Source organism: Henriciella mobilis, from assembly GCF_003576315.1.
Classification (GTDB): Bacteria; Pseudomonadota; Alphaproteobacteria; order Caulobacterales; family Hyphomonadaceae; genus Henriciella; species Henriciella mobilis.
The window spans coordinates 163,751-264,265 of record NZ_QWFZ01000017.1 but is presented as its reverse complement, the minus strand read 5'-3'; the positions used below and the strand labels follow the sequence as shown (position 1 = coordinate 264,265).

Genomic DNA, 100,515 nt, shown 5'->3' with positions numbered 1-100,515 from the left:
CACGTTTCGGTTGTTTCATTGGCACTTTCAGCCCCTCACGCCGCCAGATGCGATAGACGCGCTTCTCGTTCACATGCCAGCCATCCCGTCTCAGCAGGGCCGTGATCCGGCGGTAGCCATACCGGCCGAACCGTTCCGCCAGGGCGATGATGGCTGCTGTCAGCACATCCTCGTCCTGACGCGGCACGCGCGGCTTGCGCTGAGTGGAACGGTGCTGGCCGATCACACGGCAGGCCCGGCGCTCGGTTGCGCCGAGTGTCTCAACCACATGATCGACCGCTTCGCGTTTGCGTGAAGGGCTTAGAACTTTCCCTTGATGACTTCCTGAAGGATCTGGTTGTCGAGGGTCAGATCGGAGATCGCCCGGCGAAGCCGCGCATTCTCCTTCTCGATCTCCTTCATCCGCTTGGCCTGGCCAACCTGCAGCCCGCCATACTCCTTGCGCCACCGGTAGTAGGTCTGCTCCGTCACGCCGATCGAACGCACGGCCTGACCCGTCGTCTCACCGCGAGCAAGGCGCACCTCCACCTCCCGCAGCTTCGCAATAATCTCTTCAGGCGTAGATCTCTTGCCCATGTCTCAGCTCCATATCTGAAGCCGGAACTAACTCAAATAATGGACCACTTTTCAGGGAGCAGACCATATTGAGGGCGGCTATTTTGTCGGTTTTCACGAGCGTATTGTGCTAATTGCGCCCGGAGAAGACGGGCCAGACGTCACGAAACTTACCGATGGGGATCCAGGAGCAGAAGACTTCGACATTCCGGTAAGCAAGAAGTCGTAAAATGTCTTTCAGTCCGACCAGACTTAGCATCGCACGAAAACGTGCCATGCTAACCAAGAAGGCGTTAGCCGAGACAACGAATTTGGCGGCGCATACGATCACGCGATGTGAGAATGGCGAGACTGAGCCCTCAGACGAGACTGTGCAGTCTTTTGCAAAAGCGACCGGTTTTCCCGAGAAATTCTTTTATCTCTCAGATATCGAAGAGGCTGAAGGGGCAAGCTTTCGAAGCCTGACAAGCATGACTGCAGGCATAAGAGATGCTTCGCTCTCGGCAGGTGCGATCGGCTTTATTGTATCTGACTGGATTGAAGAGCGATTCAATCTGCCTGCCGTGAAGGTTCCAGATCTAAGCCTATATAGCCCAACAGTCGCCGCTCGGGTTTTGCGTGAAGAATGGTCTCTCGGCGAGAAGCCGGTCTCTAATATGGTGCAGCTTCTCGAGTCGAAGGGTGTACGCGTTTTTTCTCTTTCTGAAGACACCGCGAAAATGAATGCCTTTGCGATTTGGCGAAATGAGCGCCCCTTCGTCTATCTCAATACATTCAAGAGCGCTGAAAGCAGCCGTTTCGATGCTGCTCATGAATTAGGACATCTCGTTCTTCATCAGGATGGGGCGTGCGTGGGTCGGGAAGCAGAGAATGAAGCCAATGCATTTGCAGGCTCCTTTTTGATGCCGTCCTCAGATGTGCGCGCAGTGCTTCCTCGCGTTCGGTATCTCAACCAGGTCCTGCAGCAGAAGAAGCGATGGAGAGTCTCCGCGGCTGCTCTCGCTTACAGGCTGCATAAATTGGAAGTCATCACCGATTGGCGATACCGAGATTTCTGTATCGAAATATCGAAGCGAAACTTCAATAAAAATGAGCCCTATCCTATCGCACGAGAAACCTCCGTTGTTTGGAAGAAGATTCTCCAATCCTTGTGGTCGGAAAGACGAACGGTTTCTGACATTGCGAGCGATTTGTATCTCCCTGAACGGGAAGTCAATTCTCTCATTTACGGATTGATGGGTGAAGTGGGGTCCTCGTCCCCGGCGGGGGATAAAACCGGCGTGCCGATTAAACTTGTCGAATAAAAATTAGGCGCGATATTCGCGACGAGTCGTAAGATCTGAATTCATCCCTCAAGCCGCTCAATCCAAGTCTGTGACGGTTCTCCTATTAGGCGATTTTCATTCTGCAGATTCCCCTGCATTCTCATAGCTCACGCAAAACATGCGCCCTAAGACGGCCCCGATAGTTCCCAGGGCAGCAAAATCCACAGCTTTTCGAACCACAATCCCGAAATCTGCTACCATAATGCTACCACGGCAAATTTTCGCCATTTCAGTTAAAAAGAAAAGCCCCCGAAAATCCGAAGATTTTCAGGGGCCTATTTGGGTGCGGGAGTAGGATTTGAACCTACGACCTTCAGGTTATGAGCCTGACGAGCTACCGGACTGCTCCATCCCGCGTCAGCTTTTGCCGGAACAACACATAGATGCGCGGCCCCGAAAACACAAATCCGGCCACGAGGGGCCGGACAAATCGCGAACCGGCATTGACGGCCGGCCACGTCCCGCCCGGAGGCGGAAATTGTGAAGGAAAGACTTGTCTGCAAGGATTAGTGTGTTCGCCTCACCGCCCGTTTCAGCAGACCCGGCAGCGACTTACTCTCCCACATCTAAAGATGCAGTACCATCAGCGCGAGGGGACTTAACGACCGAGTTCGGAATGGGATCGGGTGGGGAACCCCTGCCATAACCACCGGGTCGGCGGAAACGGGCAATGGAGCGAAAGAACCAACATGTTCACTTGTTACCACTTGGTAGGTCGGTGTTTTCGATCTGAAAGCAAGTGTGCTGGTACGTTCACCACCACACACGAAGCTTCGCAAGATCAAGCCTATCGAGCAATTAGTACTGGTTAGCTCCACGCGTCGCCGCGCTTCCACACCCAGCCTATCGACGTCCTAGTCTAGAACGGCTCTCAAGGGAAACCTGGTTTTGAGGTGGGTTTCCCGCTTAGATGCATTCAGCGGTTATCCCGTCCATACATAGCTACCCTGCTGCGCGGCTGGCGCCACGACAGGTCCACCAGAGGTATGTCCATCCCGGTCCTCTCGTACTAAGGACAGATCCTCTCAAGTTTCCAACACCCACGGCAGATAGGGACCAAACTGTCTCACGACGTTCTGAACCCAGCTCACGTACCACTTTAATCGGCGAACAGCCGAACCCTTGGGACCTGCTCCAGCCCCAGGATGTGATGAGCCGACATCGAGGTGCCAAACGATGCCGTCGATATGGACTCTTGGGCATCATCAGCCTGTTATCCCCGGAGTACCTTTTATTCGTTGAGCGATGGCCCTTCCACTCGGGACCACCGGATCACTATGACCGACTTTCGTCTCTGCTCGAGTTGTCACTCTCGCAGTCAGGCAAGCTTATGCCATTGCACTCAACAGACGATGTCCGACCGTCTTGAGCTTACCATCGCGCGCCTCCGTTACTCTTTAGGAGGCGACCGCCCCAGTCAAACTGCCCACCATGCTGGGTCCCGGCCCCATCCAGGGGCGCGGTTAGACATCACAAAGAATAAGGGTGGTATTTCAAGGACGGCTCCACTCAGACTGGCGCCCAAGCTTCAAAGCCTCCCACCTATCCTACACATACACTTTATGATGCCACAGCAAAGCTGCAGTAAAGGTTCACAGGGTCTTTCCGTCTGACCGCGGGTACCCCGCATCTTCACGGGGAATTCAATTTCGCTGAGTCGATGCTGGAGACAGTGGGGAAGTCGTTACGCCATTCGTGCAGGTCGGAACTTACCCGACAAGGAATTTCGCTACCTTAGGACCGTTATAGTTACGGCCGCCGTTCACCGGGGCTTCAATTCGGAGCTTGCACTCCTCCTTTTAACCTTCCGGCACCGGGCAGGCGTCAGACCCTATACGTCGTCTCGCGACTTCGCAGAGCCCTGTGTTTTTGATAAACAGTCGCAACCCCCTGGTCTGTGCCCCTCATAGCTGGTTGCCCAGTATGAGGCCTCCTTCTCCCGAAGTTACGGAGGTAATTTGCCGAGTTCCTTCAGCATCGTTCTCTCAAGCGCCTTGGCATGCTCTGCCAGTCCACCTGTGTCGGTTTAGGGTACGGTCTTGCGGGAGGGCTATTTCCAGGAACTTCCAGGCTGCACCCCCAATCCAATAAGGGGATACAACTTTCGAAATTCGTCACACACTCCCAGGCCACAGAATATTAACTGTGTTCCCATCGACTACGCCTTTCGGCCTCGCCTTAGGGGCCGGCTAACCCTGCGCAGATTAGCTTTACGCAGGAACCCTTGGACTTTCGGCGAGAGGGTCTCTCACCCTCTTTATCGCTACTCATGTCAGCATTCTCACTTCTGATACCTCCAGCATCCCTCACAGGACACCTTCACAGGCTTACAGAACGCTCCGCTACCGCTCCAATGGAGCCCACGATTTCGGTATATAGCTTTAGCCCCGTTACATTTTCGGCGCAGGGTCGCTTGATGAGTGAGCTGTTACGCTTTCTTTAAAGGATGGCTGCTTCTAAGCCAACCTCCTCATTGTCAAAGCAACCCCACATCCTTTCACACTTAGCTATAATTTGGGGACCTTAATCGGTGGTCAGGGTTGTTTCCCTCTTCACGACGGACGTTAGCACCCGCCGTGTGTCTGCCAGATAGTACTTCCAGGTATTCGGAGTTTGGTAAGGTTTGGTAAGACGGTGAGTCCCCCTAGCCCATCCAGTGCTCTACCCCCTGGAGTATTCATCTGACGCTCTACCTAAATAGATTTCGCGGAGAACCAGCTATCAGCAAGTTTGATTGGCCTTTCACCCCTAGGCACAGGTCATCCGAGTACTTTTCAACGTACAACGGTTCGGCCCTCCAGTGGGTGTTACCCCACCTTCAGCCTGCCCATGCATAGATCACTTGCCTTCGGGTCTAATGCTACGTACTCGGTCGCCCTATTCAGACTCGCTTTCGCTACGCCTACACCTAACGGCTTAAGCTTGCACGCAACACTAAGTCGCTGACCCATTATACAAAAGGTACGGTGTCACCCCGAAGGGCTCCACCTGCTTGTAGGCATCCGGTTTCAGGTACTGTTTCACTCCCCTCGTCGGGGTGCTTTTCATCTTTCCCTCACGGTACTGGTTCACTATCGGTCGGTAAGGAGTACTTAGGCTTGGAGGGTGGTCCCCCCATGTTCAGACAGGATTTCACGTGTCCCGCCCTACTCTAAAAGGTCTTCATTTTACGGATACGGGACTATCACCCACTTTGGTTGAGCTTCCCAGCTCATTCTCCTTGTTTCAGACCAGGCCTGGTCCGCGTTCGCTCGCCACTACTAACGGAGTCTCAATTGATGTCCTTTCCTCCGGGTACTTAGATGTTTCAATTCCCCGGGTTTGCTTTTCAACACCTATGTATTCAGTGTGAAATATCTCACTAGTGAAATGAAAGACAACGGGCCCGCCTAAGCGAGCCAATAGTCCTTCATCTCGGAGATGGGTTTCCCCATTCGGAAATCTGCGGATCAAAGATTGCTCTCATCTCCCCGCAGCTTATCGCAGAGTGCCACGTCCTTCATCGCCTCTTACCGCCAAGACATCCCCCGGATGCCCTTTTGACGCTTGATCTCATTCGAAACTCGTGTGCGGAGGTGAACGCACTAGGCGCTCGCATCCGCTACACATATTTCAGATCAGACATGTTGGTTTCTTGCAGACTGACCCTTTGGCGCGGGCTGTTATGTCATACTCCTATGACACCCACGTTGTTCGGCTGAAGCTGGCATCACCAGACCCGAATAAATTCGAGCCGAGCGGCGATACGAGCCGGATCAGTCTTTCCCTCACGATTTACAAACATCCCGGATACGAGATCCGGAAACTCTTGAACTTCTTTCATTCGCCACAAGACCTGGTGGAGCCTAGCGGGATCGAACCGCTGACCTCCTGAATGCAAATCAGGCGCTCTCCCAGCTGAGCTAAGGCCCCTAACACCAGAACTGTTCGGCTATGGCATAGGGCCCGGCGCACTCCCTCTGGGTCGTGGTGGGCCGAGATGGAGTTGAACCATCGACCTCACGCTTATCAGGCGTGCGCTCTAACCACCTGAGCTACCGGCCCTTAACCAGGACCCGGGGGCTCGCTGAACTATGCCGCCCAGCTGGCCGGTACGGCGAATGAAGGAAGAGAAACGAAGACGGCACGAACTGCCGCATATGTTTTGCTGTCAGAGCAAGCTCTGCAGCTATGTCTATAAGAGCTTTCGAAGCCTGGCCGGAGCCGGACTGTCAGAAAGCATCCTTAGAAAGGAGGTGATCCAGCCGCAGGTTCCCCTACGGCTACCTTGTTACGACTTCATCCCAGTCGCTGATCCTACCGTGGCCTGCTGCCTCCGAAGTTAGCGCACAGTCTTCGGGTAGAACCAACTCCCATGATGTGACGGGCGGTGTGTACAAGGCCCGGGAACGTATTCACCGTGGCATGCTGATCCACGATTACTAGCGATTCCAACTTCATGCCCTCGAGTTGCAGAGGACAATCTGAACTGAGACAGCTTTTGGGGATTATCCCATTGTCACTGCCATTGTAGCACGTGTGTAGCCCCGCGTGTAAGGGCCATGAGGACTTGACGTCATCCCCGCCTTCCTCCGGCTTAGCACCGGCAGTTTCCTTAGAGTGCCCACCCAGACGTGCTGGCAACTAAGGATAAGGGTTGCGCTCGTTGCGGGACTTAACCCAACATCTCACGACACGAGCTGACGACAGCCATGCAGCACCTGTGCACCTGCCAACTAAATGAAGGAAACCATCTCTGGTAACCAAACAGGGCATGTCAAACGCGGGTAAGGTTCTGCGCGTTGCTTCGAATTAAACCACATGCTCCACCGCTTGTGCGGGCCCCCGTCAATTTCTTTGAGTTTTAACCTTGCGGCCGTACTCCCCAGGCGGAATGCTTAATGCGTTAGCTGCGTCACCTGCACGCATGCGCGCAGACAACTAGCATTCATCGTTTACGGTGTGGACTACCAGGGTATCTAATCCTGTTTGCTCCCCACACTTTCGCGCCTCAGCGTCAGTACCAGTCCAGTTAGCCGCCTTCGCCACTGGTGTTCCACCGAATATCTACGAATTTCACCTCTACACTCGGTATTCCGCTAACCTCTCCTGGTCTCTAGGCTGCTAGTTTCAAATGCAGTTCCGGGGTTGAGCCCCGGGCTTTCACATCTGACTTAACAGCCCGCCTACGCGCGCTTTACGCCCAGTAATTCCGAACAACGCTAGCCCCCTTCGTATTACCGCGGCTGCTGGCACGAAGTTAGCCGGGGCTTCTTTACCAGGTACTGTCATTATCATCCCTGGCGAAAGAATTTTACAACCCTAAGGCCTTCATCATTCACGCGGCATGGCTGCATCAGGCTTTCGCCCATTGTGCAAGATTCCCCACTGCTGCCTCCCGTAGGAGTCTGGGCCGTGTCTCAGTCCCAGTGTGGCTGATCATCCTCTCAGACCAGCTATAGATCGTAGACTTGGTAGGCCATTACCCCACCAACTATCTAATCTAACGCGGGCCGATCCTTCACCGATAAATCTTTCCCCCGAAGGGCGTATACGGTATTACCTTCCGTTTCCAGAAGCTATTCCGTAGTAAAGGGCACGTTCCCACGCGTTACTCACCCGTCTGCCACTATGTCGTTCGACTTGCATGTGTTAAGCCTGCCGCCAGCGTTCGTTCTGAGCCAGAATCAAACTCTCAGGTTGAGTGTCCGATCTCTGACGAAATCCATCCGGGGAAAACCGGACGGAGAATTGCTGATTGCAATTTTGCGTTTTGACGAGAAACCCTCATCACAAACTAACCGGCCGAAACCGGTCATATTATGAAAAGGTATTTCACTTGAAACGCATTCGTCATGATCGTCGTGGAGCCTGAGGCTCCGCAAGCAATTCATGCCGCCTGCGTTTCTCTTCCTAATCCCTGCGATGTCAAACAGCTGGGCGCTTGGCCCGGCCCGGTCTGGAGCAGTCTGCCCCGCGCCGGAAGTGGCGGCTTATATGGGCCACCCTTTCCCCCGTCAACACCCTTTTTTGCGCTTTCTGCAGAAGATCGCAGCGAACCGCGAAACCTGCAATTTTCAGCGCAGAACCGGCTCATTCGATAGTGCCCTTGGGCACCGTCTCGACCGGTGAGCGTCTCAGGAGAGTGGCGGCATATATGAGCCAGCCAGAACTCCGTCAACACCCTTTTCTGCACCCTCTGCAGTTGGTGGTGCATGAGCACCCGAACCGCAGAATTTAAAGCACAAACCGGAAGGCCAAGGCTGCAAGCAACCCCGTGTTTCCGGCGGGCCCTTTCAGAAGGAGAGCGGCTTCTATTCGCCACCCCATCTTCCGTCAACAACCCTTCTGCACTTCTCTGCAGGATAATGGCAGCAAAGCCGTTTCCCGCAATTTTAGCGCAAAACGCTGCCTCACCGAGCCGATATCAACCGGCCCCGCAAAGACAGAGGCGTTTCTGATGGAACCGGCCATATACAATCTGTTCGTGCCGTTTGGCAAGCAGAAATATCGCCTGACGGGGGATTTCTTCAGCCCCCCTTGATGTACTCGGCCATGGCGTCGGCCTCAGCCTTGTGCTCCTCGATCTTCCACTTCACCAGATCGCCAATGGAAATGATGCCGGCAAGCCTGCCATCCCGGAGAACTGGCAAGTGACGGATGCGCCGGTCAGTCATCCGGCCGAGGCATTGATCGATCGTCTCCTGGGGCGTTGCGGTGATCACGCCGCGGGTCATCGAGTTCTCGACCGTCATCTGAAGCGCATATGCGCCGTGCCGGGCAACCTGACGCAGGATATCACGCTCCGACAGGACGCCGGCCAGCTGATCGCCATTCATCGCAACCACGGCTCCGATTCGAGCCTCGTCCAGAATCCTCGCCGCCTCAGCGAGTGTGTGATCGGCCTTGATGATTGTGACGTCACCGCCCTTGGTCTTCAGAATCTGCTCTATCAGCATGGACATCCTCCCGGTTTTTTATCGTTGCGTCATCCTATCACACGTGGGCGCACGCGCGAAGAAGCATCGCGAATCGGCCCGGCGCGTGCCGGTTTGGGACAGGACTCGCCTGCAAGGCGTATCATCAGGCCTCAAATTCCCTGCTGCCTTGTTCCCCACAGGCGCGAAAATGGGACGAACCACTCCCCTGAACTGGCACACCCATTGCAACCATCTTCCGCAAACAGCCCCAAAAGGGATCGGCAGATGAAATTCAATACTGACTCCATTACAGGACTTCTCGGCCTGGCGGCCCTGACGGCTATCGCCGTCGTTCCGCAAGCCGAAGCCCAGGCCGCTTCGACGGTTTCCGAATTCGAGCGTCCTTACGGTTTCGGCTTCGGCCAGGAATCGCAGCCTTTTTCTGCGGCCGGTCGTGACGCCAGTGGCAACCGCGTCATCGTCAACGGCCTTCTCGAGGGCGGCACCGGTCTCGGCTCGGGTCTCTACACCGGCTGGGGCCAGACTGAAGGTGCCGCCGGCATGATCGGCACAGGGACCGCTGTCGGCAACCAGCTCAATGTGATCACCACCGGCAACTACAATACGGTGATCATCGATTCGACACAGATCAATAATGGCGACCAGACCGTGGTCCTGAACGGGGAGCTCGACCTCCAATGAATGTCCTGACCGGAGAAAAGAAATCGGCCCGCAAGAGCATCTTCGGCGCGGTCATTTCGGCAGCCTTCCTGGCTGCAGGCTGCGTGTCACCCGTCGCCGGACCGAGCGGGCAGTACGCCAAGCCGATCGGCAATGCACCCGTGACCGCCAATCCGACGCCTTACTCTGATGGGCTGGTCTGCATGGGCCACTATGCCCGCCAGTCCGGCTACCGCGCCCCGCGCATCGCCGTTGGCCGCATTCTCGACTATACAGGCAAGGCTGACCTCGAAGGCGGCCGCCGCGTTACGCAGGGCGCGTCCCTGATGGCGATTTCCGCTTTCGCCAAATCCGGCGCACGCCTGGTTGAGCGATTCGATACTTCGGTTTCCGAGCTCGAACTGAAATACGCAAACAACAAGCTGATCGGTGACGAACAGCCGGACAATTTCCGCAAGATCACGGCCGGCTCCATTCCTGGCTCCGACTTCTATCTCGTCGGCGGCATCACCGAGCTGAACTACAATATTCGTTCAGTTGGCGCCGAAGCCTTCGTCGGCGACACCGATGCGATGGACCCGAAAGGCTCCTTCGGCGGCAAGCTCTACGTCATCAATGTCGGCCTCGATCTTCGCCTCGTTGATACCGAAACGCTCGAAGTCGTCGATGTGATCTCCTACCAGAAGCAGATCATCGGCCGCGAGGTTTCGCTCGGCATCTTCGATTTCGCCAATGGCAACGTGTTCGACGTCGGCGTCGGCGGCCGCGCCCAGGAGCCGATCCAGCTGGCCGTGCGCTCGGTCATCGAACGCGCCGTCCTGGAAATGATGGCCAATCTCTATGCCGTCCCATCCAGCCAGATCTGCGATGCAACCGTCGGCGCGATCTCCACGAATGGCACAACGGGCGACTTCGAACCCTTTGGCGGCTCGCTCGAGGACTATAACGGCCCGTCACGCGAACAGGTCGCCGCCTGGCACGACAAGCGCGATCCGAACCTGCGCGGCCGCAACTAGGACAAGAGCAGCTCCGGCTGACACTTCAAGGAGACCGGCATGATCAGGTCCACCAACAGACTTACACTGGCCGCGGCCCTCGCTCTCGCCCTCGGCGCGGGCTCAGCAAGCGCCCAGGACAGCGATCCGGAGGCAGGCGCGATCAATCAGCTCCAGCTGAATGATGTCTGGGCCGACATGGATGTGTATGTCCCCGAAAGCACAGGTGCAGCCGTCTCGACCGCGACGTCGCTCGGCAACACTGCCGCGGCGTTGCGGATTTCCGGGGATGTCTCCAGCGAGATCACACAGACTTTCGATGCCCGGTCGACAGCGACCAATCGCCTGCGCGGCTATTCCGCCGGCACGGCTGTCGCGACGACCACATCCTATGGCAACGCCTCCCAGGGCGGGACAGATTACGGATCGAACGCATACTACGCTGACCAGACCGCGTCCGGCCTGGTCGAAGCCTACACCGATATCGAATTGCTCGGCGCAAGCGAGCTGGCTTCGGCGACGACAGCCATCGCCAACGTGTCCAGCACTGACAACAATTATGGGGAAAGCGACGCCAGCCAGGTCCAGCAAAGCTCGGCCGATGTGATCGCTGAAACCGACGCGGACATGTGCTGCGACGGCTATTATGCCAGCTTCGCCACGTCCGCCGGCGCCAATGCGACGTCTTCGACCGGCTACACCAGTACGAACATCAACCGGGTCCAGCAGGAAACCGCCGCTGGCTCGTCCGTGCAGGCCGCGACCGACGTCTATATGAATGACGGCAACAATGTCAGCGCGGTGACGAATGCGTTCGGCAACTCAGCCACTGTCTACAATGAATGGGGCTATGCATCGCTTGGACAGGAAGGCGAACCGGTCGAGCAGCGCAATGGCGCCGACATCGACGCCCAGACCTATGTCACCCTCGACCATTGGTCCGGCTATGCGACCGCATCGTCCTATGGCGTCGGCAATTCGGCCCTGATTTCCAATGTCGGCTCCGACACGGCGATCTATGCCAACCAGACCAATGACGGCACCGTCGGCAGCCAGGCCAGCTTCTCCGGGCAGTCCTGGGTGGGCGGCACGGGCATGGTCTCGGCGACCTCCATCGGCAATGCCGCGACCGCAACGGTCTGCAACTATTGCAGCGATGCCGCCGTCGGCGGCCGCATCAACCAGACGAATAGTGGCCAGGTTTACGCCTACGGCCAGGCGACGAGCGTCTATGGCAACGGCATCTACGGATCGGCCACCGCCATCGGCAACTCGGCCACATTGCAATCAGCCGGAGAGTAGTCAGCTCTTCCGGTTGTGGATCTGCCGATCCCGGAGAAACCCCTGCCCCCCTCGCACCCGGCAGGGGTTTTTCTGTATCTGGCCAGCGTGCGCGAGCGATCTAGATTGGCATTCATGCTTATACGTCTCTTCCTGGCCTTCATGGCCCTCATGTTTCTCGCCTTCGGCGCCTGGTCGCTCGCAGATCCGCTTGGCATGACCAGCCAATTGGACGTGACGGTCAGCGGTCCGAACGCGGCCTTCGAGATGCGCGGCATCTTTGGCGGCGTCAGCCTCGGCATGGCCGCCATGACGGCCGCCGGTGCCCTGCGCCCAGCCGCATTCCAGCGCCCGGCCCTGTTTGTCCTGCTGGTCTATATGGGCGGATACACGCTGGCGCGGATGACCTCCCTGATCATTGGCGACAGCCCGACCTTCAGCGGCTGGTTCTTTGCTGGTTTTGAAGTGCTGAGCTTTATCGTGACGATCTTCGCCCTGCGCGCCAGCGAGCGCCGGACGCCATAAAAAAAGCCCCGCCGGTTTGGCGGGGCTTTCTGAATGTCTTTGGGTGTCGCCCTAGAAGTTCACCTTGAACTCCGCGCCGTACATCGCCGGCAGGCCCGGATAGACGGCAACCGTGCCGGTCTGCTCAGGCACGTTGAACGAAGCGAGGTTGTAGTACTCGTCGGTGATGTTCTCACCAAATACCGAGAACTCCCAGCCGCCGTCTGCCGCCTGGATGCCGACACGCGCGCCGAACAGCGCATAGGCATCATTGTCAGCGATCCCGCGCGTGGAATCGGACGTCGCCGTTTCCGAATTGTAGCGGGCGTTGAGGTGGAACAGACCGCGCAGGTCAGGCGAGATATCGTAAAGATAGGTTCCTGATGCCGTCAGCACATGTTCCGGCGTGTTGGAAAGCTGGACCCCCGACTCCGCAAGGATGTCGAACGTGCCGTCGCCACGCGGGGTGCGAAGCTGCGTCTTACGTTCGGCCTTTGTGTAGGCATAGCCGGCCTGCAGCGTCAGCCCGTCAACCGGCTGGATCGAACCGTCCAGTTCGAGGCCGTAGCTTTCGACGTCCGAATTCAGGACGCGGAAATTCGTGCCCGTGAAGACGTTCTCCTGGAAGTCGGCAACCTCCTGGAAGAAGATGGCACCGTTGAGGGTCGCTGCGATCTGGTCGAAGCTCGCCTTCCAGCCGAGCTCATAGCTGTCGACCGTCTCTGAATCGAATTGCAGGTCGGATGGCTGGGCGCCATCGCCACCAAACAGCACGCTGTCAAAGCCCGAACGGTCGAGGTTGTAGCCGCCGGCCTTGAAGCCGCGCGAATAGGACACGTACGACATGAAATCCGGCGTGAAGGCATAGGCCAGCTTGGCTGTGCCGGTGACCGTTGTTTCATCGAAACTGTCGCTGTCGGTGCCGTTGTACTCGGTATTCACAGCCGGGTTACACGACAGCAGGACGAGGCTGCCTGCCCCGCTGGCGATAAGGTTCTGGACAACCGCCCCGCCTGCCGGGTTGTTGAGGAAGAAATCACACGAGGGAACAGTCGAGTTGAGGTCGTACTCGATATCCTTTTCCTCGTAATTGACGCGCGCACCGATCGTCGCGGTCAGCTTGTCCGTCAGCGCGATTTCATTGTGCGTGAAGAGCGCAGCAGCATTCGTCTTCACCTCGAAATCGTCATTGTTCTGGCCTGCACCGTCAAAGAATTGCGGCAGGAAGAACGGCACGGCGCCCGGCGCCGTCGGGAGTGTCGGCGCGCCGGTCGCCGGGTTCACGTAACCAAGCAGCGGCGGAACGCCCGGCAGAGAACCGAACAGCTGCCCACCGGTTGCGCCGGCCGAAATGAAGTCCGTGTACAGATTGGCCTGGGTGCCGACTCGGATCGTGTCGCTATAGCCAAGCTCCTCATTCATGTAGAACGCACCGACGAGCCAGTCGAGCGGGCCATAGGTATCCTGCAGGCGGAACTCCTGCGTGAACACCTTGTCGGTGATCTCCGTGCCATCGCGATAGGCGCGGTCGATACCCGAAAAGTCGATGTCCTGATCACGAATGGCCTGCCAGTCGCGATAGGCGGTGATCGAGGTGAAGTTCATCGTGCCGAAACGGTTGCGATACTCGGCCGATACGCCCCACTCCTCGACATCGTCAGAGATCGGACGGTTGGGCGAAAGCGCGACCTTGTAGTCGTCCGGGCTGGCGTCTGCGAAACCCTGAAGCCCGGCCAGAGCGGCAGCGCCGTTCACCGCAGCAGCCGTCGGTCCCTGGATCAGGTTCACACCGATGCAGCAGTCTTCATCGGTCTTGCCATAATCGGCGATCAGGCGAAGGCTCGCATCGTCCTGTTCGAAGAGCAGCTGGCCGCGCATCAGGAAGCGGTCGAGATTGTTGAACTCACGGTCGGAATTGACGTCATCGATATAGCCGTCGCGCACCCGGCGCTTGACATCGACACGGGCCGCCATCGTATCGGAGATCGGACCGGTCACCGAGGCTTCGGCGCTGTACATGCCGTAATTGCCGACACCTGCCGTCAGGCTTGCTTCCGGATCCCATTGCGGCTTGGCGGTATTGATCGAGACGACACCGGCAGACGTGTTGCGCCCGAACAGCGTGCCTTGCGGCCCGCGCAGGACTTCGATGCCGGCCAGTTCAGGCAGCTCCGAAAGCGCAATACCCGTGCGCGTGCGGTAAACGCCGTCAATCACGACACCAACGGCCGGCTCGAAGCCCGGATTGTTCGCACCGGTACCGATACCGCGGATGGAGATACTCGTCCCGGATGCCGCCGACTCGGTCTGCGACACCTGGATGGACGGCGCGATCTGCTCAAGATCGTTGAGCCGGGCAACGCCGGTATCGTCCAGCAAGGCAGCGTCAAATGCGGTGACCGATACCGGCACGTCCTGGACGGTCACCCCTTCGCGGCGCGTTGCCTCGACAACCACAGCGTTCAGCCGGCGCTGGGCGTCCTGGCCTTGCTCTTCCTGCGCCGAGGCCTCGGCAGCATCGGCCGTCTGGGCGGCAGCGACAGGCGCGGCGGCCATCACAACCCCAAGCCCGACACCGAGGCAAAGTGCGGTCTTGAAAGAATATGTCGAATTCGAAGTTCTGGGAGCCAACTTCATCTCACGTCTCCTGATCTGTTTGTTTTATTATGGTTTGAGCCTGGGACAGGCTCTATCAAAGTTGTCACGAAGCCATGCATGGTTGCAAGGCACCAAGGCTGCGACACAGCGAATCAGCTGTACCTCGCTCCGGAACAGGACCAAAAAAAAGCCCCGCTAGAAAGCGGGGCATTGCAGTTTCACGTGATGTTGAAGTGTTCTTCGATCAGTAAACGCCCTGGCCAACGCCGCCGTCGAAGACCATCGGCTTGGGCGCCGACTCGCGGACCCGCTCAACTTCGCGTGAAACCGTCTTCATGACGGTGCGCTGCTGCGGAACACACTGTTTCTCGGCGCGGCGGGTCTGCACGACCTTGATGCCGGGACCATAGCGGCGCAGCAGCGATCGTTCATTACAGTTGCGTTGCGGGATCTGCGGCTTGCAGGCCAGTTCGCCGCCCGCCGTCTGGACAAGCGCCTCGCCTTTTGCGCAGGCCATGGTCTGTCCGTGGTCGAAATTGGCCTCGCCATTCTCGACAGACCCAAGCGTGACCTGCATGCGCGTGCCGGCCATGCAGCGATAGATCTCGCCGCGATAATCACCGGGTACAGACTGGCCGGATTCGACCTGGGAAGCCGGATGGGGCGCGCCCGTATCGTCCAGGCAGACCGCCTGAACGGCCATGCGCACTTCGCGATAGCTGATCTCGTCGACGCAGTATTCCTCAAGCGTCGGCACCTGCTCGGTCACGGTTTCGGTGTAGGTCTCGCCGCTACCGACGACGTTCAGCCCATCGATCGCGGACGTCGCAACCGGCGCCGGCCCGGAGAAGCCACCACCGCCGCCAGCATAGGCATAGACCTCGCTGGAGGCGGATGCGCCTGCATTAACATTCAGATAGGTCTCGCCGGAGATGTGCAGGCGTCCACCACCCACATTCACATTCGACCCTGTGATCGAGATATTCGGCCCGCCAATGTTCACGCCTGGCACATGCACACCGTGCTGGCGGCCCGCCGTGCAGCATGGCGCGTTGTCCCGGGGTGTGTAACTCGGCGGTGGCGGCGGCGCTGCACAGGTGTTGCAGCCGCTTCCACCACCGGCGAATGCAGCGCTTCCAAGCGCAATGACCGTTGTCAGGCCTGCAGCAGCCGCAAGAATGTTCCGAGTTGAGACGCGCATACCAGATCTCCGTGGCAATTCCCCTGACAGGATGCATCTTCCGTGCCGTTTCTCCCCCGAGCCGGGAAAAATGAAACAGCCGCGCGACACGCCATCGCCTGCAAAGGGAATGCAGCTGGCCCGGGTATTGCGACGTGGGGATCGCTGCGGCTGGGAGGCCGTGCCAACCAACGTGATGAATATAAAGAGCAAGAGCACCGCTAAATGCTGGACACGACCCTTCATCCCAACAGCCTGACTCTCCTGTCAGCCTGGCAGCGCATGCATACAGATTCCACCGATGGCATCGACGGGCCGCAAACCCGCGACCATCCCGATCTCATTTCCCGCCTGTTCGTTATCCAGGACGCAGGCGAAAGTGACTGGGCATTCCGTACCGCCGGCGCGCAGATCGAAACTTCGCTCGGCCGTCAGCTGGCCGACTATAATTTCCTGGGATTCTGGACCGGCCCCGACCGGGACATGCTGGGCCTCGTGCTGAAGTCCGCCGTGCTGGAACGTCAGCCGGCCATCGTCCGCGCCTGCGCCGAGAACCTCACCGGTGAGCGGATCGACGTCGAACTGATCCTCGCCCCGCTTGCCCAGCCTGCCCAAATGGATGGCGGCCCGCGCGTGCTTGGACTCTATCAGACCCTTGGCGGCGACCATCGGCTGAAAGGCCGGCCCGTCTGGCGCCACCGCGTGACCGCGATCTTCCCGCCGGATGTCCGTGAACCCGAACCGCGCGTGAAACTCGTCGCCAGCAACGACTGAACGCTAGAGCGGCTTCAGCCCCGCTTTGAACCGTTTCCAGTTGGCGACATAGCCCTGCGCAGAGGCCTTGATCAGCGCGACCTGTTCGGGCGTCAGCTGCTTCACGACCTTGCCCGGCGCGCCCATGACCAGGGAATTGTCCGGTATCTCCTTGCCTTCGGGGATCAGGGAATGTGCCCCGATGATGCAGTTGCGGCCAATCCTGGCCCCGTTGAGGATGGTCGAGCCGATCCCGATCAGCGTTTCGTCCGCGATCGTGCAGCCATGCAGCATGACCATGTGGCCGACCGTGACATCCTTGCCGATCGTCAGCGGGACGCCGTGGTCGGTGTGCAGCACGCAGCTGTCCTGAATGTTGGAATTCTCGCCAATCTCGATAGGGTCATTGTCCCCGCGCAGGACGCAATTGAACCAGACGCTCGCATTTTCCTTGAGAATCACCCGGCCGAGGACGGTCGCATTGTCGGCCACCCAGAAGTTGCCGCTTTCGGGCGTGACCGGTTTTACGCCATCGAGCTCGAAAAGTGCCATGTTTGAAATCCTTTCCCTGTCATAGAAATTTCGCAAGCGGAATGGTCTGGTTAAGGCTCGCTTAATACTGGTAACCTCTAATGGTTGAGAGATTCGGGAGGCAAGTGCCGATGGTCCCCAGACCGTCTCTGCCAGACACACCACCCGGCCCGTCCCGCGGGCCCGATGCCTCCTCTTCCCGTTTTCCCGCCACCGCCGCGCGCTTTCGCCCGGCGGTTTTTTTGTACCCAAAAAGGAGATCCTCACATGGGTAAAAGAGCCTCTGCCAAGCGTCAGAAAGCCAATGCCGAACTGGAAGCGATGGGCTTCTTCGAGGAAATGGGAGGAAAATCGCGCAGCGAGGCACGGCTGTACGCCATTCAGGGCGGGTGGCATCCAGACGATGCCGAGAAGGTGAGGAACCCGAACACGCCGCGCGACCAGCGCTACCAGAAGAACATCAAGCCGCGCTCGGAGAACCAGGCACGCCTCATGACGGCTCTCGAGACCAAGTCGCTGGTCTGCGCCCTCGGGCCGGCGGGTACGGGCAAGACCTATCTCGCCATCTGCAAGGCCGTCGAGGCGCTCCAGAAGGGCAAGGTCGCCCGGATCATCCTGTCGCGGCCAGCCGTTGAAGCCGGCGAGCAGATCGGCTTCCTGCCCGGCGCGATGGAAGACAAGCTCGCGCCATACCTTCGCCCCCTGTACGATGCGCTCGCAGACCGGCTCTCGCCGCAGCAGCTCAAGCACATGATGGCCGAGGGCCTGATCGAGATCGCGCCGATCGGCTTCATGCGCGGGCGGACGCTCAACAATGCCTTCGTGGTCATCGATGAGGCGCAGAACTGCACCTATACACAGCTGAAGATGCTGCTGACCCGGCTTGGCTGGCACTCCACAATGGCCGTTACCGGCGACCCGGCCCAGTCGGACCTGCTGCCGTCCCTGTCCGGCCTCGCCCAGGCGGCGGAAAAGCTCCAGGGCCTTTCCGACGCCGAAGTGATCTATCTCGAAGGCAAGGACATAGTCCGCCACCCGCTCGTCGCGGAAATGCTCGACGTTCTTTAGGTCCAATCAGCAAGGAAAGGCCAGAAACAGGCGGGCGGCTTTCGGGCCGCCCGTTTTCTATTCGACCGGTTGAAACACCCGCCCATGTAGCCATGCGCCAGCCTCGCTCACGCTCTGGCGCTCCATGTCGACTTTCCCATTCGCCCGGCGCATCAGACCGGTATCGATTGCGCCCTGAAGCGGCTCCAGCGCGTTCAGCAACGCTTCGTTCTCGCCGGCCCGCGGTGAGAGTAGCAGGAAGGCGTCATAAGGCGGCAGGATCGCACGCGTGTCCTCCAGCAGGACGAGATCGAACGCATCGATCCGCGCGTCGGTCGTATAGGCGGTGATCAGCCCCACCTCGCCGCCCTTCACCGCATCATACATAAAGGCCGAATCCATGCTGCGGGTCTGAAGCGACTGCAGGCCGTATGCGTAACGTGTGCGCGTCCATTCCGAGCGTCCGAAGAATTCAGGATCACTGGCAATGGAGATGTCGAGGCCCGACAGGTCGGCGATTGTCTCAAGATCATGCTCGGCCGCCGTCTCCCGGCTGGTCGCAAGCGCGTAAGCATTCTCGAACCCGAGCTTACCCGCCGCCATCACGCCACGCTCATTCAGCAGCCAGGCCGTGACGCGCGCATACATGGCCGAGCGCTGGACCGGCTCGTCGCGCTTCATCAGCGCCGCCCAGATCGTACCGGTATAGTCGACATAGACATCGATGGAATTGTTGGCGAGCGCATCGAAGGCGACCGTCGTCCCCAGCCCATCGCGGATCTCAACGCGTGCGCCATCGGCCTCGAGGGTCCGCTTCAGAAGGTCAGCCAGAATGTACTGTTCGGTAAAGCCCTTGGCGCCGATGACGATTGTCTGGCCTTTCAGCGTGCTGGCGGCCGCAACCTCGCCCGGCGCCGCCGCGCTGCGTTGCCCGCCCTGCCCCGACGCGAAGACGGAGAGCGCCGGCGCGACTATAAGCATCAGGCCCGCCACACCTGCCAGCGCATGCACGCGAGAGCGTTTCTGCGCGGACTTTTCGAACTGCCCAATGACCTGGTCCAGGGCGAGGGCCAGCGCCGCCGAGACAAGGCAGCCGAACAGCACCATGGCCCAGTTCCGCGTCTGCAGGCCCTGGAAGATATAATTGCCGAGGCTGCGTGCCCCGACGGGCGTGGACAGCGTCGCTGTGCCGACCACCCAGGCCGACGCCGTGCGCAGACCGGCAACGATCACAGGTGCCGCCAGGGGCAGGTCGACCTGCTTCAGCCGCTGCCTCGCCGTCATGCCGACCGCCAGCGCTGCCTCGCGAATATCGGCGTCGACGCCCTGCAACCCGACAATCGTGTTTCGCAACATTGGCAGGATGGAATAGAGCGACAGTGCCGCGAAGGCCGGCCAGAAGCCGATCATGCCGCCCATCAGCGGCACCATCAGCGCCAGCAGGGCAAGGCCTGGAATGGTCTGTACGACACTCGCCGTCGCCAGCGCCGGACCGGCCAGTGCCTCACGCCGTGCCGAGAGAATGCCAAGCGGCACCGAGACAAGCAGCCCCGCCAGCAGCGCGCCCATCGCCAGCCGCAGATGCCCGGCATAGTGACCGGGAAAGACCGCCCACTCCTCTGCGAACAGCCCGCTCATGTCTGCCCGCTTTCAAAGGCCCGACCGACCCGTTCGGCCATCAGGCGCGGGGCTTTCAGGAGATCCGACACCACCGGGCTGGCCGGAGCGCTGATCAACTCCTCCGGCGTGCCGACCTGCACGATACGGCCGTCGCTCATCACAGCGATACGATCGGCCAGACGCAGCGCTTCGGCAAAATCGTGGGTCACCAGAACCGTAGCGAAGCCAAGCTCGCGCTTCAGCCCTCCGATATCCTCGATCAGCCCGTCCTTTGTCAGCGGGTCGAGGGCGGCAAACGGCTCGTCCATCAGGATGATGTCGGGCTCACCTGCCAGTGCCCGCGCCAGGCCTATGCGCTGGCGTTGCCCGCCGGACAGTTCGGCCGGATAGCGACCCGCATATTCTGCCGCCGGCAAGCCGACCATATCGAGCAAGGTGTTGAGCTTGGACTGCTGGCGCTCATCGTCCCAACCCAGAAGGGCCGGCGTCACGAGAACATTCTCCGCCACCGTCATATGCGGGAACAGGCCGGCATGCTGCATCACGAAACCGATCCGGCGGCGCCACGCATGCCCCGGCATGCCGAACGCATCGACCCCGCCCAGCGTGACCGCCCCTTCATCAGGTTCGATCAGCCGGTTGAGCATTTTCAGCGTGGTTGTCTTGCCGCAGCCGGAATGGCCGATCAGGGCCAGCGTCTCGCCGGCATCCAGCGCAAAACTCACCCGGTCAACGGCCCGCGTATCGCCAAATGACTTTGTGAGATTGTCGGCCCGCAGCAGCATGCCTGCGATGGTAGCGTTCCTAGCCCCGAATGTCTTCGGAAAGAACCGTCATCTGGAACTGGTAGGCCACTTCGCCCTCGTCGACGTCCTTGTAGACGACGGCGATGAACTCGGCGCCGAGATAGACTTCGACGGAATCGTCTGTCTGGCTGCGCGACACAAGCCGGATTCCGGGATTGAGCTTTTCCTTGAGATAGGCCTCAAGGCGCAGCGTTTCTTCTTTTTCCATGAATCTCTCCTGTCGGTTCCGGACCGGCCTTACGGCAAAACGCTGATGGCTTAAATGCCGGGACCGCAAAAATCCTCAGTTGCCGTAATAGGTCGGCGGTGCATCGCCAACAGGCTTGGGCGCAGGAGCCTCATCCTTCTCTTCCGGCGGATTCACCAGCCGCCACAGCACGCCGCTGATCCAGAAGATGAATTCCACGACGGCCCGCGCAATCAGCGTCATGATGATGCCGAAGATCGTGTTTTCATTGACCAGCGTGCGGAACAGGAACTTGCCGCGCTCATCCATGTCAGGGTCACGGATGTTGCCTTCGATCCAGTTCGTGAAATCGGACAGCCGGTTAAGAAGGTCGGGGAAGAAGGCGAAGCCGAGCAGCATCATGAAGATGACCATGAAGAAGGTCGCCACGATCTTCGATGAAACGAGCGAGAATCCGCGAAGCAGCTTCCACATGGCAATCTCCCTTCCAGCACCCGGAAGAGACGTTAAACAAACCAGCCGGTTCCGCCAAGGCGGACTATTTCGACTCCGGTATGGTCTGATCCATATTGCGCGCTGGCTGTGCACCTTCGCCGCCAACGACGCGTGCCGGTACGCCAGCCACGGTCGTGCGCGCCGGCACATCCTTCAGCACCACGCTGCCGGCGGCGATCTTGACCTCGTCGCCAATGGTGATGTTGCCGAGCACCTTCGCGCCAACGGAAACAAGCACGCCCTTGCCGATCTTCGGATGGCGGTCGCCGACTTCCTTGCCTGTCCCGCCCAGGGTCACGCCCTGCAGGATCGAACAGCCATCGCCGACCACCGCCGTTTCACCGATGGTAATTCCTGAAGCATGGTCCAGCATGACGCTGCTTCCCATCTTCACAGCCGGATGGATATCAACGCCGAACAGCTCACTCGCGCGGGACTGAAAGTGGAAGGCCAGCGTTTCGCGGCCCTCGCGCCAGAGGCGGTTGGCGACGCGGTGTGTCTGTAGCGCAAGGAAGCCCTTGAAGAAGAGGAAGGGCTGCAGCATGCCCCGGCAGGCCGGGTCGCGTTCCAGGACGGCCTGCATGTCGGCCTCTGCGGCATCGACCAGCGCGTGCTCGTGGTCATAGACCGTCGCGATGATATGGCGAATCTGCTGCGCGCCCATTTCCGGGCCGGCAAGCTTTTCAGCAAGATGGAAGGCCAGCGCCTGGCAGATCGTATCGTGCGAGAGGATGGCGGCGTCGATGTAACTCGCAAGCGCCTGTTCGTCGGATGCCGCGGCCTTCGCTTCGAAACGCAGTCTTTTCCATGGCGGCGGCGGCGCACCGATATCGGGGTTCTCGACCATGGCTAGCGGCCTCCGTGCCGAACTCACAACGGGGGCTGAAATGGCGTATCGCAGGCAGGCGTTCAAGCCCTGGCGGGAGATTCGCTCTTTTCATTGCGATGGATGTAACGGATCGCAAAGCCATTGCGCAGCGTGCGGACCACCTCACCGCGCAGGTTGCCGATGGTGACAATCTCACCGACGGAGGGGGCTGGTCCATCCGCCTCGAAGGCTGCGCCCGACAGCGAGATGTCGATCGTGCGGCACTGTATGACACGGCCATCCTGGCGCGTGACCAGCGCCGGGCCACCCCCGGCATAGCGTGGCGCTTCGCGTTCGTCGGTCAGGCCAAGCTGCTTGTAGTTCACCAGCCAGGTCAGGCGGTCGGCAATCTTGTCCCGCTTGCGGGGCGTGATGTTGAACTTGACCGCAAAGCCCTGCGCCGTCTGGCGCACGACTTCGGCTTCAAGCCGGCCAAGATCGTCGAGATAACAAATGAGTGAGGATTCAACGTCCGGGCGGACATTGGCGATGATTTCCGCGCCACCGCAGGAAATGTTCCGCGTCAGCAAGCCGTGATCTTCAGAGCCGTCGCCAAGGAAGCGGCCGTTCAGCGCCAGATCAACCCTGACATTTGCCCGCCGATCCTTGCGCAGATCGGCTCGCATGAGCGGTTGGACTTTAGGCTTGATGCTGCTTTGCAAGATGCCACTCCATCGTCCACGTTGAGGACCCGTCCCGGACGCGACCGGAAGTGGAAGACTATGCATCGCCCGTTCATAAATGGTTGAAGGTTTATGCGAAACTGACACTATCGTCATTTATCGCCCGTCAACTATCTGGGCCGGAGGAGACGCTCAATGAACCAGCACGAAAGCTTCGATTACATTATTGTCGGTGCGGGCAGCGCGGGATGCGTTCTCGCAAACCGGCTCTCGGCTGACCCGTCTGTGTCAGTCTGCCTGATCGAGGCCGGCGGCAAGGATAACAGCCTCATGGTCCGCATGCCGGCCGGGGTGGGCAATCTGATCAAGGAAGAAAACCCGCACAATTGGGGCTTCTACACCACGCCTCAGGCTCACATGAATGGCCGCAAGCTGTGGTGGCCGCGCGGCAAGGGCTGGGGCGGATCCTCTTCGATCAATGGCATGATCTATATCCGCGGCCATGCGCGCGACTATGACCAGTGGCGCCAGTCGGGTCTCAGCGGCTGGGGCTATGCCGACGTCCTGCCCTACTTCCAGCGCTCCGAAGGCTACCAGAATGGCGCCAATGCGTATCATGGCGGCGACGGTCCGCTCGTCGTGGAGGAAAGCCCGCTCGACGCTGAGCCCTATCAGGCTTTCATCAAGGCCGGCGAACAGGCCGGCCATGCCGTCACGAAGGACTTCAACGGTGCCCAGCAGGAAGGGATGGGCGCTTATCAGCGCACGATCAATGACGGCGCCCGCTGGAGCACCTCCTACGCCTTCCTTCGTCCGATCCTCGACGAGCGGAAAAATTTGACCGTGAAATCCACCGCGCTCGTCAGCAAGGTCGTGTTTCGCGGCGGCCACGCGCATGGCGTCGAACTGGTCGCCAGGAGAGGGGCAGAACCTGAACGGGTCGAAGCGGCGAAGGAAGTCATCATCTGCGCCGGCGCCGTCCAGTCGCCCCAGCTGCTGATGCTGTCCGGTGTCGGGCCGGCCGACCATCTGCGCCAGCACGGCATCACGGTCATCGCTGACCGGCCAGAGATTGGCCGCAACCTGCAGGACCACCTGGACGTGACCGTCATCCACAAGATGACGAAGAAACTGTCCGCCTATTCCAAACAGGCCGGCCTGAAGAAGATCGCCGTCGGGCTGAATTATCTGCTGCGCAAGCAGGGGCCGGGCCGCGACAACTTCCTGCAGGCCGGAGCCTTTCTGAAGTCCCGCGAGGGCCTCGACCGGCCCGACCTGCAGCTGCACTATGTGAATGCCATCATGATGGAGCATGGACGCCAGCAGATGAACATGGACGGGTTCACCATCCATGCCTGCCAGCTGCGCCCGGAAAGCCGGGGCACGATCACACTGAACAGTGCCGATCCATTCGATCATCCGGCAATCGATCCCAACTACCTGGCGACCGAGGAAGACCGCCGCGCCATTCGCGAAGGCGTGAAGATCTGCCGGGACATCGCACGCCAGGAGGCCTTTTCCGGCTTTCGCGGTGACGAGATCCTGCCCGGTCCGGGCGTCCAGTCAGATGCCGACATCGACGCCTTTGTCCGCGAGACCGGCGAAACGATCTACCACCCTGTCGGCACCGTCCGCATGGGGATCGATGACGCCGCCCCTGTCGATGGCGATCTGAGAGTTCGCGGCGTGACGGGCCTTCGGGTGGTCGACGCTTCGGTGATGCCGACGCTCATCGGCGGAAATACCAATGCACCGACCATCATGGTTGCGGAGAAGGCGGCAGACCTGATCCTCGGGAAGCCGGCGCCAACCCCGGCCGAGATCGCCGAGCCGGCCTAGGCCGTCTCTTCGAGCGGCGCATCCCAGACCCGGCGGATATGGACATCCGACTCCGGGCCGAGATTGAGCCAGGCCAGCCGGCCCGTCGTCGCATTCGAGATCATGACCTGGTCGCCCGGGCCGATCGTGGCCTGCAGGCGTTCGCGCACGCGGGCCTGGCGGGCGCGCGAGCGGAGCGTCCAGACCCCGGGCATCACCTCGGCGAACTTGCCCAGCCGATTGAGCGCCCCAATGATCTGCATCTTGCCGGTCCCGTTGAGCCGCGTGACGATGAGATAATTGGCGGGTTCGTTGTCGGCGTCATCGCCATGGCGCCCGCCGCTCTCGAACAGGCTTCGCAAGGCATCATGCTCATGAGCGGCGAGGAATTCGTCGGTTGCCGCGCCCGAAACCCGGCTTTCAGGGCCGATCCGCCGCTCCCGGACAAAGGACTGCATCTGGCCGAGCGTATAGGGACCATAAGTCGTGCCGTGAACCAGCACGCGCCATTTCGGCGGATCGACCTCTCCCAGCTCAAGCGCAGTATCTGCCATTTGCGGCCTTTCCCTCATTGCCAGCGACACACCTGTTTCTTCACGTAAAAAGCTGAGCAGGGCGTTAAAACGCGTGGGCCAGCCGCAGTTGTCTTTTGAATTTTCGGTAAATTTCAGCCTTTACCTTTTCGTCCCGTTAGAACCCCGGCCCATAGCCTTGGCAGACGGTTTCAGAGTGCAAGGGGAACTGTCATGCCACGCACCCACCTGTCCAACGCTACGCTCTCCGGAAGTCTTGGCCGCGCTGCCGGGACACTTGCCCGATCAAAACAGGGCGGAACGACCATGCTGTTCGCGCTTCTCGCCATTCCAGTCATCGGCATGGTCGGCTTCTCGGTCGACATGGTCCGCAGCTCGAATGCGAAATCCGCGCTTCGTGCAGCCCTCGATGCCAGCCTGCTTTCCGCAGCGCAGGAAGGGACGTCCAGCTTCCAGACAACGGCGAACGCCTATTTCGGATCGAACGTAAACCAGCTGGCAAAGCTCGACCCCATCGCGAATTTCTCCTTCGCCGAGACCCGAAACGAGGTCGTCTACAAAGGCACGGCGACCGCCAATGTCGGGACAACCTTTGCGGCCATTCTTGGCATCAACAATATCCCGGTGACGCTCTCGGCGTCCGTCACACAGCCAAAAGACATTGCCGAGACCTGCATCTGGGTGCTCGACGAAAGCGCCAACCACGCGCTGACCTTCAACTCCGAAGCGACCGTCGTCGCGCCGGAATGCGCCATCCAGGTCAATTCGATGAACAGCGCGGCGGCCAGCTTCAGTTCGAACATCAATATCCAGTTTTCGGACATCTGCATCGCCGGCCCGGGCGTGACCAACAATTACGGGCCGATCGCTAACATGGAGACGTCCTGCGAGCCCAAGCAGGAGCCGTTCACGGCCAAGATGCCGACCGTCAATCCGGGTGACTGCGACTATTCCAGCAAGAATTTCAATGGTGGCAATGTCACCATGCATCCCGGCACCTATTGCGGGAACATCAACTTCAACAGCGAGCCTTACGTCGATTTCGCGCCTGGCCTCTACATCCTCAACGGCTCAAGCTGGAACGTGAATGGCGGCGAGTGGTATGGCGATGGCGTGACCTTCTATTTCCATGACAACAAGTCCGGCATCCAGTTCAACAGCGCTGTGAAGTCGAACCTGACGCCGCCGACCAGCGGCGACTACAAGGACATCATGTTCTTCGAACCGTCCGGCCTGCCCAAGTCGAACTTCATCTTCAACGACTCGCGCGACTTCAAGATCGAAGGCCTCGTCTACCTGCCGAGCCGCGACACGACCTACAATGCCAATTCCATCTGGCATGCCCGGAAGTTCACCTTTGTCGTGAACACGCTGAAGCTGAACCAGACCAACTGGGACCTGACGCCGGGGGTCGAGTCGCCTGCCAATGATGGCAACGATCCGGCAGACCTCAGGATTTCGAGCTAGGCGCGCGCCCCCACCTGCGCCTACTCGGCCGGCTGCGCAGCATCCCTTGGGTGCTGCCAGCCGCGTCCCGTCACTGCCCGCCAGGAACGGAGCATCGGCTTCATCGTCATGATCCGGAACACAGCTGGCGCGAAGTAGAGCGCGAGCAGCGCCGAACCGGCCACCCCGCCGGCAATGGCCGTCGCCAGGGGCAGCCAGAAGACATCTCCCGTAAGGATGATCGGCACGAATCCGCCCATTGTCGTCAGCGTCGTCGCAACAATGTGCCGTGTGGCGGCGACGACAATCTCGCGCTGCGCAATAACATCGTCTCGCCGCGCGGCCTCGCTGCCCTGTAGCAGCGACAGCACCACGATCGAGCTGTTGATCGAGATGCCAAGCAGGCCGAGCGCGCCGACAATGGCGTTGAAGCCCATAGGCAGGTTGAACATCCACACCCCGCCAAAGGCGAGGCCGACCGACATCCCGCCCGTCATCAGGATGACAAGCGCCATGCGGAAGGAGTTGAACACCAGTGCCACCGCCCCGGCCATGATCAGCACAAGGGGGACGGCCAGCGATGCGAGATTGCCCAAGGCCTCGGTGCGGGTTTCCTCTTCGCCGCCGATGATGATCTCGTAGCCGGGCGGCACGCTGAAGGCCGATGAGTCGAGTGCTGACTGGAATTTCTCCATGACGGGCGGCGGCAGCGAATAGGGTTCGGTGAAGCCGTAGATCTGGTTGACCCGCCGGCCCATATATCGGGTGATGACAGCGGTCTGCGGATCGAGCGTGATCTCACCCAGCGACGCGATGGGCGCGCCGGACCCGTCCGGGCCGTTGCCGATGGTCTTGGAGCGCAGATCAGCCAGCTGAGAGCGGCGTTCGGGCGGCGCGATCACCCGCACCGGGACTTCCTCGATGCCCTCCAGGATGGACCCGGCTGGCACCCCTTCGAGCTCGGCGCGCAAGTCATTGGCAAGATCGACCAGCCGGTCTCCTGACATCGCGGTGGCCGCTTCGTCGGCGCGGATGGTCACGACGGGCGCCCCGAGCTGCAGGCTCGCCTGGGTATAGGTAATGCCCGGGACGCCCGAGAGAATGCGGCGTGTCTCGTTGCCGAGGGCGTTCAGCGTCTCGAGATTGTTGCCCTGGATGAAGAATTCGATCGGCGCATCCACAGGCGGGCCCTGTTCGAATGGAAGCGCCAGGAACTGTGCTTCAGGAAAATCCTCGCGCAGCTTGTCCTGAATGTCGCGCACCATGATGCGCGTGGACATCGCATCCTTGAGCTGCACCCATCCGGCTGCGAAGCCCGGCACGCCCTGCGTATTGTTGAAAGCGTTGTAGTAGACACGCGGCGCGGCTTCGCCGAGTGTGAAGTTCACCATCTCGACATTGCGATAGGTGTAAAGCAGGTCCGTCGCCCGCTCAGCCGCACGGCGCGCTTCATGGATGGTCGCCGTCGGCGGCAGCGTGATCTGGACCTGGAACTGGTCACGTTCAGTCTGCGGGAAGAATTGCAACGGCAGGGTGGAGCCAAGCATGAAACCGGTCACGGTCGGGACAATCCCGATCAGCAGGCCGAGGACCGGGAAGCGCAGGACAGCACCAATCGTCCAGCGATAGCCATCGGTCACGGCGTCGATGGAGATACCGTCCCGAAACCAGTTCTTGCGCTCGCCGGGCTTGCGCTTGCGGTCCAGGTGACCGGCAAGGAAGGGTGTGATCGTCATGGCGAGCAGGAAAGACGTCGCAACCGAGAAGATCACCGAAACGCCGATCATGCCGATGAATTCGCCTGCGCCGCCCGGCATCATGGCAATGGGGGCAAAGGCGAGGGCGGTTGTCAGTGTCGAGGCGAATAGCGGCCCGAACAGCTTCCGGATGGCGATGTCGATCGCATCGATGATCGAATGGCCGCGCGCGCGTTCCTGGTCGTACTCATCGAAAACGACGATGGCATTGTCGATCAGCAAGCCGAGCGAGATGACCAGGCCCGTCACCGACATCTGGTGCAGGTTGTAACCGAACAGGTTGAACAGGAGCAGTACCAGCGCCACGGTCAGCGGCAGCGCTGCACCGACGACAATGGCCGCCCGCCAGCCCATGACAAGGAACAGGACGAGGAAGACGATCAGGGCCGAAAAGGCGAGGTTCTGCGCCAGGCCATTCAGGCGCGTCTCGGTGTAGACGCTCTGGTCGAACAGGATCCGGACATCAATTTCGTCAGGCGACTCCGCTTCGAATTCGGCCACCAGGTCGCGGGCTGTCTCTGCCCATTTGTCGACGCGTTGATGCGGCTGAATGAACGCGCCAACAACAATTGAGCGTTTGTTGTCGGTAAAGTTCGCAACCGTGGCCGGATCTTCTATGCCCTTGTGGACGTCGGCAATGTCGCCGACGCGCAGGGCGGTCCCGTCCGCACGCTGCTGGAGCGGAACGGCCCGTATCCGGGCGATGCCGTCAAACGCGCCACCGATTTCAAGGCCGACATTGGAGGTTTCCCCGCGCACTTGTCCGGCCGGCGTCTTGGCATCCGCAGCAGCAATGAGCTGGGCCGCCTGCGGCATGGACAGACCGGCTGCGGCGAGCGCCTGCGGGTCTATGATGACCCGGACCTCCTCTATGGGGAGTCCGTAGATCTCGGTTTCTTCCGTCCCGGCGAGCGTCTGGAAGCGATCCGACAGGGCGCGCGCAAACCGCGCCATGACAGCGAGTTCCGGCTCTCCCTCGCCTTCCCAGACGAGACCGACAAGGATGGTGCTGGCACCGACATATTGCCGATGGACCTCGGGGATGCTGCTACCCTGCGGCAGGTTCGCCCGCGCGCCGTCAACCTTTGCCCGGATCAGCGTCCACGCATCGTCGACTTCGGCTTCCGTCAGCCCTTCGTCGATCTGCAAGCCGATTTGCGAGACATTGGCTCGCGACGTCGACTGGACCTCCTCGACCTCGGGCAATTCAAGCAGGGCCGACTCGATCGGGTCGGTGACGGTGGCTTCGATGCGTTCGGCATCGGCGCCGGGCAAGGTCGTCAGGACATAGCCATAGCGCTCGACCAGTGTCGGGTCTTCCTGGCGGCCAAGCGTCAGGATCGAACCGATCCCGCCAGCGATGACAACCATGATGAAAAGAATGCTCAGCCGCGGCAGACGATAGAACAGCGTGCGCATGGCGGCTTATCCCTCGTCAGCCGCATTGGCGGTCTGGTCGAGGCGCGGCCGAACCTCCTGGCCGGGCGTGATCCGCTGCAGGCCGTCGATGATGATGAGATCGCCGTCGGAGACCGCCCCCCGGACAAAAGCCTGGTCGCCCTCACTCTGGATGACCTCCACAAGACCGGGACGCACAGTCCACGTGTCGTCATCCTTCCTGGCGATATAGATGGACCACAGGCCGCGCTGGCCTTCAGACAGCGCCGTTACCGGCACCCATAATCCTGGTTCATTGACCTGCCGGGTCATGTTCATGCGGACCACGGCGCCGACGGAAACAGCCTCCGGATCAAGGATTTCGAAGACGCTTGCGACCGTCCGTTGACCGGCATTGATGACGCCCGTCACCGATCTCAGCTCTGCTTCGACCGGGCCCCGGTCCACGGTGAGCGTATAGGTCTCGCCCGGCTCAAGTTCGGCTGCGAGGGCCGATGGCAAGCCAATACGCGCCTCGAGGGCCCCCGTCTCGACCAGTTCAAAGACAGGCGCGCCCGGAGCGGCGATGGCGCCTTCATCGAACATGCGTTCGGTGATCACGCCCGCGAAGGGCGCTGAAATCTGCGACAGGTCAATCTGGACCCGAAGCGCTTCAGCCTGGGCCCTGGCGGCATTGATCCGTGCCTGTGCCGTCGTGGCCTGCGCAGCGGCTTCGTCGACACGCTGCTGGGAAACATGACCCTTCTCAAGGAGGGCTTGCTGGCGCTCCACCGTTGAAACGGCGAGCGAGTGCGCGGCGATTGCTTCGTCGACCTGCGCTTCGGCGGAGGCCAGCTGCGAACGCAGTGCGCGCGTGTCGAGAACCGCCAGGCTCTGTCCCTGCTCGACCCGGTCGCCGATATCGGCCCTCAGAGCGGCAATCCGTCCGCCGCTCTGGAAGCCGAGCTGGCTGGTACGCTTGGCTGACACAAGACCGCTGAACTTCTCATCGAGATCGAGCGATGCCTGCAGGCGCGCCTCGATGACATCCACACCGAGCGGGGTCGGCGCTTCATTGATGACGAGCGGTCCCTCGCTGGACCGTTGGGACAGGACAAAGGCGGCGAGGCCCGCCAGCGAAATGGCGATGACGATCAGAAAGAGAAGGCCCTTGAGGAAACTCGGCCTCGGCTCTTTCGCCACGTGTGCTGATGGCTCCTGCATGGTGCGCTCCTGCTGGGCTGGTCTCAGTCTCGTTTGGTCGGACCGGATTCCAGGCTCCGGATGATAAGGTCGGCGTGAAAGTCTATGAAGTCGTCCTGGCTCATGGCGCTGGGCATGGTCGCCATGGACGGAAAATCGTTGAAATGGGCAATCATCATCGCAAGGCCGTGCATCGACGCCCAGATCGACTTGGCGGCTGTATCGCGCACCAGCTCTGGCCGGAAACAGCCATTGTCCAGCCCCTCGCCCACCATTTCGGTCAGGATGGCGAAGGCCTGGGCGCGATTGGAATCGCTGAACTCGCAGCCCTCCGGCACGGTCGGCGCCGGTGGCGCCACACCTGAAAAGGCCGCCACATAATGATGCGGCTTCTCGAGCGCCTTGCGTACATAGGTCGACACGCACCGGCGCGCCCGCGTCGGGAACGGCTCGGCCCGGTCGGCAATCAGGTTGACGCTCTCGAGGATGCGGCCGAAGAAAGCCTCCTTAAGCTCGTCGATCAGCTCGTCCTTGGACCCGAAATACTTGTAGATGGCGGCCGGGGAATAGTCGATTTCGTCCGCGATCCGGCGGATCGAAAGCCCGGCTTCCCCTTCAACCGCGAAGACCCGTTCGGCGGCTTCAAGAATAGCCCCGCGAACACGGATGCGCCGGCGCTCTGCAGGAGTGTGAAGCTCGTCTTCCATGGGAACTCAGCGTAAACCGACCAGACCTCTCACATAGCGCACGAGAGCAAAAAAGAAAAGGGTGTTCATTTTGTGAACGCTGTTCACTCAGCACCAGCCGCTGATGGTCTGCGCATAGGCCGGACTTGTGTCTATGAATTCAGCGCCGTCCAGATTATCTAGCGCGCATGACCGAGATGTTTCCTCCCGCCCCGCCCGTCGGCGAGCCGATGCTCGCCACACGCCCGTCCAGCGATGTCCGCAAATTCCTGTCGCTTCGCCGTTCGGCCAACAAGGTCGCGATCGGCAATCCCGGGCCCGACCGTGAGCAGCTTGACGACATCCTGGCAGCGGCCACCCGCGTGCCCGACCACCGGCGGCTCTCCCCATGGCGCTTCATCGTCTTCGAAGGCGATGCGCGCGCTGCGTTCGGGGAGGCCGCGGCCAAGGTTCACCTGGAAGAGGCCCCGATGGCGGGTGACAAGGAAGTTGAGACAACACGCGGCCTGTTCATGCGGGCCCCCGTCGTGGTGGCGGTGATCTCCAGCCCGAAGGACGATAATCGTACCCCTGTGTGGGAGCAGGAACTCTCTGCCGGTGCGCTCGCCTACAACCTCCTCCTGACGGCGAATGCCGCTGGTTGGGCCGGCTGCTGGCTGACCGAATGGATCAGCTTCTCCAGCGGCATCAACAAGCTGCTCGGGCTTGAGCACAGTGAACGCGTGGCCGGCTTCATCTATCTCGGCACCGCGACCATGGATCCGCAGGAACGCGCCCGGCCGGACGCTTCATCGCTCATCCAGCGCTGGACTCCCTGACGTTTCCAACCCCCTCGCCTTGCGAGAAATATTGCAAAGTCATGTGAGCTCGTGAATTGTCGATCCTGTTGATTCGGGGACGCAAGACGCATGATCAGACGACTCGCCGCCATTGTCGCAATGGCCGCCATCTCCCTGCCGGCCCATGCCTGGAAGAACTACAGCTCCACTGACAAGTTCGACACCGAATGCCGCCAGCCCAACAAGGGCGTTGGCTGCATCATCGAGGCCGAACAGGTCTATGTTCGCCCCTCAACAGAGGGCGCCGCTCCCAAGAAGCTGTCCCTGGTGAAGCATTTCATACCCGACGAGGAAACACTCATCCCTATCCTCGAACGCCAGGGCACAACCGGGCCGGCTTACGAGAAGTTCGCCCAGGACAACCTCGGCTTCGGCAAGAATAATTATCTCTACTACATCGCCAGGCAGACCGTTCTGACCGGCATTGCGGACGACCAGGGAAACATCCTGCTGCCGGCTGAATACAGGTGGGCTTATCCCGTATCCGACAAGCTCGCCTATGTGCAACGGGTCGATCTACAGTATGGGTACGTCACGCTGGACGGCACAGCATCGTTTACGCCGACCTCATTCTACTGGTCGCATATCAATCAACACTACGGGAAGAAGCCAGACCAGCCCGCCGTTGTCCGGTTTGAAGGCCCGACAAATTCAGACGGTCTGAAATCCTACTTCTTTCCAGGCCCGACGGGCGAGTTCGACCTGACCCTCGACCGCGTCGTGGAACGGCGCGAGCCGGACAAGGGCAACGACTATTACGTCTTCAACAACAATCTCTATGCCTTCCCCGTGCGCGCCGAAGATGGCAGCGAATTCTCTGTTTATGTCGACCCGTTCAAGCTGGAGATCGACCATCTCGGTCCGCAGCTCACCATCATGGCGATTGGTCACTCGCTCGATAACAAGCCCCCCAATCAATGGACCCGGTTGAGCCCCAAAAGCTATGAAGAACTCGATCGTCTCGCCAGGAGTTCCGGCACCGACTTTGTAAATATGCCGCTGGAAAAGCGGGGGACGCTCGCCTCCGGCCACGGCGTCTTTAACGGCGACATCTATGTGCCGCTGAGCCTGGAGGATGGTACGCCGGTCGAACTGAAGGACGGCGCCGTGGGCATGGTGCCTCTCTATGTGAACGACCACATGGACATTTCGGTTTCAGGCGTACGCGGTTGGCTCGTTGTCTACGGCGAAGGGCCGGATCGCTATTACCGCTTCATTACCCATGTCGTTGGCGGGCCGGAGTTCAAGGAGCCACTAGCCGGTAACGTGAACGAGCTGGCACCGATCAATGTCAATCTGTATGCGGTCAACGCCCTGAAACTGGCAGACGTTTGGGTCGGGTCAATGGATGAGGGGCTGTACCGCGACATGTTCAGGGGTCAGAACCCCGACGACATTCCATCCATGCCGCTTCACGCCGCCGTGCGCTTCTTTGAAGACCCGGACCTTGGCGCGGCAGGCGGTATTTCTGACTGGTACACGCTCGGAGCTTCCGGGGAAGATGCTTACGTCCGCCAGACGGCGGAGCATCGTAATCCTCAATTCTACAAATCATCTCCCGATGATCCGCAAACCCTCGTCACCGAAGAGATCATCAAGCAGGCACGGGCCCTGTTCGAGGAAAAATACGACTCCCGCATGGGGCGCGAATACCCCGAGCAATGGGCGGCGGTCCGCGCCGAGCGCCTCGCCAAAAGCCAGCGCGAAAAGGCCGATGAGATTCTCGCCAATGGCTACGAAATCCAGTTCAACGACGTCTTCTACACCGTTGCACGGACGCAAGGCGGCAAATACCTGCAGGCTTACTGGAACAGGTACAAGCAGTTGCCAAATGAGGCCGATGCGAGCGACATCTGCAGCCGGTTCGGCTATAACAGCCGCGAGTGCGGGACTGTCTGGCGCTGGGCTCAGGCCATGTATGAGGGCCGCGCCCAGGCTGAGCGCGTTGCCGCCGAAGAGTATGCCCGCAAGGCCTACCGCCACCCGATCTTCGACTGGAAGCCAGATTACCGCCCACCGCCAAACTATCAGGGCCGCTGCTACATTCTGGGCGATGGCACGGAGAAGTGCTTCTACGACTAGCGGCCTTGCATGATCGCAGGTTCCCACAGCCGCGCATTCGCGCCAGAAAGGCGTCATGTTTTCATTCCTGAAGACCAATGCGCGATGGATCGCGGGCGGCTTCCTGCTCACCTTCTTTTCGTCTTTCGGCCAGACTTTCTTCATCGGCCTGTCGGGTGAAGAGTTGCGGGCGAAATTCTCGCTGAGCGATGGCGAGTTTGGCCTGACCTACATGGTCGCCACCCTGGCCAGCGCGCTGACCCTGCCCTTCATCGGCCGCATCCTCGACCGGATGCCGGGCCGCAATGTCGCCTGGTTCGTCATCCCCTGCCTGTCTGCAGCCTGCCTGCTCATCGCCTTTGCGCCAAGCATCGCGGTGATGGTTCTCGCGCTCTACCTGCTGCGCCTCTTCGGCCAGGGCATGATGACCCATATCGCCCTGACCGAGACCGGGCGCTGGTTTGCCGCCAATCGCGGCCGCGCAACCTCGCTCGTCGTCCCCGGCCATCAGGCAGGTGAGGCGTTGCTGCCAATCTCCTTCGCGCTGATTGCCTCGGCGGCGGGCTGGCAGGCGGCCTGGATCGTCGCCATTGCCGCGCTGATGATGCTGGCGCTTCCGCTGATCCATGTCCTGTGGCGGGTGGAGCGCGTCCCCGGCGAGACTGCCGACAAGGGCCCTGCACACCATACCGCCCGCGACTGGACGCGCAGTGAGGTGCTCCGCGACCCCTATTTCTATGCCTTGTTGTCCTGCGTGCTGGCGCCGCCCTTTATCGGCACGACCATCTTCTTCCATCAGGATTACCTGGTTGAGCTACGCGGCTACTCCCCGCTCGCCTTTGCTGCCGCCTTTCCGCTGAAAGCCGTGACAACGGTGCTGTTCGCCCTTGTCTGTGGCCAGCTCGTCGACCGGTTCGGGGCGCCCCGCCTGCTGCCGCTCTTCCTGCTACCGCTCGCGGTTGCCAGCGCGGCGGCCGCCTATCTCTCATCGGCCTGGGGTGTCTATGTCTTCATGATCCTGATCGGCGTCAGCTATGGCTTCACCTCGACCCTGCTCGGCGCGCTCTGGCCGGAGGTCTATGGGGTGAAACATCTTGGCGCGATCCGCGCGGTGATCGTCGCGGCCATGGTCTTTTCGACCGCCCTCGGCCCGGGCCTGACAGGCGCGCTCATCGATGCGGGCATCGACCTTCCCACACAGCTTGTCTGGATGAGCGTCTGGTGTCTTGGCGCCTGCATCCTGATGGCGGTCGTCTCGCCACGGCTGGTCGCCCGGGCGGCCGCGAGCCATCGCTAGCTAGCGCAACTGGTCTTCGGGGACGCGCTGCAGGTCGATGGCAAGCTCCTGGAGCCAGCGGTTTTCCCGGCCGGCAAAGTGGTCCCGCAATCGCTCTTCCACCGCCGCAGCCGACCAGACAGTTGCCCGCTCCAGACCGATACACTCTTTTAAAGTCGCGGCCTTTTCGCCGCCCGGAAGGCCCGGATGCGCAATGCTTAGCCGGCCGGTCGAGGCATCCTGGCGAAACATCAGGGGATGGCCCTTCAGATTGCCCGGCACATCAAAATGGCCAATGACGGGCCAGCGCTCACGGTGCAGGTCGTCACCGCGCACATGCACGGCAAAAACGACGTCCAGGTCCTTCAGCACCTCCGGCGCCAGATCGGCAGGCGTCAAGACATCGAAGGCAATCAGCAAGCTGGCTTCCGACACCTGCACGTAGCCCTTTTGTCCGTCACCGAGGTCGAGCTGCAGGATATCGCCGGCTTTCGGTCTGCTCATGTCGTCTCCCTGCACGTGTGTCAGGCCAACCCGAACAGGGCCTCGCTCTCGCTCAAGAAGCTGTCGCCGCCGCGCGTGATGCCGGATACGCGGCCGGGCGCTTCCGCCAGCGCCGTTTCGGCGAAGAAGCCTGCAAGCGCCGTCATCCGGCCCCGCATCGTCCCGCCCTCGGTGCGGGCAGCGACCGCGCCGCGCGTCAGGAAATGACCGCCGATAACGTCGCCGGCAAGTTTCAGATAGGCCGTCGCGCTGGCGAGCCCCTTGTCACGGTCGGTCTTCATCGTCTCGACCATCCAGCCAGTGGCTTCTTCCAGCGCATCGGCAGCGGCCACCAGCCGGTCGGCAATCTGGACAAGCTGGGGATCATTCGTCTCGCGCGCAGCCTGTGCCGTGGCGCGGACATCGCCCAGCATGTCAGCCATGGCCTTGCCGTTCGCCATGCCGAGCTTGCGGCCAACAAGATCGATCGCCTGGATGCCGTTCGTGCCTTCATAGATCGGCGCAATCCGCGCATCGCGATAGAGCTGCGCGGCCAGCGTCTCGTTCATGAACCCCATGCCGCCATGGATCTGGACGCCCATGCTCGCGACCTCGACGCCCATATCGGTCGACCAGGCCTTGGCGATCGGGGTGAGAAGGTCCTCGCGCAGTTTTGCAGCCTCGCCGGCATCGCCGTCTGACGTCTTCGCGATATCCGCCGCCACGCCGCAGGCATAGCAGATCGCCCGCGCCGCCATGACATTGGCGCGCATCGTGGTCAGGGTGCGGCGGACATCAGCATGGTGGAGGATCGGTGCCGGCCCATCGACGCCCTTTACCTGGCCCTGCTTGCGTTCCTGCGCATAGGCATAGGCCGCCTGGTAAGCCGCTTCGCCCACGCCGACACCTTCCTGCCCGACATTGAGCCGGGCGGAGTTCATCATGGTGAACATGCAGGCCAGGCCGCGGTTTTCCTCACCGACCAGCCAGCCTGTGGCACCGTCATACTCCATCACGCAGGTCGGCGAGGCATGAATGCCGATCTTCTTTTCCAGCCCGATACACTGGACATTGTTGCGTTCGCCCAGCGAACCGTCCTCATTGACCAGGACTTTCGGCACGACGAACAGCGATATGCCCTTCGATCCGGCCGGCGCATCCGGCAGGCGGGCGAGGACAAGGTGGATGATATTCTCCGCCATGTCGTGATCGCCCCAGGTGATATAGATTTTCTGTCCGCTGATGGCGTACGACCCGTCGCCGTTCGGCACGGCCTTGGTCTTCAGCGCCCCGACATCGGAGCCGGCCTGCGGCTCTGTCAGGTTCATCGTGCCCGTCCACTCGCCGGAGACGAGCTTGGGCAGATACTTCTCCTGCTCTGCCGGGTGGCCATGCTCGACCAGCGCCTCGATGGCCCCGAGGCTGAGCAGCGGACAAAGACCGAAACTCATATTGGCGCCGTGGATGATCTCGAGCACAGCATTGGCCAGCGTCTTCGGCAGGCCTTGGCCGCCCCATTTTTCCGGTGCTGCCAGGCCCATCCAGCCGCCTTCGGCAAAGACTTTGTAGGCATCGGCAAAGCCAACCGGCGCGATAACCCCGTTCCCGGTCAGCTGTGCGCCCTGTTCGTCGCCCGGCTGGTTCAGCGGCGCCAGAACATCAGCAGCGAACTTGCCGGCTTCCTCAAGGATCGGCTGAACCAGGTCCATGTCGAAAGCGGGAAATCCCTCGCCCAGCACCCGCTCGAGGCTTGCCAGCTCGCGAAGGGCGAAGTCCATGTCCTCAACCGGCGCTCTGTATGTCATCTCATGCGTCTCCCGGATAACTACTATGTCCCATCATCCTTTTGACAGGGCTGGAACGATTGCGGTTACCGTCTACTTAGTCGTACAACCAATGCCAACACCACAAGGAGTTCCCGTCCATGCGTCGTTATATAGCGCCCCTCGCCGCTCTCGCCTTCGTTTCTGCACCTGCCTTCGCGCAGTCGCTCGACGATGTCGCCGCAGGCACCTACCAGCTCGACAGAAATCATGCCTTCCTGACCTGGACGATCGAGCACAACGGACTCTCCGACTATACGGTGAACTTTACCGATTTCGACGCAACGCTGGACTTCAACCCGGAAGCGCCGGCCACCTCTTCGATCGAAGTCACGATCGATCCGCTGGGCGTGGAGTCGAACTATCCCGGCGACTACAAGGGCACCCACCCTGACAGCGAGTTCGACAGCTGGAACGAAGCCCTGTCGAAGGATGCACGTTTCCTCAACGCTGGCTCATTCGGCGAGATCAAGTTTGTCTCTTCCGGTGCCGAAGTGACCGGCGAGAATACCGGCACGGTGACGGGTAACCTGACCTTTCTCGGTGTGACGCGCCCGGTGACGATGGATGTCACCTATAACGGCGTGACCAACTACCCCTGGAACAATGGCCGCGACACGATCGGTTTCACCGCATCGACGACGCTGAGCCGCTCTGCCTTTGGCCAGGAATCGCTGGAAGAATTCCTTTCCGATGAGGTTGTCGTGGAATTCTCCGGTGAATTCCTGCAGGCTGAATAAGCTGACAATTTATAGCCAAGAGGGCTGATAGACATGAAACTGACCCCGATTTTCCTTGCCGGCGCCAGCGCGCTCCTGATCGCTGCCTGCAATCCAGCTGAAACGCCGGCAGAACCCGGCACGTCCACGCCGGACGCAGAAACCGAAACGTCAGCCGCCGAGCCGGCCGAGGCTGAACCGGCTGGCCCGCTGGCCGATGTCGCCGACGCGACCTACGCGCTCGACAAGAACCATGCGTTCCTGAGCTTCACCGTCATTCATGGCGGCGTCTCGGAATACACTGTCGACTTCACCGACTTCGACGCCACGCTGGACTTCAATCCCGATGAGCCGGAAAGCTCGTCCATCCGCGTCACGATCGACCCGATGGGCCTGAATGTGAACTATCCGTCCGATTTCAGCGCCTATCACCCTGACAGCCCTTATACGAGCTGGCCGGAAGCCCTGTCGAAGGATGCACGTTTCCTGCAGGCCGGATCCTTCCCGGAAGTCACCTTCGTTTCGACCGATGTCGAGCGCACCGGCGAGACGACTGGCACCGTGACGGGTGACCTGACCTTCCTTGGCGTGACCCGGCCGGTCACCCTCGACGTGACCTTCAATGGCGTGGGCAATACACCATGGACCGGCGAGCGTGACATTCTCGGCTTCAACGCCTCGACCACGATCACCCGGTCCGAATACGGCCAGGAGTCCCTGCAGGGCGTCATCTCCGACGAGGTGGAGATCGAGTTTTCGGGGGAGTTCCTCCAGGAGGAATAAAGCCGGGAGCGCCCAGACATGCCCTATTCCGCACGCTATAGCGCCGTGGCGATTGCCCTTCACTGGGTGATCGCCGCCGGCATCATCTTCATGATCGGTCTTGGCTGGAACATGGAGGGCAGCGAAAGCCTCTACCAGCTTCACAAGTCGATCGGCATCACCATCCTGCTTCTGACCGTCGCGCGGATCGTGTGGCGTCTGCTGAACCGGCCGCCGGCCCTGCCGGGCGACATGAAGCCGTGGGAGAAGACGCTCAGTCATGGCGTGCATGTCGCCTTCTACGCCCTGATGCTGCTGATGCCGCTGACGGGCTGGCTACTGGTCTCGACATCCCACGATTTCGACGTTCCGACCGTGCTTTATGGCCTTGTCAGCTGGCCGGACATTCCGGGCGTCGGCTTCCTGTCGAATGAGACCGGTCATGGCGTGGTGGAGTTCGTCCATTCCAAGCTGGCCTGGGTCGCGATCATACTGCTTGGCCTGCATGTCGCCGGCGCCGTCAAACATGAAATCTCCGCCGAGGAAGGCGTTCTCAAGCGCATGATCCCTGGCCTTTTCGGCAAGACGAACCGGCCGAGTGCGCCGCCGCGCGCCTTCTTTGCGGCCTTTGGCGCCGCGCTTGGCGTGTTTATTCTCATCGCCGGCGTGCCGGCCCTTTTCGGCGGTGGATCGGGCAATGCGACGCCTGCCGCCGAGGCGTCCGCAGGCGCGGCCATCGAGGCGAACTGGACGGTCGATCCGTCTGCTTCGTCGATCGAATTCTCCGGCACCCACGAAGGCAGCATCTATCGCGGAGCGTTCAATGACTGGTCAGCCGAGATCCAGTTCGATCCGGACGACCTCGACGCCGCCCGGGCCCGCGTCACGGTGCGCACCGGCTCGGCCGAGGTGAACCGCAAACTCTACACTGACAGCCTGAAGTCGGCTGAATGGTTCAACGTCTCGCAACACCCGCAAGCGACGGTCGAGCTCGGCAATTTCCGGCAGACGGATGACGGCTATGTCGCCGATGCGACGCTGGCCCTGAAGGACAGCTCCGTCACCGTGCCTTTCGCGTTCACGCTCGATATCGATAGCGACACAGCAACCATGCAGGGCTCCACCAGTGTCGAGCGGACCCCGCTCAATCTCGGCCAGCAGTCCGATCCGGGTGCAGACTGGGTCGGCGAGACGGTCAACATCACGGTGGAGGTTCGGGCCTCGCGCGCAGGCTGAATGGGTGCTAACGGGCAGCTGATGCCTGCGCCTGTTCTCACTCCTTCGTCCGACGTGATCGCGAAAGCGGTCGCGATCCTGCGTTCCGGCGGGCTCGTCGCCATGCCGACCGAGACGGTGTACGGCCTCGCCGCCGACGCCGCCAATCCTGAAGCGGTCGCCGCCATTTACAGGGTAAAGGAACGACCCGTTTTCAATCCGCTGATCGCTCACCTCGCCTTTCCGGAGGCGGCGTTCGAACAGGGCCACTTCTCACCCGCCGCGAAAGCGCTCGCGAACGCGTTCTGGCCTGGACCGCTGACCCTGGTTGTCAATGCCGTGCCCGCCACGACGGTCTGCGACCTGGCGCGGGCCGGCCTCGACACGCTGGCGCTGCGCGTCCCCGCACACCCCGTCGCCCGTGACCTGCTCGGCGCGTTTGGCGGGCCGCTGGTTGCCCCGTCCGCCAACCCGTCCGGCCGCATCAGCCCGACCCGGGCGGAGCATGTCGCGACCGATATGGGCGAGCTTGTCGATCTCATTCTCGATGGCGGCCCTTGCCAGGAAGGCCTGGAATCCACCGTGGTCGACGCGCGCGGCGACGCACCCGTCCTGCTAAGGCAGGGCACGATCACGCCCGGCAGGATCGCGTCCGTCTGGCCCGGCCTGACCGAAGGTGGACAGGACGGCCGGCCGGTCTCCCCCGGCCAGCTGCTTCGACATTACGCCCCGGACGCCACGCTGCGCCTGAACGCCGACAAGGCCGCGCCGAACGAAGCCCTTCTCGGCTTTGGTGCGGTGGACGCCACCCTCAACCTCTCCCCCTCCGGAGACCTTGCCGAAGCGGCGGCAAACCTCTTTGCCATGCTGCGAGACCTCGACCGCAGCTACGACCGCATCGCGGTGTCGCCCATTCCACCAGAAGGCCTGGGCGCGGCGATCAATGACCGTCTGGCGCGCGCTGCCAATCGAAGTTAGACAAGCAGTATGCACCCGGCACCGGCCTTTCTGGACACTGATCGCGACCGGCTCCTGAGGCGGATCGAGGCCTGGCCGTTCGCCCTTGTTGTCGGCGTGACGGAGGGGCGCGCCCGTGTCGCCCACACGCCAGTCATCCGAAACAACGGAGAAACCCTTCGCTTTCACCTGGCGCGGACGAATCCTGCCTGTCAGGCCATCATCGAGGCGCGCCGGGCTTTGGTCGTCTTCACCGGGCCGAACGATTATATCTCGCCGGACTGGTATGGCATGGAAGACCAGGTGCCGACCTGGAATTACCTGTCCGTGGAGGCTGAAGGGGCTGTCCGTCCGCTGGACGATGACGGCGCCGCTGTTGTTCTCGACACCCTGTCTGCACGTTTCGAGGAAGACCTCTACCCGAAGCCGGAATGGACCCGGGCGAAGATGAGCGCCGGCCGGTTCGAGGCGATGCTGAAAGGGATCACGGCCTTTGAAATGGCGCCCGAGAGGCTGGAAGGGATTACCAAGATCGGCCAGAACAAGCCCGATGAGGCGCGCCAGCGCGCGGGCGCGGCCTTGAAAGCGGCGGGCGGTGACCCAACCCTTTCCACAATGATGGAGCGCAAGTCATGAGCCAGCTGCCCACTGAATTCCTCAACGAGGCCAAAACCCTGCTCGGCGACAAGGGCTGGAGCGAGGATGCCGACCGGCTGAAGGATGCCGCAACGCCGTGGCGCGGCAACTGGCCGGGCGAGACGCCTTTCCTTGCGATGCCGGGATCGACCGAACAGGCCGCTCAGCTGGTCAGGCTCTGCGCGAAGCACAAGGTCGCGCTGGTGCCACAAGGCGGCAATACCGGCCTTGTCGATGGCGGCACGCCGCATGGCGAAATCACCGTCTCGATGCGCCGGATGAAGGCCATTCGCGCGGTCGACACGAAGAACAACTCGCTGACCATTGAGGCCGGTGCGCCCCTGGTCGACGCTCAGGAAGCGGCCGATGAGGCGAACCGGCTGTTCCCGCTCTCGCTCGGCTCCGAAGGCCAGGCGACGATTGGCGGGCTGATCTCGACCAATGCCGGCGGGGTCGCCGTGCTGCGCTATGGCATGATGCGTGACCTGATCCTCGGCCTCGAAGTCGTCCTGCCCTCTGGCGAGGTGTGGGACGGGCTGTCGGGCCTTCGGAAGAATAATACGGGCTATGACCTCAAACACCTGTTCGCCGGCGCGGAAGGCACGCTTGGCCTGATCACGGCGGCGACTCTCAAACTCTTCCCGAAAGTGGCCAAGGCAACTGGCTGGGTAATCTGCAAGTCGGCCAGCGATGTCGTCGACCTGCTTACCCTGGTGCGCGATCATGCCGGCGATACGGTGACCAGTTTCGAAATCATTCCAGCCCGGGCCATTTCCATGGTGCAGGCCGACGCGCCGGATACGCGAGACCCGGCCCCGTCCGAACTGCCCTGGCGGGTGCTGGTCGAAGTGTCGATGGCGCGCGAAGAGCTGGCGCGCGACACGCTTATGGAAGCGCTCGGCGACGGCATCGAAAAGGGCCTCGCCGACAATGTCATCATTGCCGAGAACAAGGCGCAGGCCGACAGCTTCTGGCACATCCGCGAAACCATCCCTCTGTCGAAGCGCGCCTTCGGGACAGCCATCAATCACGATATCTCCGTGCCGGTTTCGGCGATTCCGGCGTTCCTCGACGTCACCGAAGCAGAGATCCACAAGGTGGCCGCGGAGGCAGAGATCGTCGCCTTCGGCCATGTCGGTGACGGCAATTTGCACTACTCGGCCTGCGAGCCGAAACACGCGACAAGCCCCATCCTGTCAAACCATGCCGGCGAGATCACGCGCATCGTCCACGAGCAGACCATGCGCCATGGCGGCTCGATCAGTGCCGAGCACGGGGTCGGCCGGCTGAAGCGCGACGAGCTGGCCGGGATCCGCCCGCAGGTCGCCACCGACACGATGCGGGCGATCAAGACAGCGCTCGACCCGCTCGGCATCATGAATCCGGGCCGCGTCGTCAGCGTCTAGCGCCCTGGCCTAGGCCGCCACCGGCTCAGCCTGCGACGGGACGCGGCCCCGCCCGCGCCCGGCGGCAAGCACGAGCAGGGCCACGAGGGCGATACTGGTTGCCTGGGAGGAAAAGACTTCCAGCATCACCGCAAAGAACCAGGCGGGCAGCCCGCGGGCCGGCGCCTTCGCATTGAGGATCTCCGGCCCGCCCTCGCCAAGCAGGCTCATCCGGGCTGCCTCGATCTTTGCTTCCAGCTCCGCGCGCCGTTTGGCGAGGCCGAGCTCATTCTGCGCGTCGCGATAGGGTTTCTGATGTGTGCGGCCCACAGCCTCGACCCCGCGCAGATAGGCCTCCAGCCCTTCGACCGACCGCGTATCGGCGGGAATACCGTCAAGCTGGCGTTGATAGCCGGCGATCTGCGCCTCGACCACTTCTCGCGCCGACGCTGCCGCTGCCGCAGACTGGCTGCGGACATCCCTGTTGGTCTCCATGAACATGGCCGTGCCGAGCACGCTCGTCGCAGCGCCGGCCAGCGCGAAGGCAAGCGCGCGAAGGCCCTCCTTCCGTCGCCCGCCCGAAACGTGCCACCAGAAGAAAGTGAAGCCGCCAAAGGAGCAGACCGAGGCGATCACCCCGGCCCAACCCCAGATCCGGCCCTGCACGTCATCGGCGACGCTCGCGCTGAAAGCCTGGTAGTTCGCAAAGGCCGACAGCCCTGCTGCCGCCAGGCCTGCGCCGAGGAAGACCAGCGACAGAAGGATGATGATCAGGGCCTCGAACACGCCCCGGCGGCGCGGGCGCACCTCGGCGCCTGACGCGCCTGCGGCAGCCGTCCCGGCTTCAGCACCGGGCAGGGCCTCCCGCATTTCCTGCGCGCCGCCAAAGCCCTGCGGCTCGTCGAGAAGCTCGGCCCGCCAGGTTTCCACCTCCTCGTCGCTCGCCACCGTTTCCGGCTCCCGGCGGACGGCCGGCAGCCGATCCGGCCGAAGCGGAATGATCTCCGCCTCGGTGAACACTTCAGGTTCCTGGACGATCTCAGCGTCCTCGAGCTGGCTCAGATAGGTCCGGATCGGGGCGGACACGCCACAGCTGGCGCAACGCGCCTGGCCTGTGGCGAGGCTGAGCTTCAGCGCGCGCGGCGCATGACAGGCCGGGCATTCCACCCGCGCCGTATCGCTCTCGCCAAAGGCGTCCTCAAAGCCGTGCGCGACCAGAAGCGACCAGAGTTCACCCCTGCGTTGGTGACTAGCTTCCATGAAATTGTGCCCTGCTCGTTGAATTCCGCGATCACCAGCGGAACACTAACAGAACAAACAGGGAATAAAGTCAAGACCTGTCGACGAGCACCGCCACGAAAAGCGCCGGTTGGTTACCTTCAACCACCCAGGCATGATTGGTTGCGCGCTGAACGACGACGTCGCCCGGCTCGATGACGGTCTCATCATCGTCCAGCAGCAGCCGGACACGGCCCTTCACCAGGATGATAGCGTCCAGCGTATCGGTCTTGTGCATGGCCGGATGGCGTGACGTATCCGGCTGGTGGTCGCCCGCACCCATGTCGATGAAGGCCTTGCGGGTAACTTCGCGCAAGGTCTCCGGCGGCACACCTTCCGGGGTCGGGCCGATGGCAAACCAGCGGATCTTCACCGCGCCCTTGGGCGGAGACAGGTTCGGCTTGCCAAGCCCCCTGTCGGTATCGTCCTGCGTGTCGATTTCGCCCGACGTCGCGTCGGTCCATATCTCGAACAGGCCGCCAAGCTCTCCAGTGCGGAACTCAGCCGCCTGCGGCCCGTCGATCAGGATGCGTGAGCGGCCCGTTTCGGATTCCCCCGTCACCACCCGCCGCAGCGCGAAGCCGCTTTCCGATTGCTCTGACATTGATTCCTCCCATTCCTGTTTTGCCTTTCCATACTCTCCGGGCAGCAGGGCGTCCAATGCGATCAGAATGGCCGGTAGCACGCCCGCCAGACGAAGACGCGAACACGGGATACGCGCGTTCTGAGCCGGCCACACGCGGGCCGTGTAGAACAACCGGGTCAAAGCCTCACCATTGCGTCAGAAAGCAGCGGTACAAACACATCGCCCCTTCCCGAAGTTGACAATCGTTCTTAAGATTCTGCTAGTGGGCATCGGTCATCTTATGACTGTGCCTCAAGGCTCCGGAGGAATACATGCCAAGAATACCGCGATCGCTCGCTATCCCGAAAACGTGGAAGACATTCAACTTCCCCAGTTTCTTTGCGGCGATCCTATACCCCCTCCTGGGGCTCGCCCTTCTGATCACCATGGTCGCACTCGGCTTCGCCATTGCGCATATCGAGCTGAAACTCTGGTACCTGCCGCTGTCGCTCGGCGTGATCGCGCTGACCATCTTCGTCTGCAATGCCGGCATCGGCCCGCTGCACCGGATCATGCAACACCGCGCAGGCGAGATGCGCTGGCCGGCGCAGGTGCTGACCATGCTCAACCTGATGATCGCCATGCAGGGCAATGTGAAGGACTGGGTGAACTACCACTCCCAGCACCACCGATTCTCCGACAAGCCCGGCGATCCGCACAATCCGTTTGAATCCAAGCGCTGGGCCTGGGTCGGCTGGATCCTGTTCCGCGACAAGAAGGACCTTAGGCGTCCGATGCCGATGTGGCTGAAGACCCACCCCGTCATCGTCTGGATGGACGGTTTCTACAATTCGCTTTCACTGGTCATCCACCTCGTCATCCCGGCCGCGATCTACCTCATCGTCTGGGCCGCAGGCGGCTCGCTCGTCCTGACGGCGATCATCCATGCCAGCGTCGTGATCGGCCGTGCGATCCAGTTCCATGCGACGAATTACGGGATCAACGTCCTCGGCCACCTGAAGACGCCGAAATGGGTTGACCATGCCATCGCCCTGCTGACGGGCGGCGAGGCCTTCCATGATCACCACCACGAGCAGCCGGTCTCGGCCCTTCACCGCCCTCGCAAGGGCCTCTGGAACCGGATCGTCGACTATAACGGCACGATGCTGCTCCTCTACGAAAAGCTCGGCTGGGTGCGGAACCTGAAGATCGCGCCGCAATTCGCTTGAGCAAGGCCGGTCCCGGCAGCCGGGTGAAGATCATCGGACAGACCATCCTGTCCGATGACTGGGCCACCCTGACCAAATACGCCTTCGACTATCAGCGCCGCGACGGCCAGTGGGAGCGCCAGGACCGGGAAGTGTACCACCGCGGCGACTCTGTCGCTGTCCTGCCCTTTGATCCCAACCGCAACACCGTGCTGTTGCTGCGCCAGTTCCGGCTGGCCGCCGCGCTCAATGAGGATGGCGGTGCCATGATCGAAGCCTGCGCCGGGGCGGTCGAAGATGAAAGCTTGGACGTCACGGTACACCGCGAGGCGCTCGAGGAACTCGGATACCGCCTCAACAAGGTCACGCGAGCCTTCATGGCCTACTCCACACCCGGGAGCATGACCGAGCGGATCTACTGCTACACGGCCCATTATACGCCAACCGACAAGGTCGAGAATGGCGGCGGCAGAGCCGATGAAGGCGAGGATATCGAGGTGCTGGAAATGCCGCTCGACGAGGCATACGCCATGGTCGCCAGCGGCACGATCATGGATGCAAAGACCATCCTGCTCCTGCAGCATCTCAAACTCTCGCTCGGCTAAACTTGCCAAACCATGCCGCGCCCCGCCATTATCGCCGCAAGCGAGGTGAGGGACGCGAATGAAACTTGGAGTGACAATCGGGCTGGCCGCGCTGGCACTGGGCGAGCTGGCAGCCCAACCGGCAAGCGCGCAGGACAGCTTCACATGCAACATGAATGCGGAAGACGCCGCTAACGGCCTTCGCCGGGCCGTGGCCGCTTCACCGAAATCAGCGACGGCCGAACTGGCCCAGCTCGATCAGATGGTCGAAACCTGTCCCACGGACCGCGGCGTGATCGCCTATGCCGCCGAATCCTGGCTTCGCCATGCCTATGCCGGCATACCCGACGAGGACGCCTTCAGCGCCGTGTCGCATGTCTGGGACATGCTCTATCAGGCCGATGCCATCGCCCGCGATCCTGAGGCCGGCGGGCCAAGCCGCGACTATGGCAAGATTTTCTACGAATTGCGCAAGCCGGCCGCCCAGGGGCTGATCAAGTTTCACGACGTTCGCGGGCTGAAACACCCGCTGTTCGAGTCTGATGAACCCTTCGATCGTTGCCTGGTCTGGAGCGGGAACCTCGGACAGACGCTGCTCTACGATTTCGATGACACGTGGCAGGGGCGCGGAACCGTCCTGATGCTGCGCAGGCTGGCGAGGGCCTGCCCCACGGACAAGCAGAACCAGGCCTATCCGTGGTGGCTCAAGGCGGCATCAGGCGTTGCCGGGCATACCGAGGACGCGGCCTTCGCACTTGAGCTGCTTGAGGAAGCCCGTCTCGACGGCAAGGCTTATCTCAATGGGAAGGACGCCGCTTATCAGTGGACCAGCGAAGACCAGGCGAAACTGGAAAGCCAGTATGACATGTTTCGCCTCGCCGGCATGACGGAGGCTGACCTTATCCCCGTGGCCGCGCTGTTCACACCCGAACACCTGGGTACCGAAGAGGCGGCCCGTTCGATCGGCTGGCGGCTCGACCAGGCCTGGGGGGCTTTGGACACGTCCGCCGACGGCGCGGCGGCATCTGACGAAAACCTCGCCCGGATGAAAGCGTACACGCTGGCCCTGACCCCGATGTACCATGCCGCGAAAGCCGCAGGCCCCGAGGCGCGCAAATTTCTCTTCGAAATCGCGGAGGCGCATGCGGCCGGGCAGAAATGGCGCCGCGCGGAAACGCAAGGCATACCAGGTCCCAAGGACTATATGTATATCTGGGTAGACCCGGATTACGCGCCGGGCGGTTCAGACAATTGAGACAACGCCCCGGATGAAAAAGACCGCCCGTCTGGTAAAACGAGCGGTCCTTGATTGTTTGGGCGGGCCTGCCCGTGGGCGCTAGACTTCAGCGACCGGTGCGGCCGGTGCGTTCTTCTTCACCGACTCCACGCCATTGTCGCGGCCGGATTCGCTCTTGTAGCTCTGCGAGGTGCCGATCACCTGGCCGTTGGCGGCTTTCAGGTTGAAGCTGAACTTGCCGCTGGAACCTTCCTTCTTCTCATAACGCGCATCGTTCGCCGCGTTCTTCTTGACGGATTCAATACCGTTCATGGCGCTGGCGCGTTTTTTGTAGCCCTCGCTGCTCAGGATGATTTCGCCGTTTCCAGCCTTGAGGCGAAACCGGAATTCGCCAGCCTTGTCGCTGTAGAGCTCAAACTTTCCAGCCATGTTCTGTTCCTTTTGCTACAGGTCTAGAAGATCCACCTGCCCTTTTGGTTGCCCTGCCGCCCGGAAAAGTCAAGCAAAGTGCCGGGCGGGCCGTTCAACCCATGAGGAGAAAGCCCCGCAGGGCATAGGCAACAGCGGCCACGGCGGTCAGGCTGGCGATGGCCAGCCCGGCAAACCAGAGAAGCTGGCGCGACAGCGGCTTGCTGCTTTCGCCTGATTCGTCGGGGCCCTGCGGCTCGAACAGCCTAGTCATGATAGCCGTCTCCCGGTTGGACCTTTCCCCAGAACAGCGAATAGACATAGCCGGTGTAGATCAGGATGACCGGCAGCATGATCCCGGCGCCGACCAGCATCAGGCCGAGCGCATTGTCCCGCGCCGCCGCCTGCCAGATATCGACCTCGAACGGGACGATGGTCGGGAACAGGCTGACCGCCAGCCCGAGATAACCTGTCAGGAAGATACCGGCGGAATAGACATAGGGCCGCCAGTCAGGCGCGTTTACGTCCCAGAGAAGGTCGCGCGCGGCAAGAATGACGAGCGCCATGCCGGCCAGCGGAATGGGCGCCAGCGGCAGCAGCTTGGCCGGGTTGATATGGTCCATCGAGAAGCCCCAGCGCTCGGTCACACGCGGGTCGATCGACAGGGTCGCGAGGCTCACCGCCGCAAAGCAGAGCGCCACACCGGCCAGGGCATAGAGCGCGAACCGCCGCGCACGCTTCTGCTCCTCGCCCTGCGTCTTCAGCACCAGCCAGCAGGCGCCGAGCAGGCTGTAGCCGATCGCCACGGAGATCGCGACCAGGATGGTGAAAGGCGACAGCCAGTCGAACGCACCGCCTGCAAAGCTGCGGCCTTCGACCTCAACGCCCTGGATGAAGCCGCCGAGGATCAACCCCTGTGCCAGCGCGGCCGCGAGCGAGCCGCCAAAGAACGCGCCGTTCCAGAACAGCCGTGTCGGCTTGCGCACCGCCTTGTGGCGGAATTCAAAAGCCACGCCCCGGAAGATCAGCGCGGCGAGCATCAGGAGAACCGGCAGGTAGAAGGCCGGCATCAGGATCGCATAGGCCAGCGGAAAAGCGGCAAACAGACCGCCGCCGCCAAGGATCAGCCAGGTCTCGTTGCCATCCCAGACCGGCTCGATGGAGGCGGTCATGAGATTTCGTTCTTCATCGCTGCGGGCAAGGCCGGTGAGGATGCCGACGCCAAGGTCCATGCCGTCGAGCAGGACATATAGCATGACGGCCGTGGCGATCAGGACAGACCAGATAAGCGGTAGATCCATTTCCATCTCTCCTATTCAGCCGGCTTGGTATCATAGGGCAGTTCGGCAGGCTCCGACACGGAGCCGAGCGGAGAGCCCGGTGCCCGGTGTTCGCGTTTTGGCGGCCCGGTCTCATCGTCATCGAAGCCGCGTGTTGCGATGCGCGCCATGTAGACGGTACCGGCGGTAAAGACGATGGCGTAGACGACCATGAAGATCAGCAGCGATGTCGCGACCTGACCGGCGCTGACCGGCGCGACGCTGTCCTCGGTGCGCAGGAAGCCGTAGACGGTATAGGGCTGGCGGCCGACCTCTGCCACGATCCACCCGGTCACGACCGAGATGAAGCCAAGCGATCCGGCTGGCACGGCCAGCATGTGGAACAGCCCCGGCTTGTCGATACGCCCGCGCCACCAGAGCACACAGCCCCACAGGCCGAGGGCCAGCATGACAAGGCCCGCGCCGACCATGATCCGGAAACTCCAGAAGACCGGCAGGACCGGCGGGCGGTCTGCTTCCGGGAAAGCCTTCAGCCCTTCCAGCTGCCCCTCGGCTTTCGGGAACAGGATGGGGCTCGTATTCGGAATGGCGATTTCGCCATGGTTCTTTTCTGCCGCCTCGTCGGGCCAGCCGAACAGGACAGTCGGCTGTACGTCGCGCGTCTCCCACCAGCCTTCCATGGCGGCGATCTTCGCGGGCTGGTGCTCATGCGCGACTTCGCCGGACCAGTGGCCGGCCCAGATCTGCAACGGCATGAGAACCGCCAGCGTGCCCGCCGCCATCCGGATCTGGAACCGGGTCGGCTCGGAGGAATGGCCGCGAATGACCTGCCAGGCGCCGGCCGCCATGATCACCGCTGCGGTGGTGATGAAGGCCGCCAGCATCATGTGGACATAGCGCGACGGGAAGCTCGGATTGAAGATCACGGCCAGCCAGTCGGTCGCATAGAAATTGCCGGTTTCAGGATCGGTGGCAAAGCCCGCCGGGGTCTGCATCCAGCTGTTTGCCGAGAGGATCCAGAAGGCCGAGATGGTCGTGCCAACAGCGACAGCGCAGGTTGCAATGAAGTGCAGGCGGTTGCCGACCCGCTTCCAGCCGAACAGCATCACGCCCAGGAAGGTCGCTTCCAGGAAGAAGGCGGTCAGCACTTCGTAGCCCAGCAACGGCCCGATCACACTGCCGGCCTTGTCGGAAAAGACAGACCAGTTGGTGCCGAACTGGTAGGACATGACGACGCCGGAGACGACGCCCATGGCGAAGGCCAGCGCGAAGATCTTCACCCAGTGAAGGTAGAGCCGCTTGAAGACATCCCGCTTTGTCCACAGCCACAGCCCTTCGCACACCGCAAGGAAGGCGGCGAGACCGATGGTAAAGGCGGGAAACAGGATGTGGAACGCGACCACAAACGCGAATTGCAGGCGGGACAAGATGAGGGCGTCAAGTTCCATCAGCCAAGCTCCAGATTTTCTAAGATCAGCTTATAGATTCTCTGCGAAACATTCAAAACCGCACTTTGCGCCGCGCGTCAGATTAGCGCGGACTGGATTTGCGCTGGCGCGCGCAATAGGTCAGATGCGCAAATGGAGAGCACATTGAGCACGCTGAAACACAAAGTCATCGCCTGGGATTTCGATGGGGTCCTCAATGCAAATGTCCAGAATGGCATCTTCCTCTGGATGACCACCTTCGAGCAGGATACCGGCCTGTCGATCCGCTCGCTCGCTTCCTACCTTTTCTCCGGGCGCTTTCAGCAGGCCATGGTCGGCCAGGCCGACCTGCACGAACTGGTTGGCGACTGGGCCGAGCAGGAAGGCGTGCCGCATCGCGCCTCGGAAGTCATCGATTACTGGTTCGACAAGGACCATATCCCGGATGAGAAGACGCTGGACCTCGTCCGCCGGGCCCGCGCCGCCGGTGCCGTCAACGTCATTGCGACCAACAATGAAGTCTACCGTGCCGACTGGATCGAGGAGATGGGTTTTGGCGAGCATATGCACGATGTCTTCGCCGCCGGCCGGATGCGCCTCGCCAAGCCGGACCTTGCCTATTTCAGGCATATCGAGGACGCGCTGGGCTATACGGGCAAGGACGTCATCCTGATCGATGACATGGAAGAGAATGTCGAAGCGGCGCGTCGGCATGGCTGGGACGCACACCTCTTTGCGCCAGACAATCACGCCGAGGTCGCCGCCGCCATCGGCCTGCCGGAAAAAGACTGAAAACCGTTTGCGCTCCCGCGCGCTCGCCGACCTGCCGTTAGGTCACCGTCCTTGCCAATTCAGACAGCATCGGCCTAACTAAATTTTTTGGCGTGGAAGAGGTGGGGCCAGCTTGCGAGGGGTGGATTTTGTTTGCGCGACTTACTCCATGTCGTCATTCGCGGAGCTGAGAGACGCCTGCGTGGCGCAGTACCAGTCACTTGGCGTCACGATGATCAGCTACCACCATCTGCCGCCCATAGGAGCTACCGATTTCCGCGAGACCCTTGACGTGTTGACAATCGGATTTCCAGACGACTGGGTTAGGAACTATCTCAAGAAGGAATACTACAAGTGCGATCCGATAACGCGCCTTGTCTATTCCAGGGCGAATCCGCTGCGCTGGTCGGATGTCTACGACATGCCTGGCCTTTCGGCGGAGGAGCGTGACTATCTGAATGTCCTCAGAGCAGCCGATTTCGGCGACGGCCTCGCCATTCCGCTTTACGGTCCCATGGGACGTAACGGCTATAATGGCTTTGGGTTCGGCAAGGGCGCGCCGCACTGCGATGATCACACCATGGCCGAATTGTGGATCAGCGCCCAGGCTGCGCATCTGCGATACTGCCACCTGCTGAGGGAACAGGCGGCCCATGCGATCAGCCTTTCGAAACGCGAAAAGCAGGTGCTGGAGAAGATCCTGCGCGGGCGCAGCAATCCCCAGATTGCTCAGGACACCGGTGTGACGCTGAACACGATCGATACATATGTCCGCCGCATCTTCGATAAGCTGGACGTCACAGACCGCACCACTGCGGCCCTGCGGGCGCTCGCGCTCGGCCTGATCTAGCCTGCCCCCTTTCATGCCGGGGCAGCCGCCAGCGCAGGTTGCGCCCTGACAAGCGCGCCCAAATCCCCTATATCGCGCGCTTCACACAGTTTTCTGCTTCGGGCCTTGAACCCGCTGGAGGATGAGAATGACTAATCCGAAGACCGCCTGGACCGGCGGGCTGAACTCGCTTGGCTTTGCCAAGCCGCCATCCGAAACCCGTGTTGTGGCCGCCATGTCCGGCGGCGTCGACAGCTCTGTCGTCGCCGCGATGCTGGCCGATGAGGGCTATGACGTGGTCGGTATCACGCTGCAGCTCTACGATCACGGCGCCGCCATCGAGAAGAAGGGTGCCTGCTGCGCCGGGCAGGACATCCACGATGCGCGCAATGTTGCCGACCGGATCGGCATCCCGCATTACGTCCTCGACTATGAAAGCCGCTTCAGGGAACAGGTGATGGAGGATTTCGCCGACACCTACCTGTCCGGCTCGACGCCCATCCCGTGCATCCGCTGCAACCAGACTGTGAAGTTTTCGGACCTTCTGGCGACAGCCAAGGAGCTCGGCGCCGACTGCCTTGCGACCGGCCATTATATCCGCCGCACCGACGGCGCGCACGGACCGGAGCTGCACCGCGCCGCCGACTCGTCACGCGACCAGTCCTACTTCCTGTTCGCTACCACACGCGAACAGCTTGGCTATCTGCGCTTCCCGCTGGGCGGCCTGCCAAAGACCGAGGTGCGGGAGCTGGCGGAAAAGTACGACCTGCCGGTTGCCGCGAAGCCTGACAGCCAGGACATCTGCTTCGTGCCGAGCGGGTCCTATGCCGATGTCGTCAAGAAGCTGCGCCCCGGTTCGGGACGCGGCGGCGAGATCGTGCACCTGGACGGCCGGGTGCTGGGCGAACATGACGGTGTGATCCATTATACGATCGGCCAGCGCCGCGGCCTCGGTATCGCGACGGGCGAGCCGCTGTTCGTGGTGAAGATCGATGCGCCGGCGCGCCGGGTCATTGTCGGCCCGCGCGAGGCCCTGCTGACCGCTGCCCTGACCATGGAAGAGCTGAACTGGCTCGGCGACGGCACACTCGAAGACGCCTGCAATGAAGAAAGACCGGTTCTGGCCCGCGTACGCTCGACCCGCGACCCGCTGCCGGCAAAGCTCGGCTGGTCCGGAAATCAACCTGCAGTTTTCTTCTCCGTGCCCGAAGAAGGTGTCGCGAAGGGCCAGGCCTGCGTCCTGTACGAAACTTCATGTGAAACTCGTGTAATGGGCGGCGGATTTATTTCGTCCACAATTGCCGCCGATCAGCGCGTTTCGGCCTGAAATCGGATAAAACTGTTCAGTTTCAGCACAAAGTGACCCAAGCCGGGACAGGTTCACAAACGCTCACTTAACGGGCTCGGCGAGAACGTTTTGAATTTTCATGAAAACTCACAGGCCTCGCTGAAACCTGATTTAATTTGGCTGCTGTAGAGAAGATGCATGGGCGCAGAAGCGTCTACGACATCAACCGCTAATAATGGTGGATCTCATGGCACAGCAGAATGCTAAGACATTGAGTGTGAAGGGCCCGGATGGCCAACCCCTCACCTGGGAAGACCTTCCGCCCCCGGGCATTAGCCGCTGGGTAACTCGCCGCAAGGCTGAAGTTGTCGCGGCTGTCCGGGGGGGCCTGCTCTCCCGCAAGGAAGCCTGCGACCGGTATTCGCTCTCGGAAGAAGAGCTGAATGGCTGGGACAAGCTCTATGACCGGCACGGCACCAAGGGCCTGCGTACGACCCGCCTGCAGCAATACCGCACCAACTGACCCGTTTCGGCATCTGGCACTCCATCACCGGCGCCCCTGACTGCCACCGTTAAAGCGCCGTTTACGCTGATACGCCTAGTTTTCTGACGAGTTCGCCGTGCATTTCACACGGAAGCCGTCAGCAGAGCGAAGCGATGTCAGCAACAAAGTCCAACATGCCAACAGGCACGCGGCAAGCGGCGCTGATAGCGTTGTGTCTCGCCGCGTGCCTTTTCGCATGGCGCGGCAACATCCTGCTGACCGGCGACACGCCAGGATCGTCGCAAGCCCCTCTGGAAGCTCAATCGCAAACCCTGCACGCCCTGCTCGAGCCCGTTCTCGGGCGCGACGCCTTCCGCACGGCCATCCATACCGGCGAGGACGGCCACCGCACCGTCCTTATCCTCGTCGACGCGCCGGCAGACCGGTTCGAACTGACCGCCGGCCTGCGTGAGCGCATCGAACTGATCCTCGCCGCGGCCACGGGCTTTGACACCGAGCGCGACAGCCTGCAGATCCAGCCTTTCGTTTTCGCCGAAAGCGCCCGCAGCGGCTTGACGCAGGCCGACCTTCTCGAACTTGGCGGGCTTGGCCTGATCACGGCCCTGCTCGGCTTTGTTGTGCTGGCCTCTGGCGAGCGCCGCGTGCAGCCGCACCAGCCGGCCGCCAATGATGCCGTCAGCCAGCCGGTGAACCTGCCGTCTGCGCCCACCCGAAGCATGCCGCAGGAGAGCGACACGGCGCATGACGCGTCTGGCGAGATCCAGCGTCTCGTCCGGGAAGACCCGAAACGGGCAGCGCGCATCATCAAGAACTGGATGAACGACGGGGGGGCCCAGTGAGCCTTCCGGCAACCACATCCCCAGCCTATCCCGCCCCGCCAGCCGGCACGCTGCGCGCGGCACGACTGATGCGGGCCCTTGGACCGGCTGCGAGCGCGGTCTGGTCAGAACTGGAGCCCGACGACGCCGACCGTCTCAGCCAGGCGATGACACAAACAGCCGGTGAGCCGCGTTCGCCCGCGTCGGACGCGGAAAAATTCCTCAGCGCCATTCGCCAGCACAACGAAGACACAGCAGGTACGCGCACGATCTGGTCCGCCCTTGGCGAGGTTGAACCCTCCGCCATTGCGTCCGTCCTGGGCTGTGAACACCCCCAGCTCATTGCTGTCGTCCTCTCCCGCCTGCCCGCCGGCAAGGCCGCCCAGACAGTCAGGATCCTGCCACGCGACCTCGCCACCGAGGCGCTGAAGCGGATCATGACGCTAGGCCGTGTGCGCCCCGAAACCATGGCGCTGATCGAGACCGCCATGCAGGACCTTCTGACCGCCCGCCGCAGCCAGGGGGCTGGCGACGGCGTCGAGAATGTCGCGCGCATCTTCGATCAGATGGATCCGCGCATCGAACAGGGCCTGATGGACTCGCTGGATGAAACCGAGCCCGGCAGCGCAGCCCGTATCCGGGCGCTGATGTTTACCTTTGAAGACCTCGCAGACCTCGATGCAGCCGCGATCCAGACCATCCTGTCGAGTATCGACCGGGCCGATCTCGCCATCGCGCTGAAGGGGGCCAAGCCCGCCGTGCGGCAGGCTTTCCTCGACAACATGACCAAGCGCGCGGGCGAGATGCTCACCGCCGAGATCGAAGCCGCCGGCCCGGTCCGCCGCTCAGAGATCGAGAGCGCCCGCCGCGAGATCATCGCGATTGCGCGCACGCTCGCCCGCCGCGGCGACATCCTGTCTGATGAGGACGAAATGGACGAGCTGATTGAATGAGCAGCCAGCCGGTCAAATCCGTCACCCCTTTCGACTTCCGCAGCGATTTCGAGCAGCAGAGCACCGAGCCGGACAAGATATCGCTGACCGTCGCCGAGCTTGCCGGCCTGCTAGAAGATGCCCGCCGCACGACCGCAGACATGCTCCGGAACGAGCAGGTCCAGCAGCAGGCCGACGCCATGCGCGCTTCATCCGAAGCGCTGAAGACGGCGCTTGCACAGATTGTTCAGTTGGCGGAACTTCTTGAAACCGCTTCATTTTCAGACGAAATCCGCGACGAAGCCCTGACCCGTGTGCGCGCGCTTGCTGCAGAACTGATTGACGGACAGGGCAATCTCTTCCACCCCTGAGCCCGGTTGCCCGCACAGGTGATCCGTTCATTTCTCGGAAACCAATGCGGGCCAGTTTGCTGATTCGCCCGACCAAGACTGAGGTAGATTCCATGGCAGATACGCCCGCCGCCAATTCCGGTCTTTTCGACGTCCCTGTCCGGGTCGATGTCGTGCTGGGCGAAGCGCGCATGCCGGTCGAAGACCTCTTGAATCTCAGCGAGGGCGAGATTGTCGAGCTGCAGAAGCGTACCAACGAGCCGATCGACATCTATGTCTCCGATCGCCTCATGGCGCGCGGACGCCTGGTCGTTGCCGACGGGCAGCTGGGCGTAAAGCTTTCAGAAATTGTCGACGAGAAACGCGCCGCCTGAGCCGGGTGCCTTCCGCTGCGGTTGCCGCAGCAGACAGCGAAGCGCTTTGTTCACAAGGGCTAAGCGCTTTCCTAACAAATTAACAGATTTCGTTAACCTTTTGGCGCGAGGGTGTGATTCCGGAAGTGGAGTGTATTGCCCATGCGCATGAAAATGTTCGCAGCAGAGACGCTGGAAGCCGCCAAGGCGATGATCTTCGCCGAGATGGGCGAAGATGCGATTATTCTGTCCGAGCGCGAAGTTCCCGGCGGTGTCGAGGTTCGCGCGGCAACTGACAAGCTTGGCGGCGGCATGGTGCCGAGCGAGCCGCGCTTCGTTGCGCGCCTGAACCGGAATGGCGCGCCCGGACGCCCGCAGGACAACCCGCTGCGCAACCGCGTACGCGATGCGCTGATCTGGCACGGCGCCCCGGAACGCTTTGCCGAACGCGTTGCCGATGCAGGCATGCCGATGAGCTCCAAGACGCAGGACCCGGCAGAGATCATGGCCTCCGGCCTCGATGCACTGATCACCTGCGACCCCATTCCCGCCATGCCGAACCGCGACGTGCTGCTGGTCGGCCCGCCCGGACATGGCCGCACGGCCACCGCCGCAAAGATGACACGCCGCGCCGCCGTCACGAATTCCCAGATCCTGCCCGTCGCTGCCGATCTCGACTCGACAGCCGGCGGCGCCCAGCTGGCGGCCTATCTAGAGCTGGAGCAGCGCCAGATCCGCGCGGCGACTTCGCCGGACGCCCTTTTCGATCTGCTTCGCACCTGCCGGTCGGACGGTTATCGCTGTGTCATTGACCTGCCGGCCATCGTCCCCTTCGACGAAGAGGACCTGGCCAGCCTGAAAGACCTGATCAACGTCATCGATGCCGAGCCCGTCCTCGTCATGTCGGCGGAAGGCCATCCTGACGATCAGGCCGAAGCTGCCCGCGCCTTCGCCTCGGTTGGCGTGCGCCGGGCCATTGTCACCAAACTTGATGTTACACGACGGCGTGGAGGCGTCGTTGCCGCCCTGTCCGGGGCCGGTATCGCCTTCGCCCACCTCGCTGTAACGCCTTTCATCGGCGGCGGCCTCGTACCGGCTGCGCCTGGAAGGCTTTCTAGGATCCTGCTGGAAGAAGCGCCGGCAGATATCGCCCTGAAAGGAGCTGCATGACATGAGCTTCATGCTTCCAAAATCCATGGACCGGCCCACCGGCTCGCAAGGGAAAATCCCGCCGCGCCGCGCCAAGCAGGGCCAGATCATCTCCGTCGCGTCCGGCAAGGGCGGCGTCGGCAAGACCTTCATGTCCATCACACTCGCCAGCGCCTTCGCACAGGCCGGACAACGCACGCTGCTCGTTGACGGCGACCTTGGCCTCGCCAATGTCGACGTCCAGCTCGGCATCGCGCCGGAGACCGACCTGGCGGCCGTCATTGCCGGCTGGATCGAACTTGAAGACGCCGTGATCAATGTCGACGGCGGCGCAGGACAGGGCGGCTTCGACGTCCTGCCCGGCCGATCCGGTTCAGGTGCGCTGGCAGAGCTTTCCTCGGAAGAAGTCGCCCGCCTCGCTGCGGGTCTTTCCGCGCTTGCGCTGCAATACGACAAGGTCGTGCTCGACCTCGGGGCGGGAATCGAGGCCAACTGCATGCGTCTCGCACGCGCATCCGACAGGGCCATGATGGTAATCACCGACGATCCTTCCTCGATGACCGACGGCTACGCCTTCATCAAGGTGCTGCGCGGCTATGCGCCCGATGTCGAACAGGGGATCATCATCAACCAGGCCAACACGCGCGCCATGGGTCAGCAGACCTATGAAGCCATCGCCCGTGCCTGCAAGCAGTTCCTCGGATTCCGTCCGCCGCTCGCCGGTATCGTCATGCGCGACGAAAAGGTGCGCGAGGCGATCCGCAGCCAGCGTACGCTGATCTCGACGGATCCGTCCGCCCAGCCAGTGCAGGATGCCATCGCCATCGCCCAGACCCTTATCGGGGCACCGCCGGGCGAAGACCTTCACTGTTAAGAGATATGAACAAAAATGGCCGCAGAGTTATCCACGTTAAACTCTTGGTAATTAACGGCCCGTAGATTCACATTGGTTAACGGGGCGGCTAGGGTGTCGCTAGAGTGATTCGGGAGCAATGACATGCGAGTTCTTCTAATCGAAGACGACAACTCGGTGGCCCGCAGCATAGAGCTGATGCTCAAAGCGGCAGGCTTCAATATCTATACGACTGACCTGGGCGAGGAAGGCGTCGATCTCGGCAAGGTGTACGAGTATGACATCATCATCCTCGACCTGTCGCTGCCCGATATCTCCGGCTACGAAGTGCTGAAGCAGCTGCGCATGGCACGCATCAACACCCCGGTGCTGATCCTGTCCGGCAATCCGGACATTGAAGCGAAAGTTAAGACGCTCGGCTACGGTGCAGACGATTACCTCACCAAGCCGTTTAACAAGGACGAGCTGATTGCACGGATCACGGCAATCGTTCGCCGGTCCAAGGGCCATGCCGAGAGCGTCATCCGCACCGGCGAGATCCTGGTCAACCTGGATGCCAAGACCGTCGAGGTCGAGGGCGAGCGCGTCCACCTGACCGGCAAGGAATACCAGATGTTCGAGCTGCTCTCCCTGCGCAAGGGCACGACGCTCACCAAGGAAATGTTCCTCAACCACCTTTATGGCGGCATGGACGAGCCGGAACTGAAGATCATCGACGTCTTCATCTGCAAGCTCCGCAAGAAGCTCGCCAAGGCGACCGCTACCGCCGACAATCCGGGCGGTGAACACTATATCGAAACCGTCTGGGGCCGCGGCTATGTCTTGCGCGACCCGAAGAAGAAGGAAGAGGCGATCGCCGCCTGACCGTCTTTTTGACAACCGAACACTCAGGAAGAGCCCTGGCCACCGTGCCGGGGTTTTTCTTTGCCCGCGACAGCACGCAGGCTCTTCAGGAAGCTGTCGAGATCGCGGTTCGATGCCCCCTTCATGAACTCCTTCAGCGTTTCGGGCGTCCAGCCCTCAGGCGGTAAGAGATCGTCCTCCAGCGCCTGCAGACGCTCGTGCTGCGAGGCCGTCAATGTCAGGCGCGACGCCGTGCGCAGCAGTGCCAGCATCTCATGAATGGTCCGCATGGCGCGGAAGGCCTCACTCATGGGCTCAAGAAGCGAGGGGTCGTCGCGCCAGCTGCGCCCGCCGAACAGGTCCTGGACAACGCGCTGACCGGCCCCCTGGCAGTCATACTGTACGCATCCGGCAAAGCCCGCTTCTTCGAGGTGGTCGTGGATCGTGCAGGTATGATCCTGTGCCAGGTGGCGACAAGGCACGCCGGCCGGCTTGTCAAAGGCGAACTTGTCGGACTTGTCGAATGACAGCGTGACACAGCACAGGGCGGCACATCGTGAGCAATCCGCGGTGAGGTCCGGTTTGCTCATGGCGCTGCCCCAAACAGGATTGCGTCCGGGCGATCAGAGGCATCGGCGAACGCCCTATTCGCCCTCATCACCCCCGTCCTTGTCGGCCGTCTCGTCTTCGACACCACGCCCATGCGGGTGAGGCCCGCGCCTGCGGGTCGCTCCGCGGCGCCTGGACGCCTGCACGCTGTTGCTTTCGTGTTTTTCCGGGATATCGCCTTCATCGACGTCTTCCGTGCTTTCTGCATCCTCATCGGCCGGTGGCTCGAACGGTTCCGGCGCGAAACCATCCGGCAGTTTCTCGAAATAGAGCGACCTGCTCGGGAAGGCAAAACTGGCGCCCGCTTCCTCGACTGTCTTCTTGATGAAGAAAGCAAGCTGCTCCTTGATCGCAAGCCATTCTCCCCACGCCGTCGTCTTGGTAAAGCAGTAGACCATGATGTTCACGGCACTGTCGGCGAACTCGTCGATGTGCACGAAGGTGGAAACATCAACCGCTGGCGCGAAGTCGTCGTTCGCCTCGATATAATTCTCGATCGCCTTGCGGATATTGGTCAGCTGCTCATCGGTCGTGCGGTATTCAAGGCCGATTTTCCAGTAGATCCGGCGATGCGTCATCCGCGAGAAATTGATCAGCGGATTGTCGGCAAGCTTTGCGTTCGGCACGTAGACGGGCGCCTTGTCGAACCGGCGCACTGTGGTCGAGCGGAAGCTGACATCCTCGACGATCCCTTCCACGACACCGTCGACCACGATCCAGTCGCCCTTGGACAGGCGCCGTTCACCGATGATGGTCATGCCGCCGATCAGGTTCTTGAACAGGTCCTGCGCGCCGAGCGCGACCGCAACGGACAGGAGCGACAGTGAGGCCAGGAAAGGCAGGACCGGTACGCCCCAGACGTCCAGGACTGCCGCGCCGCCCACAAAGAAGATGACCGCCTTCACGATCCGCTTCATCCAGTCGAGGAAGGTCTCCCCCATGATCCGCCGCGCACGCTTCAGCAGGTCCAGCACCGGATCGACCAGACGGAACAGCGTCCAGAAGACAACGACGACGATGATTGACCGGGTCACTTCGGCGACGATCTGGTCGACTTCGCCGCGTGCGCCCAGCGCCTGCGCCGCAAAATAGACGCCCGCCGCGATCGGCAGCAGCGCCAGCGGTTTCTTCAGGGCCTCGACCAGCTTGTCGTCGAAATCCGTTTTCGTGCGCCCGGCAATCTTGCCGATCGAGGCGGCGATGACGTGGGCAATCAGCCCGCGCAGCAGGAAGGCGAGGACCAGGATCACGATGGCAAGGACACCCTTGCCGACAGGCTGGCCGAGGAAGCCGGTCGTGAAGACCTCTTCCACATGCGACCAGAATTCCTGCAGCGATGCGATCACGCCGATCTCTTCAAGGGTCTCTTCCATGGCCGGTCCTGTCCTCGTGCCTGTATCCGCCTGCGCCGCGGACCTATAGCAAAGCGCCCCGCAAAAGCTCTTGCGGGGCGCCTGATTTTAGTCGCTTTCGAAGGGTTTAGGCCGACTTGCGGTCGTCGTCCACTTCCTCGAAGTCCGCATCGACGACGTCATCGTCACCATCGGCGCCCGCGTCGGCCTTTGCATCGGCTTCCGCCGTTTCAGCCTGCTGGCTGGCATAGATCGCCTCGCCGAGCTTCATGGCGGCTGTCATCAGGGCCTGATGCTTGGCCTGGATATCCTCGAGGTTCTCGCCTTCGGCAGCCTTCTTGAGCTCCTCGGCGGCAGCCTCGATCTCGGCCTTCACCTCGGTCGCGACCTTGTCGCCATGCTCTGCGAGCTGCTTCTCGGTCTGATGGACGAGGGCTTCTGCGCCGTTCTTGGCCTCGACCAGGTCGCGGCGCTTCTTGTCGGCCTCGGCATTGGATTCTGCATCCTTCATCATCTGGTTGATCTCGTCTTCCGAGAGACCGCCCGATGCCTGGATGGTGATCTTCTGCTCCTTGTTCGTCGCCTTGTCCTTGGCGGACACGTTGACGATGCCGTTGGCGTCGATGTCGAACGTCACCTCGATCTGCGGCACACCGCGCGGGGCGGCCGGAATACCTTCGAGATTGAACTGGCCGAGGATCTTGTTGTCGGCCGCCATCTCACGCTCGCCCTGGAAGACACGGATCGTCACGGCCGGCTGGTTGTCTTCAGCCGTCGAGAAGGTTTGCGACTTCTTGGTCGGGATCGTGGTGTTGCGGTCGATCAGGCGCGTGAACACACCGCCCAGCGTTTCGATACCGAGCGAGAGCGGGGTCACGTCGAGAAGGACAACATCCTTCACGTCGCCCTGCAGAACGCCGCCCTGAATGGCCGCACCGATGGCAACCACCTCGTCCGGGTTCACACCTTTGTGCGGCTCCTTGCCGAAGAATTCCTTCACGGCAGCTTGCACGGCCGGCATGCGCGTCATGCCGCCGACGAGCACGACATCGTCGATCTCGGAGGTCGACTTGCCGGCATCGGCCAGCGCCTTCTTGCACGGCTCGATGGTGCGCTTGACGAGGTCGTCGACAAGGCTCTCGAACTTGGCGCGCGTCAGCTTGATGTTCAGGTGCTTCGGACCGGACTGGTCGGCCGTGATGAAGGGCAGGTTCACTTCGTATTGCGAAGCGGACGACAGCTCCTTCTTGGCCTTCTCGGCTTCTTCCTTCAGGCGTTGCAGGGCAAGCTTGTCCTTGGACAGGTCAATGCCCTGGTCCTTCTTGAACTCGCTGACGAGGAAATCGACGATACGAAGGTCGAAGTCCTCACCGCCGAGGAAGGTGTCGCCATTGGTCGACAGCACTTCGAAGACGCCATCGCCGATTTCGAGGATCGAGACGTCGAACGTACCACCGCCAAGGTCGTAGACGGCGATCGTCTTGCCGTCCTGCTTGTCGAGGCCATAGGCCAGCGCAGCAGCGGTCGGCTCGTTGATGATGCGGAGCACTTCGAGGCCCGCAATCTTGCCGGCATCCTTGGTGGCCTGACGCTGGGCGTCGTTGAAGTAGGCCGGGACCGTGATAACGGCCTGGGTGACTTCCTCACCGAGATAGGCCTCGGCGGTTTCCTTCATCTTGGTCAGGATGAAAGCGGAGATTTCCTGCGGGGCATAGTCCTTGTCGCGGCCTTTGACCCAGGCGTCACCATTGGAGCCCTTCACGATCTCGAAGGGGGAAATTTCCTTGTCCTTCTGCGCGGTCGGGTCGTCGAACTGACGGCCGATCAGGCGCTTGATCGCATAAAAGGTGAAATCCGGGTTGGTGACAGCCTGCCGGCGAGCCGGCATGCCGATGAGGCGTTCGCCGCCTTCGGTGAAGGCCACGACGGACGGGGTTGTCCGCGCACCTTCTGCGTTTTCGATGACCTTGGCTTCCTTGCCATCCATCACGGCGACACAGCTATTGGTGGTGCCGAGGTCGATACCGATGATCTTTCCCATTTTCGTTCACTCTCTCTTTCTCTAGCCGCCACCGTTTCGTTTCATTGGCCTGTCCGGCAGCGCCCGAAACAGCAGCTCTATGGATTGTGAATGATGCGCCCTGTCTGATGAGCACATCCTCAGGCTGCGATATGGGAAGGCCTTTCGCTGGCTCAAGAGGTTGCCTCACATTTGAGTGATAAGGCAGCCCTGAAGGCCTCATATTCCCGCATGCAATACGCAATGACACTTACCGGAACGGAAATACGCAAAGGCCCCTTATCAATCCAGTCTATAGAGCCAAGCAGAACGATTGATTTGAAAACCATTCTCAATCGCACAATTTCTTCTGGACTAGACCAGACGAGGATGAGCGATGTCACGCGGCTTGCTGAAAACCCTGACCTACAGCCTGATGCACCTGACGGTCGCGATTGCGGTCGCTTATGCGCTGACCGGCAACTGGACCATCGCACTCAGCATCGGCTTGATTGAGCCCTTCATTCAAACCATCGCCTACTCAGTACACGAGCGCCTTTGGGACAGGTGGATTCCCGGACGCAGCTCGCCGGTTCAATCGATTCATGCCTGCGCAATCACGCTGGAGAGGATTGAGATGCACGCCCGCACGCACGACGCCTCGGGCAGGCGGGGCGCGGCGCCGGCCTGACCGATCGCAGCCTTGTGCTTCGATACAGCAAAAAAAAGCGCCCCAGGCCAAAGCGTCCATAAGTAGAAGACTGGCCAAACCGGATTAACCATAATTATATGCGTCCCAGCAGTTCTGTGGGAGGGACGCACCATGTTGAAACTGATCCGTGCCGCGATGGTCGCTGGCACACTCATGACCGCACCGTACATCGCTCTGGCCCAGGATATTGATGGCGCCATCGAACATCCGATGATCGAGCGCTATCCAGGTCAGGTCATCGCCTGGCAGCACATCGAAAACTATCAGCCCTTCAAAGTGCCCGTCGGTCCCGTCACAGGCTATCGCTACATCGACGACGTGATCGAGACCGAAGGCCGGGTCACGCGCACCTTCTACAAGTATGAAGGCACCGACCGCACCTTCTCGGAAGTCTATTCCAATTATCTCGACGCGCTTGAGGCCGAAGACTTCGAGATTCTCGGAAAAGGCATGTCAGCAGACAGGCGCGGCGCCGGTGTGGGATCGCGCAGCTGGAGCGAAGTCTACTTCATCCAGAACCCGATTTCGAAAGGCGGCGAGGCCAATACGATGACCGCCGGCACAGCCACAGCGGGCGGCGCGGGGACCATCGTGGCGAAAAAGGAGCGCGCGGGCGGGACCGCCTATGTCACGATCCATGTGGAGCAGCATGCAGAGGACTATATCGGCGCGCTGATCGATATCGTCGAAGTGGAAGCGGCCGAAACAGGCCTGGTCGTCGTCGATGCTGAAGCCATGGGATCAGACATGGAAGACTACGGCCGTGTGGTTCTGGATGGCATTGTCTTCGACTTCGACAAGGCGACGCTCAAGCCGGAATCGAAAGCCGCGCTGGATGCCATCGCCGAATTCCTCAACGCCCACCCGGACAAGAGCTTCTATGTCGTCGGCCATACCGACGCCAAAGGCACATTCGCCTATAACCGCAAACTCTCATCCGATCGCGCCATGGCCGTCGCCGATGCGCTGAAACAGGATTACGACATCGCTTCAGACCGCCTGGAACCGCACGGCGTCGGGCCTCTCTCACCGGTCTTCTCGAACGCCAGCGACGCCGGCCGCGAACAGAACCGGCGCGTGGAGCTGGTGGAGAAGTAGGGACGCGCCTAGCTCGGTTTCCCCGCACTCACGGCGACCATGGCGGCGCGCAGGACGCGTTCGCCGATCTTCCAGCCGGTCTGGAAGGTTTCGGCGATGGTGCCGGATGGCTGGTCGGACGGGATCTGGCTGACAGCCTGGTGGTGGTTCGGGTCGAAGGCGGCGCCGGGCGCAGCATCGATCGCCGTCACGCCATGGCGGGCGAGCACGGTGTGCAGCTCCTTCTGCGTCATCTCGATGCCGCCGAGCAGGTTCTTGCCGGCCTCGGTCAGCGCGTCGCGTTCCTCATCAGGCAGCGCCCCGAGCGCGCGGGCGAGATTGTCCGATACGTTCAGCAGGTCACCCGCGAACTTCTCGACAGCATAGACGCGCGCATCGACGACTTCCTTGGCCGTGCGCTTGCGGACATTGTCCATCTCCGCATGGGCGCGCAGGACCTGGTCCTTCAGCCCCTGCACCTCGCCTTCAAGCTCGGCAATACGCGTCTCCGGATCGGGATCCCGATTGTCCGCGGCGGCGGCCTCTTCCAGCTTTTCGGACTCCGGCGATCCGGCGTCCAGCGTTTCGGTTTCAACGGCCTCTTCCGGCCTCTTCTGATCTTCGTTCATGCCCTCAATACTCTCACGTCTTATGGCGTTCGGCGAGAATCTGACCGACAATACGCGCGGTATAATCCACCATCGGGATTACCCTTGCATAGTTGAGCCGCGTCGGTCCGATCACGCCGAGTGCGCCGATTACCTGTCTCGTGGCGTTCATATAGGGAGCGACAATCAGGCTTGAACCAGACAACGGAAAAAGCCTGTTCTCCGAACCGATAAAAAGCCGCACGCCTTCCGCTTCCCGCGTGGAATCCAGAACATCCAGCAGGCCCTGCTGGCGCTCAAGGATATCGAAGAGCTGGCGCACCTGCTCCATGTTTTCCGCTGCGCCGGGATCGTTCAGCAGGTTGGCGCGGCCATGCACGATCAGCGCACGCTCCTCGCCCGGCACCTCCCCGCCCCATTCGGCCAGCCCCTGCTCCACCAGCGATGCGGCGGCCTGGTCGAGCTGCGCGCGGCGTTCCTGGATTTCCTCGCGCACGGCCTGCGAGGCTTCGCGCAGTGTGCGGCCCTTCATGCGCGCGGCGAGATAGTTGCCCGCCTCCATGAGTGTTGTCGCCGGCAGGCCCGGCGGGACTTTCACCAGCCGGTTTTCGACGTCTCCCATCTCGTCGACGAGGATGCAGAGCGCCTCGCCTGTCGCCAGCGGGACGAATTCGACGTGCCGAACGGGGCGTTCGCGCGTCGGCGAGCTGACCAGGCCCGCGCCGCCTGCGAGGCCCGACAGGATGGAGGACGCCTCTTTAAGAAGGCCCTGCAGATCGCGTCCGCCAGAGCGCAGCCGGTCCTCGATTTCGGCGCGGTCATCCTCCGATGGCTGGCCGATCTCGAGGAAGCCATCGACGAACAGGCGCAGGCCGACATGCGTCGGCATACGGCCGGCGGAAATATGCGGGCTGTCCAGCAGGCCCATATCGGTCAGGTCCGCCATGACATTACGGATCGAGGCGGGCGAGAGGCTGATGCCGCTCTTCGACAGGGTCCGCGAGCCAACCGGTTCACCGGTTTCGAGATACGTCTCGACGATCTCGCGAAAGATGGTGCGCGAGCGCTCATCGAGGCTCTGGAGCAGGCCGCTGAGGGGTTTGTCTTCACTCATTCCGTTGAATTTCCCGGAATTGCAATCACCAGTTTCAATAAGACTTTTTGCTTTCACACCGTCAACAAATCGGGTTCCATGGCGTCCATGACAAGCGTGCCAGCAAAGCTGCCCCTTCCGCAAGTTGTCGCATACGGTTCGGTCGGCATTCCATTCGGTGCCGTGGGTCTTCCCATGGCTGTGTTCATCGCCCCATTCTATGCCGAGCAGATGGGCCTGGGAACGGCCCTGGTGGGCCTGATCTTCATGGTCCTGCGCTTCTGGGACCTGTTCTCCGACCCGGTCATGGGATGGCTGGTCGATACCAAGCCGTCGCGCCTCGGCAAGATTCGCCATTGGCTGCTGATTGCCGTGCCGATCCTGCTGCCAGCGGTCTGGTTCCTCTACAATCCGGTCGGCCCGCCGGTCTCGCCGCTCTTTCTCGCGGTCATCCTCTTCATCTTCTACATCGGCACGACGATGATCGTGACGCCGCACCAGGCCTGGGCGCCATCGATTGCGAAGACCTATGACGAACGCTCGCGGCTGTTCATGTGGCGCGAGCTGTTCACCATCTCCACCATGCTGGTGATGCTTGCCCTGCCATCCCTGCTGGAACAGTTCGGCGGCATAAGCTTCGCCGAGCAGATCTCGATCATGGGCTGGTTCCTGATCATTGCCCTGCCCGTGACGGTCGGCGCGGCGGTCTGGCTGGTGCCCGACCCGAAGCCGGATGCCAGTGCGCCGCGCGCCAGCTTTCATCCAAAGGCCATTCTGGCCGCCCTTAAGCAACAGACACTCTGGCGCCTGCTCGCGACCGAAATCTTCATCGGGATCGCGATTGCCGGCACGGCGGGCACCTTCCTGTTTGCGTCCCTCTGGGGCTTCGGCGTCGGCCACGGCACCGCCTCTCTCATCCTGATGGCGCACTTCATCGCCGGCTTCGCCGCCATGCCGGTCTGGGTCTGGATCTCCAAACGCACAGAGAAATACATCGCCATGCGGTCGGTCTGCCTGTGGTCGGCCCTGACCTATGTCTGCTACATGCCGCTCGCCCTGATGGGCGGCGGGGCGGTGTCGCTCCTCATCGCTGCGATCATATCCGGCTTTGGCTATGGCTCGCCCTTTATCCTGGTCCGCTCGATGATGGCAGACCTTGTCGAGGCGGAAGAAGCCCGCGGCGGTGGCAACCGCGCCGGCCTGTTCTATTCGCTGATGTCCGGCGCCTACAAGACCGGCGCCAGCTTCGCCATCGGCATCCCCTACATCCTGCTCGGCGTGCTGGTCGGCTTCAATCCGGCGACAGACAACTCGCCGGAAACCGTGCGCGGGCTGATGCTGGTCTTTGTGGGCGTACCGGTCGTTTCCTACGCCCTCGCTGCGCTGCTCATCTGGCGCTATCCGATCACGCGGGCCGACCAGGAGAAAGCAGCTGAGGCCATCAATGCGGGTGGACAAGCCAACCTTGAATCGCTTCACCCCCCGGTGAACAAAGGAGACGCTCCATGACCAACCTTGTGCGCCCCTCAGGCCGCGCTGCCGACCAGCTCCGCGATATCGTGCTCGAGACGAATGTGACCCGCTATGCCGAAGGCTCCTGCCTCGCAAAGTTCGGCCACACCCACGTGCTGTGCACCGCCAGCTGGTCCGACAGCGTCCCGCCTTGGCTGCGCGGACAGGGCAAGGGCTGGGTCACGGGCGAGTATGGCATGCTGCCCCGCGCCACCCACACCCGCGGTAATCGCGAGGCCGCCCGCGGCAAGCAATCCGGCCGCACGCAGGAAATCCAGCGGCTGATCGGCCGCTCCCTGCGTTCCGTGGTCGATCTCAAGGCCCTCGGCGAAAACCAGCTCACCATCGATTGCGATGTCCTGCAGGCCGATGGCGGCACGCGCACGGCGTCCATTACCGGCGGCTTCGTCGCCATGGCGCTGGCGCTCAAATACCTGCGCGAGGAAGGCGTGATCAGCGCCGACCCGATCCAGAAACAGGCGGCCGCCATCTCCGTCGGCCTGTTCCAGGATCAGCCCGTGCTCGACCTCGACTACCCGGAAGACTCCGGCGGCGAGGGCGACATGAACGTGGTGATGAGCTCCGATGGCGGCTTCATCGAGATTCAAGGCACGGGCGAGGAGCGCCCGATGACACGGGCCGAAGTCGAGGAACTGATGCGACTGGCGGAGAAGGGCTGTAATGAGCTGTTCGAAGCGCAGAGAGCGGCAATCGGCTAGCGACACCTCTGCAGGGTTTCGACCCCGAAATAGGCATATTGCAGGCTCTGGGCGATGCGTTCGGCGCGGTCCATGAAATAGTCGACCGTTTCCTGGGAGGGCGAAATCTCCTCCAGCGTCAGGTAGAAAAGGCCGAGCCATTGGCCGAAATGTTCAGGCCGGACGCCGTCGAGCTTCATGTGGGCGGGGACCGGCTTGCCGGAATAGCGCCCGGCATTCATGGCGACCGATGCCCAGAAATCCTTGAGCTTGGCAAGGTGCGCCGGCCAGTCATCAATGACGCGCTCGAAGATGGGCCCCAGATTCTCGTGGTCACGCACCCGCGCATAGAACGTCTCGACAAGCTGCGAGATGAACGCATCGTCAATACCGAGGCGGGCGGCATTCTCTTGGATATCCTGCCGGCGTTCGGCAGCTGAGCGGACAGTGTAAGCCATGCTCGCAGCATTGCGGGTGTTGCGGCGACAAATCCATAAGTAGAATTACGCAGGGCCTGGCAAAATCAGGCTATTGGCCCTGCCTTGCTACAGCTTCGGCAGCGAGCGCCTCGGCTCCGAAGCCGAAGGCATCCATACGAAGCACACCATAGGTCGCGCTTTTGTGTAGGCGCATTGCCTTGTCGGCGCCCGCCGCCCCCAGCGCCACGAAGAGCGGCAGGATATGGTCCGGCGTCGGGTGGTTGAGTTTCGCCGCTGGCAGCTGGCTGATCGCCTGCACAGCCTCGTCATGGCCCCGCACGATGAGAATATCGCCGAGTTCGTCGGCAAAGCCGTCGACCCAGTCCGGCGAGGCATCGTTGATCCTGTAATTGCCGTTGAAGAAGGCGCGCAGATTGTGCGTTGTGCCACCGGACCCGACGATCAACACCCCGTCATCGCGTAGCGGCGCCAGCGCCTGGCCGAGCCGATAGTGCCAGTCCGGCGACTGGTTCATGCTGATCGACAGCTGGACGACCGGAACGTCGGCGTCCGGATAGACCAGCTTGAGCGGCACCCAGGCGCCATGATCAAGGCCACGGCGCTCATCGCTTGCCGCGTCGAAACCGGCGCTCCGCAGGATCGTCACAACCTCGCCCGCCAAGGTCGGATCGCCCGGTGCGGGGTATTGCATGGCATGCATCTCCGGCCCGAAGCCACCAAAGTCATGGATGGTTTCAGGCTGCGGTGAGGCTGTCACGGTGGGCTGAGCCGCGTTGAAATGCGCGGAAATGACCAGTACGGCGCGCGGTCGGCCAAGACGCGGGCCCAGCGCCGACAGGAAATCGCGGGCCGGTGATGGGTCAAGCACGAGCGTCGGGGCGCCATGTGAGATGAAGAGGCTGGGCTGCTTTGTCATGCCCGAGCATGTGTCGCCGGGCAGGCCGTCAGACAAGCGTCTGCGCCGAATGAGACTTATTCCGGTATGATGATGCGGCGGGCGATGCCGCGCCTAGGCGGCTTCCTCGTCGTCGGCGGCCGCGCTGCCATCGTCTTCCTCGTCGAAGACCAGGATGTCACCGGGCTGGCAGTCAAGCTCCCGGCACAGCGATTCCAGGGTCGAGAAGCGCACCGCCTTGGCCTTCCCGGTCTTCAGGATGGACAGGTTGGCGAGGGTCACGCCGACACGGTCCGAGAGTTCTGTCAGGGACATGCGGCGCTCAAGAAGAACGCGGTCGAGGGTTACGCGAATGGCCATGTTTTACCGGCCTCCTAAATCGTCATCTTTTCTTCCTCACGCAACCGGGAGCCTTCCCGGAAAACCTGCGCAAGGATGAAAAGCGCTACCACCGCTGCCCAGGCGGCAAGATTGATACTGAGCCTGACGGGCTGTTCTGTCCCGAGGTCCACAAGAGCATTTAGAAGGATAACGGTCAGATAGCGCGCAAGCTCCACAAGACCGATTGCAAGTGCAATCCGGGTGAGGCGCGGACCGTTTTCCGGCACGAACGGATCGCCCGCCGCCAGCGTCGACAGGATGCGGCGCAGCTGCAGGCAGACATAGATGATGCCGGGCGCGAAGACGGCGAGGCTTGCCAGCCCTGCGACGAAATGGCCGGGCGTCACCCCTTCGACATAGGCCTGCATGCCGGGCGCTTCCATCACCCCGCCATTCAGGCTGCCGAGCAGGCCGATGGCCAGAAGCAGGAAGGCGATGACGCCTGCAATAACGGCCAGCCAGATGATGGCGAGCATCAGCATCGACAGAAAAGCAGCCATGGAGTTTTGCTGGCGGATCGTCATATGAGTGTCTTCGAAGTTTCGTTCATGAGCGGGCTATTATGGGTTCGAACCGGTAATTTACCGTTAAACGATAATACTATTCAGCAAGAAAGCAAGATTGGAGCCACATACATCCATGACTCGCAAGCTTGGAAAAGGCCGACTTGTCGCGGCAACCCACAACAATGGAAAAGTGAGAGAGCTCAAGGACCTGTTCGAACCGGCCGGCCTCGAAGTGGTTTCCGCCATCGAACTGGGCCTGCCCGAACCCGAAGAGACCGAACAGACCTTCGCCGGCAATGCCCTGATCAAGGCCCGCGCAGCGGCCGAGGCGACCGGTCAGCCGGCCCTCTCGGACGATAGCGGGCTGGAGGTCACAGCGCTTGGCGGCATGCCGGGTGTACACACCGCGATCTGGGCCGGTGAGCCGCGCGACTTCTACAAGGCGATGGAGAAGGTCGAGAACCTGCTGCAGGAGATCGAGGCCACCGACCGCAGCGCGCGCTTTGTCTCGACCCTCGCCGTGGTCTGGCCCGACGGGCATGAAGAAGTGTTCGAGGGCGAAGTGCATGGCACGCTGGTGTGGCCGCCGCGCGGCGAGAAGGGCTTCGGCTTCGACCCGGTCTTCGTCGCGGACGGAGAGACAGAGACGTTCGGCGAGATGGACCCGGCGAAGAAGCACGCGATGAGCCACCGCGCCGACGCCTTCCGCAAGCTGAAGACCGCCCTGCTCTGATGGCCGCCGGCGCCCTGCCCGCCGGGCCGGCCTATGGCTTCGGCCTCTATGTCCACTGGCCGTACTGCACGCGCATCTGTCCCTATTGCGACTTCAACGTCTACGCTGCGAAGGACCGGGACAATGGTGCGCTGGTCAAGGCGCTGCGCGATGACCTTGTCCGCCATGCGCGCTGGCTCCCGGAGCATCCGAAACTCGGCTCGATCTATTTCGGCGGCGGCACGCCCTCCCTGATGGCTGCGGCGGACCTGGCCGCGCTGCTGGAAGACGCTGAAAAACTGTTCGGTATTGAGGCCGGGGCGGAGATTACACTCGAAGCCAATCCGAACGATGTGCTGGCCGGCGATCTCGAAGGCTGGGCGGCGGCGGGGATCAACCGGCTCTCCATCGGCATCCAGTCGCTCGACGAGGCGGCGCTCGCCTTTCTCGGGCGCGACCATGATGTATCCAGCGCCCGCGAGGCCGTGGCGCGCGCGGGCCGTCATTTCCCCAACCATTCGATCGACCTGATCTATGCCCGCCCCGGCCAGTCCCCCGCCGAATGGGAGACCGAACTGTCAGAGGCGCTCGCCCTCGGCGCCCCGCACCTGTCGCTCTATGAACTCACCATCGCCGAGCGTACCGCCTTCGGAAAACGCGCCGGCCGCGGCGAGCTTGTGCCCATGCCGGATGACGACCAGGCTGACCTTTACGAGCTGACCCAGCAGGTGGCCGATGCCCATGGCCTGCCGGCGTATGAAGTGTCGAACCATGCCCGCTCGGTGGATGTGCAGTCACGCCATAACCTGACCTATTGGCGCGGTGGTGACTGGATCGGAATCGGCCCCGGCGCGCACGGACGGCTGACCTTGGGCGGCCAGCGCATTGCCACGCACGCGGCCCTGAAACCGGCGGACTATCAGGCCAGCGTGGCGAAGACCGAAAAGCCGGAGGGCGAAACGCTCTCGCCAATCGACAATGCCCGTGAGCTACTGGCGCTCGGCCTCAGGCCCGGTGAAGGCTTCGATGCCGCACGGATCGAAGCCCTGACGGGCACGCCCTTGCTTAATGACGCCCTGGAGACCTTCGTGGAACAGGGCCTTGTCCTGCGAGAAGGAACGCGCATCGCGCTCACGCCTGAGGGGCGCCTGCTGGCAGACCGGATCGCCGCGGAGCTGTCGCCCTAGCGCGCCTCTGCCGGTCTTCAGTCGTTTTCCATCTTCCGGAAGCGCTTTGACTGGCGTTTCATCAGTTCCCGGCCGAGCGGCTCGGGCAGGATGCGCGTCAGGGTCGCCACGCCCTTGTTCACGGCCCCCGGGACAACGACCGGATGGCCGCGCGTGACGCCGTCAATCCCGGCTTCGACGACCGGCCCGGCCTCCATCCACATCCATTTCGGCGACTCATTGGCCATGTCGCGCGTACCGTTCACATCGTGGAATTCGGTAAAGGTGAAGCCCGGACAGAGCGCGGTGCAGTGAATGTCGAGTTCGGCATCCTTCGCCTCGGCATGGATGCTCTCGGAGAACTTGATCAGGCCCGCCTTCACGCTGGCATAGAGCGTGTGGCCGCCCGTGCCCGGCGCATAACCGGCGAGCGAGGCGACATTGATGATCCGCCCGAAATTGCGCTCGGCCATGCCGGGCAGCAGCTTGTGCACCAGCTCGATCGGCGCGGTATAGAGCACGCGGATGAACTGTGCCTGATCCTTCCAGCTCGTATTGAAGAAGGTCCCGGGCAGGCCATAGCCGGCATTATTGACCAGCGCGTCGACATGCCGGCCTGCTTCTTTCAATTCGTGCAGGATGGAATCGACGCTTTTGACGAGCGCAAGGTCCTGCGTGATCACCAGCGTGGCGACCTTGTATTTCTCCTCGATCTCGCGAGCGAGCTTGTCGAGACGGTCGGCCCGCCGGGCGGTCAGCGCGACATCCCAGCCCTTCTCGGCATATTGGCGCGCAAATTCTGCCCCCAAACCGGCCGATGCGCCTGTTATCAGTGCAAGTCTGTTGTTTGTCATGCCCAATATCCGATTAAATCGTGCCCAATCTCGCGGCACACCTGTCACATAAACGACACGCTTCCGAGCGCATCTCTCCTGCCACCTTGTTTCGCCCGACAACCTACTCGATTTCAAGCCCGCAGATTTGGACGAGGAATCTGTACCCAACTGTATCGAGTTGAGAGGCAAAACAGTGAAAAACTTCAAAAAACAGCTTCTGGCAGCCGCACCCCTGGCGCTGCTACTGGCGTCCCCGGCGCTGGCCCAGGAAGAAACGAGCGGCGGCGACGAACTCCGCCAGTCACAGATTGTAGTAACCGGTACGCGGTCGGCAGACCGCACCGCCCTTGAAACCGCCGTGCCGGTCGATGTGTTTCCGGTCGAGGAACTGACCGACACCGGCCGTGTCGAGCTGAACCAGATCCTGACGACGACGGTTCCGAGCTTCAACTTCAACCAGACCGCCATCAATGACGGCACCGACATTGTCCGCCCTGCCACGCTGCGCGGCCTCGCGCCCGACCAGACGCTGGTCCTGGTCAATGGCAAGCGCCGCCACAGCGCCGCGCTGGTCAACATCAACGGGTCGGTTGGCCGCGGTTCGGCCGCCGTCGACCTCAACACCATCCCGACCACGGCCATCGGCAGCGTCCAGGTCCTGCGGGACGGCGCGTCGGCCCAGTATGGCTCCGATGCCATTGCCGGCGTGATCAACGTCCTGCTGCGTGAGGAAAGCTCCGGCGGCGGCGTGAATGTCCGCTACGGCGCGCACGTCACCGATCCGGAAGGCCTGAACCGCAGCGAGATCGACGGCCAGACGACGACGGTCGGCGGCTGGGCCGGCTTCGGCCTCGGTGAAGACGGCTTCCTGACCGTCTCGGCTGAATACTCCCTGCGCAAGCGCACCAACCGCGCTGGCCTGGACCCGCGCCAGCAATTCCCGGACCTGCCGGAATTCGATGAGGCCGAGCGTACCTTCAACCGCCTCAACCACAATTACGGCAATGGCCGCGCGGAGAACATCAACGGCTTCTTCAATGCCGGCTACACGCTCGACAATGGCGCCGAGCTCTATGCCTTTGGCGGTGTCCAGGACCGTGAAGGCGAAAGCCCCGGCTTCTACCGCCGCGCCATCGACGCGCGCAATATTGCCGAGATCTATCCCGCCGGCTTCCTGCCGGTCATCGGCGGCGACGTGCTCGACTACAGCCTCGGCGGCGGTATCCGCGGCACGGCGAATGAGTGGGACTATGACGTCTCCGTCGTGAAGGGCTCCAACGAGCTCGACTATTCGGTGAACAACTCGCTCAACGCCTCGCTTGGCCCGACGAGCCAGACGAGCTTCGATGCCGGTTCGCTGAAATTCGACCAGCTGACCTTCAACGCCGACATCGTGCGTACCTTCGACACCCTGCTGCCGGGCACGACGACGCTCGCCTTCGGTGCCGAATACCGCGACGAGAACTTCGAGATCGAAGCCGGCGAGGAAGCCTCCTGGATCCAGGGGCCGTTCCCGGCCACCGACTATTTCGGCAACCCGATCTCGCCGACAGCCGCAGCCGGCAGCCAGGTCTTCCCGGGCTTCACGCCGGAATCGGCTGTTGATGAAGGCCGCGATGCAAGCAGCATCTATGGCGAAGTCGAATGGGAACCGAATGACAGGACGCTGCTGTCAGCCGCCCTGCGCTATGAGGACTATTCCGACTTCGGTGACACGACCACCGGCAAGATCGCCGGCCGGTACGACTTCACCGACCAGGTCGCCATTCGCGGTGCCATCTCGACCGGCTTCCGCGCCCCGAGCCTGCAACAGCAATACTTCACGGCCATCTCGACCAACTTCATCGACGGTGTGCCCTTCGAAGTCGGCACTTTCCCGGCAACCTCCCCGGCCGCCATCGCCCTCGGCGGCGGCCAGCTGCAGGCTGAAGAGTCCGTGAGCTACTCGCTCGGTACGGTCATCACGCCGACGCCGGACTGGTTCGTCACCATCGATGCCTACCGCATCGACATCGACGACCAGATCTTCCTGACGGAAAACCTGGGCGGTGCTGAAGTCCAGCAAGTGCTGGCCGATGCCGGCGTGAACGCGCAGCTGGTGCGCTTCTTCCAGAATGGCATCAAGACGGAAACAACCGGTATCGACATCGTCACCAAGTATGACTTCGATTTTGGCGACATGGGCGATCTCGGCGTGTCCGCGGCGTTCAACTACTCCAAGACCGAAGTAACCGACGTGCCGCAGAACCAGGTCATTCCGAGCCTGACCCTGTTCGGGCGTGACCGGACTCTGACGCTTGAGGAATCGGCGCCTGAAACGAAGCTGATCCTGTCGGCCGACTATGGCTACAAGATCGCGGACTTCAATGTCCGTGCGACCCGCTTCGGCGACGTCGTCGACCCGTCGAACAATCCGGACAACGACTTCACGCTTGAAGCCGACTGGATCATCGACGCCTCTGTCGACTTCCAGGTGTCCGAGCGTGTTTCGCTGGGCCTTGGTGCTGACAACGTCCTCGACGAATACCCGACGATGACGCCGAGCAATCAGAGCTTCAACGGCATCTTCCCGTATTCGAGCCGCAGCCCCTACGGCTTCTCGGGCCGCTATGTCTACGCTCGTGCGAGCTATAGCTGGTAAGCAACCGGTCCATCACCTGACAGGAAATGCCGCTCCCCCGGGGGCGGCATTTTCATATCCGGATCAGGCTTTGCGCCAGACATTCACCTTGGTGAGGAAGGCGTTCTCAGTCTTCTCCAGTGAAAAGCCAGCCTTGTTCATCGGCGGGGTGAAATCCCAGCCGAGATAGGCCTTGTAGTAGGGCTCATGGAAGCCTTCCGGGAAGTATTCGAGGATGCCGTCGAGGCCCTCATTGTCCCCGAATTGCAGGCTGTCGGCGATGATGAAGGCCCCGCCCGGCTTCAGCACGCGGGCGGCCTCGCGCATCACCTCCCGGCGGGTCTTCTCCGGCAGCTCGTGGAACAGGTAGATGCTGACGATCACATCCTGCGAGGCGTCTTCCAGCGGCAGGATTTCGGCCTGGCCCTCAAGGATCTCGACATGCGGCCAGGGGGCAACCTGCTGGCGCGCGCGCTCGGCATAGTTTGGCGACAGGTCCAGGCCGCGCGCATCGAGCCGCGGGAAGGCCCGCATTGTCTCGCGCAGGAAACGGCCCGTCCCGCAGGCAAGATCGAGCAGCGCCACCTCGCGCTGGTCGCGGCCCTTCACTTCGCGCGCAATCGCCGCCAGCGCCTGTCTGCGCATCGCATCGGCCGAGCCGGTAAACAGCGCTTCGACCTGGTGATCGTAGAGTTTCGCGCTCTCATCAGACAGCCAGCCATCGGTCTGGTAGTGGAAGTTCTGGCGGTAATAGGCCGGATAGCGGTTGGAGCCTTCCAGCGTCTCGCGCACCTCGACGCCATCGCGCGCGACGCGGCGGCGGTCGACTTCGGCGACATCCTTCAGGAAATACCCGGCCCGGCGCACAGCCTTGCCGAGATCGGCGACGCGGACATCCTCCGGCGCGGGGTAGAGCCCGGCCTCGATATTCGCCCTGTCCTGTGCAAACAGCCGGAAATAGGCCGCGCGCAGCTCTTTCGTGTCGACCGGGTTCTGCGGCTTGAAAGGGGGCTCACCGGGCCGGTTGAACCCGGCCGAGCGCCGCTTGGCGATCATGTATTGCGCGCCATACCAGGCAGACCGCAGCCCTTGCGCAGCTGTGTACCGCGCCCGCCCGATCCGCTTTCCCGTCTCATCAAGAACACTCATATGCATAATATTGGCCACAGGGCGCCATCCGTCCAGTGGCACGGATAATGCTCGACTGGCCTCATGCAGGGCCTTCAGCCTGCGTTCAGGTTGGTCTGATAGGGTGCAGCCTGGAGGTGAAGGGCCTGACCTGGCCCGACGCCCGCGAAAGGAGTTTTTGATCCATGATCCGCATGGCTTGTCTCGGTAGCGCCGCCGCGCTGGCTTTCAGCCTTCCGGCTGCTGCCCAAAACTATTCCTACTCCGGCTATGGCTATGATGGCTACGGCTATGACAACCAGGGCTACTACCAGTCCAATTGCGACCGCGAGCGCAGCAGCAATCAGGCCGCCGGCACGATTGTCGGCGCGATTGCGGGCGGCCTGATCGGCGCAGCCATTGCCGATGATGGTGACGGCCATCACAGCCGGCGCGGTCATCACCGCTACAAGCGCGGCTACGGTTACGGGTATCGCGGCTATGGCCATGGCTACCGCCGCCATGATGATGGCGACAAGGTTGCCGGCGCGCTGATTGGCGGCGTGGTCGGTGCCATTGCCGGCAATGCCATCGCCGGGAGCGCCTCGAATGACTGCGTCGAGCGGGTCTATAACAGCCCGCAGGGCAATGCCCGCTATGGCGGCATGAACGTACCCGCCCCGACGCGCCAGCCCTATGGCCAGAACTGGGATAATGACGCCCAGCCGGTCCGTCTGAACAATGGCTATGGCGGCCAGGGCGAGTACGGCCTGCGCCCGGGCGAGGAACTCTATGGCGGCGGATCGTCCTACAATGACAACCCGGCCTGGAGCGACCCGGAATATGGCGCAACTGTCGGCGGCTACAATGCCGGCTACAGCGCCCCGCGCGACACAGGCGAATGCCGCACCGTCTATCGCGACCGTTACATCAACGGCCAACGCGTCAGCGAACCCGCCACCGCCTGCAATGTCGGCGGCGACCGGTGGGAGTTTGTAGAGTAGTGTAAATTGGCCGGAGACATCCCTGTCTGGGCCTGTCCCGGGACAAGGGCCGCGAGCAATCGCGGCCCTTTTTTGTTGGCGCCAGGCCCCACCCCGACCCTCCCCAGGGGGGAGGGGGTAGCGTTGCGTTTTGGTTGGATGTCAGTGCATAAGGCCGCGGGCTTAGGAACGGTGAAGCGTGCGCCCCCTCCCCCCTGGGGAGGGTCGGGGTGGGGCTTCAGGCCTAACCCGGCACGATCGCCGCGATGAGCCGTGGGCCGGTCTGCTTCATGGCCTCCTCGAACGCCGCATCGAAATCCTCTGCGGTCGTCACCGCCGTCGCGGGCACGCCCATCGACTCAGACAGGCTGACCCAGTCGATGTCCGGGCCGCCAATCTCCAGCATGTCCTTGGCCGTGGGGCCTGGATTGCCGGCGCCGGTGCGGGCGAGTTCGATATTGAGGATACGGTAGGTGTGATTGACGAAGACCACGGTGGTCACATCGGTCTGCTCGCGCGCCATGCTCCACAGCGCCTGCACGGTGTACATGCCCGCGCCATCGCCGGTCAGCGCGATGACCTTGCGATCGGGTGCCGCCACAGCTGCGCCGAGCGCCAACGGCAGGCCCTGGCCGATCGCTCCGCCTGTCAGGCCCATCCAGTCATGCGGCTCGGCCTTGATGGTCGACAGGAAGACCGGCATCGAATTGGAAACACCATCATCCGACACAATCGCATTCTCCGGCATGTGACGCGCCACACTCTTGCCAACCGCGCGGGCATCGAGCGCCCCGGTCGGCGCGTCAGGCTTGTCGAGCGGTGCTGACGGGGCAGCCTCATTGGCGCCCATCGCATCGGCCAGCGCAGCCAGCGTCTTCGCACTGTCCGTATCGGCCCCGCCAAGATCGAGCACGGTGCAGCCCTCCGGCACCAGCAGGCTGGGCTTGCCCGGATAGGCGAAGAAGGCGGCCGGCTTGTGCGTGCCGGCGAGGATCATCAGATCGCTACCTTCCAGGTCGTCCATCGCGCCTTCGGCGAAATACTGCATCCGATCGGGTGCAAACACGCCCGCGCCGCGGCGCATCTTGGCGTAGAAGGTGTCGGTGATGATCCGTACACCCGCCTTTTTCAGCCGGGCGGCATGGCCAAGGCCCTCTTCGCTGAGCGCGGTGCCGTTGATCAGGATCACCGGCTGGCTGGCCCGGCCGATGGCAGCGGCGGCCGCCTCGATCTTCTCCGGCGGTGTCTGGCGCAGGGACGGGCGCCGGGCCGCGCCGCCCTTCACACCGCCTTCGGTCCAGGCCGAGTCAGCTGGCAGGATCAGCGAGACCGGCCCCGGCTCAGGCCCGAAGCTCGCCGCCCAGGCTTCAGCCGCCAGCTTGCCCGTCGCGCCAACGCTGTCGGCGGACTTGATCCAGATCGAATTCGGCCCGGCGAGCCCCATGATGTCGGAATTCAGCGGCGCGTCATATTTGCGGTGATCGACGGCATGGTCGCCGATGACATTGACCATCGGCGTCTTGGCGCGCTTGGCATTGTGGATGTTCGCTCCGCCATTGAGGTAACCCGCGCCAAGGTGCAGCAGCGTCATCGCCGGCTCGCCCTTGACCCGGCCATAGCCATCGGCCGCCCCCGTCGCCACGCCCTCAAAAAGACAGAGGACGGAGTTTATCCGCGTCTCCCGGTCGAGCGCGGTAACGAGGTGCATCTCCGAGGTGCCGGGATTGGCGAAGCAGGCCGTCACGCCATGATCGGCCAGGGTAGAAACCAGCGCATCCGCGCCGGTCATCGTTGTCGTCTCGCTATCGGCCATGAATAATGCTCCCTGTACGGACGGTGTTGATTGACCGTCGCTATTTGATCTCGATAATCTCGTCGTCATACGGCCTGGAATAAAGCCGTTTCACGTCGCCCTCGCGGAGCGCCTGGACGCGGCCCTGATTGATGTAGCCCTTCTCGGTGATCTCCCCGGCATCGGGTTTGGGCTGGTCCTTCTCGAGCAGGATGCGGGCAATGCGCTTGGCAGAGTTCGGATTGGCGCGGTTATAGGCCATCAGGCCATCCTTCACCGCGCCGCGCACCGTCTCGTCTTCGGCGAGTTCCGCCAGCCCGACATTGCGGCCCGTCTTGCGCCGGCACCAGCCCTCATTGAGGAAGCCGAGCAGCGCGATCTCATCCTGGTTCAGCCCGCAGACAACCACGTCCGACAGGGCGCCATTCACGGCCTCGACCGCCTTCACGCGCACCGTCCCCGCTGACACCCATGTGCCGCTGGCGAGCTTGAACTCCTCAGCGATCCGCCCGTCAAAGGCGAGGCCCTTGTCGGGGTTTTCCGGGTCCTTGAACTTCACCGCATCGCCGAGCTTGTAGAAGCCTTCCTCGTCGAAGGCTTCGGCGGTCTTGTCCGGATCGCGGAAATAGCCCTGCGTGATGCCCTCGCCCCGCACCCGGCATTCCATCTTCTCGCCGACCGGGGCCAGCTTGAACTCGCAGCCGGGCAGCGGCAGGCCGATAAGGCCCATCGTATCGCTCGGCCAATGGACATTGGAGATGGTGGGCGAGGTCTCGGTCGCGCCATAGCCAGCGCTGAGGCTGATCCGCTCGCCGGTCACCTCGACGGCGACTTTCTGGATCCGCTCATAGATGTCCTGGCCCATCGAGGCCCCGCCATAGGCCATGACCAGGATGCGCGAGAAGAAGGTTTTCGCCAGTTCCCGGTCCTGCTCGAGTTCCGTCGCAATCGCAGCCCAGGCGGCAGGGACGGTCGTGTGCTGGGTCGGCGCGATTTCCTTGAGGTTTCGCAGCATTTCCGGCAGGCGTGCAGGCGTCGGCCCGCCCCAGTCGATGTAGAGTGTGCCGCCCCAGTCCAGCATGGAGTGCAGGATGGAGTGGGCGCCATAAGTGTGGCTCCAGGGCAGGAACGAGATCATCACCTGCGGCCCCTGGCTGATCTCCTCCAGCCGCTCCACATCCCAGACCGAGCGGATCATCTTCACCATCGAGGCGACGTTGAGGTGGGTGTTGATCACCGCCTTCGGCTCGCCGGTGGAGCCGGATGTCAGCATGTATTTGGCGACCATGTCGGGCGCGAGCCGGTCATAGGCGAGGTCCACCGCGCTCGTCGGCGGGGACGCGAAGTCCTCGAGCGACTGGCTGGTCACGCCGCCCGGCCGGCTCTTGCGGTAGAGGACGAGCCGGTCGCCCACCCCAATGCCATCGAGGCCGCGCTGGTATTCGGCGCCATCCTCGACATAGATGATCGCGGGCGTGGTGAGCCTGTCGATATGCTTCAGCCGGGCGAAATCCTCGCTGAGCGTGGCATAGGCCGGCGTCACGGGGACGACCGGGCTGCCCGCCCACATCGCGGCATACATGACGAGCGCATTCTCGATCGCATTGCGCGAGAGGATCATGACCGGCCTGTCCGGCCCGGCGCCCGAATCGAGGAAGCCCTGCGCCAGCGCGCGCACACGGGCCAGCGCCTCGCCATAGGTAATGGTCACCCAGCCCGGTTTTGATGGCGTCTCCGGATCGCGCTGGGCAAGGAAGACCTGGTCCGGCCGCGCGCTTGCCCAGTAGACCAGCGGCGCCAGCATGTGCGGCGGGTGCGGGCGCTTGGGCTGTCCGTTGCGCAGCAGGATACAGCCATCGTCGCGATGCTCCACGACCAGCCTCTGGGGAAGATAGGGAACTTCGCGAAACGGAATCTCTGAACTCATGAAAGCCCTTCTGTCCTGATCTTTATCGGTGCGCCGCAATGCTTGCAGTGGATCGCATCACGGTCATGCCGCGTGAGCCCGCACGTCTCACATTCCTGCTCCACCTTATGGTCCGGCTCGACGATGGCACGCAAGAGCTGCAGGAAGAGCGAGAGGCCGAGCACCATGACGAGGATCGCCACGATCCGCCCGATCTGGCCTTCCAGCAAGACGTCGCCATAGCCGGTCGTGGTCAGGCTCGTGACCGTGAAATAGAGCGCATCGACATAGGTATGGATGTCCTGATTGCGGCCGACCTGCGTGGCATAGACGATGGCCGCGGTGACAAAGACGAACACGATGAGGTTCGTCACCTTGTCGATGATCCGCTCATGGCGCTGGAAGAAGGGCGTTACCCCCTTCACGCGCCGGATGAAGGTGAAGGCCCGCACGGCCCGCACCGCCCGCAATATCCGGAGGAAGGCGAAGTTCGAGACCAGCAGCGGCGCGATCATGGTCACGACGACGACCATGTCGGCCCAGTTGATCCATTTCAGGAAGAAGCGGTGCTTGTGGCGCTCGATATAGAAGCGCGCCGCCAGGTCGAGCCCGATGACGGCGCCGATGATGTAGTCGATCGTGTAATGGCCGCGATCGCGCGTATCGAACGGCGCCCAGAGGAAATAGCCGATGGTCAGGAAGTCGAAGGCGAGCAGCGCCCAGCGGAACCAGAAGGATACCGTGCCCGTGCCCTCATAGAGCCAGAACAACTGCCTGTTCAGACCTTTGCGGTCACTCATCTGAGCCAGCCTCCAGCCGCTTTCCCGGGCCTGTCCCGGCTGTTCGGAACAGGTGCGCCCACATCTAGACTGCTCCGGCGCCGGCTGACAAATCGTCTGGCGCGTGTCTCTGCAGCTTGACCCGTCATCACACCATGGGCCCTATAGCGCAGAAGTTTAATTCTCAGGGTCATTCGCATGTCACGTCAATCCATCTCCATCCTTCCGCTACTTGCGTCTGCCGCCTTCATGACGCTTGCCGCCTGCGGTGGCGGCGGTGGCGGCGGATCGGCCGGCGCGGCTCCATCGCCGCCTCCTCCACCGCCCCCGCCGCCGAGCGGGACGACCTATCAGCCCGGCGTCTATCCAGCCTCCAGCCAGTTCGAGGCGCAGTGCCAGAACCCGAGGTCCGGCGTCGATATCGAGGGCAATCCCTTCCCGGACGAGCAGGGCACGCTCGCAGAGGAGCTGTTCTGGCTGCGCTCCTGGACCAATGAGACCTATCTCTGGAATGACGAGGTCACTGACCGCAATCCGAACGATTACAATGACCGGCTGGTCTTCTTCGGCCTGCTTAAAACCAATGCGACGACGCCATCGGGCGCCCCGAAGGACGACTTCCATTTCAGCGAGCCGACCGAGGATTATCTCGCCTCTCGCAACTCCGCGCCGCAGCCGGGCTACGGCGCGAATTTCGCCATCCTGCAGAGCACACCGCCGCGAGATGTCCGCGTCGTCTACACCGAACCGGGCTCCCCGGCTGCCGAGCTCGACGCCGGTCAGCCCAAACTCATCCGCGGTAGCAAGGTGCTGTCCGTCGATGGCGTCGACATGATCAATTCGAACAATGTCGATGCGCTGAACAACGGCCTGTTCCCGGACACAGCCGGCGAGGTCCATGAGTTTGTCGTTCAGGATCCGGGCGCCTCTTCCTCGCGCACGGTGCAGCTGACTGCCGCGCAGGTCGTGCGCCAGCCGGTGCAATCGACCGCCGTCATCCCGACCCCGACAGGCGATGTCGGCTACATCCATTTCACGACATTCAGCCCCTTCTCCTCGGAAGAGCAGATCATCGATGCCATGCAGCAGATGGCCGATGCCGGGGTCAGCGACCTTGTGCTGGACCTGCGCTACAATGGCGGCGGGCTGCTCGCTGTCGCCAGCCAGCTCAGCTACATGATCGCCGGCAGCGCGCAGACCAGCGGCGCGACCTTCGAGGCGCTGGAGTTCAATAGCGGCACGGGCGGCATCAACCCGGTCACCGGGGCGGTCAACAACCCGATCCCCTTCTATTCGCAGACGCTCGGCTTCTCGACCGTTGAAGGCCAGTCGCTGCCATCGCTCAACCTCGACACGGTCTACGTCCTGTCGACCGGCAGTACCTGCTCGGCCAGCGAAGCGGTGATCAACGGGCTGCGCGGGGTGGATGTGAATGTCGTGCTCATCGGCAACATCACCTGCGGCAAGCCCTACGGCTTCTACCCGACCGACAATTGCGGCCAGACCTACTACACGATCCAGTTCCAGGGCGTGAACGACAAGGGCTTCGGCGACTATGCCGACGGCTTCGTGCCGGAGAATTCGAGCTTCACCTTCGGCGCCCGCGCGCCCGGCTGCGTGGCGTCCGACGATTTCGGCCACCAGCTTGGCGATCCGGCCGAGAACCTGCTCGCCACCGCGCTCGGCTATCGCGAGACCGGCAGCTGCCCGAGCACGACCACGTCCGAGAGCACCGAGAAGGCGCCGGCCAGCGCCAAGGCAGAGCCCGAAGGCCCGGCCCTCACCAGGCCGGAATCCCCGATTTTCGAGCGCAACCGTGACATGTCGATGCCGGGCGACTACAGAGGGCGCACGAAATGACCGGAAAAACGCTCTCTCTCGCGCTCGCCTGCTGCGCCGGCCTTCTCACCGGCGCCTGCCAGACCAGTGGCGCCACGCGACCAGCCACGCTGGAAACCGCTGACGAGGCCACTCTGGCGCGCGTAAAGGCCGTCGCGGCTGAAGCGGTCGGACGCGCGCAGATCAGGCTCGGCGAAGGCGACCTCACCGAAACGTCGACGCTGACCGTCCTGCCACCGCCGCTCGGGCCGAACGAGACGGCGAGCCCCGCCATGCCGACCGTGTTCGACATTGTCACCCATGGCAGCGACTGCCTGCTCGTGAACCGCTCGACCGGCGAGCAGTTCACGATTGAGGGTGTGAGCTGCGTGGCGGTCGAGGGTTAGGCGTCCGGGCCTGCCAGGGTTTTCAGCATCACATACCAGTGGTCGAGACCGCCATAGAAGCTGTCGACCGGCACGCGCTCATTCAGGCCGTGCGCATAGGTATCGTTCGGCTTGGAGGCTGAGGCGCTGACGCCATAAGTGTCATAGCCGAGATTGCGATAGTGCATGCCGTCCGTGCCGCCCGCCGACATGTGCGGGATGATCGGCACATCGACGCCGCGCTCGGCGAGGGCAGCTTTCACCGCTGCCAGGACATCCTCGCGCATGCCGGATTCCGGGCTGTCCGGGAAGTCCGAGATCAGGTTGAACTGGACCTCTTCATTGCCGACCACCTCGCGCAGCGTGGCCTCGGTCTCTTCAATGGTCACGCCCGGGAAGATACGGCAATTGACGGTCGCCGTGGCCGATTGCGGCAGGGCATTCTCGGCATGGCCGGCGCGCAGCATGGTCGCGACGCAGGTCGTGCCCGTCTGGCCGATCAGCGAGGGGTCGGCGCGCAGCGTGGCGACGGCGTCCGCATCGGTCGGGTCGGCCGCGAAGGCGCGCATGGCGAGACCCAGCTTGTCGAGGCGCTTGCGGCCGGCAGCCTCCAGCGAAGCCAGCGTCAGCTCGCTGTAACGGACCGGGAAGTCATAGGCCTCGATGGCCTTGAGCGCGCTGGCCAGTTCATAGATCGCATTGTCCTTGCGCGGCGTGGAGGAGTGTCCGCCCGGATTGGTGACGGTGATTTCCCAGGTCGCATAGGTCTTCTCGGCGCCCTGGATGCCATAGTCGAGCGGCTCGCCATTCGTCCCGAGCGTCAAGCCGCCCGCGTCGGAGTTCAGGATGAAGGCCGGGTCGATGGTCTCCGCGACATATGTTGCCTGGGCGCGGGTCGAGACCATGTCGGTCTCCTCATCGCCCGAGAGCACCATGACGAGGTCGCGCGTCGGCTCGAAGCCCTCTTCTTTCAGGCGGATGAAGGTCTGCACCAGATTGGTCAGGCCATACTTGTTGTCCGCCGTGCCGCGGCCGAAGAAATAGCCCTCTTCCTCGGTCAGGGTGAACGGGTCGCGCACCCAGTCCTCGGCCAGCGCATCGACGACATCCATATGGGCGAGCAGCACGATCGGCTTTTCGGCCGGCTCGCCCTCGGCGCGGTACCAGACCACCAGGCCCTGGGTGGGTTCGCCTTTGGAATCATAGTCGGTGACCATCAGGTCGTCGTCACTGAAACCGGACGCTTTCAGCTCGCCCACCAGATAGTCGACAACTTCGGGGACCTTTTCCTGCCCGCGCGCCGACCGGATCGCGATGACGTTCGCATAGATGTCGCGCGCCTGCTGCTCATGCGCCGAGCGCTCCTGGGCAAACGAGGCGGGCGTCAGGCAGCTGGCGGCGAGAAAAGCGGAGGCGGCAAACAGCGAGTGGCGGGCAATCATGGTCTATCCTTATGGCAAGGCGCGGCGAGACCCGCGCGGCAATGCCAACGACCATACCCATAACTGGCAAAGAGTCAGCGGGGATATTATCTCAGGAGCCGGCCTGACCCTTCCCGGCCTCGTTCAGTGTCATGGCCGTCCCCTATTCAATCGCGTGCAACCTGTCCCAGAGATCTATGGGCGGGACGTCCGTCATCATGCCGGCCACCATCTCGACGAAGCCCGGATTGAAATAGCCCTGGCAGACCTGCCAGAGCGCCCGGCCGCGTTCAGTGCCAAGAACGAAGAAGATCACGCCGCGATAGGTCTCCCAGGACTCCTTTGTGATCGCGCCATTCTGGAATTGCAGCCACTCATATTCGCGCGCCCGCATCTGGCCGATCATCCAGAAGAAGAGCTTGGTCTTCTCCTCGAAGCTTGGCGTTTCGGTTTGCGAGAAGATGCGCCCCAGTTCCGGGAAGTCGACGAATTTGTAGACGCCTGTCTGGTCATAGGTGAGCTGCGCCTGCCGCGCTTCGGACCGCATCTGCTGCGCGCCCTGATGCACCTGCAGGGCAAGATAGATGAGCGTCGCGGCGACGACCACGACGCCAACGATCTGCGCAATGAGAGCCGCCTGTTCGAGGGTCATGACGACATCTCCAGAAGCGGCGCCGTCGGCCCGGCCTTGATCAGCGCATCGACAAGCTCCCGGAAGGCCGGCGGGAAGTGGTGCTTCCGGGCCGCCCAGAAGCCCTGATAATACTTCGAGGCGAGGTGGTCGCGAAAATGGTTCTGGGTGTGGCGCCAGAAATCCTCCTCGAACACCTTCTTCCCGGCCTGGTAGTGCAGCACCTGATAGCCCCGCGTCACCATGGTGTAGAACACATTCAGCCGGGTCCTGTCGGCCGCCTCGAAGGCATCGGGAGCCGTCTCCAGGCCGCGCAGGAAGAGGTCGACCATGCCCGCCTCGCTGAGGATTTTCATATGGTCGCGGAAGATGTCGTAATAGCCGCTGGCGGTCTCGATTCTCTGCTGGTTGGCGGCATGGCGCAGCTGGAAGCCGACAAAGATCAGTGACGCGATGACGGCCACCGACGACACAATTCCAGCGATGAAGTAAAACTGCTCAAGCGTCATGGCCCGTCCCCCCGGAACGCCCAGACTAGCCAAAGAAATTCAGATGTGTACCGAAATCTTGCCGGGCTATACCGCCACCGGCTCCAGCGTCTCGTTGAAGCGGACCGGTTTGCCGCCGCCCTTCTGGGTGATCTCGCCGTCGCGCATGACGAAGTTGCCGCGGATGATGGTCGCGATGGGCCAGCCCTGCGCCTCGAAACCGGCATAGGGGGTCCAGCCGCATTTGGCCTTCGACCATTCTTCCGTGATCGTCTCTTTCCGTTTGAGGTCGACAATGGTGAAGTCGGCGTCATAGCCCTCGGCGATCCGGCCCTTGGTGGCGATGCCGAAGACGCGCTGCGGGCCCGCGCTGGTCAGCTCGACGAAGCGGCGAAGGCTCAGCTTGCCATTGTTCACATGGGTCAGCATCACCGGCACGAAGGTCTGCACGCCCGGCATGCCGGACGGCGAGGCCGGATAGGGCCGCTCCTTCTCTTCGCGGGTGTGCGGGGCGTGGTCAGTCGCTACGACATCCACGATCCCGGCATTGAGCGCACGCCAGAGCGCGTCCTGATGGCGCTGCTCGCGCACCGGCGGGTTCTGCTGGGCAAAGCCCTTGAGGCGGTCATAGCAGTCGGGCGCCGCCAGCGTCAGATGGTTCGGCAGCACTTCGACCGAAGCAACATCCTTGGCATCGCGCAACAGCTCCATCTCCTCGGCCGTCGAGATATGCAGCACGTGGATACGCTTGCCGGTCTTTCTTGCCAGACGAAGAAGGCGGCGGGTCGAGCTGACGGCGGCCTCGACATCGCGCACCTCGATATGGCTGTGCCAGTCGCCCTGGCGGGCAAGGTGGCGGCGCTCTTCCAGGCGGTATTCGTCTTCGGAGTGGAAGGCCGCCCGGCGCTTGATTGCGCGCAGCACGGCTTCGACGCCTTCATCATCCTTGACCAGCAGGTCGCCCGTCGAGGCGCCCATGAACACCTTCACCCCGCAGCAGCCCTGCATCTGCTCCATCTCGGCCAGCAGGTGCGGGTTCTCATTGGTCGCGCCGGCATAGAAGGCATGGTCGACATCCATGCGGCCCTTCGCCCGGTTCAGCTTGTCGGTCAGCATGTCCGGCGTTGTCGTCGACGGGTTGGTGTTCGGCATCTCGAACACCGCCGTCACCCCGCCAAGCGCGGCCGAGCGCGCTTCGGTCTCGAGGTCGGCCTTATGGGTGAGGCCCGGCTCACGGAAGTGGACCTGGCTGTCGATCACGCCGGGCAGGATGTGCAGGCCGGTCGCGTCATAGGTCTCGCCCGCCTGGCTTTCATCGAACTTGCCAATGGCGACGATCTTCTCGCCGCGCACGGCGACATCCACTCGGTCTTCCCCGCCCGGTGTCACCACCGTGCCGTTCTTCAGGATCAGGTCATAGGTCTGGCTCATGGCGCTTATATGCGCCCGGAGGGCTTCAATGTCATCCCGCCTAACAGCATTGCCTTGCCTGAAGGCCTGATCCGGCCGCCGACCGGGCGCTGACACGAGCGTGATCAGAAACACTTGCTTGTGTGATGTTCGTGAGCGGCCGCGTCGCTAGACCCCTGAGGGCACAACCTGAAGGGACATCCAATGATCCGACTATCCGCACTCGCCGCCGCCACAGCACTCGGCCTGCCGCAACTGGCCTCAGCGCAGGGCCTGTTCGACTTCGATGCCGCCGAATCCGGCTTCTATGCCGGCCTCTTCGCGGGCGGGGCGTTTCCGGGCGACGCCGACTTCAACGGGCAGCTGACCTCTGCCGGCTCCGCCCCGATTCTCGGCGCCCGCAATGACTTCGCCTTCGAAGACACCGGCACCTACGGGGTCTTTGCCGGTTACCAGCTGCCTTTCCGGTACTGGACCTATTTCCATCCGCGCCTCGAATTTGAAATCTCGGGGTTCGACAGCGACCTCGAAAATGCGCGCGTGTTCGGGGCGCCGCAATCGGTTAGCGGCAGCCAGTCGGTCACCTTTTTCCTGATCAACACCTATTCCGACATTGTCTGGCGCGACGACCAGACACTCGTGCCCTACCTTGGCGGCGGTATCGGGCTTGCCGAGGTCGATGTTTCCACCGGCACCGTGCCGGCGAGCGATCCTTCGAGCGCGTATCGCATCAATGACGAGGCCTCTGCCCTGGCCAGCACGTTCGCAGGCGGCGTGAGCTATCGGTTCAACAGCCGCTTCGAGGTCTACACCGAAGCACGCTATTACACGGTCTACGATGTGGATCTCGACCAGACCTTCACGACCTCCGGTACGCCCGCCTTCAGCGGTCGTGTCACCGACGATCTCGATGGCAGCACGCTGACAGCCGGGCTGAGGGTCCGGTTCTGAGGCCCGCCTAGTTCACCAGCCGGTTGAACTTGCTGATCAGCTCGTCGATCTGCTGGCCGGTCTCCTCATAGCTGTAGAAGTAGCCATTATAGGTCGACGGCTCGGGCGGGTTCAGGCGGTAGCCCTGCGCATAGGGCACGCAGGCATCGGGCCGCCAGAGATCGATGGCGCGGTTGAAGTCGGCGCGCCGGTAGATGTGCTCCTGGCGCAGCGCCTCCATCTCGGCAAGCCAGGCTTCGGCATGGCACTCACCGGTCACCCGGCCGCAATCGTCGTAGGCGAGGAAGCCGGCCTTCAGGCGCGGGCGCAGGTCTTCGAGATAGCCGCCGGTGTCCCGGATAGACTGTTTCAGGCGCTCGACATCGCTCTCGCAGGCTGCGCGCGACTTTTGCGTCGTGTTGCAGCCGGCGGGTATGAGCAGCAGCGCGATGGCTGCCAGACTTGCCAGATGTCTCAATTTTTGCGTCTCCCGGCCCTCGAAGGTGCCGCGCGAATCAGCGCGCGGATCGAGCCGATTGTTCGGGGAGGTCCGGCATTAGGCAAGGCCGCCTGTCGGGCGCGATGTCGGTGTCAGACCCGGATCAGACTGAAAATGGACCGGAATCATACTGGAATTGTACTGGAATTGTACGGAAATCGTACTGTCTTCGCCCCCTCGGCTTTCGTGGAATTTTGCTGGAGATTCCGGGGAGCAATTCCTAAATCCCCTCCATGCAGACACGCCTCGTTCCCAACCGCTCCATCCTCGTCCTCGACGGACCGGACACGATCGCCCTGCTCGAACGGCTGGTGACCAACAATACCGGCAACTGGCAGCCCGGCGAGGCCCGCTATGGCGCGCTGCTGACGCCGCAGGGCAAGGTGATCGCCGATTTCGTGGCCCATCGCATCGACACCGGCGCGTTGCTCGACGTCGCCACCAATGCCGTTGGCGACCTCTCCAAGCGGCTGAAAATGTTCCGGCTGCGCGCCAAGGTCGAGATCGATGTCGATGGCAAACTCGCCGCCGCCATTACAGATGACGGCGTGCCCGACCCGCGTTCTGCCGCCTTGCCCCAGCACCGTATCGTCGAGGCCGGCTCGGTGCCGGAGATGAGCCAGGCCGAATGGGATGCGATCCGCATTCCAGCAGGCGTCGCCGAATGGGGCTCGGACTTTGTCGGCGCCGAGGTGTTTCCATGGGAAATCAACATGGACAGGCAAGGCGGGGTCGATCTCAAGAAGGGCTGTTTTGTCGGCCAGGAAGTCGTCTCCCGCACCCATCGGCGCGGCAAGCTGCGCAAGCGGACGGTCGTGATCGAAGGCAAAAACCTGCAGTCAGGACAAGAGGTTACGGCTGGCGTCCCCGTCGGCGAGATCACCAGCGCAACAGACACGCACGCACTCGCGCGTCTGCGGACGGATCGTCTCGCCAAGGCGCTGCAGGCGGGGGAAACCCTGTCGGTTGATGGGCAGCCCGTCCAACACATCAAAACCGATTGGCTTGAAGAAGAATTGGCGGCATCCTTGGGCGATGGGACTGAATCTCTCGCCTGACGAAACGCTGCATTGCCGCTGGGCACCGGCCGACGACCCGCTCTACCGCGCCTATCATGACGAGGAATGGGGCGTGCCGGAATACGACCCCCGCGCGCTCTGGGAGAAGCTGCAGCTCGACGGCATGCAGGCTGGTCTGTCCTGGGTGACCATCCTCAGGAAACGCGAAACGATCCGGGAGGAGTTTGACGGGTTCGTGCCCGAGCGCGTTGCCCGCTGGGACCAGGAACGTATCGAGAAAGCGCTGCAGAATCCGGGGATTATCCGCAGCCCCAAGAAGATCCAGGCGACGATTGGCAACGCGCAGGCCTATCTCGACATGATGGACGCCGGTGAGGATTTTTCGCACTGGCTATGGTCGTTCACGGGCGGCGCGCCGATCGTCAACCAGCTCGATGACGTCTCCAACGTCCCCGCCAAGACGCCGCTTTCCGAAGAGCTGTCGAAGGCGCTGAAGAAGAAGGGCTTCAAGTTCTGCGGCCCGGTCATCGTCTATGCGTTCATGCAGGCGGTCGGTATGGTCAACGATCATGAGACGCGCTGTCCGCGCCACAAGGAAGTACAGGAGTTCTACAAATGAAAACAATGACGTGCCTGGTGTTGGCCAGCGCCTTCCTGGCCGCAGGCTGCTCGACGATGGGCCGGCCCTATATCGGCGGCAATGACTGCGATGAAATCGTCGATGCACGTGCCCGCCTCGACTGCCTGGAACGGGCCGACCGGGCCGAATCCGAATGGCGCGAGGAGCTTCGCCGCGAGCAGGAAGAGAAAGAGAAGGAAAAGACCGACAAGGACTGACAAGGCGCAGTCCCCGGTCTCGACGCCGCTGCTCGCTTGTGTCTAATTGCGCGCCAAATCAGGTCACTGGCCACCCTCGAGGCCAGGCATCGGGAGGGCGTATAGTCAATGAAACCCGTTATTTCCGCGACCGGTCTTTGGACCCCGCCAGAATCCGTCACCAATGCTGAGCTGGTTGAAAGCTTCAATGCCTGGGCTGACCGGTGGAATGCCGAGCACGAAGCCGATATCGCTGCCGGCCTGGCCGAAGCCAAGACGCATTCGTCGGTCGAGTTCATCGAGAAGGCGTCAGGCATCAAGTCGCGCTATGTCGTCAACAAGTCCGGCGTCACCGATCCGGCCCTGATGCGGCCGGTCATCCCTGAGCGATCCAATGAGGAGATATCCATCCTCGCCGAGATCGCAGTGAAAGCCGCCCGCCAGGCGCTTGAGCGCGCAGGCCGCGACCCGAAAGACGTCGATGCCGTGATCTGTGCGGCTTCCAACATGCAACGCGCCTATCCGGCGATGGCGATCGAGGTGCAGGAAGCGCTCGGCATCGAGGGCTTCTCCTTCGACATGAATGTCGCCTGCTCGTCGGCGACTTTCGGGATCCAGACAGCGGCTGATTTCGTGCGTGCGGGCCATGCAAAGTCCGTCCTCATGGTCAATCCGGAGATCACGTCCGGCCACCTCAACTGGACCGACCGCGACAGCCATTTCATCTTCGGCGATGTTGCCACAGCCGTGCTGGTGGAGGATGAATCGATTGCGCCCAAGGATCACTGGAAGATCCTCGGCACGCAGCTCAAGACCAAATTCTCCAACAATATCAGGAACAATTTCGGCTTCCTGAACCGCGCCGACCCGTCCGGTGAGGGGGCGCCGGATAAGCTGTTCGTGCAGGAAGGACGCAAGGTCTTCAAGGAAGTCGTGCCGATGGTGTCGGAGATGATCATCACCGAACTCGACCGGCTTTCGCTGAAGCCCGAGCAGCTGCGCCGCCTCTGGCTGCACCAGGCCAATGCCAACATGAACCGGCTGATCTCGTCCAAGGTTCTCGGCCATGAGGCGAGCGACGATGAGAGCCCGACCGTGCTGGATGAGTATGCCAACACCTCGTCGGCCGGATCGATCATCGCCTTCCACAAGCATTCAGCCGACTTCAAGCCCGGCGAGAAAGGCCTGATCTGCTCGTTCGGCGCAGGATACTCGGTCGGTGCCGTCTTCGTGGAAAAGGCCGGCTGAGCGACCTATCTGTCTTCCCATGACCGACAGATCCATCAAGGCGGTACACGCCGCCTATCGCGACGATATTGCCGACCTCATCACGCGCCGCCCCGTGCCAGGGCCCGCTGTGGACCAGGTCGATCCGTTCCTGTTCCTCAACCATCATGGGCCGCAGACCTACAGGCCCGGCAATAATGGCCTGCCTTTCGGCCCCCATCCGCACCGCGGGTTCGAGACGGTGACCTTCATCCTCGAAGGCAGTCTCGCGCACATGGATACGGGCGGACATGAGAGCATCATCCATGCGGGCGGTGTCCAGTGGATGACCGCAGGCTCCGGCCTCATCCATGCGGAGCTGTCACCGCCCGAATTCAAACGCGATGGCGGCGACATGGAAATCCTGCAGCTCTGGGTGAACCTGCCCTCGAAGCTGAAAATGACAACGCCGCGCTATACCGGCGTGCAGGCCGACGGCATCCCCTCAATTCCGGCAGGTGAGAGTGCGATCCTGCATCTCGTTTCCGGCGAATATGAGGGCAAGACCGGGCCGGTCGATTCCCTGACCGGGGTCTTCATGTCGATGGTCTCCCTGCCCGCTGGCGCCAGGGTGGCACTGCCAGCGCCGAAGGATCGCAGCGTGTTCTTCTACGTCGTGCGCGGCCATGTCTCGATGGGCGAGGCGAGCGCCAAGGCCTTCGACCTGGTCGAATTTGCGCATGATGGCGAGGCCGTCACTGTTTCCTCCAGCGATGGTGCTTTCCTGCTCTTTGGCCATGCCGACCCGATCGGCGAACCAGTCGTCGCGCACGGCCCGTTCGTGATGAACACTGCGCAGGAAATCCGGGACGCGATCGCCGACTACCAGGCCGGCAAGTTCAACCGCGCCCCGGAAAATGCCTGACCCGGCCTATCCGCCGAACTGCCAGCTGGCGGCAACCTTGTAGTTGCGGCCGGGCTGGTAGACGCCTTCGAAGACGCGCTCGAAGCGCTCGTCAAACACATTGTCGATACCGGCATCGATCCGCACGCCATTGGCAAAACCCGGCGTCCAGCTCGCATAGACATCGGCCACCGTATAGGCGTCGCGCGTCTCCGCGACGGTGAAGCCGCCGGCGCCATCACTCTCGCGGCGCGTGAAGTCTGAGGCGTGCTGGATGCGGAGTCCGAAGATCGCATCCCATTCATGGGCTTTCAGGCCAAGGTCGAGAGCAACCCGGTCTGGCGTGAGCGTACCAAGGTCGGACCCGGTCGCGAGGTCCGTGCCTTCAATCGAGGTGTAACTGGCACGGACATAAGACCGGTCACTGTCATAGCGTAGCTCCCCCTCTACGCCCTCCAGCTCGGCGCTGGCGACATTGGCCGACCGGGTCGTGCCCGCCGTGCAGGGGAAGAAGGGCGGCGCAAAGCAGGTCCCGTCATAGGCAAAGTCCACAGACAGGTTGATCAGGTCCTCAACATCGCTCTCATACCAGGACAGTTTGGCCTGCAGGCGATCACCGGAGGCAACCACATCCTGGAAATCGAGGCCCGCGCCGAACTCGACCGTCTCTGTTTTCTCGGGCTTCAGACCGGCATTCGGAATGAACTCATTGGTGACGAAGACGAAGGAACCCATTCCCGGATTGAAAAGCACCGGGTGCGGCACCTCGAAATGGGTGCCGTCCAGGTAAAGCTCGTTGACAGACGGCGCGCGGAAACCTTCGGCATAGCTGCCGAATATGCGGAACCAGCCCGCCGGACCATAGCTCGCCGCGATGCGCGGTGAGAGCGCATCATCTTCATTCTTCCCGGTGACACTGCTGGATTCGGAGCTGAATTCATCATGGCGCAGGCCGGGAATAACGATCAGTTCGCCGGGCAGTCCAAATGGCCGCTCGGTCACCAGTTCCAGCTGCGCGAAGAGCCCCATGAATTCCGATTCCGCGTCCGGCACACCGCCGCGAACGCCGTCAGTGGCCGCGCTATCAAAGCCGGACTGCTCGTCGCGATACCAGTCCGCGCCGATCGTGAATGTCGTCTGCACTGGGCCGAGATCGAAGCGCGAGGCATTGCGCGCGCTGAGACCGGTCGTCTCGATCTTGCGGGAAATGGATCGCGGGACCGTCGCGTCGAACTCATCGACTTCGGTGATGGTCTGATAGGCCGTGAGGTGGGCATCGATGAGGTCGCTGACCGGATTGAACCCGGCGCCGAGACGGTAAGTGTCGGTTGTGATGTCCTTGTCGACATTCCGGTCGAGCACCGAGTCGCCCGTCCCGAGCGTGCCCTGGCCGTTGTTCGGCTCGAAGGCGGAATTGTCGAAACGCTGCCAGGACGCCTCCAGCGACAACGCGTCTGTAACATCGTACCGCCCCTTGATCAGGCCGGTCATGATCTCGTCGTCCGACGGCAGGGTGGAGCCGTCGCCCAGCTCGATATCGCCGGACTGGCGCAGGCCAATCGAAGCGAGGCCGTCAAATGCGCCTGTATTGGTGTAGGCCGTGAAACTGGTCAGCGTTTCCTCGTTCACCGACTGGTAGCCTGCCCGCAGCCGCGCGCCCCAGCTTTCTCCATCTCGCAGCAGGTCTTCGGCGTCGGCACTTTCCAGGGCCAGCACGCCGCCGACCGCGCCCGAACCGTAAAGTGCCGAGGCCGGTCCGCGCACAATTTCCACCGAGCCCAGCAGGGCCGGGTCGACAAAAAAGCGGCCATCATGCGCAGACGTGAAGGACTGGCGCGCCCCATCGAGCAGGATCAGGACGTTCTGGCCGCTAAAGCCGCGCAGGCTCGGCACCTCGCCCGTGCGCCTCGGACCGCCGGAGAACGCCAAACCCGGAACATCCCGCAGCAGGTCCGACACGGTCGACGGCGCCCGAAGCTCAATGTCGTCGTTTGTGATGACACTGACCTGGCCCGGATACTCGAAGGCCGGAAGCGGGTTTGACGTGCCATAAACCGTGACGATCTCCTGGCGTTGCTCAGCTTCGAAGGCCTCACCGGCCGGATCGCCAGCCTGCGCGGAGGCGACACCCGACAGGGCCATCGCGCCGGCCGACGCGGCTGCCAAGCACATCCCTCGCGATCGCCCTGCCCGCCCGGTGCGCTGTTCAGCGTCGCTAGCCTCCTGTCCGCCATCAGCCGCGCGCCCCTCACATTTCATCATTCGCTCATTCCTTCCATAACAATTGAGAATTATTCGCATTCTCATGACATGGTGGATTTTATATTGCAAATGATTCTTAGTTTCATTATCAATCAGGGCTGCTTTGAAGCCTGAAAATCGAGGAACCCGCATGCCCGAAATCACCCGTTCTGCAGCCGCCATTACACTTCTCGGCGTCCTCTCAATGACCGCCATGGCACAGTCGCCCAACCCGGATGCCACTTTTGAGCAGGACCGCGAGGCGATCCTCGCCATGGCCGGCGACTACAAGGTGACGTTTGACTTTCGTGAGACGGTTCCGCTGACAGAGGGCTACACGCTGAAAGACCCGAAGCTGTCAGGCGGCTATGAGATCGTCCGCGTCATCGAAGACCGCGGCGACTTCATCAGCCTGCAGCACATCCTCGTCGTCGGCGAGGAAGGCGAGGAGTTCCCGATCAAGCACTGGCGCCAGGACTGGACCTATGAGCCTGCCGAAGTGCTCAGCTTTGTCGGCGGCAATGCTTGGGAGATGCGCCCTGTCAGTGAAGCTGATGCCGATGGAGCCTGGGCGCAGGAGGTCTATCAGGTCGACGATTCCCCGCGCTATGGCGCCGTGGGTGACTGGACGCATGATAACCACGTTTCGCAGTGGACGCCGCCCGCCGAGTGGCGCCCGCTGCCGCGCCGCGACATGACCACCCGTGACGACTATGACGCCGTCCTTGCCGTCAACCGTCACACCATTACGCCGGATGGCTGGGTGCATGAGCAGACCAATTCAAAGCTGGTGCTCGACGAGGATCCGAATGTCCTGGTACGCGAAATCGGCGTGAACACCTACATCAAGGACAACGCCTTCCCGGTCGAGGTCGGCGACGCTTACTGGGCAGCCACGCAGGATTACTGGGCGGGCGTCCGCGAGGATTGGGAGGCGCTTGAGGCGGCCGGCGCGCCCTTCGGCCTGACCATGCAGGGTGAACCGGAAGCGCTTTATCAGCCGCTGCTCGCGCTCGCCGGAGAGGTCGAGGACGGCACCAAGACAGTCGAGGACGCGATTGCCGAAGCGGGCGATGTCATCGCTGAATACACCACGACGGATATCGGCACGCTTGAAGAGCGCGTCGATCGCACGTCCGAAAAGCAGGACGGGGCCTATTAGGCCCCGTTGCAATCGCAGTCTTTGAGCAAGCTTGGCACCAGTCTCGCGAGGCCTAGTCCTCGAACTCGTCCTCGCCAATGTCCCCCCAGAGGACCTTGCGGCTGGAACGGGCGGCCTCGATTACAACGATCAGGGCCGCCCCAGCCAGTACCCACCATGCCGTTGCAGGATTGGCTGCAACGTCCATCACCATTTCCACCATCGTCTTTACGCCTCGGGCTTGTTGTTCGTCCGTTGATCCGGTTATCGCTGTCACGTCTTAACGGGAGCTGAGCAAACCCCATGCCGAGCAGTCGGAATGGTAAGCGAAATGCGGGCTTTTCTTTACCCGGCTTGCCAATGGATTAAAGAGGGCGCCATGAGTACGCGCCCCAAACCCGTCCCGCGAAATGCCCCCGCACGCGTCTGGCAGCGCATGCTGTCGGGCCGGCGCCTCGACCTGCTTGATCCGTCGCCGGTCGACGTGGAGGTTGACGATATCGCCCATGGTCTGGCGCGTGTTGCGCGCTGGAATGGGCAGACGATTGGTGACCACGCCTTCTCGGTGGCCCAGCACAGTGTCATTGTCGAACAGGTCTGTGCCCGGCTCGAGCCTGGCCTGCGCCCCTCCGAACGCCTGATGGCGCTGCATCATGATGCGGCCGAATATGTCATCGGCGACATGATCTCTCCCTTCAAGGCAGTGCTTGGCGATGGCTACAAGGAAATCGAGAACCGTCTGTCCGAGGCGATCCATATCCGCTTCGGCCTGCCCGCGCGCCTGCCCGCCAGCCTGAAGCGGCTGATCAAGCGGGCTGACAATATATGTGCCTGGTATGAAGCGACGCAGCTCGCCGGGTTCGGCACGACCGAGGCTGACCGCTTCTTCGGCTCACCGCCGCGCACGATCCAACTCGACCTGATGCCCGAAGCGCCCAACACGGCCCAGGCCAGTTTCACCGCCCGCCACGAGGCCCTGCTGAAAGAGATGGAGGCCCGCCGGTGACAACAGCGCTGATCATTGGCCTGTCGGTCGTGATTGTTGCTGCAGACGGCGAGACGCCATGCGTTCTCGTCACGCGCCGCGACGGCGGGCTGGCTGGCCTGCCCTTCGGTACGTTCGATCCCGCGCGCCATCGCACGTTCGAACTGGCCCTGCGCGGCTGGGTGCGTGAGCAGACCGGCTTCGATCTCGGTTATGTCGAACAGCTCTACACCTT

The 100,515-nt window shown here is 62.1% G+C and carries 94 protein-coding genes, 3 tRNA genes, 3 rRNA genes and 1 pseudogene (1 of these 101 running past the window's edge); 51 read left to right on the top strand and 50 right to left on the bottom strand.

All coding sequences use genetic code 11. The annotated features are described in order from the left end of the window. A pseudogene (locus D1227_RS20185) lies at nucleotides 1-576 on the bottom strand (IS3 family transposase); the annotation flags it as partial. A gap of 209 nt (nucleotides 577-785) precedes the next feature. Between D1227_RS20185 and D1227_RS10455 the strand changes: the two are divergent. After that, a complete protein-coding gene (locus tag D1227_RS10455) occupies nucleotides 786-1,859 on the top strand; it encodes an XRE family transcriptional regulator (protein ID WP_119404647.1) in 1,074 nt (357 codons plus the stop codon). 301 nt (nucleotides 1,860-2,160) lie between these two features. Here D1227_RS10455 and D1227_RS10450 read toward each other — a convergent pair. From D1227_RS10450 to D1227_RS10420, 7 genes are all read right to left on the bottom strand, one after another. Then, nucleotides 2,161-2,237: transfer RNA gene (locus D1227_RS10450), tRNA-Met, on the bottom strand. 182 nt (nucleotides 2,238-2,419) lie between these two features. Continuing rightward, nucleotides 2,420-2,534: ribosomal RNA gene (rrf, locus tag D1227_RS10445) — 5S ribosomal RNA — on the bottom strand. A 123-nt stretch (nucleotides 2,535-2,657) separates the two neighbouring features. Next, nucleotides 2,658-5,432: ribosomal RNA gene (locus D1227_RS10440) — 23S ribosomal RNA — on the bottom strand. A gap of 284 nt (nucleotides 5,433-5,716) precedes the next feature. Next, nucleotides 5,717-5,792 (bottom strand) — tRNA-Ala (locus D1227_RS10435). A 55-nt stretch (nucleotides 5,793-5,847) separates the two neighbouring features. After that, nucleotides 5,848-5,924: transfer RNA gene (locus tag D1227_RS10430), tRNA-Ile, on the bottom strand. Nucleotides 5,925-6,108: 184 nt separating this feature from the next. Next, nucleotides 6,109-7,562: ribosomal RNA gene (locus D1227_RS10425) — 16S ribosomal RNA — on the bottom strand. Together the 16S, 23S and 5S rRNA genes with 3 tRNA genes alongside form the textbook arrangement of a ribosomal RNA operon. 827 nt (nucleotides 7,563-8,389) lie before the next feature. Beyond that, the gene (locus D1227_RS10420; RefSeq protein ID WP_119377470.1) at nucleotides 8,390-8,818 is read right to left on the bottom strand and encodes a CBS domain-containing protein; all 429 of its coding nucleotides are present in this window, start codon (nucleotides 8,816-8,818) and stop codon (nucleotides 8,390-8,392) included. A 246-nt stretch (nucleotides 8,819-9,064) separates the two neighbouring features. On the opposite strand from D1227_RS10420, the gene hfaA reads away from it, so the two are divergent. The 4 genes from hfaA (at nucleotide 9,065) to D1227_RS10400 (ending at nucleotide 12,261) form a co-directional block, all read left to right on the top strand. Beyond that, complete coding sequence (gene hfaA / locus D1227_RS10415) at nucleotides 9,065-9,481, top strand: holdfast anchoring protein HfaA (RefSeq protein ID WP_119377471.1); 417 nt, start codon at nucleotides 9,065-9,067, stop codon at nucleotides 9,479-9,481. Continuing rightward, the gene (gene hfaB / locus D1227_RS10410; RefSeq protein WP_119377472.1) at nucleotides 9,478-10,476 is read left to right on the top strand and encodes a holdfast anchoring protein HfaB; all 999 of its coding nucleotides are present in this window, start codon (nucleotides 9,478-9,480) and stop codon (nucleotides 10,474-10,476) included. The genes hfaA and hfaB overlap by 4 nt, the downstream gene beginning before the upstream one ends. Before the next feature lie 39 nt (nucleotides 10,477-10,515). After that, a complete protein-coding gene (gene hfaD, locus D1227_RS10405; RefSeq protein ID WP_119377473.1) occupies nucleotides 10,516-11,757 on the top strand; it encodes a holdfast anchor protein HfaD in 1,242 nt (413 codons plus the stop codon). Nucleotides 11,758-11,871: 114 nt separating this feature from the next. After that, entirely contained in the window at nucleotides 11,872-12,261 is a 390-nt protein-coding gene (locus D1227_RS10400) for a DUF4345 family protein (protein WP_119377474.1), read from the top strand. Between the two features lie 51 nt (nucleotides 12,262-12,312). Here the strand turns inward: D1227_RS10400 and D1227_RS10395 are convergent, their stop codons facing one another. Both D1227_RS10395 and D1227_RS10390 read right to left on the bottom strand, forming a co-directional pair. Then, on the bottom strand, nucleotides 12,313-14,877 hold the full coding sequence (locus D1227_RS10395) for a TonB-dependent receptor (protein ID WP_119377475.1): 2,565 nt from the start codon (nucleotides 14,875-14,877) through the stop codon (nucleotides 12,313-12,315). Between the two features lie 205 nt (nucleotides 14,878-15,082). Next, entirely contained in the window at nucleotides 15,083-16,039 is a 957-nt protein-coding gene (locus D1227_RS10390; protein WP_119377476.1) for a hypothetical protein, read from the bottom strand. Nucleotides 16,040-16,243: 204 nt separating this feature from the next. Here D1227_RS10390 and D1227_RS10385 point away from each other — a divergent pair, with 204 nt between their 5' ends. Further along, the gene (locus tag D1227_RS10385) at nucleotides 16,244-16,792 is read left to right on the top strand and encodes a PAS domain-containing protein (RefSeq protein WP_119377477.1); all 549 of its coding nucleotides are present in this window, start codon (nucleotides 16,244-16,246) and stop codon (nucleotides 16,790-16,792) included. Nucleotides 16,793-16,795: 3 nt separating this feature from the next. On the opposite strand, the gene D1227_RS10380 is transcribed toward D1227_RS10385, so the two are convergent. Continuing rightward, nucleotides 16,796-17,323, bottom strand: coding sequence for a gamma carbonic anhydrase family protein (locus D1227_RS10380; RefSeq protein WP_119377478.1), 528 nt, complete (start codon nucleotides 17,321-17,323; stop codon nucleotides 16,796-16,798). A gap of 246 nt (nucleotides 17,324-17,569) precedes the next feature. Here D1227_RS10380 and D1227_RS10375 point away from each other — a divergent pair, with 246 nt between their 5' ends. Continuing rightward, nucleotides 17,570-18,370: a PhoH family protein gene (locus D1227_RS10375; RefSeq protein ID WP_119377479.1), complete on the top strand. Its 801-nt coding sequence runs from the start codon at nucleotides 17,570-17,572 to the stop codon at nucleotides 18,368-18,370. 57 nt (nucleotides 18,371-18,427) lie between these two features. Here the strand turns inward: D1227_RS10375 and D1227_RS10370 are convergent, their stop codons facing one another. The 6 genes from D1227_RS10370 to D1227_RS10345 all read right to left on the bottom strand — a co-directional run bounded on the left by D1227_RS10370 (nucleotide 18,428) and on the right by D1227_RS10345 (nucleotide 22,951). Further along, the gene (locus D1227_RS10370; protein WP_119377480.1) at nucleotides 18,428-19,987 is read right to left on the bottom strand and encodes an ABC transporter permease/substrate-binding protein; all 1,560 of its coding nucleotides are present in this window, start codon (nucleotides 19,985-19,987) and stop codon (nucleotides 18,428-18,430) included. After that, the gene (locus tag D1227_RS10365; protein WP_233350062.1) at nucleotides 19,984-20,754 is read right to left on the bottom strand and encodes an ATP-binding cassette domain-containing protein; all 771 of its coding nucleotides are present in this window, start codon (nucleotides 20,752-20,754) and stop codon (nucleotides 19,984-19,986) included. Before D1227_RS10365 ends, D1227_RS10370 begins: the two co-directional genes overlap by 4 nt. 19 nt (nucleotides 20,755-20,773) lie before the next feature. Further along, on the bottom strand, nucleotides 20,774-20,983 hold the full coding sequence (locus D1227_RS10360; RefSeq protein ID WP_119377481.1) for a DUF3126 family protein: 210 nt from the start codon (nucleotides 20,981-20,983) through the stop codon (nucleotides 20,774-20,776). Between the two features lie 75 nt (nucleotides 20,984-21,058). After that, entirely contained in the window at nucleotides 21,059-21,436 is a 378-nt protein-coding gene (locus D1227_RS10355) for a hypothetical protein (RefSeq protein WP_119377482.1), read from the bottom strand. A 64-nt stretch (nucleotides 21,437-21,500) separates the two neighbouring features. Continuing rightward, the gene (cysE, locus tag D1227_RS10350) at nucleotides 21,501-22,304 is read right to left on the bottom strand and encodes a serine O-acetyltransferase (RefSeq protein WP_119377483.1); all 804 of its coding nucleotides are present in this window, start codon (nucleotides 22,302-22,304) and stop codon (nucleotides 21,501-21,503) included. Nucleotides 22,305-22,366: 62 nt separating this feature from the next. After that, the gene (locus tag D1227_RS10345; RefSeq protein ID WP_233350061.1) at nucleotides 22,367-22,951 is read right to left on the bottom strand and encodes a PilZ domain-containing protein; all 585 of its coding nucleotides are present in this window, start codon (nucleotides 22,949-22,951) and stop codon (nucleotides 22,367-22,369) included. 192 nt (nucleotides 22,952-23,143) lie between these two features. Between D1227_RS10345 and D1227_RS10340 the strand changes: the two genes are divergently transcribed. Then, the gene (locus tag D1227_RS10340) at nucleotides 23,144-24,787 is read left to right on the top strand and encodes a choline dehydrogenase (protein ID WP_119377484.1); all 1,644 of its coding nucleotides are present in this window, start codon (nucleotides 23,144-23,146) and stop codon (nucleotides 24,785-24,787) included. Here D1227_RS10340 and D1227_RS10335 read toward each other — a convergent pair. Next, nucleotides 24,784-25,320: a GYF domain-containing protein gene (locus D1227_RS10335; RefSeq protein ID WP_119377485.1), complete on the bottom strand. Its 537-nt coding sequence runs from the start codon at nucleotides 25,318-25,320 to the stop codon at nucleotides 24,784-24,786. The two genes, D1227_RS10340 and D1227_RS10335, sit on opposite strands and share 4 nt — an antisense overlap. 192 nt (nucleotides 25,321-25,512) lie before the next feature. On the opposite strand from D1227_RS10335, the gene D1227_RS10330 reads away from it, so the two are divergent. After that, nucleotides 25,513-26,766 carry a TadE/TadG family type IV pilus assembly protein gene (locus D1227_RS10330; RefSeq protein ID WP_119377486.1) on the top strand — a complete coding sequence of 418 codons (1,254 nt, stop codon included), beginning with the start codon at nucleotides 25,513-25,515 and terminating at the stop codon, nucleotides 26,764-26,766. A gap of 20 nt (nucleotides 26,767-26,786) precedes the next feature. Here D1227_RS10330 and D1227_RS10325 read toward each other — a convergent pair whose 3' ends face one another. Genes D1227_RS10325 through D1227_RS10315 form a run of 3 tightly spaced genes read right to left on the bottom strand, consistent with a single transcriptional unit; the run spans nucleotide 26,787 to nucleotide 31,789 of the window. Beyond that, nucleotides 26,787-29,921, bottom strand: a complete 3,135-nt coding sequence (locus D1227_RS10325; RefSeq protein WP_119377487.1) for an efflux RND transporter permease subunit — start codon at nucleotides 29,919-29,921, stop codon at nucleotides 26,787-26,789. Between the two features lie 6 nt (nucleotides 29,922-29,927). Then, nucleotides 29,928-31,103 carry an efflux RND transporter periplasmic adaptor subunit gene (locus D1227_RS10320; protein ID WP_119377488.1) on the bottom strand — a complete coding sequence of 392 codons (1,176 nt, stop codon included), beginning with the start codon at nucleotides 31,101-31,103 and terminating at the stop codon, nucleotides 29,928-29,930. Between the two features lie 23 nt (nucleotides 31,104-31,126). Beyond that, entirely contained in the window at nucleotides 31,127-31,789 is a 663-nt protein-coding gene (locus tag D1227_RS10315) for a TetR/AcrR family transcriptional regulator (protein WP_119377489.1), read from the bottom strand. A gap of 167 nt (nucleotides 31,790-31,956) precedes the next feature. Between D1227_RS10315 and D1227_RS10310 the strand changes: the two genes are divergently transcribed. The 3 genes from D1227_RS10310 (at nucleotide 31,957) to D1227_RS10300 (ending at nucleotide 35,965) form a co-directional block, all read left to right on the top strand. Then, nucleotides 31,957-32,586: a nitroreductase family protein gene (locus D1227_RS10310; RefSeq protein WP_119377490.1), complete on the top strand. Its 630-nt coding sequence runs from the start codon at nucleotides 31,957-31,959 to the stop codon at nucleotides 32,584-32,586. Nucleotides 32,587-32,676: 90 nt separating this feature from the next. Further along, a complete protein-coding gene (locus D1227_RS10305) occupies nucleotides 32,677-34,689 on the top strand; it encodes a hypothetical protein (RefSeq protein ID WP_119377491.1) in 2,013 nt (670 codons plus the stop codon). Between the two features lie 55 nt (nucleotides 34,690-34,744). Beyond that, on the top strand, nucleotides 34,745-35,965 hold the full coding sequence (locus D1227_RS10300; RefSeq protein WP_119377492.1) for an MFS transporter: 1,221 nt from the start codon (nucleotides 34,745-34,747) through the stop codon (nucleotides 35,963-35,965). Here the strand turns inward: D1227_RS10300 and D1227_RS10295 are convergent, their stop codons facing one another. Next, nucleotides 35,966-36,448 (bottom strand): hypothetical protein, encoded by a 483-nt coding sequence (locus tag D1227_RS10295; RefSeq protein ID WP_119404646.1) that lies wholly within the window; start codon nucleotides 36,446-36,448, stop codon nucleotides 35,966-35,968. A gap of 20 nt (nucleotides 36,449-36,468) precedes the next feature. Continuing rightward, the gene (locus D1227_RS10290) at nucleotides 36,469-38,232 is read right to left on the bottom strand and encodes an acyl-CoA dehydrogenase (protein ID WP_119404645.1); all 1,764 of its coding nucleotides are present in this window, start codon (nucleotides 38,230-38,232) and stop codon (nucleotides 36,469-36,471) included. Between the two features lie 119 nt (nucleotides 38,233-38,351). On the opposite strand from D1227_RS10290, the gene D1227_RS10285 reads away from it, so the two are divergent. Genes D1227_RS10285 through D1227_RS10260 form a run of 6 tightly spaced genes read left to right on the top strand, consistent with a single transcriptional unit; the run spans nucleotide 38,352 to nucleotide 43,945 of the window. Further along, nucleotides 38,352-38,990 (top strand): YceI family protein, encoded by a 639-nt coding sequence (locus D1227_RS10285; protein WP_119404644.1) that lies wholly within the window; start codon nucleotides 38,352-38,354, stop codon nucleotides 38,988-38,990. 33 nt (nucleotides 38,991-39,023) lie between these two features. After that, nucleotides 39,024-39,752 (top strand): YceI family protein, encoded by a 729-nt coding sequence (locus tag D1227_RS10280; RefSeq protein ID WP_119404643.1) that lies wholly within the window; start codon nucleotides 39,024-39,026, stop codon nucleotides 39,750-39,752. Between the two features lie 18 nt (nucleotides 39,753-39,770). Next, a complete protein-coding gene (locus D1227_RS10275; RefSeq protein WP_119404642.1) occupies nucleotides 39,771-40,967 on the top strand; it encodes a cytochrome b/b6 domain-containing protein in 1,197 nt (398 codons plus the stop codon). Next, complete coding sequence (locus tag D1227_RS10270; protein ID WP_407646995.1) at nucleotides 40,968-41,924, top strand: L-threonylcarbamoyladenylate synthase; 957 nt, start codon at nucleotides 40,968-40,970, stop codon at nucleotides 41,922-41,924. 9 nt (nucleotides 41,925-41,933) lie between these two features. Continuing rightward, a complete protein-coding gene (locus D1227_RS10265; protein WP_119377498.1) occupies nucleotides 41,934-42,539 on the top strand; it encodes an FMN-binding negative transcriptional regulator in 606 nt (201 codons plus the stop codon). Next, a complete protein-coding gene (locus D1227_RS10260; RefSeq protein WP_119377499.1) occupies nucleotides 42,536-43,945 on the top strand; it encodes an FAD-binding oxidoreductase in 1,410 nt (469 codons plus the stop codon). The genes D1227_RS10265 and D1227_RS10260 overlap by 4 nt, the downstream gene beginning before the upstream one ends. Before the next feature lie 9 nt (nucleotides 43,946-43,954). On the opposite strand, the gene D1227_RS10255 is transcribed toward D1227_RS10260, so the two are convergent. After that, on the bottom strand, nucleotides 43,955-45,184 hold the full coding sequence (locus D1227_RS10255) for a hypothetical protein (RefSeq protein WP_119377500.1): 1,230 nt from the start codon (nucleotides 45,182-45,184) through the stop codon (nucleotides 43,955-43,957). Nucleotides 45,185-45,254: 70 nt separating this feature from the next. After that, nucleotides 45,255-45,806, bottom strand: a complete 552-nt coding sequence (locus D1227_RS10250) for a cupin domain-containing protein (protein WP_233350060.1) — start codon at nucleotides 45,804-45,806, stop codon at nucleotides 45,255-45,257. Nucleotides 45,807-46,099: 293 nt separating this feature from the next. Here D1227_RS10250 and D1227_RS10245 point away from each other — a divergent pair, with 293 nt between their 5' ends. Genes D1227_RS10245 through D1227_RS10235 form a run of 3 tightly spaced genes read left to right on the top strand, consistent with a single transcriptional unit; the run spans nucleotide 46,100 to nucleotide 48,814 of the window. Next, complete coding sequence (locus tag D1227_RS10245) at nucleotides 46,100-46,996, top strand: acyl-CoA desaturase (RefSeq protein WP_119377501.1); 897 nt, start codon at nucleotides 46,100-46,102, stop codon at nucleotides 46,994-46,996. Further along, nucleotides 46,993-47,580: an NUDIX domain-containing protein gene (locus tag D1227_RS10240; protein WP_119377502.1), complete on the top strand. Its 588-nt coding sequence runs from the start codon at nucleotides 46,993-46,995 to the stop codon at nucleotides 47,578-47,580. The genes D1227_RS10245 and D1227_RS10240 overlap by 4 nt, the downstream gene beginning before the upstream one ends. A gap of 58 nt (nucleotides 47,581-47,638) precedes the next feature. Continuing rightward, nucleotides 47,639-48,814, top strand: a complete 1,176-nt coding sequence (locus D1227_RS10235; protein WP_119404641.1) for a hypothetical protein — start codon at nucleotides 47,639-47,641, stop codon at nucleotides 48,812-48,814. 81 nt (nucleotides 48,815-48,895) lie between these two features. On the opposite strand, the gene D1227_RS10230 is transcribed toward D1227_RS10235, so the two are convergent. The 4 genes from D1227_RS10230 to D1227_RS10220 all read right to left on the bottom strand — a co-directional run bounded on the left by D1227_RS10230 (nucleotide 48,896) and on the right by D1227_RS10220 (nucleotide 51,932). Beyond that, nucleotides 48,896-49,225 (bottom strand): YegP family protein, encoded by a 330-nt coding sequence (locus tag D1227_RS10230; RefSeq protein WP_119404640.1) that lies wholly within the window; start codon nucleotides 49,223-49,225, stop codon nucleotides 48,896-48,898. Nucleotides 49,226-49,319: 94 nt separating this feature from the next. After that, nucleotides 49,320-49,478: a hypothetical protein gene (locus D1227_RS20040; protein WP_199288226.1), complete on the bottom strand. Its 159-nt coding sequence runs from the start codon at nucleotides 49,476-49,478 to the stop codon at nucleotides 49,320-49,322. After that, nucleotides 49,471-50,505, bottom strand: a complete 1,035-nt coding sequence (gene cydB, locus D1227_RS10225) for a cytochrome d ubiquinol oxidase subunit II (protein ID WP_233350059.1) — start codon at nucleotides 50,503-50,505, stop codon at nucleotides 49,471-49,473. The genes D1227_RS20040 and cydB overlap by 8 nt, the downstream gene beginning before the upstream one ends. 11 nt (nucleotides 50,506-50,516) lie before the next feature. Continuing rightward, nucleotides 50,517-51,932 carry a cytochrome ubiquinol oxidase subunit I gene (locus tag D1227_RS10220; protein WP_119377506.1) on the bottom strand — a complete coding sequence of 472 codons (1,416 nt, stop codon included), beginning with the start codon at nucleotides 51,930-51,932 and terminating at the stop codon, nucleotides 50,517-50,519. Between the two features lie 144 nt (nucleotides 51,933-52,076). Between D1227_RS10220 and D1227_RS10215 the strand changes: the two genes are divergently transcribed. The 11 genes from D1227_RS10215 to ctrA all read left to right on the top strand — a co-directional run bounded on the left by D1227_RS10215 (nucleotide 52,077) and on the right by ctrA (nucleotide 60,623). Then, nucleotides 52,077-52,703: an HAD-IA family hydrolase gene (locus tag D1227_RS10215; protein ID WP_233350057.1), complete on the top strand. Its 627-nt coding sequence runs from the start codon at nucleotides 52,077-52,079 to the stop codon at nucleotides 52,701-52,703. Nucleotides 52,704-52,851: 148 nt separating this feature from the next. After that, nucleotides 52,852-53,532, top strand: a complete 681-nt coding sequence (locus D1227_RS10210; RefSeq protein ID WP_119404638.1) for a LuxR family transcriptional regulator — start codon at nucleotides 52,852-52,854, stop codon at nucleotides 53,530-53,532. A gap of 127 nt (nucleotides 53,533-53,659) precedes the next feature. Next, nucleotides 53,660-54,838, top strand: a complete 1,179-nt coding sequence (mnmA, locus tag D1227_RS10205) for a tRNA 2-thiouridine(34) synthase MnmA (RefSeq protein WP_119404637.1) — start codon at nucleotides 53,660-53,662, stop codon at nucleotides 54,836-54,838. A gap of 208 nt (nucleotides 54,839-55,046) precedes the next feature. Continuing rightward, entirely contained in the window at nucleotides 55,047-55,322 is a 276-nt protein-coding gene (gene sciP, locus D1227_RS10200; RefSeq protein WP_119377861.1) for a CtrA inhibitor SciP, read from the top strand. Nucleotides 55,323-55,456: 134 nt separating this feature from the next. Further along, nucleotides 55,457-56,143: a hypothetical protein gene (locus D1227_RS10195; RefSeq protein WP_119377510.1), complete on the top strand. Its 687-nt coding sequence runs from the start codon at nucleotides 55,457-55,459 to the stop codon at nucleotides 56,141-56,143. Next, nucleotides 56,140-57,075, top strand: a complete 936-nt coding sequence (locus D1227_RS10190; RefSeq protein WP_119377511.1) for a flagellar motor switch protein FliG — start codon at nucleotides 56,140-56,142, stop codon at nucleotides 57,073-57,075. The genes D1227_RS10195 and D1227_RS10190 overlap by 4 nt, the downstream gene beginning before the upstream one ends. Beyond that, nucleotides 57,072-57,425 (top strand): hypothetical protein, encoded by a 354-nt coding sequence (locus tag D1227_RS10185; RefSeq protein WP_119377512.1) that lies wholly within the window; start codon nucleotides 57,072-57,074, stop codon nucleotides 57,423-57,425. The genes D1227_RS10190 and D1227_RS10185 overlap by 4 nt, the downstream gene beginning before the upstream one ends. A 92-nt stretch (nucleotides 57,426-57,517) precedes the next feature. Then, nucleotides 57,518-57,778, top strand: coding sequence for a flagellar motor switch protein FliN (gene fliN, locus D1227_RS10180; protein ID WP_119377862.1), 261 nt, complete (start codon nucleotides 57,518-57,520; stop codon nucleotides 57,776-57,778). Nucleotides 57,779-57,919: 141 nt separating this feature from the next. Beyond that, nucleotides 57,920-58,927: a flagellar biosynthesis protein FlhF gene (locus tag D1227_RS10175; RefSeq protein WP_233350055.1), complete on the top strand. Its 1,008-nt coding sequence runs from the start codon at nucleotides 57,920-57,922 to the stop codon at nucleotides 58,925-58,927. A 1-nt stretch (nucleotide 58,928) separates the two neighbouring features. Further along, a complete protein-coding gene (locus D1227_RS10170) occupies nucleotides 58,929-59,780 on the top strand; it encodes a nucleotide-binding protein (RefSeq protein WP_199288227.1) in 852 nt (283 codons plus the stop codon). Nucleotides 59,781-59,903: 123 nt separating this feature from the next. Then, complete coding sequence (ctrA, locus tag D1227_RS10165; protein ID WP_119377513.1) at nucleotides 59,904-60,623, top strand: response regulator transcription factor CtrA; 720 nt, start codon at nucleotides 59,904-59,906, stop codon at nucleotides 60,621-60,623. A gap of 23 nt (nucleotides 60,624-60,646) precedes the next feature. Here the strand turns inward: ctrA and D1227_RS10160 are convergent, their stop codons facing one another. The 3 genes from D1227_RS10160 to dnaK form a co-directional block, all read right to left on the bottom strand. Continuing rightward, nucleotides 60,647-61,192: a hypothetical protein gene (locus D1227_RS10160; protein WP_119377514.1), complete on the bottom strand. Its 546-nt coding sequence runs from the start codon at nucleotides 61,190-61,192 to the stop codon at nucleotides 60,647-60,649. Between the two features lie 54 nt (nucleotides 61,193-61,246). Next, a complete protein-coding gene (locus D1227_RS10155; RefSeq protein WP_119377515.1) occupies nucleotides 61,247-62,584 on the bottom strand; it encodes a mechanosensitive ion channel family protein in 1,338 nt (445 codons plus the stop codon). A 106-nt stretch (nucleotides 62,585-62,690) separates the two neighbouring features. After that, on the bottom strand, nucleotides 62,691-64,604 hold the full coding sequence (gene dnaK, locus D1227_RS10150) for a molecular chaperone DnaK (protein ID WP_119404636.1): 1,914 nt from the start codon (nucleotides 64,602-64,604) through the stop codon (nucleotides 62,691-62,693). 355 nt (nucleotides 64,605-64,959) lie between these two features. On the opposite strand from dnaK, the gene D1227_RS10145 reads away from it, so the two are divergent. Both D1227_RS10145 and D1227_RS10140 read left to right on the top strand, forming a co-directional pair. Beyond that, nucleotides 64,960-65,253 carry a DUF2061 domain-containing protein gene (locus tag D1227_RS10145; RefSeq protein ID WP_119377517.1) on the top strand — a complete coding sequence of 98 codons (294 nt, stop codon included), beginning with the start codon at nucleotides 64,960-64,962 and terminating at the stop codon, nucleotides 65,251-65,253. Between the two features lie 132 nt (nucleotides 65,254-65,385). After that, nucleotides 65,386-66,372 (top strand): OmpA family protein, encoded by a 987-nt coding sequence (locus D1227_RS10140; RefSeq protein WP_119404635.1) that lies wholly within the window; start codon nucleotides 65,386-65,388, stop codon nucleotides 66,370-66,372. 8 nt (nucleotides 66,373-66,380) lie between these two features. Here D1227_RS10140 and D1227_RS10135 read toward each other — a convergent pair whose 3' ends face one another. Further along, nucleotides 66,381-66,980 (bottom strand): nucleotide exchange factor GrpE, encoded by a 600-nt coding sequence (locus tag D1227_RS10135; protein WP_119404634.1) that lies wholly within the window; start codon nucleotides 66,978-66,980, stop codon nucleotides 66,381-66,383. 13 nt (nucleotides 66,981-66,993) lie between these two features. Beyond that, nucleotides 66,994-68,073 (bottom strand): heat-inducible transcriptional repressor HrcA, encoded by a 1,080-nt coding sequence (gene hrcA / locus D1227_RS10130; RefSeq protein WP_119377520.1) that lies wholly within the window; start codon nucleotides 68,071-68,073, stop codon nucleotides 66,994-66,996. Nucleotides 68,074-68,151: 78 nt separating this feature from the next. Here hrcA and D1227_RS10125 point away from each other — a divergent pair, with 78 nt between their 5' ends. Both D1227_RS10125 and rph read left to right on the top strand, forming a co-directional pair. Beyond that, nucleotides 68,152-69,561 (top strand): MFS transporter, encoded by a 1,410-nt coding sequence (locus tag D1227_RS10125; protein ID WP_119404633.1) that lies wholly within the window; start codon nucleotides 68,152-68,154, stop codon nucleotides 69,559-69,561. Then, a complete protein-coding gene (gene rph / locus D1227_RS10120) occupies nucleotides 69,558-70,283 on the top strand; it encodes a ribonuclease PH (RefSeq protein ID WP_119404632.1) in 726 nt (241 codons plus the stop codon). The genes D1227_RS10125 and rph overlap by 4 nt, the downstream gene beginning before the upstream one ends. Here the strand turns inward: rph and D1227_RS10115 are convergent. The 4 genes from D1227_RS10115 to D1227_RS10100 form a co-directional block, all read right to left on the bottom strand. After that, on the bottom strand, nucleotides 70,280-70,720 hold the full coding sequence (locus D1227_RS10115) for a group III truncated hemoglobin (protein WP_119404631.1): 441 nt from the start codon (nucleotides 70,718-70,720) through the stop codon (nucleotides 70,280-70,282). The two genes, rph and D1227_RS10115, sit on opposite strands and share 4 nt — an antisense overlap. A gap of 70 nt (nucleotides 70,721-70,790) precedes the next feature. Further along, a complete protein-coding gene (locus tag D1227_RS10110) occupies nucleotides 70,791-71,618 on the bottom strand; it encodes a DODA-type extradiol aromatic ring-opening family dioxygenase (protein ID WP_119404654.1) in 828 nt (275 codons plus the stop codon). Between the two features lie 93 nt (nucleotides 71,619-71,711). Then, a complete protein-coding gene (locus tag D1227_RS10105) occupies nucleotides 71,712-71,957 on the bottom strand; it encodes a helix-turn-helix domain-containing protein (RefSeq protein WP_119377524.1) in 246 nt (81 codons plus the stop codon). A gap of 14 nt (nucleotides 71,958-71,971) precedes the next feature. Further along, nucleotides 71,972-72,478, bottom strand: coding sequence for a DUF2975 domain-containing protein (locus D1227_RS10100; RefSeq protein WP_233350051.1), 507 nt, complete (start codon nucleotides 72,476-72,478; stop codon nucleotides 71,972-71,974). A gap of 139 nt (nucleotides 72,479-72,617) precedes the next feature. Here D1227_RS10100 and rdgB point away from each other — a divergent pair, with 139 nt between their 5' ends. Beyond that, nucleotides 72,618-73,217, top strand: a complete 600-nt coding sequence (rdgB, locus tag D1227_RS10095) for an RdgB/HAM1 family non-canonical purine NTP pyrophosphatase (RefSeq protein WP_119404629.1) — start codon at nucleotides 72,618-72,620, stop codon at nucleotides 73,215-73,217. After that, nucleotides 73,217-74,383, top strand: coding sequence for a radical SAM family heme chaperone HemW (gene hemW / locus D1227_RS10090; protein WP_119404628.1), 1,167 nt, complete (start codon nucleotides 73,217-73,219; stop codon nucleotides 74,381-74,383). Before rdgB ends, hemW begins: the two co-directional genes overlap by 1 nt. Nucleotides 74,384-74,400: 17 nt before the next feature. Here the strand turns inward: hemW and D1227_RS10085 are convergent, their stop codons facing one another. Beyond that, nucleotides 74,401-75,216, bottom strand: coding sequence for an SDR family NAD(P)-dependent oxidoreductase (locus D1227_RS10085; protein WP_119404627.1), 816 nt, complete (start codon nucleotides 75,214-75,216; stop codon nucleotides 74,401-74,403). 175 nt (nucleotides 75,217-75,391) lie between these two features. Here D1227_RS10085 and D1227_RS10080 point away from each other — a divergent pair, with 175 nt between their 5' ends. Then, nucleotides 75,392-77,839 carry a TonB-dependent receptor plug domain-containing protein gene (locus D1227_RS10080; RefSeq protein WP_119404626.1) on the top strand — a complete coding sequence of 816 codons (2,448 nt, stop codon included), beginning with the start codon at nucleotides 75,392-75,394 and terminating at the stop codon, nucleotides 77,837-77,839. 63 nt (nucleotides 77,840-77,902) lie between these two features. Here D1227_RS10080 and D1227_RS10075 read toward each other — a convergent pair whose 3' ends face one another. Next, nucleotides 77,903-78,985: a class I SAM-dependent methyltransferase gene (locus D1227_RS10075; protein ID WP_233350049.1), complete on the bottom strand. Its 1,083-nt coding sequence runs from the start codon at nucleotides 78,983-78,985 to the stop codon at nucleotides 77,903-77,905. A gap of 146 nt (nucleotides 78,986-79,131) precedes the next feature. Here D1227_RS10075 and D1227_RS20035 point away from each other — a divergent pair, with 146 nt between their 5' ends. Beyond that, nucleotides 79,132-79,929: a hypothetical protein gene (locus tag D1227_RS20035; protein ID WP_199288317.1), complete on the top strand. Its 798-nt coding sequence runs from the start codon at nucleotides 79,132-79,134 to the stop codon at nucleotides 79,927-79,929. 223 nt (nucleotides 79,930-80,152) lie between these two features. Here D1227_RS20035 and D1227_RS10065 read toward each other — a convergent pair whose 3' ends face one another. The 3 genes from D1227_RS10065 to D1227_RS10055 all read right to left on the bottom strand — a co-directional run bounded on the left by D1227_RS10065 (nucleotide 80,153) and on the right by D1227_RS10055 (nucleotide 84,406). After that, nucleotides 80,153-81,697, bottom strand: a complete 1,545-nt coding sequence (locus tag D1227_RS10065) for an acetolactate synthase large subunit (protein ID WP_119404653.1) — start codon at nucleotides 81,695-81,697, stop codon at nucleotides 80,153-80,155. Nucleotides 81,698-81,761: 64 nt separating this feature from the next. Beyond that, a complete protein-coding gene (locus D1227_RS10060) occupies nucleotides 81,762-83,627 on the bottom strand; it encodes a feruloyl-CoA synthase (protein WP_119404624.1) in 1,866 nt (621 codons plus the stop codon). Continuing rightward, entirely contained in the window at nucleotides 83,624-84,406 is a 783-nt protein-coding gene (locus D1227_RS10055; protein WP_119404623.1) for an ion transporter, read from the bottom strand. Before D1227_RS10055 ends, D1227_RS10060 begins: the two co-directional genes overlap by 4 nt. 177 nt (nucleotides 84,407-84,583) lie before the next feature. Here D1227_RS10055 and D1227_RS10050 point away from each other — a divergent pair, with 177 nt between their 5' ends. After that, nucleotides 84,584-86,245, top strand: a complete 1,662-nt coding sequence (locus tag D1227_RS10050; protein WP_119404622.1) for a S41 family peptidase — start codon at nucleotides 84,584-84,586, stop codon at nucleotides 86,243-86,245. Then, the gene (locus D1227_RS10045; protein ID WP_119404621.1) at nucleotides 86,242-86,610 is read left to right on the top strand and encodes a hypothetical protein; all 369 of its coding nucleotides are present in this window, start codon (nucleotides 86,242-86,244) and stop codon (nucleotides 86,608-86,610) included. The genes D1227_RS10050 and D1227_RS10045 overlap by 4 nt, the downstream gene beginning before the upstream one ends. On the opposite strand, the gene D1227_RS10040 is transcribed toward D1227_RS10045, so the two are convergent. From D1227_RS10040 to D1227_RS10025, 4 genes are all read right to left on the bottom strand, one after another. Next, a complete protein-coding gene (locus D1227_RS10040; protein WP_119404620.1) occupies nucleotides 86,607-88,031 on the bottom strand; it encodes a M20/M25/M40 family metallo-hydrolase in 1,425 nt (474 codons plus the stop codon). The genes D1227_RS10045 and D1227_RS10040 overlap by 4 nt on opposite strands. Nucleotides 88,032-88,173: 142 nt before the next feature. Then, the gene (locus D1227_RS10035) at nucleotides 88,174-88,662 is read right to left on the bottom strand and encodes a hypothetical protein (RefSeq protein ID WP_119404619.1); all 489 of its coding nucleotides are present in this window, start codon (nucleotides 88,660-88,662) and stop codon (nucleotides 88,174-88,176) included. Continuing rightward, nucleotides 88,659-89,150: a hypothetical protein gene (locus D1227_RS10030; RefSeq protein ID WP_119404618.1), complete on the bottom strand. Its 492-nt coding sequence runs from the start codon at nucleotides 89,148-89,150 to the stop codon at nucleotides 88,659-88,661. Before D1227_RS10030 ends, D1227_RS10035 begins: the two co-directional genes overlap by 4 nt. Nucleotides 89,151-89,216: 66 nt before the next feature. Further along, a complete protein-coding gene (locus D1227_RS10025; protein WP_119404617.1) occupies nucleotides 89,217-90,560 on the bottom strand; it encodes a dihydroorotase in 1,344 nt (447 codons plus the stop codon). Nucleotides 90,561-90,743: 183 nt separating this feature from the next. Here D1227_RS10025 and D1227_RS10020 point away from each other — a divergent pair, with 183 nt between their 5' ends. Further along, a complete protein-coding gene (locus D1227_RS10020; RefSeq protein WP_119404616.1) occupies nucleotides 90,744-91,490 on the top strand; it encodes an outer membrane protein in 747 nt (248 codons plus the stop codon). Nucleotides 91,491-91,497: 7 nt separating this feature from the next. On the opposite strand, the gene D1227_RS10015 is transcribed toward D1227_RS10020, so the two are convergent. Next, nucleotides 91,498-91,947 carry a hypothetical protein gene (locus D1227_RS10015; protein WP_119404615.1) on the bottom strand — a complete coding sequence of 150 codons (450 nt, stop codon included), beginning with the start codon at nucleotides 91,945-91,947 and terminating at the stop codon, nucleotides 91,498-91,500. A gap of 254 nt (nucleotides 91,948-92,201) precedes the next feature. Here D1227_RS10015 and ygfZ point away from each other — a divergent pair, with 254 nt between their 5' ends. The 5 genes from ygfZ (at nucleotide 92,202) to D1227_RS09990 (ending at nucleotide 95,934) form a co-directional block, all read left to right on the top strand. Beyond that, nucleotides 92,202-93,026 (top strand): CAF17-like 4Fe-4S cluster assembly/insertion protein YgfZ, encoded by an 825-nt coding sequence (ygfZ, locus tag D1227_RS10010; RefSeq protein WP_119404614.1) that lies wholly within the window; start codon nucleotides 92,202-92,204, stop codon nucleotides 93,024-93,026. Next, complete coding sequence (locus D1227_RS10005; RefSeq protein ID WP_119404613.1) at nucleotides 93,004-93,606, top strand: DNA-3-methyladenine glycosylase I; 603 nt, start codon at nucleotides 93,004-93,006, stop codon at nucleotides 93,604-93,606. Before ygfZ ends, D1227_RS10005 begins: the two co-directional genes overlap by 23 nt. Further along, nucleotides 93,603-93,824 carry a hypothetical protein gene (locus D1227_RS10000; protein ID WP_119377544.1) on the top strand — a complete coding sequence of 74 codons (222 nt, stop codon included), beginning with the start codon at nucleotides 93,603-93,605 and terminating at the stop codon, nucleotides 93,822-93,824. Before D1227_RS10005 ends, D1227_RS10000 begins: the two co-directional genes overlap by 4 nt. Nucleotides 93,825-93,932: 108 nt before the next feature. After that, the gene (locus tag D1227_RS09995) at nucleotides 93,933-95,051 is read left to right on the top strand and encodes a beta-ketoacyl-ACP synthase III (RefSeq protein ID WP_119404611.1); all 1,119 of its coding nucleotides are present in this window, start codon (nucleotides 93,933-93,935) and stop codon (nucleotides 95,049-95,051) included. Between the two features lie 19 nt (nucleotides 95,052-95,070). Next, nucleotides 95,071-95,934 carry a pirin family protein gene (locus D1227_RS09990; protein ID WP_119404610.1) on the top strand — a complete coding sequence of 288 codons (864 nt, stop codon included), beginning with the start codon at nucleotides 95,071-95,073 and terminating at the stop codon, nucleotides 95,932-95,934. Between the two features lie 6 nt (nucleotides 95,935-95,940). Here the strand turns inward: D1227_RS09990 and D1227_RS09985 are convergent, their stop codons facing one another. Continuing rightward, the gene (locus D1227_RS09985; RefSeq protein ID WP_233350044.1) at nucleotides 95,941-98,175 is read right to left on the bottom strand and encodes a TonB-dependent receptor domain-containing protein; all 2,235 of its coding nucleotides are present in this window, start codon (nucleotides 98,173-98,175) and stop codon (nucleotides 95,941-95,943) included. A gap of 130 nt (nucleotides 98,176-98,305) precedes the next feature. Between D1227_RS09985 and D1227_RS09980 the strand changes: the two genes are divergently transcribed. Then, nucleotides 98,306-99,316, top strand: a complete 1,011-nt coding sequence (locus D1227_RS09980; protein WP_119404608.1) for a DUF6607 family protein — start codon at nucleotides 98,306-98,308, stop codon at nucleotides 99,314-99,316. 52 nt (nucleotides 99,317-99,368) lie between these two features. Here D1227_RS09980 and D1227_RS20345 read toward each other — a convergent pair whose 3' ends face one another. Continuing rightward, nucleotides 99,369-99,503, bottom strand: coding sequence for a hypothetical protein (locus tag D1227_RS20345; RefSeq protein WP_267896325.1), 135 nt, complete (start codon nucleotides 99,501-99,503; stop codon nucleotides 99,369-99,371). A 171-nt stretch (nucleotides 99,504-99,674) separates the two neighbouring features. On the opposite strand from D1227_RS20345, the gene D1227_RS09975 reads away from it, so the two are divergent. Then, a complete protein-coding gene (locus D1227_RS09975; protein WP_233350042.1) occupies nucleotides 99,675-100,301 on the top strand; it encodes an HD family hydrolase in 627 nt (208 codons plus the stop codon). Beyond that, nucleotides 100,298-100,515, top strand: the beginning of a protein-coding gene (locus D1227_RS09970) for an NUDIX hydrolase (protein ID WP_119377549.1). The gene runs 730 nt beyond the window's last position; only the first 218 of its 948 coding nucleotides appear in the window; the start codon lies at nucleotides 100,298-100,300; its stop codon lies off the right edge, out of view. Before D1227_RS09975 ends, D1227_RS09970 begins: the two co-directional genes overlap by 4 nt.

Excerpts from the sequence above, each read along its gene's own strand:
- hemW (WP_119404628.1), top strand. The coding sequence starts at position 73,217 with ATGGCCGCCGGCGCCCTGCCCGCCGGGCCGGCCTATGGCTTCGGCCTC.
- cysE (WP_119377483.1), bottom strand. The coding sequence starts at position 22,304 with ATGGTCGAGAACCCCGATATCGGTGCGCCGCCGCCGCCATGGAAAAGA.
- D1227_RS10060 (WP_119404624.1), bottom strand. The coding sequence starts at position 83,627 with ATGAGTTCAGAGATTCCGTTTCGCGAAGTTCCCTATCTTCCCCAGAGG.
- D1227_RS10125 (WP_119404633.1), top strand. The coding sequence starts at position 68,152 with ATGGCGTCCATGACAAGCGTGCCAGCAAAGCTGCCCCTTCCGCAAGTT.
- D1227_RS10345 (WP_233350061.1), bottom strand. The coding sequence starts at position 22,951 with ATGCGAGCCGATCTGCGCAAGGATCGGCGGGCAAATGTCAGGGTTGAT.
- D1227_RS10330 (WP_119377486.1), top strand. The coding sequence starts at position 25,513 with ATGCCACGCACCCACCTGTCCAACGCTACGCTCTCCGGAAGTCTTGGC.
- D1227_RS10385 (WP_119377477.1), top strand. The coding sequence starts at position 16,244 with ATGCTGGACACGACCCTTCATCCCAACAGCCTGACTCTCCTGTCAGCC.
- D1227_RS10185 (WP_119377512.1), top strand. The coding sequence starts at position 57,072 with ATGAGCAGCCAGCCGGTCAAATCCGTCACCCCTTTCGACTTCCGCAGC.
- D1227_RS10085 (WP_119404627.1), bottom strand. The coding sequence starts at position 75,216 with ATGACAAACAACAGACTTGCACTGATAACAGGCGCATCGGCCGGTTTG.
- D1227_RS10155 (WP_119377515.1), bottom strand. The coding sequence starts at position 62,584 with ATGGAAGAGACCCTTGAAGAGATCGGCGTGATCGCATCGCTGCAGGAA.
- D1227_RS10110 (WP_119404654.1), bottom strand. The coding sequence starts at position 71,618 with ATGACAAAGCAGCCCAGCCTCTTCATCTCACATGGCGCCCCGACGCTC.
- D1227_RS10365 (WP_233350062.1), bottom strand. The coding sequence starts at position 20,754 with ATGCTGCTGCGGGCCGACAATCTCACAAAGTCATTTGGCGATACGCGG.
- D1227_RS10045 (WP_119404621.1), top strand. The coding sequence starts at position 86,242 with ATGACCGGAAAAACGCTCTCTCTCGCGCTCGCCTGCTGCGCCGGCCTT.
- D1227_RS10160 (WP_119377514.1), bottom strand. The coding sequence starts at position 61,192 with ATGAGCAAACCGGACCTCACCGCGGATTGCTCACGATGTGCCGCCCTG.
- D1227_RS10260 (WP_119377499.1), top strand. The coding sequence starts at position 42,536 with ATGAGCCAGCTGCCCACTGAATTCCTCAACGAGGCCAAAACCCTGCTC.
- D1227_RS10295 (WP_119404646.1), bottom strand. The coding sequence starts at position 36,448 with ATGAGCAGACCGAAAGCCGGCGATATCCTGCAGCTCGACCTCGGTGAC.
- D1227_RS10275 (WP_119404642.1), top strand. The coding sequence starts at position 39,771 with ATGCCCTATTCCGCACGCTATAGCGCCGTGGCGATTGCCCTTCACTGG.
- D1227_RS10360 (WP_119377481.1), bottom strand. The coding sequence starts at position 20,983 with ATGGAAAAAGAAGAAACGCTGCGCCTTGAGGCCTATCTCAAGGAAAAG.
- hfaB (WP_119377472.1), top strand. The coding sequence starts at position 9,478 with ATGAATGTCCTGACCGGAGAAAAGAAATCGGCCCGCAAGAGCATCTTC.
- D1227_RS10315 (WP_119377489.1), bottom strand. The coding sequence starts at position 31,789 with ATGGAAGACGAGCTTCACACTCCTGCAGAGCGCCGGCGCATCCGTGTT.
- D1227_RS10000 (WP_119377544.1), top strand. The coding sequence starts at position 93,603 with ATGAAAACAATGACGTGCCTGGTGTTGGCCAGCGCCTTCCTGGCCGCA.
- D1227_RS10040 (WP_119404620.1), bottom strand. The coding sequence starts at position 88,031 with ATGATTGCCCGCCACTCGCTGTTTGCCGCCTCCGCTTTTCTCGCCGCC.
- mnmA (WP_119404637.1), top strand. The coding sequence starts at position 53,660 with ATGACTAATCCGAAGACCGCCTGGACCGGCGGGCTGAACTCGCTTGGC.
- D1227_RS10025 (WP_119404617.1), bottom strand. The coding sequence starts at position 90,560 with ATGAGCCAGACCTATGACCTGATCCTGAAGAACGGCACGGTGGTGACA.
- D1227_RS20040 (WP_199288226.1), bottom strand. The coding sequence starts at position 49,478 with ATGACTAGGCTGTTCGAGCCGCAGGGCCCCGACGAATCAGGCGAAAGC.
- D1227_RS10305 (WP_119377491.1), top strand. The coding sequence starts at position 32,677 with ATGATCAGACGACTCGCCGCCATTGTCGCAATGGCCGCCATCTCCCTG.
- D1227_RS10170 (WP_199288227.1), top strand. The coding sequence starts at position 58,929 with ATGAGCTTCATGCTTCCAAAATCCATGGACCGGCCCACCGGCTCGCAA.
- D1227_RS10140 (WP_119404635.1), top strand. The coding sequence starts at position 65,386 with ATGTTGAAACTGATCCGTGCCGCGATGGTCGCTGGCACACTCATGACC.
- D1227_RS10055 (WP_119404623.1), bottom strand. The coding sequence starts at position 84,406 with ATGAGTGACCGCAAAGGTCTGAACAGGCAGTTGTTCTGGCTCTATGAG.
- D1227_RS10135 (WP_119404634.1), bottom strand. The coding sequence starts at position 66,980 with ATGAACGAAGATCAGAAGAGGCCGGAAGAGGCCGTTGAAACCGAAACG.
- D1227_RS10455 (WP_119404647.1), top strand. The coding sequence starts at position 786 with ATGTCTTTCAGTCCGACCAGACTTAGCATCGCACGAAAACGTGCCATG.
- D1227_RS10320 (WP_119377488.1), bottom strand. The coding sequence starts at position 31,103 with ATGCAGGAGCCATCAGCACACGTGGCGAAAGAGCCGAGGCCGAGTTTC.
- hfaA (WP_119377471.1), top strand. The coding sequence starts at position 9,065 with ATGAAATTCAATACTGACTCCATTACAGGACTTCTCGGCCTGGCGGCC.
- D1227_RS10390 (WP_119377476.1), bottom strand. The coding sequence starts at position 16,039 with ATGCGCGTCTCAACTCGGAACATTCTTGCGGCTGCTGCAGGCCTGACA.
- D1227_RS10310 (WP_119377490.1), top strand. The coding sequence starts at position 31,957 with ATGACCGAGATGTTTCCTCCCGCCCCGCCCGTCGGCGAGCCGATGCTC.
- dnaK (WP_119404636.1), bottom strand. The coding sequence starts at position 64,604 with ATGGGAAAGATCATCGGTATCGACCTCGGCACCACCAATAGCTGTGTC.
- D1227_RS09990 (WP_119404610.1), top strand. The coding sequence starts at position 95,071 with ATGACCGACAGATCCATCAAGGCGGTACACGCCGCCTATCGCGACGAT.
- D1227_RS10030 (WP_119404618.1), bottom strand. The coding sequence starts at position 89,150 with ATGACGCTTGAGCAGTTTTACTTCATCGCTGGAATTGTGTCGTCGGTG.
- D1227_RS10375 (WP_119377479.1), top strand. The coding sequence starts at position 17,570 with ATGGGTAAAAGAGCCTCTGCCAAGCGTCAGAAAGCCAATGCCGAACTG.
- cydB (WP_233350059.1), bottom strand. The coding sequence starts at position 50,505 with ATGGATCTACCGCTTATCTGGTCTGTCCTGATCGCCACGGCCGTCATG.
- D1227_RS10400 (WP_119377474.1), top strand. The coding sequence starts at position 11,872 with ATGCTTATACGTCTCTTCCTGGCCTTCATGGCCCTCATGTTTCTCGCC.
- D1227_RS10220 (WP_119377506.1), bottom strand. The coding sequence starts at position 51,932 with ATGGAACTTGACGCCCTCATCTTGTCCCGCCTGCAATTCGCGTTTGTG.
- D1227_RS10250 (WP_233350060.1), bottom strand. The coding sequence starts at position 45,806 with ATGTCAGAGCAATCGGAAAGCGGCTTCGCGCTGCGGCGGGTGGTGACG.
- D1227_RS10340 (WP_119377484.1), top strand. The coding sequence starts at position 23,144 with ATGAACCAGCACGAAAGCTTCGATTACATTATTGTCGGTGCGGGCAGC.
- D1227_RS10115 (WP_119404631.1), bottom strand. The coding sequence starts at position 70,720 with ATGGCTTACACTGTCCGCTCAGCTGCCGAACGCCGGCAGGATATCCAA.
- D1227_RS10245 (WP_119377501.1), top strand. The coding sequence starts at position 46,100 with ATGCCAAGAATACCGCGATCGCTCGCTATCCCGAAAACGTGGAAGACA.
- D1227_RS10050 (WP_119404622.1), top strand. The coding sequence starts at position 84,584 with ATGTCACGTCAATCCATCTCCATCCTTCCGCTACTTGCGTCTGCCGCC.
- D1227_RS20035 (WP_199288317.1), top strand. The coding sequence starts at position 79,132 with ATGATCCGCATGGCTTGTCTCGGTAGCGCCGCCGCGCTGGCTTTCAGC.
- rdgB (WP_119404629.1), top strand. The coding sequence starts at position 72,618 with ATGACTCGCAAGCTTGGAAAAGGCCGACTTGTCGCGGCAACCCACAAC.
- D1227_RS10065 (WP_119404653.1), bottom strand. The coding sequence starts at position 81,697 with ATGACCGGCGCGGATGCGCTGGTTTCTACCCTGGCCGATCATGGCGTG.
- D1227_RS20345 (WP_267896325.1), bottom strand. The coding sequence starts at position 99,503 with ATGGACGTTGCAGCCAATCCTGCAACGGCATGGTGGGTACTGGCTGGG.
- D1227_RS09975 (WP_233350042.1), top strand. The coding sequence starts at position 99,675 with ATGAGTACGCGCCCCAAACCCGTCCCGCGAAATGCCCCCGCACGCGTC.
- hfaD (WP_119377473.1), top strand. The coding sequence starts at position 10,516 with ATGATCAGGTCCACCAACAGACTTACACTGGCCGCGGCCCTCGCTCTC.
- D1227_RS09980 (WP_119404608.1), top strand. The coding sequence starts at position 98,306 with ATGCCCGAAATCACCCGTTCTGCAGCCGCCATTACACTTCTCGGCGTC.
- sciP (WP_119377861.1), top strand. The coding sequence starts at position 55,047 with ATGGCACAGCAGAATGCTAAGACATTGAGTGTGAAGGGCCCGGATGGC.
- D1227_RS10020 (WP_119404616.1), top strand. The coding sequence starts at position 90,744 with ATGATCCGACTATCCGCACTCGCCGCCGCCACAGCACTCGGCCTGCCG.
- D1227_RS09995 (WP_119404611.1), top strand. The coding sequence starts at position 93,933 with ATGAAACCCGTTATTTCCGCGACCGGTCTTTGGACCCCGCCAGAATCC.
- D1227_RS10355 (WP_119377482.1), bottom strand. The coding sequence starts at position 21,436 with ATGTGGAAGCTGCTTCGCGGATTCTCGCTCGTTTCATCGAAGATCGTG.
- D1227_RS10380 (WP_119377478.1), bottom strand. The coding sequence starts at position 17,323 with ATGGCACTTTTCGAGCTCGATGGCGTAAAACCGGTCACGCCCGAAAGC.
- rph (WP_119404632.1), top strand. The coding sequence starts at position 69,558 with ATGACCAACCTTGTGCGCCCCTCAGGCCGCGCTGCCGACCAGCTCCGC.
- D1227_RS10300 (WP_119377492.1), top strand. The coding sequence starts at position 34,745 with ATGTTTTCATTCCTGAAGACCAATGCGCGATGGATCGCGGGCGGCTTC.
- D1227_RS09985 (WP_233350044.1), bottom strand. The coding sequence starts at position 98,175 with ATGATGAAATGTGAGGGGCGCGCGGCTGATGGCGGACAGGAGGCTAGC.
- D1227_RS10420 (WP_119377470.1), bottom strand. The coding sequence starts at position 8,818 with ATGCTGATAGAGCAGATTCTGAAGACCAAGGGCGGTGACGTCACAATC.
- D1227_RS10175 (WP_233350055.1), top strand. The coding sequence starts at position 57,920 with ATGCGCATGAAAATGTTCGCAGCAGAGACGCTGGAAGCCGCCAAGGCG.
- fliN (WP_119377862.1), top strand. The coding sequence starts at position 57,518 with ATGGCAGATACGCCCGCCGCCAATTCCGGTCTTTTCGACGTCCCTGTC.
- D1227_RS10265 (WP_119377498.1), top strand. The coding sequence starts at position 41,934 with ATGCACCCGGCACCGGCCTTTCTGGACACTGATCGCGACCGGCTCCTG.
- D1227_RS10290 (WP_119404645.1), bottom strand. The coding sequence starts at position 38,232 with ATGACATACAGAGCGCCGGTTGAGGACATGGACTTCGCCCTTCGCGAG.
- D1227_RS10230 (WP_119404640.1), bottom strand. The coding sequence starts at position 49,225 with ATGGCTGGAAAGTTTGAGCTCTACAGCGACAAGGCTGGCGAATTCCGG.
- ygfZ (WP_119404614.1), top strand. The coding sequence starts at position 92,202 with ATGCAGACACGCCTCGTTCCCAACCGCTCCATCCTCGTCCTCGACGGA.
- D1227_RS10335 (WP_119377485.1), bottom strand. The coding sequence starts at position 25,320 with ATGGCAGATACTGCGCTTGAGCTGGGAGAGGTCGATCCGCCGAAATGG.
- D1227_RS10255 (WP_119377500.1), bottom strand. The coding sequence starts at position 45,184 with ATGGAAGCTAGTCACCAACGCAGGGGTGAACTCTGGTCGCTTCTGGTC.
- D1227_RS10280 (WP_119404643.1), top strand. The coding sequence starts at position 39,024 with ATGAAACTGACCCCGATTTTCCTTGCCGGCGCCAGCGCGCTCCTGATC.
- hrcA (WP_119377520.1), bottom strand. The coding sequence starts at position 68,073 with ATGAGTGAAGACAAACCCCTCAGCGGCCTGCTCCAGAGCCTCGATGAG.
- D1227_RS10210 (WP_119404638.1), top strand. The coding sequence starts at position 52,852 with ATGTCGTCATTCGCGGAGCTGAGAGACGCCTGCGTGGCGCAGTACCAG.
- D1227_RS10105 (WP_119377524.1), bottom strand. The coding sequence starts at position 71,957 with ATGGCCATTCGCGTAACCCTCGACCGCGTTCTTCTTGAGCGCCGCATG.
- D1227_RS10005 (WP_119404613.1), top strand. The coding sequence starts at position 93,004 with ATGGGACTGAATCTCTCGCCTGACGAAACGCTGCATTGCCGCTGGGCA.
- D1227_RS10270 (WP_407646995.1), top strand. The coding sequence starts at position 40,968 with ATGGGTGCTAACGGGCAGCTGATGCCTGCGCCTGTTCTCACTCCTTCG.
- D1227_RS10100 (WP_233350051.1), bottom strand. The coding sequence starts at position 72,478 with ATGGCTGCTTTTCTGTCGATGCTGATGCTCGCCATCATCTGGCTGGCC.
- ctrA (WP_119377513.1), top strand. The coding sequence starts at position 59,904 with ATGCGAGTTCTTCTAATCGAAGACGACAACTCGGTGGCCCGCAGCATA.
- D1227_RS10145 (WP_119377517.1), top strand. The coding sequence starts at position 64,960 with ATGTCACGCGGCTTGCTGAAAACCCTGACCTACAGCCTGATGCACCTG.
- D1227_RS10325 (WP_119377487.1), bottom strand. The coding sequence starts at position 29,921 with ATGCGCACGCTGTTCTATCGTCTGCCGCGGCTGAGCATTCTTTTCATC.
- D1227_RS10395 (WP_119377475.1), bottom strand. The coding sequence starts at position 14,877 with ATGAAGTTGGCTCCCAGAACTTCGAATTCGACATATTCTTTCAAGACC.
- D1227_RS10195 (WP_119377510.1), top strand. The coding sequence starts at position 55,457 with ATGTCAGCAACAAAGTCCAACATGCCAACAGGCACGCGGCAAGCGGCG.
- D1227_RS10235 (WP_119404641.1), top strand. The coding sequence starts at position 47,639 with ATGAAACTTGGAGTGACAATCGGGCTGGCCGCGCTGGCACTGGGCGAG.
- D1227_RS10035 (WP_119404619.1), bottom strand. The coding sequence starts at position 88,662 with ATGACCCTCGAACAGGCGGCTCTCATTGCGCAGATCGTTGGCGTCGTG.
- D1227_RS10370 (WP_119377480.1), bottom strand. The coding sequence starts at position 19,987 with ATGAGCGGGCTGTTCGCAGAGGAGTGGGCGGTCTTTCCCGGTCACTAT.
- D1227_RS10285 (WP_119404644.1), top strand. The coding sequence starts at position 38,352 with ATGCGTCGTTATATAGCGCCCCTCGCCGCTCTCGCCTTCGTTTCTGCA.